Below are 115,343 nucleotides of genomic sequence, written 5' to 3'. Positions count from 1 at the left end.
GACCGTCGATGTGACCAACACGTGCTGCACCGATAGGACCGTTGAACGGGATACCAGAGATAGCAAGTGCTGCAGAAGTACCGATCATTGTTACCATGTCAGGCTGAACGTCTGGGTTTACAGACATTACTGTAGCGATAACTTGAACTTCGTTCTTGAATGCATCTGGGAAAAGAGGACGAATTGGACGGTCGATTAGACGAGCCGTTAGAGTTTCGCCTTCTGATGGACGACCTTCACGCTTGAAGAAGCCACCTGGGATTTTACCAGCAGCGTATGTACGCTCTTGGTAGTTAACCGTTAGAGGGAAAAAGTCTTGACCTTGTACCGCTTCTTTTTTACCAACAACAGATACGAATACTGAAGTATCGTCCATTGTTACCATAACTGCTGCAGTAGCTTGACGAGCAATAACGCCAGTTTCTAGAGTAACTGTGTGGTTACCGTACTGAAACGTTTTTACAACTGGTTTCTCAAACATTGTATTTCCTTTATCTAAAGATTGTTCTTTAGAGTCAGTAAGTTGAAACCCAAAAATCACCAATCGCGACTAGTCGAAGCAGACGGAATTGATTCGCTGTATCGAAAAAATACAGCATACATCCACTTTGAATAGTCGCGACCTATTGGCCGACATCTGTGACTGTAACTTCTGGGTCGTATAATACCTATACAGTTAGCTGTACAGGCGAGGCATAGTATAAACTATTTTTATATACAGGGATATTTTCGTACTGAAAAAGCTCCGTGAAATAGTTCAAACTCTGTCTTTCAGGTACAAAAAAAGGAGCAATAAATGCTCCTTTTTCTTCAAACAGTCTTTGCAGACATCGCTATTAGCGACGTAGGCCTAGGCGCTTGATTAGGTCTTGGTAACGAGAAAGGTCTTTACCTTTCAGGTAGTCAAGAAGCTTACGACGGCTAGAAACCATACGTAGAAGACCACGACGGCTGTGGTGATCGCCTTTGTGAGCTTTGAAGTGACCTTGTAGGTGGTTGATAGAAGCAGTAAGTAGTGCTACTTGTACTTCTGGTGAACCTGTGTCGCCTTCAGAGCGCGCGTATTCTGCAACGATTGCTGCTTTAGTTTCTGCATTCAGAGACATAATTCTCTCCTGATAAGAGTAGTTTAATATTTGTAGCAGCCAATCTCTGATTCAGCCGCTACGCGAGCCGAGGATTATAGGGAAGTTTGTCAGTTGGTGCAATAACAATCGATGGCCTTAGAAACGAAAAAAGCGAAGCGCTTAAATTAAGCGTTCGCTTTCTATTTTATTGATTCGCTTTTCAAAGCAAAACACCAATACCTAACTCGGTTGCAGCGTTATGCTTGTGGCTCTTCATCTCTGAAAACAACCAAACGTTTTGGTGCAACTCGACCATCGTCAGCTATCTGAGCAACACCAACAAACAGCTTATCTTCACCGCTTGTCATGCGAACCGTACCTTCTGTTGGAGCACCAGCAACTTGAACAGGCATACCATGCTGAACTAGGTCAGTCAGCTCCGCATTCAAATTAACTTCTGGTAGGTCTTCGACGGCCGTGTCCATTGGCATTAGTAGCGGATCAAGCAGCTCTTTAGGTGCAATATCTTGCTCCTGTGCTTGCTCTAAGATCTCGTTGAGCTGCTCTAATGTTACCATGCGCTCGTAAGGGTATTTCGCAACACCAGTACGACGAAGCATAGTTACGTGAGCACCACAACCAAGCATTTCACCAAGGTCATCCGTGATCGTTCGGATGTAAGTGCCTTTCGAACAGTGTACTTCCATCTCAACTTCATCACCTTCAAAGCGAAGCAGATCAATCGAGTAAACAGTGATCTTACGTGATTCACGTGGCACTTCGATACCTGCACGAGCGTACTCGTACAGTGGCTTGCCTTGGTACTTCAATGCAGAGAACATTGACGGAACTTGGTCAGTTTCACCCTTGAAGCTTTCAATGCAACGCTCAAGTTGCTCTTGAGTTACATTCACTTCACGAGTTTCAACCACTTCGCCATCAGAGTCTGAAGTATTGGTACGCTCACCAAGCTTAGCAATCACAACGTAGCGCTTATCAGAATCTAGAAGAAACTGAGAGAACTTCGTTGCTTCGCCAAGACAGATTGGCAGCATGCCAGTCGCAAGAGGATCCAGTGCACCTGTGTGCCCCGCCTTCTCTGCAAAGTAAATACGCTTTACTTTTTGCAGTGCATCATTAGATGAAATGCCGGTTGGCTTATCTAACAGAATTACCCCGTTAATAGGGCGACCTTTACGACGGCGAGCCATTACTCTTCGCCCTTAGACTGAGTTTCGTCAGTGCGGCCTGCTGCTTCTTGCTTACGCTTGTCGTCATTCAGAACTTCACTTACTAGGTTAGACATACGCATGCCTTCTACTAGTGTGTTGTCGTAAGTAAAACGTACTTCAGGTGTTAGACGGTGACGAATACGCTTGCCTAGCGCCATACGGATTGGCACTTCGTGCTCTTTAAGAGCAGCAAGGCATGATTCAGGTGTTTGCTCACCAATACATAGGAAAGTAACGAAAACTTTTGCGTACGCAAGGTCACGAGACACTTCTACGTCTGAGATCGTTACCATACCGATACGTGAGTCACGAACTTCACGTTGTAGGATAAGAGCAAGCTCTTTTTGAAGCTGCTGAGACACACGTTGTGTGCGGCTAAATTCTTTTGACATTTTCTTTTCTCACTTAGAAAGATGGGGGGCTTGGTAATTACCAGCCCCCCATGGTGTATTCAACAACCGATTACTTCTTACCTTTACTAGTAATGTTAGTAACCTTAGTCAATATGTCGAGTCGTACAGACGATTAGTCTAGAGTACGTTTAACCTCAACGATTTCGAATACTTCGATCTGGTCACCAACGCGTACGTCGTTGTAGTTCTTAACGCCGATACCACACTCGTAACCATTCTTAACTTCTTGAACGTCGTCTTTGAAGCGACGAAGTGACTCTAGTTCACCTTCGTAGATAACAACGTTGTCGCGTAGTACGCGGATTGGGTTGTTACGCTTAATTACGCCTTCAGTAACCATAGAACCAGCGATCGCGCCAAGTTTAGGTGACTTAAATACGTCACGTACTTCAGCAAGACCAATGATCTCTTGTTTGAATTCAGGAGCAAGCATACCGCCCATTGCCTGTTTCACTTCGTCGATCAGTTGGTAAATGATTGAGTAGTAACGTAGATCTAGGTTTTCGTTCTGAACCGTGTTACGCGCAGTTGCGTCAGCACGAACGTTGAAACCAAGGATGATAGCGTTAGAAGCTGCTGCAAGTGTTGCATCAGTTTCAGTAATACCACCAACACCAGAACCTACGATGTTCACTTTAACTTCTTCAGTTGATAGTTTCAGTAGAGAGTCAGCGATTGCTTCTACAGAACCTTGAACGTCAGCTTTTAGTACTACGTTTAGTTCAGCAACTTCACCAGCAGCCATGTTAGAGAACATGTTCTCTAGTTTCGCTTTCTGTTGACGAGCTAGTTTAACTTCACGGAATTTACCTTGACGGTAGTTCGCAACTTCACGAGCTTTACGCTCATCACGTACTACTGTTGCTTCATCACCTGAAGCTGGTACACCAGAAAGACCTAGGATCTCTACTGGGATAGAAGGACCTGCTGTCGCTACTTCTTTACCGTTTTCATCGCGCATTGCACGAACACGGCCGTACTCTTGACCACAAAGAACGATGTCGCCTTTGTTTAGAGTACCAGACTGAACTAGGATTGTTGCAACTGGACCGCGGCCTTTATCAAGACGAGATTCAACAACAACACCAGATGCCATGCCTTCTTTAACTGCAGTCAGTTCAAGAACTTCAGACTGAAGAAGGATTGCTTCTAGAAGACCATCGATGTTTGTACCCTGTTTAGCAGAGATGTGAACGAACATGTTCTCACCGCCCCATTCCTCAGGGATTACGTCGTATTGAGCTAGCTCATTCTTAACGTTGTCTGGGTTTGCACCTTCTTTATCGATCTTGTTCACAGCAACAATCAGAGGAACGCCTGCCGCTTTCGCGTGCTGGATCGCTTCGATTGTTTGTGGCATTACGCCATCGTCTGCTGCAACAACTAGTACAACGATATCTGTCGCTTGAGCACCACGAGCACGCATTGCAGTAAACGCCGCGTGTCCAGGAGTATCAAGGAAAGTGATCATGCCGTTGTCAGTATCTACGTGGTAAGCACCGATGTGCTGCGTGATACCGCCAGCTTCGCCAGAAGCAACGTGTGCTTTACGAATGTAGTCAAGTGTCGATGTTTTACCATGGTCAACGTGACCCATGATAGTAACAACTGGAGCACGACCTTCAGCGATAGCATCGTTATCACGATCTGCTAGTACTGCTTCTTCAAGCTCGTTTTCTTTACGTAGGATTACCTTGTGACCCATTTCTTCAGCAACAAGTTGTGCAGTTTCTTGGTCGATCACTTGGTTGATAGTCGCCATAGCGCCCATCTTCATCATTACTTTGATAACTTCAGTTGCTTTAACTGACATTTTGCTAGCCAGTTCAGATACAACGATAGTTTCGCCGATAGCAACGTCAGATTTAGCAACAGTTGCTGACTTATCGAAGCCTTGCTGCATTGAAGTTGGTTTAGCAAGCTTACCTTTAGCACCACGACCACGTTGGTTACGACCACCACGGTTGTTGCCAGGTTGGTTAGCTGGAGCTGCTTTCTTTTTACGACGACGAGGCGCTTTTTCTTCTTTCTGGTCAGCTGCATCTTCAGCTTCACGAGCGTAAGTAGAAGTTGTCACGTGGTAGTCCGCAGACTTCTCTTGTTCTTTCTTCTTCTGCTCTTCTTCAGACCAGCGCGCTTCGTTCTCTTCAGCTAGCTTACGAGCTTCTTCAACTAGCTTCGCCGCTTCAGCTTCAGCTTTACGCTGTGCTTCTTGCTCTTGACGAGCTTTTAGTTCATCCGCTTCTTTTTTCGCTTGTGCGTTAGCGTCTGCATTTTTTGAATTCATGTCTTTTTTAGCCTTTTCAGCTTGGGCGCGTTGAGCTTTTTCTTCAGCTTCACGTTTTGCATCCGCTTCACGTTTTGCTTTCTCATCAGCTTCGCGCTGTGCTTTCTCTGCAGCTTCACGTTTCGCAAGCTCTTCAGCTTCTTTACGTGCTTTCTCTTCCGCTTCACGCTTCGCTGCTTCCTCAGCTTCACGTTTCGCTTCATCTTCAATAGCGCTGCGCTTCACGTAAGTACGCTTTTTACGTACCTCTACTTGAACATCCTTACTCTTACCGCCTCCAGCGGCAACACTTAGCGTGCTGCGGGTCTTGCGTTGAAGAGTTAAACGAGTCGGCTCTGCTTCACCAGAAGTATCGCCATGCTCCTTTTTAAGGTGCGTTAGCAATGTTTGCTTCTCTGAATCAGTTACTTGATCCGACCCTGATTTCTTCATGCCTGCATCAGCAAGTTGTTCAATTAAGCGGTCAACTGGCGTACCAATCTCTTCACTCAGTGCTTTAACTGTTAATTGTGTCATACCGCTTTCTCTCCTTGCTGAATTATTCTTCGTCGCCGAACCAACAGATGTTACGTGCAGCCATGATTAGCTCACCGGCACGTTCTGCAGTTAGGTCTTCAATGCCTTCTAGTTCATCAACGCCTTGGTCAGCTAGGTCTTCCAATGTTGCCACGCCTTTTGCTGCAAGTTTGTAAGCCATTTCACGCTCTAGGCCTTCAAGTGCTAGCAAGTCTTCAGCTGGTTCAACACCGTCAAACGTCTCTTCTTTCGCAAGTGCTAGAGTCGTTAGTGCATCTTTTGCACGGTTACGTAGTTCTTCTACGATGCCTTCGTCTAGGCCATCAACTTCAAGAAGTTCGTTTACTGGTACGTAAGCAACTTCTTCTAGTGTAGAGAAACCTTCTTCAACAAGTAGCTGAGCGAAGTCTTCTTCGATGTCTAGGTGCTTCATGAAGTTTTCAATTGAAGCAACTGCTTCTTCTTGATGTTTCTTCTGAAGGTCTTCAACCGTCATTACGTTCAGTTCCCAACCAGTTAGTTGAGATGCTAGACGTACGTTTTGACCGCTACGGCCGATAGCTTGTGCTAGGTTGTCCGCTTCAACAGCAATGTCCATTGAGTGTGCATCTTCATCAACGATGATAGAAGCAACGTCAGCTGGAGCCATTGCGTTGATTACGAACTGAGCTGGGTTATCATCCCAAAGAACGATATCGATGCGCTCACCACCAAGTTCGCCAGAAACCGCTTGTACACGTGCACCACGCATACCAACACACGCACCCACAGGGTCAATACGCTTGTCGTTTGTTTTAACAGCGATTTTAGCACGAGAACCTGCGTCACGTGCAGCACCTTTAAGTTCGATTAGCTCTTCACCAATCTCAGGTACTTCAACACGGAATAGCTCAGCTAGCATTTCTGGCTTAGAGCGAGTAATGAATAGCTGGAAGCCACGAGCTTCAGGTTTAACTGCGTATAGAAGACCACGTACACGGTCGCCTGGACGGAAGTTTTCACGAGGAAGTTGGTCATCACGTAGGATTACCGCTTCAGCGTTGTTACCTAGGTCTAGGATGATAGTGTCACGGTTAACTTTCTTAACAACACCTGTTACTAGCTCACCTTCGTTGTCGATGAACTGCTCAACGATTTGAGCACGCTCAGCTTCACGTACTTTTTGTACGATAACTTGCTTCGCAGTTTGAGTCGTAATACGGTCAAACGTTACTGACTCGATGTCATCTTCAATGAAACCGCCAAGTTCGATCTCAGGATCGTCAATCTTAGCCGCTTCAAGAGAAATCTCTTTTGTTGGGTTTTCAACAACTTCAACAGCTTCCCAGCGACGGAAAGTTTCGAAATCACCTGTTTTACGGTCGATTTCAACACGAACTTCAATTTCTAGTTCGCTCTTCTTTTTTGTTGCCGTTGCAAGCGCGATTTCAAGCGCTTCAAAAATACGCTCACGAGGAACTGCTTTCTCATTAGAAACAGCTTCTACTACCGCCAAAATTTCTTTGTTCATTAATCTAGCCTCTTAAGCTCTTCTCTCTAGGAGAACTAAAATTTAGGGATCAGGTTCGCTTTCGCAATATTGCTCAGGACGAATTCTTCTTCTTGTCCTTCAACTAATACTTTTACTGTCTCGCCTTCAATAGATTGGATATCACCTTTCCATTTACGACGGTTGCCGACAGCCATTTTCAAAACGATGCTTACCTCGTGACCAATAAATTGTTGGTAATGCTCTGCTTTGAACAGTGGTCTCTCTAAACCTGGTGAAGACACTTCAAGGTTATAAGCCACTGAAATTGGATCTTCAACATCCATTACGGCACTTACTTGGTGACTAACTTCAGCGCAGTCGTCTACATTGATGCCGTTTGGAGAATCGATGTAAATACGTAGCGTTGAGTGCTCACCAGCACGAATAAATTCTAATCCAACTAACTCATAACCTGATGCTGCTACTGGAGCGTCAAGCATTTCAGTAAGTTGTCTTTCTAAACCAGTCATTTAACCACTCCAGAAACAAAAAAAGGGCTCAAAGCCCAATTTAAATTCCAAGCAAACATTATCTAAACGCATTTACAAATGCTTAGATAACAAAAAACCCCGTATAAGCCGGGGTTTTTGTTGCTGGACCCTTATATGCTAAGTGCCATCACATTCGATATCACACTTAACTCACAGTGAGGTTCACACTGTGCAAACTTGCTACCAATCAAGACTAAATATAGCACTTAAAATTGGTTGCGGGAGCCGGATTTGAACCGACGACCTTCGGGTTATGAGCCCGACGAGCTACCAAGCTGCTCCATCCCGCGTCCGACTTGCGAGCATTATACGCCCAACAAGATGTTTTACAAGTTTGTAAACATGGTGCCGAGAGAGGGACTCGAACCCTCACACCCTAAGGCACTAGCACCTCATGCTAGCGTGTCTACCAATTTCACCATCTCGGCATCAAATCTTTACAGATTATTGTGGAATCTCGTCGCCTTGCGCCGGAACTTCACTCACTGCATCTTCAGCTTGCTGGATAACCTGACCTTGAGTCGGGTCCATCCACTGTGACTCAGTTTTATGTGTAGACATATTACCAAGTACTAAGCTAAGGACAAAAAATGTAGTTGCAAAAATTGCAGTCATTCGGGTTAGGAAATTTCCTGAGCCACTAGCACCAAACACAGTGTTTGAAGCGCCAGCACCGAAAGAGGCTCCCATATCTGCGCCTTTACCTTGTTGAATCAACACTAGGCCAATTACACCAAGCGCTGCCAACAGGTAAATCACAAGTAGAACTGTAAACATTTTTCCACCTATGTTCCTAATTGTTGAGCCAGCGCCGTTCAAAAAAGTTATTTTTAAGAACAAGGCTAGCGACCTCCTAACTGAAGGCCGAGCAATACTAGCGAATGCGGCGATGGCTGACAAGGAGAATTTGCTAAAAAATAAGCCTTTACCAAGTGAACGGTTAAAAAAAGGCCAAAAGCGACACAAAACTCATTTATGCCCCTTTTGAACACTCTATAATTCAACCGTTTTTGCGTACAGGCACTCTTGATGGTGCCTGCTGAGTAAAGCTCTAAATTAACAGTTTGCTTTTACTGCATCTGCAATCTTAAGTGCTGAAGCTTGAACTAAATCAGCATCTTCACCTTCAACCATTACGCGCAATAGTGGCTCTGTACCAGACTTACGTAATAATACACGGCCCTTCTCGCCAAGCTCAGCTTCTACTTCTACAACAGCTGCTTTTACCGCCTCAGCTTCCAGTGGGTTTGAATCACCGCTGAAACGAACGTTTTCTAAGACTTGCGGGTATAGCGTCATGCCCTGAGACAGCTCATTCAATGTCATTTCACTGCCAACCACTGAAGCAAGAACTTGCAGTGCTGCAACGATAGCATCACCAGTAGTCACTTTATCTAGCAGGATAACGTGACCTGAGTTTTCAGCACCGATCTTCCAGCCTTTTGCTAGCAGTTGTTCCATTACGTAACGGTCACCAACTGCAGCGCGCACGAATGGAATACCTAGCTGCTTAAGGCCGTTTTCCATACCTAGGTTGGTCATCAGCGTACCAACAACACCACCTTTAAGCTCACCACGACGCAATGCATCGCGAGCAATAATGTAAGCAATTTGGTCACCATCAACCTTGTTACCTAACTCATCAACCATGATGATACGGTCACCGTCACCATCAAAGCCAAGGCCTAGTGCAGCTTTCTCTTCTAGCACTTTCGCCTGTAGAGCACGAACATCCGTCGCACCCACTTCGTGGTTAATGTTGGTACCGTTTGGTTCAACGCCAATAGCTACAACCTCAGCACCTAGCTCTTTGAATACCGCAGGAGCAATGTGGTAAGTCGCGCCATGAGCACAGTCGACAACAATCTTCATGCCAGCAAGTGTCATTTGATTCGGGAACGTGCTTTTACAGAATTCAATGTAACGACCTGCCGCATCGTTTAAACGAACTGCTTTACCAAGTTCAGAAGAGTCAACACACTCAATGTCTTTATCAAGTTCAGCTTCAATCGCCAGCTCGATATCATCTGGAAGTTTAGTACCTTCAGAAGAGAAGAATTTAATACCGTTATCGTAGTAAGGGTTGTGTGAAGCCGAGATTACGATGCCCGCTTCAGCACGGAATGTTTGTGTTAAGTAAGCAACAGCCGGAGTTGGCATAGGACCAGTAAATGTAGCTTGAAGACCAGCAGCAGCAAGGCCAGCTTCTAATGCAGACTCCAACATGTAACCAGAAATACGCGTATCTTTACCAATAATAACTTTCTTTGTACCTTGCTTTGCAAGTACACGACCAGCAGCCCAGCCAAGCTTCAGAACAAAATCAGGTGTGATCGGGTACTGGCCTACTTTGCCACGCACACCATCTGTGCCGAAATAACGTCTTTTATCAGACATAGTGATTTTCCTTAATTATATTTAGTGATTGTTATTCATCACTTCGATTATTTTCATCGCTTCCAATGTCTCCTCGACATCATGAACGCGAATAATTTGTGCGCCTTTCATTGCGGCAATGGTCGCGCAAGTGACGCTTGCGACCATGCAATCCGCAGGAACCTTATCTAGCAATTTAAAGATCATCGACTTTCTCGACATCCCCGCTAAAACAGGTAAGCCTAACGAATGAAACTTTTCAAGATGCGCTAATAGGTGGTAATTGTGTTCTATGGTTTTACCAAAACCGAAGCCAGGATCAAGAATCAACTGCTCTTTTGAAATGCCCACCGCCTCACAAGCTTCTACCCTTTCTTGCAAGAATGCTTCTACATCCTGAAGAACATCATCATAACTTGGGTTAGCTTGCATGGTTCTTGGCTGGCCTTTCATGTGCATCAGGCAAATAGGAACATTGGCATCAGCAGCGACTTGTAATGCTCCAGGCTCTTGCAAAGCGCGCACATCATTGATCAAATCAGCGCCCGCTTCAACAGCTTGGCGCATCACTTCCGCTTTACTGGTATCTATCGAGATCCACACATCAAACTTGGCACGAATGGCTTTAATAGCAGGGATGACACGCTCAAGCTCTTCTTCTAATGAAACATCAGGAGCGCCTGGTCGAGTTGACTCTCCACCAATATCGATAATGCTGACGCCCGCTTGAACCATTCGTTCAGCTTGCTGTAGGGCATTATCAAGCGAGTTAAATTTCCCACCATCAGAGAAAGAGTCAGGGGTGACATTGAGGATACCCATCACATGTGGGCGATCTAACACGAGAGTTTTATTATTTGCTTTTAATATCATGGAAGGCCGATCTTAAAGGGTAAAACACCATAGGCTATAAACAGAAAAACCCTGAGCGTGCTCAGGGTTTTAATTAACAGTTTAGCGATTAAGAATCTTTGTTTTGAGCATCATCTGATTCAGATTTTACTTCTTCAACTTTTGACTCTTCAGCTTTCGGTTCCGCTTTAGCTTCTTCTGCCTTAGCTTCAGGTTTTGCTTCTTCCTTTGCAGGCTCAGCTTTTACCTGATCACCCCAACCAGCTGGGTCACGAATCTCTTGCTTACGCTCCATTAGGTCATCAATCTGACCTGCATCGATCGTTTCGAACTTCATCAGAGCGTCTTTCATCGAATGCATGATATCCATGTTATCTTCAAGAATCTTCTTAGCTCTATCGTAGTTACGGTCGATAAGGATGCGAATCTCTTCATCGATAAGCTTAGTCGTGTCATCAGAAACGTGCTTAGCTTGACTCATGCCGCGACCTAGGAAAACTTCACCTTCTTCTTCTGCGTAAAGAAGAGGACCAAGTTTCTCAGAGAAGCCCCACTGCGTTACCATCTTACGAGCAATATCAGTTGCACGTTCGATATCGTTAGACGCACCAGTTGACACTTTGTCTTTACCGTAGATAAGTTCTTCAGCAAGACGACCACCGTACAAGCTAGAAATCATAGACTCTAGATGTTGGCGAGACATGCTCACACGATCTTGCTCTGGTAGGTACATCGTCACACCAAGCGCACGACCACGTGGAATGATTGACACTTTGTACACTGGATCATGCTCTGGTACTAGGCGACCAACAATCGCGTGACCGGCTTCGTGATAAGCTGTTGACTCTTTCACTTCTTCTGACATTACCATTGAACGGCGCTCTGCACCCATCATGATTTTGTCTTTAGCAAGTTCAAACTCAACCATAGAAACATTACGCTTGTTACCACGAGCAGCAAATAGCGCTGCTTCGTTCACAAGGTTCGCAAGGTCTGCACCTGAGAAGCCTGGTGTACCACGCGCAATAAGAGATGGTTCAACATCACCTGCTAGTGGAACCTTACGCATGTGTACTTTAAGGATCTGCTCACGGCCACGTACGTCTGGTAGACCAACCACCACCTGACGGTCAAAACGACCAGGACGAAGTAGTGCTGGGTCTAGTACGTCTGGACGGTTAGTCGCTGCGATAACGATAATACCTTCGTTACCTTCGAAACCATCCATCTCAACCAGCATTTGGTTCAGTGTTTGCTCACGCTCATCGTGACCACCACCAACACCAGCGCCACGTTGACGGCCTACTGCATCGATCTCATCGATAAAGATGATACAAGGCGCTGCTTTCTTCGCTTGTTCGAACATGTCACGCACACGAGATGCACCAACACCCACAAACATTTCAACGAAGTCAGAACCTGAAATAGTAAAGAATGGTACTTTCGCTTCACCAGCAATCGCTTTTGCAAGCAATGTCTTACCAGTACCAGGAGGACCAACCAACAGGATACCTGTAGGGATCTTACCACCCAGCTTTTGGAAACGACTTGGGTCGCGAAGGTAATCAACCAATTCTTTAACGTCTTCTTTTGCTTCGTCACAACCAGCGACATCTGCAAACAACGTTTTGATCTGTTCTTCGCTCATCATACGAGCTTTGCTCTTACCGAAAGACATCGCGCCTTTACCGCCGCCACCGCCTTGCATTTGACGCATGAAGAAAATCCATACACCAATCAGTAAGATCATCGGGAACCATGAGATGAAGATAGTGCCAAGTAGGCTCTGCTCTTCAGGTGGTGTGCCCTGAACTTTTACGTTTTGATTAATTAAGTCATCAAGTAGCTTTTGATCATAAACAGGCATGTAAGTTACATACTTAGCACCACCGCCACGACGTGTGAAAGTGATTTCGCTGTTATTGAACTGTGCGTCTTGAATCTGGCCTTGGCCAACTTCCTGTACAAACGTGGTGTAATCTACTGCTCTGCCGTTACTCTCCCCAGGGCCAAAGCTCTGGAATACCGACATCAACACTACTGCGATAACAAGCCACAGAATTAAATTTTTTGCCATGTCACTCAAGGTGTCAGCCTCTCGATAACTAATTGTAATTAAAGGTAGGGTACTACAGTTTGTAACCTGTAGCCATATTGTTAACTCTCACTCTTGGAAGAGAATCGTTAACCTTTGTAACCAGTGGCTACGATAAACACTTCACGAGAACGAGCTCGAGAAGAGTCGGGTTTTCTGACTTTCACCGTTTTAAACATCTCACGGACGTCTTTAACGTATTGATCAAACCCTTCGCCTTGGAATACTTTTACAACAAAACTACCATCGGTAGCTAGAACTTGTCGACACATATCCAAAGCTAATTCAACTAAATACATAGCTCTAGGCTGATCTACAGAGTTGTTGCCCGCTATATTAGGTGCCATATCTGACATCACGACATCAACCATGTTTGGTTGTATACGTTCCAATAAGGCTTCAAGAACAGCGTCTTCGCGAAAATCGCCTTGTAAGAAGCTAACGCCAGCAATCGGATCCATTGGTAGCAAGTCACACGCAATGATTTGTCCGTTGTCTCCAACAATCTTAGCAGCATATTGAGACCAACCACCAGGCGCTGCACCTAAATCCACAACGGTCATCCCTGGAGACAGCAATTTATCTTTCGTTTGAATCTCTTCCATTTTGAAATAAGCACGTGAGCGATAGCCTTTCTTTCTTGCTTCGTTTGCGTACTTGTCGTCGAAGTGTTCCTTCAACCAACGGCCTGAACTGGCCGAGTGTTTCTGTTTGCTCATTGGATACCTAAAGTGGAGGAAAGTACTAATTGCCGAATAAATTATAGTCTTCAGCATTAGATGGCGTTAAAATAGGTTTTTTCAACCCTAATAGTAAAGAAAATTGGCCGCGTAATGAACCTAAGTACCAAACAAAAGCAGCATCTAAAGGGCCTAGCTCACAGTTTAAAACCTGTAGTGCTAATGGGCGCAAATGGACTTACTGAAGCTGTTCTAGCGGAAATCGAATTAGCTCTAGACCACCACGAACTGATCAAAATTAAAGTTGCATCAGAAGACCGTGAAACTAAGCAGCTAATTATCGATGCAATTGTACGTGAAACTAAAGCTGAGAAAGTACAGACTATCGGTAAAGTTCTAGTACTATTCCGTCAATCAGAAGCACGTAAAATCGAGATTCCACGTAAGTAAGTTAGCTATATAATAAGCTAACTTCACAAAGGGATAGCCAGTGCGCTTATCTTTTAGTGTAGCGTGAGAAACGAAAAAGGTCGCATTTAGCGACCTTTTTACTTATCAGAAACAAAGAAAATTCAATTAGATATATTCTACTTTGTCAATTTCGTAATCTTTATCACCGCCAGGAGTCGAAATCATCACTTCGTCGCCTTCCATCTTACCGATAAGACCACGAGCAATTGGTGATTTCACTGAGATACGGCCAGTTTTGATATCGGCTTCGTCTTCAGAAACGATTTGGTAACGGTACTCTTCGTCTGTATCAACATCAATCAGAGTGACTGTTGTACCAAAGATAATCTTACCCGTATTTTCCATCTGAGTTACATCGATGATCTGAGCCATTGAAAGTTTGTATTCAATGTCGCGGATTTGAGCTTCACAGATACCCTGCTCTTCACGAGCTGCATGGTATTCAGCGTTCTCTTTTAAATCACCTAGTTCACGTGCTTCACCAATAGCTGCTGAGATAACAGGGCGTAGCTTAAGTAGGCGATCTAATTCGTCACGTAGCTGCTGAGCGCCACGTACTGTCATTGGAACCTTTTCCATTTTTTACCTCTATGCCAAAGCTTTCTTTGGCCAACATAAATACACCCAACGTATTTTATTGGGTAGTAGAAACAAAACGATTTGGCTTAGTGTAAACAAACTTTATGGCTAAATCATCTTTATTCCACTTTGCGTTTTAAAAGCTGTATCTAGGTCTAAATTACTGACATCACAAAAATGAATAATAACCTCCCCATCAATAAGCTGAAAAATAAATACCTAAAAAAACAAAAAACAAACAAAATAAACGCAGATCACACTTTTGTAAAAATCACTATAAAACAAAAACTTAAACAACAACAAATATAATAAAACAGTGTTCATTTTTTAGTTTTATATCATTTTACTAACTGACAATGGAACTTTAGAGGTAAAAAGTAACCCATGGATTGCACTGGCATTTTTCAGACTTCTGTTCTAATCATGGTTATGAAGCCTGATTAATACGGGCAATACACAAAAGGGTTCAAATCCTTAATAAAAACTTCTATGGACAGTAATTAGGAAATAATAACATGAACAAGACTATGATCGCGCTTGCTGTGTCTGCTGCAGCTCTTGCTACTAACGCAGTAGCAGCGGATGGTAAACAAGCTGGTGGTATCGACGGCACTTCTGTATACAGCTCAAACGGCACTTCTCTAGAGATCGGTGGTCGTGCTGAAGCTCGTCTATCTCTAAAAGACGGCAAAGCTGAAGACAAAACACGTGTACGTCTTAACTTCCTAGGTAAAGTTGAAATCCAAGACGGCCTATACGGTGTTGGTTTCTACGAAGGCGAATTCACAACAGCTGAAAACGGCGGCTCTACTGATAACAACGACGGTGACATTACTAACCGTTACACTTACGCTGGTATCGGCGGTAACTTCGGTGAAGTTACTTACGGTAAAAACGACGGTGCACTAGGTGTTATCACAGACTTTACCGATATCATGTCTTACCACGGTAACTCTGCGGCAATGAAAATTGCTGTAGCAGACCGTTCAGACAACATGGTTTCATACAAAGGTCAATTCCAAGACCTTGGCGTTAAAGCAAGCTACCGTTTTGCTGACCGTTCAGAGAACGCTTCTGGTGAGTTCGTAGACAACAACGCTGACGGCTACTCTCTATCTGGTATCTACGCAATCGGCGATTCTGGCTTTAAGCTAGGTGCTGGTTACGCTGATCAAGACGAGCAAAACGAGTACATGCTAGCGGCATCTTTCCGTACTGACGCTCTATACTTTGCTGGTACATTCACAGACGGTGAGCTAGCGAAGAAGAACGGTGATTACACTGGTTACGAATTCGCGACAGCATACACGCTAGAAAAAACAGCATTCACACTAACGTACAACAACGCAGAAACTGACGGTGAAACTTCAGCTGACAACGTTGCAATCGATGCTACTTACTACTTCAAGCCTAACTTCCGTACGTACATCTCGTACAACTTCAACCTAATCTCTGAAGGTGACAAGCTAGGTTCTGTTGGTCTTGTTAACGGCCCTGCATCTAAAGCAGACGCTGAAGACGAGCTAGCTCTAGGTCTACGTTACGACTTCTAATTCTAATTACTAATGATTCATTAGTTAATTGAGAATCAAAACGCCCGCTCTCTAGCGGGCGTTTTTTATATCTGTATACTGAAAACATCAGCCATCCAAGACAATCTTCTATGCGCCTTCTATCCACACTACTGCTATGTAGTTTTTCCATTAGCGCTTTATCTGTTAACGCTTTCGCATACGCCCCTCTTGATACACTGCCCGATGGTAGTAGTACGAGTTTGATCCTCCAATCGTTAAGCGATGATTCGAGCGAGCTTAATTCCAATAGCGATGACTTTTATCCTCCTGCTAGTACGTTAAAACTGGTGACGGCTTTAGCAGCTAAATTAGAGCTAGGAGACAATTTTCATTACACCACCAGTATTGTTCGTTCTGGCAATGATTCGATCATTTCATTTAGCGGCGACCCAACCTTGCAACGTGAACAGCTAAAAAGCCTGCTAGCTCAGTACGCTAAGTCTCAATCTAGAACCATTAAAGGCAATTTATACCTAGATAACACCGCTTATACCGGCTATCAACGAGCGGTTGGTTGGCCTTGGGACATTCTAGGCGTTTGTTACAGCGCGCCCTCTAGTGCGATGACCTTAGACAGCAACTGTGCCCAAGCCTCTATTTATACAAAGGATAACGGCAGCACTCGCGTCTATATCCCAGCCCATTATCCAATAGACGTGACAACCAATGCTGCCACTGTCACGCGCTCTGGACAAAAAGCTACCCAGTGCGACTTAGAGCTCATCACCACGCCAGATAACTCGTACACGCTCTCTGGTTGCTTAGTGGAACGTAAAAAGCCGTTACCACTAAAGTTCGCCATTCAAAATCCTGAGCTTTACACCTCTCAAGTGGTGAACTCACTACTTAAAGAGCTGAAAATACAAGTAAAGGGTGATGTAATCATTGGAGCCAAAGAAGGCACCAACAAAACAACATTAGTGGCTAGCCATCACTCAGCGAAACTTCCAAAGCTGCTCGATACCATGCTAAAAAAATCAGACAACCTGATCGCAGACAATCTCACCAAAACCTTGGGAGCAAGATTTTATGTGCAGCCGGGCAGTTTCAATAACGGTACTGAAGCAATAAAACAGATACTACTGACTAAAGCGAATATCGACCTAAGCAAAGCGCAGCTCGTTGATGGTTCTGGTTTATCGAGAAACAACCGAATGAGATCGCAGACCATGGCTAAAGTGCTTCGTTATATCTGGGAAAACGACTCACAGCTCAACCTAATCGAAGCCATGCCGACATCGGGTATCAATGGGACGCTTAAGTACCGACAAAGCATGAGGAAGACACCGATTCAAGGCAACATCATCGCTAAGAGTGGTTCTTTGTACGGAACGTATAATATGGCTGGATACGGTTTAGATGAGTCAGGGAAGCCAAGCTCTCTGTTTGTACAGTTTGTTCGTGATTACTTCCCTGAAGAACAAGACCCAGACAAACCAGTGGAAGCACCGATTACGCAGTTTGAACGTGATTTTTATAAAGATGTGGTTGAATACAGTCAAACACAGAACCAGCCCAAATAACGAGCAGTTTGTTATAAGCGGTTTATAACACAATAAAAAATGGCGCTGAAGATCTTAAATCTTCAGCGCCATTTTTCTTTTCGAAGTGCTGTTATATAAGCGCTAGGCAATGCCTAAAAACGCATTTACGACAGTGAAATAGATCCACATCCCTGAGATGTCGACTATAGACGCTAATACTGGGCTCACCAACACCGCAGGATCCAACTTGAACAAACGAGCAACGATAGGCAACCCACCACCGAGAACCGTTGATATTGTCACCTGAATAAACAGAGCAACGGCGATAGCAAAGGCAATCATATTGATGTCATAACCACCGGTGGATTGGTTTTCGCTGAACAGCAAGATACGTCCAATCATTACCGCGGCAATCGCCAGCGCTAAACAAATAGCCACTCTAAACTCTTTCCATAGAACATTGGCCCACTGGCGTTTCTTCAACTCACCAGTGGCTAAGGCTCTAATTACCAGAGTGGCGGCTTGGGTTCCCGTGTTACCTCCCGCCGCGGCAATGACTGGCATATAAATAGCCAGAAGCACCAATTGGCTTAGAATGTCTTCGTACTGAGCGATAATAAGACCAGAAACGATACCTAGAAGCGCCAGCGAAATAATCCAACCAATACGCTGTCTAACATGGCTTAATACACCAGTAGAAAGGTAACCCTGTTGAGGTTCAACCTCTGAATAGATTAGCCCTAGTTGGTGAGCTAGATGTCGCGAACGCTTTTCAAAGCCTTGCTCCTCTAGCTCACTAAGTAGAGCTTGAATCGTACTTAGAGAGCATTGCCCTAATACAAGTACTGCATCTTCAAGCGGCATACAGTTCAAAAGCCTGACCTGCTGTTCACGCCCATATTGCTGAAATGCATTTGATACAGCTTGGATGTCTTGCTCTGAGTACAGAGCTTCAATAGATAAAAAAGTGTTGTTCATTACCGTCATGGCGAATCTCCCGATTGGCAAAGGTAACGACCATCAAAACAAGTAGCCTACAGTGAGTGCTTCACAAACATAAAGCGGTGTACACCAAGAGCGTATAACTCGATACATAAAGCATATAACTGAGCGCACCAAGAGCTTAAATCACTGATGTGTCTACTTGTTAGAATCTAGAGTGTGGAAAAGAATGAGGGGAAAACAAAGATACCCTACCTGAACGGCAGGACAATAGATCAATACCGAGACAGGTTATTCTTCTCCATTCAAACTAGGAGGATGGTCGGTATTGTTCATAAAAATCTCCAAAATTACTGTCAGCTCGACAGCGCGCATAGTGTAGCAATCCAGTAAAAATTTCTTCGTCAACTTTGTGTCAATAAAAAAGGCACCCGTAGATGCCTTTTATTCAATCATTGATGTGCGTTATTACTTGATAGTAATACGAGCAAACTTACGCTTACCTACTTGGTAAACTGCAGTACCCGCTTCAGGTACCAGTTTGTTGTCTTCAACTTTCTCGCCTTCGATCTTAGCAGCACCCTGCTTGATCATACGCATCGCATCAGAAGTCGAGTTTACTAGACCCGCTTCTTTTAGAACGTTAGCGATTGGCAGACCCGCTTCGAATTCGAACTCAGGCATATCATCTGGCACTTGGTTTTTAGCAAAGCGGTTAACGAATTCTTGCTCTGCTGCATCAGCATCTGCTTCACTGTGGAAACGAGCAATGATCTCTTTAGCCAGAAGTACTTTAACGTCACGTGGGTTATTACCCGCTTCAACGCCAGCTTTCAGCTCTGCCACTTCTTCAAGCGGGCGGAAAGACAGTAGCTCGTAGTAGCTCCACATTAGGTCATCAGAGATAGACATGATCTTACCAAACATCTCGCTTGGTGCTTCGCTAATACCGATGTAGTTGTGTGCTGACTTAGACATCTTCTTAACGCCGTCTAGACCAACAAGCAGTGGCATCATCAGTACCGCTTGTGGTTTTTGACCTGCCGCTTTTTGCAGTTCACGCCCCATTAGCAGGTTGAACTTCTGGTCAGTACCGCCAAGCTCAACGTCGCTCTCTAGTGCAACTGAATCGTGACCTTGTAGAAGTGGGTACATGAACTCGTGGATAGCGATCGGTTGACCACCAGCGTAACGCTTTTTGAAGTCATCACGCTCAAGCATACGAGCAACAGTTTGGTTAGAAGCAAGACGAATCATGCCTTCTGCGCCAAGGTCAGATAGCCACTCAGAGTTGAAGCGAATTTGTGTTTTCGCAGGATCTAGAATTTTGAATACTTGCTCTTTGTAAGTTTCAGCATTCTTCAATACGTCTTCACGGCTTAGTGGTGGACGCGTTGAGTTTTTACCTGATGGGTCACCAACCATTGCAGTGAAATCACCAATCAGGAATGTCACTTCATGACCAAGCTCTTGGAAAGCACGAAGCTTGTTAAAGATAACCGTATGGCCTAGGTGGATATCTGGAGCCGTTGGATCGGCACCCAGTTTAATGCGTAAAGGACGACCTTCTTTTAATTTAGCAATCAGCTCGTCTTCTGGAATTAGTTCTTCTACGCCACGTTTGATCTCGGCTAGTGCAGCTTCAATACTCGCCATTCTTGTTCACTCCCACAGATTTGGCAAAAATATAATAGTTAGACATCTTACTTGAATAGCGATGTATTTTGAAACCAGTTACACTATTCCGTCGCCGATTTTCATAATATTTACAGAACGAACCGGAACATGTTGTCTATTTTTGCACGCCTTCCTATATTGCACCGGGCTTTTATCGCATTTTTTAGTGCCATAATTTTCATAGCGATTTTCTTACTTCCCGACGTCAACAGCTTACGCGACGATACGGGCGCACTTGTCGTAGGAAAACACTACCCTTTGAGCATCGATGCTTCCGCGCTCGTAAGCTCGAATGACGCACCACCAACAGCTGTCCTTAGCTGGGAAAAATACACAGTTCGCTCTGGCGAAAGCACTTCTGTTTTATTTGAACGTATTGGTCTCTCATACCGCTTGTTACTCAACCTTCTCAATACCAATAAAGACATCAAAAAGCAGCTCTCGAATCTAAGACCTGGTGATGTGCTGCAATTCGGCTTCGATGAAAACAACGACCTTATTCAGCTCAAACGACAACTAAGCGCGTTTGAAAGCTTCAAAATCACCAAATCCGGCGATTCATTCACTTCAAGTTTTGATAAAAAAGAAGTCGCTTATCAATACAACTATGCCGAAGCCAATATCACCTCTAACTTCTGGAATGCTGGTGTCAGCGCAGGCTTAACCGCTAACCAAATCATGGAGCTTGCGGGTATCTTTGGTTGGGATATCGACTTTGCATTGGATATTCGTAAGAACGACAGCTTTAAAATCTTATACCAAGAGAAAGTGGTTGAAGGTGAAGTGATTGGCCGTGGCAAGATCATGGCAGCCATTTTTACCAACCAAGGCGATTCATTTACTGCGGTATTAGACGATAAAAGCGGTAACTACTACGACGAAAACGGCCGAGCGATGAAGAAAGCCTTCCTGCGCTCTCCTATCGATTTTCGTCGTGTCACCTCGAACTTCAACCCACGCCGAAAACACCCAGTAACAGGTAAGGTTCGTGCTCACCGAGGCACCGACTATGCAGCACCTGTTGGTACACCTATCTGGGCAGCAGGTGATGGTATCGTGCAGAAATCTGGCTACAACCAGTTCAACGGTAACTATGTGTTCATCCGACACAGCAATACTTACATCACTAAGTACTTGCACATGAAGAAGCGAATGGTGAAAACAGGGCAACGAGTCAAGCAAGGTCAAACGATTGGTACTCTGGGCGGTACAGGTCGTGTAACTGGCCCACACTTGCACTACGAGTTCTTAGTTAATGGCGTTCACAAGAATGCGCGTACTGTGAAGTTACCTCAATCTAAATCCTTAACAGGTAAGGCAAAAGCAACCTTTATTGCAAACTCAGAGATTCGATTGAAAAACCTTGAGCGATACGGCCAGTTACTAGCGACGAACTAGAAAGTTCAAGACCTGTAGCTTGTAGCTTGTAGCTTCAGAGCAAAATAGAAAAACGAAAAGAGCGCCCATCAGGCGCTCTTTTTTATGCTCTTCAAACTACGATTGCTACTGTTTTTCGGATTTGTTGTTTCGCCCTAGCATCAACAAACAAGGAGTCAGCACCAAGGTCAGCACCGTGGCGAACGCCAAACCACCGGCTATCGCGGTCGCAAGCTGTGACCACCACTGCGTACTCGGCGCGCCGAATTCTATCTTTTGATTAATCAGATCGATGTTCATCTCTAACACCATCGGCATTAAACCTAAAATAGTCGTAACCGTCGTCAGCATCACAGGTCTTAAACGCTGAACACCCGTTCTTAAAATCGCATCTCGCTTATCTAAGCCTCTTTTGATTAACTGGTTATAAGTATCAATCAACACAATATTGTTGTTCACCACTATGCCGGCGAGCGCAATCACTCCAATGCCCGACATCACGATGCCAAACGGGCGCTGGAAGATAAGCAAACCTACAAATACACCAACGGTAGAGAACAACACGGCACTTAGAATCAGGAACGCTTGATAGAAGCTATTAAACTGAGTAATCAGAATCAAAGCCATCACCGCTAGTGCCACTAAGAATGCAGTTTGCAAAAAGGCTGACGAGTTCTCTTGCTCTTCATTTTGACCGCGAATACGAAAGTCTACGCTATCTGGAAGCCCTAGTTCACTTAACGCCTGCTCGATCTTTGGTAGCTCGAGAGCAAGGTTATACCCTTCTTCCATATCTGCCATGATGTTGACGACTCGCTTGCCATCAAGACGTTTGATGGTGTCTTGCTTGTGGTCTGGAATGATCTGAGCAAAATTAGTTATTGGAACCAAACCAGCTGGCGTTTTGACTCTTAGCTGGTCGAAGCGTCCAATATCACGCTTATCATTGGGGTAGCGAACTAAGATATCGACCTCTTCCGATGAATCATCAGGAAGATAATCACCAATCTTTAATCCATTAGTGACGAATTGAACGGTATTCCCCACCAAGGTAGCATCAGCGGCAAAACGCGCGGCATCGTCACGGCGAATATCCACTTTCCAATCGATACCATCTTTACTTGCTGTATCGCTGATATTGGTCAGTGTTCGATTACCATCCGCCCAGCTTCTTACGATTTTTGCTGCCTGATTAAGCTGCTCTGGTGTTTTAGCTGAGAGCTCGATCACCAAGTCATTTTCAACCGGAGGCCCTGCGTCTGGGAACTTATATTCGATCTCAACGCCAGCATATTGGTCGGTTTGTTGCTTTAACTCTTCAATGATCGCTTTCACGCTACGGCGATATTGCCAGTCAACCGGCGTAATCGAGATCAAGCCAATCTGGTCGTCACCACCGGTACGCGTATAAACGCTATCGAACTCTTCATGATTCAGCATCACTTGCTCAAGATCACGCATGATGTCATCTTTTTCTTGAATAGAGAGATCGCCATGCGAGCGCACTTTAACGTTAAAGAATGGCGGATCGACCTCTGGGAAAAACTCGGCACCTAAGCCAGCTTTGGAGTAAGTAAATCCGACTGCAACCGCAAGCAATATCGCGCTAAAGAGAATTTTAAACGGATGCTTAATCGCTAAAGAAAGTGTGTGGTAATACGCCTTAGTTAAGCCTGTCGCTTGAGAAAAGTCGCCGTTATGCAAGGCGACCATTCGAGCTTGATTCTTAGGCGAAACGTACTGAGGTTTACCAATTAAGCCACCTAAAACGGGCACAAATAACAGCGCCATAATCAATGAAGCCGTTAAAGTCGCGATCAGAGTTAGCGGTAAGAACTTCATGAATTCGCCCGTCACGTCAGGCCAGAACAACAGCGGAGCAAACGCCGCTAAAGTCGTTGCAGTAGAGGCGGTAATCGGCCATGCCATCCGTTTGGCTGCATCTCGGTAGGCATCTTTACGCCCTTCTCCCTCTTGCATCCGTCTATCTGCGAATTCAGTCACCACAATCGCACCGTCCACCAACATTCCAACTGCCATAATCAGCGAAAACAGCACTACGATGTTAACGGTCAAACCGAATACCGAGAGGACGAGTAACCCTGTTAGGAATGAGCCGGGAATAGAAATACCCACTAGCAAAGCCGTACGCACACCAAGAATAGCGATGATAACGATCACCACCAGAATAATGGCGGATAAGATATTGTTTTGCAGATCATTGAGCATGATCTTCACATCTTTAGATTCATCCTTGGTGTACTTGACCAGCAAGTTATTTGGCCATTCAGCTTGCTGCTGAGCGCTAGCCATTACCGCTTTCACCAGCTCAACCGTTTCAATGATGTTCTCACCAGCACGCTTCTTGATATCCAAGACCACGGCAGACTTACCATCTAAGCGAGCAAAGCTCTCTGGGTCTCGAAACGCCCGGCGTACTGTCGCCACATCACCAAAAGTAACGACCTGTTTACCATCCACTTTGATCGGTAACTCAAGCACATCTCTTAAAGAGTTAAACACCGAAGGCACTTTGACTGAGAAACGGCCATAACCCGTATCGACAAAACCGGCGGCAACCACTCGATTATTCAATGCAATCAAATTGTAGATATCCGCTTGGTCTAGGCTGTAACTTTCCATAAGCAGAGGATCTACGATGATTTCAACGATGTCTTCTCTATCACCTGCAATATCGACCTCTAGTATTTGGCGATAGCTCTCTAATTTATCTCCTAGCTCTCGGGCAATTTGTACAATGGTGCGTTCAGGAACGGTGCCGAATAACACGACAGATAGCACTGGGTCCTCAGAAGCGAGGGTTACTTCATTAACGGTCGGCTCGTCACTGTCTTCTGGAAGTTTTGGTTTGGCAAGATCAACGGCGTCACGTACATCTGCCATCGCTTTGGTAAGATCAACCCCAACATTAAATTCCAACACCACAGAAGCATGCCCTTCTGCGGCGGTTGAATTCATCTCTTTTACGCCTTCGATGGATCTAAGTTCTTGCTCGATAGGTCGTACCAACAATCGCTCAGCATCGGTTGGTGAGATCCCTTGGTGCCCAACTGAAACGTAGATAATCGGAATGGTGATATCTGGGCTCGATTCTTTAGGGATCGTGATATAGGTAATAACACCTGCGACCAAGATGAGTGCCAACAGAGACAGCATGGTGCGAGCACGAGACAAGGCTGCATCAATAATTGAATACATCGATTACCTCCTACTCAGCCACTGAACTTGAGAGATCAGCACCTTGCTCAACTGCAATCACCGAATCACCATCACGTACAAAGCCTTGTCCGACGGTAATAATGTCAACCTGTTGCCCTAGCCCAGTGAGCCAAACGCCATCTTGCTCTGCCTTAACGAGCTGTATACCGACAAATTTCACGCTTGGTGTATCACCGACTGACACCAATGTTTTAACCCCGAGATTTCCGGCTTCATCCAATGCCAGCATCGCTGGTGTCACCTTAATAGCATCTCGTGTTTCTAGATTGAGCTTCACTTCAGCGCTCACACCTGCGGGCAGTAGGCCTTTAGAGTTATCGATTTCAATTTCGATTGGGAAAGTATTGGTAGAAGCTGAAGAGATTCGAGACACATAACGTAAGCGCCCTTCCACTTCATCTCTGCCAAGTAGACGAACTAATGCGTCTTGATTAACTAACAGATGCTGAATATGACGCTCACTGACGTCCGCTTCAATCACCAGAGGGTCGAGGTCAATCACACTAGCAACGGGGTCGCCAACTCCAACGAAATCACCGAGCTCGACCATTAAATCTTGAACCACACCCGAGAAAGGCGAAGTAATCACAGTATTCTTTAAAGCCAACTCCGCATTGCGCATCATAGCTTTCGCTTCTGTTAACGAAGCCTCTGCAGTGGTGTAAGCAATTTCCCCTTGCAGCCCTCTTTTCTTAAGTGACTGCGCCGCTTTAAATTCTTTCTGCTTTAGGCGATACAGAGCCGATGCCCGCTCTAACTGTATTTCCAAGTCGCCTTGATCAATCTGAGCAATGGCTTGCCCCACTTTAACGCTATCACCCTTGGCAACGTTCAGTCTGACGACCTTTCCTGCAACTTCTGCGCCTAGGCGTGCGTGTCGATCTGGTGCTGTTCGACCGTATAAATCAATGGTTCTAAATGTGGGTAATGACGTAAATGTTTGGTAAGAAACCTTGGCTAATGGAATCTCTGTCGCTTTTCGCTCAGGCGACTCTTCGGCTTGTCCCACACCTAAACCCAGCCAGATAGAAAGCAGTATGACCAAAGTCAGAGAGACCAACCACGGCTGCCTAAGTTTCTGAAAAAGTGGCGAATTAGAAAATAGAGTGGGCATAGCAAATCCTTTTCTGGCGCATTAGGCGCGTAAATTAGCTCAATCGCGTCGTGTGCAACTTCCTGATGCACATGAGTAACCTTAACAGACCGAGGACAAATGAAGTTGGACACTATCGACAGTTTGAAAAATATGCCGTGTACTAAAGGGAAGTAAAAATGAAAGGGTAAAAAAACAAAAACGCCGAACATTAGTCCGGCGTTTACGATGCTTCGAATATGGCTTTCAATTAAGCGACGTTAATCTCGGCCTATACGCTGAATGATGCACCACAACCACATGTAGTTGTTGCATTTGGGTTGTTCACAAAGAAACGTGCGCCTTCTAGGCCTTCTGTGTAATCAACCACACCACCCATTAGGTATTGTAGGCTCATTGGATCGACAACCAGTGTTACACCACTGTTTACAATAGTAGTGTCGCCATCATTTACTTTTTCATCGAATGTGAAGCCGTATTGGAAACCACTACAACCACCACCTGTAATGTATACACGCAGTTTTAGCTCTGGGTTTTCTTCTTCAGCAATCAGCGTTTGTACGCGGGTAGCTGCTGCATCAGAAAAAGACAATGGGATATTTGCTTCGCTCACGACAACCTCTCTTACCTGTGTCAAAAACAACATGATACAAATCTAATTCGAGACCATAGTTGTTGAGTATTTTCTTATATTCTGCTGATTATCCAATACCTGACTGAAACGTTCAAGTATTCACCACCTGATCGCCGTTTTTCCTGCTAAAAACTCATCAAATAAAAACAAAATGAATGTGCAACCACACAAAATAATCAGATTCGGGCGATTATATCAGCTAAACCATTCCTAGTTGGATTATGGATAGGTACAATGCCTGCCAATTGGTCCGACAGTCAAAAGAGGATATATCAATGACCAAATCAGCAGAGCTGTACGAAAAAGCACAGCAAACTATTCCTGGTGGCGTAAACTCTCCAGTTCGTGCATTCAATGGCGTAGGTGGTTCTCCAATCTTCGTTGAACGCGCTGATGGCCCACTTATTTTTGATGCTGATGGTAAAGCATATATCGACTACGTTGGCTCTTGGGGTCCAATGATCCTTGGTCACAACCACGCTGTTATCCGTGATGCAGTAATTGAAGCGGCTCAACGTGGTCTTAGCTTCGGTGCTCCAACTGAAACTGAAATCAAAATGGCTGAGCTTGTGTCTGAAATGGTTCCTTCAATGGAACAACTACGTATGGTTAGCTCAGGTACTGAAGCAACGATGAGTGCAATTCGCCTTGCTCGTGGCTTTACTGGTCGTGACAAAATTCTTAAGTTTGAAGGCTGTTACCATGGCCACGCAGACAGCCTACTTGTAAAAGCAGGTTCTGGCGCTCTGACTCTTGGTCAGCCAAGCTCTCCAGGCGTACCTGCAGACTTCGCTAAACACACACTAACGGCAACATTCAACAACCTAGACTCTGTACGTGAGCTGTTTGAAGCAAACAAAGGTGAGATCGCTTGTATCATCGTTGAGCCTGTAGCGGGTAACATGAACTGTATTCCGCCAGTAGAAGGCTTCCACGAAGGTCTACGTGAGATCTGTGACCAAGAAGGTGCGCTACTGATCTTTGATGAAGTGATGACAGGTTTCCGTGTTGCTGAAGGCTGTGCGCAGGCTTACTACAACATCAAGCCAGACCTAACGTGTCTTGGTAAAGTGATCGGTGGCGGTATGCCAGTGGGTGCTTTTGGTGGTCGTAAAGACGTGATGCAATACATCGCACCAACGGGCCCAGTTTACCAAGCGGGTACTCTTTCAGGTAACCCAGTAGCAATGGCTGCGGGCTATGCATGTCTGAACCTTCTGCGTGAAGAAGGCAACGAGAAGCGTCTAGCATCAAAAACTAAGCAGCTAGCGAATGGCTTCAAGCAACTTGCTGACAAGCACGGTATTCCAATGCTAGTTCACCAAGTTGGTGGCATGTTTGGTTTCTTCTTCACTGAGCAAGAAGCGGTAACGTGCTACGAAGATGTAACTAAGTGTGATGTAGAACGCTTCAAGCGCTTCTTCCACCTAATGCTAGATCACGGTGTATACCTTGCACCTTCAGCATTCGAAGCAAGCTTTACTTCTCTTGCTCACGGTTCAAAAGAGATTGAAGCGACACTAGAAGCTGCTGACCGTTCTCTTGCTATTATTGCTGCAGAAAGCAAATAATCAAAAGCGCTAATACGTCGCTAACTGATTGAATTTAGGGCTGCATTAACGCAGCCCTTTTTAATAGAGAGCACTAAGCTTCTGAGGGGAAATCCCCCTTTCTTATCCGTCACCTATGCCGGCAAAGCGCTTAACGTTCCCAGAACAAGAAAACCAACAGCATCAGCGTACCAAGGAACATTCTGAACCAAGGGATCTCTTTTTTCGTTTGCTGCTCTTCATCTTGGCATTTCTTATCTTTATTACAGCATCCCATTATCAAAACTCCTCATTGCTAACTCTCTGTTTTGCAGCCATTATAAACTCAGAACGCAAATATAGAGACCATTACCGTGTCAGAAAAAATTAAAATCAATTCCAGTCACTGGGTAATCATCATTGCGCTGCTCGCCGCGGCTTATGCTTGTTACCTACTTATAGAACCTTACGTTAATTCAATCGTGATGGCCTTCATCATTTCACTGTTAATGTTTCCGATCCATGAGTGGCTTGAAAAGAAGATCCCAAATAAAGCAAACCTCGTCTCATTGCTATCTTGTGTGATCTTAACCTTTATTATTGTTATCCCTTTACTGGCAGTATTTGCAGCGATTGTGCAGCAAGGCTCTCTATTTTCTCAGAACACCTATCAATGGGTCACCCATGGCGGGATTCAAACCCTATTTGAGCACCCTATCGTAGTTAAAGCGCTATCTTTCATTAATAACTACCTGCCTTTCGATAACATTGAACCGAAGGCTATCGCACAGAAAGTTGGCGAGTTCGCGACGAGCTTTGGCTCTAAGCTTGTCGGCATCAGTGCAAAGATCCTTGGTGATGCGACCAACTTCTTGATGGATTTCTTCTTGATGCTGTTCGTTCTGTTCTTCCTACTTAGAGACCATGACAAAATCATCAGTGTGGTTCGCCACATTCTTCCTCTGTCTCGCAGCCAAGAAGACAAGCTTCTCGCTGAGATTGAGCAAGTATCAAAATCAGCAGTGATGGGATCATTCCTAACTGCAATCGCACAAGGTATAGCTGGTGGTTTCGGTATGTGGGTTGCAGGCTTCCCAGGACTGTTCTGGGGCACCATGATGGGCTTTGCCTCTTTCATCCCGGTGGTCGGTACTGCGCTAATCTGGATCCCAGCGGCGGCTTACTTGTTCTTAACCGGTGACACGACTTGGGCTATCTTCCTAACGGTTTACTGCGTGGCAATTGTTGGTTCGATAGATAACCTACTACGACCGCTGTTAATGCAAGGCAGTGCGGGTATGAACACCCTGATGATTTTCTTCTCGCTACTGGGTGGTATCCAACTATTCGGACTGATTGGTCTTATCTACGGCCCGCTGATTTTTGCGATTACCATTGTTCTATTTAACATCTACGATGAAGAGTTTAAGGACTTTTTAAATCAGCAAGACAAGAGTTAAACCGCTCTTCAATCACTTACTTGCCGAACGAGTATTAAACACTTCAAGCTTTGGGCGGATTATGCGAAAATCCGCCCTCATTTTTTGCTAACAATTCAATAGAGTGTCCTATGTCAGCTTATATTGCCCCAAGCCAGATTGCTGAGCGCCAACTTGCCTACTTTGAAGGCAAACATGTTTTAGTTGCCGGTGAGGCTGAAGACTTATTCCCTGTTGAGTTAGCAAAACACTGTGAGTCTGTTTCTGTATTTACTTCAAACTACAGCTACTACCGTCAGCTTGAAGGCTACAGCACTATTCAACGTTTTTACGGTGCTGAGTTTACCGAAGAGACCAAAGCTGACTTAGTGATGTTGTACTGGCCAAAAGCAAAAGCTGAAGCTGAGTTTTTGCTGGCGATGCTGTTTGCCAAACTAGGCAAAGATACTGAGATTGTTGTGGTTGGCGAGAACCGCTCTGGCGTAAAAAGCATTGAGAAAATGTTTGCCGCTTACGGTAAGGTCGCAAAATACGATTCAGCGCGTCGTTGCTCTTTCTACTGGGGTCAATGCTTTGAACAGCCAGCCGCATTTAACCTGCAAGACTGGTTTAAAACCTACACGGTGAACATTGGTGAGCAGTCTCTTACAGTTAAAAGCCTACCAGGTGTCTTTAGCCATGGTGAATTCGATGTCGGTAGCCAACTTCTGCTCGATACTTTGCCAACCTTGAAGGGGAAAGTGCTGGACTTCGGTTGCGGTGCCGGTGTACTCGGTGCAGTGATGGCCTCTCGCAACCCTGGTATTGAACTTGAGATGTGTGACATCAGTGCATTTGCAGTGGCGTCTAGCCAAGCAACTCTGGAAGCAAACGGCTTAACGGGCAAAGTTTTCGCTTCTGACGTCTACTCTGATACAGCGCAAGGCTATCAATTCATTATCAGCAACCCACCATTCCACTCAGGCTTGGATACGAGCTACAGTGCAACAGAAACCCTTCTGGCACAGGCTCCACAGTATTTAAACCGTTCTGGTGAGCTGATCATTGTTGCCAACAGCTTTTTAAAATACATCCCGATTATTGAGCAAGCATTTGGAAAATGCGCGACTCTAAATAAGACCACTAAATTCGCGATCTACCACGCAAACAAGTAGCCTCTCTAGCACAGCGCAGGGTCATTATCTGCGCTGTCTGTTCATATTTTTATCAAAAGTCTATAAAAGTGAGCTTTTGCACACGATTTAAATACCACTTACTTGTCAAAGTAAAAAAACTCGTTAATTTCGTTAAATTGGAAATCATTTAATTCTATTCTCTGTACTTGTTTTCGCCCCTTTAGCAGTACATCAAAGGAAAGTAGTACCCAATTTATGTTTAGATTTTATCGTAAGCAGAAGTTTAAGCGCCTTCAAAACACCCTAATGCTGGCATTTCTTGTCCTTAGTATTACTCCAGTGACACTTATCGCGATATTTTTCCTCCAATCGCACAGTCAGGATCTTCAGGAACAAAGCACTTCGCACCTTGTTTCTGTTCGTGATACTAAGCAACAACAGATTGTCGACTACCTACAGGCTCAAGAATCCCAGGTGATGGGCTTTGTTCGCTCAGAACTCGCCAATGCCAGTGGTGGACGCTTCTATGGCTTGATCAATGCATTCCAGCGTTTGGGGTTGGACATTGACGAAGCTCGCAGCAATGCTCAGCAACGTTATATCCAAGGTTCTGGTGATCAGATCAAAACATCTATTCTTCCAGAATCGAGCAGCTATATTGGTAGTGAGCGTTATCGCTTACTGCATAAGCGCTACCATAACGCGTATCTAGAGCTGCTTAAACGCTCTGATTTTGACGACATTTTATTGGTTGATATCAACGGTAACGTGGCTTACTCCGTCTTTAAGAATGACGATTACGGCACTAACTTGCTAACCGGTAAATACAAGGACTCAAACCTAGGTATTACCTTCAAGCGACTAGCCAAAGACGTCACTGACCGACGTAAATCCAACGAAGATTACACGCCAGTTATTGTCTCTGACTTTAAGGATGAGAACGGTAAACAGACGGCATGGTTAGGTGCACCTATCGTGCAGCAAGGCTATTTACACAGTTACGCGATGTTTAGACTGCCAATCAACGGCATCACAAAGCTGATTGCCGACCTAAACAAGAGCTCTAACATTCAGACTTTGCTCGTTGGTAGTGACCACTTACCTCGTAGCCTTGCTCACTCGCAAGAATCTATCAACCTAAGCCTAGATGTGGTGGACAAAGCACTGGCAGGCGAAACCGCTGTTGGCACATTCGATAACACCCAGAATCAAGCCATCATTGCTGCTTATACACCTATTGAACTCAAGTATGCCACTTGGGCTTTGATCGTTGAGCTTCCAGAAAAAGAAGCCTTCGCACGCATTCATCAGCTTGAAAAGATCTTCGTTATCGTGATGCTCACGGCCATCATCCTTGTGGTGGTTGCATCGCACTATTTATCAAACTTCATCACCTCACCGCTGCTTAAACTGACATGGGCAGCTGAAAAAGTCTCCGCTGGCGATCTTGATGAAACCATGATCAATACCGAGCGCAAAGACGAAATTGGTCGCTTGGCTGTCAGCTTTGAGCGAATGCAGCGCTCGATTCGTGACAAGATGCAGCTGATCAAGAGTCAAAATGATGAACTTGAGGACAACCTTAAGACCATCCAGAAACAAAATGATGAGTTACAGCTAGCCAACAAACTCAAAGATGAATTCTTAGCAACCACCTCACACGAGTTGAGAACACCTCTGCACGGCATGGTTGGTATTGCTGAAGCATTGATATCAGGTGCGAATGGCCCTATTCCGGCTAACCAGAAATATCAGCTGGATATCATCATCAACAGTGGTCAGCGACTAGCAACCTTGGTTGATGACCTGCTTGATTATCACAAGATGCGTTACGGCAGTTTGGACATTAAGAAATCTGCCGTTGATCTTTCTGCTGCCACCAGCTTGGTACTTGAGCTATCTCACCATCTGCTGGGCAATAAACCGATCCGTATTATTAACCAAGTGCCGAGTGATTTGGGGCTAGTATCGTCTGATCCTCAGCGCCTTGAGCAGGTAATGTATAACTTGGTCGGCAACGCCATCAAATACACATCAGAAGGTAAAATCGTTATATCTGCGAGTGTCATCGACGACAACATTCGTGTGCAAGTGGTCGATACAGGTCAAGGCATACCAGCAGAGTACCTTGAACATATCTTCGAACCTCTGATTCAAGCAGGCCAAGACGCCAGTAACTATCGCCAAGGTGCTGGCCTTGGTTTATCGATCAGTCGCCAGTTAATTGAATTAATGGGTGGTTCACTGTACGTAAGTAGCCAGCCAATGCTCGGCACTACGTTCAGCTTCACTCTGCCTTTAGCGACAGAAGAGGAACTTAAAAACTACAACGAATCAGGTAGCTACTCGCACTTCAAAGCGCCTGATTTAATTGATAACACGCAGCAGGAAAACAGCGTCATCAATGAGAACCCTGATGGGCCACTGCTGGTTATCGCGGATGATGAACCCGTTAACCTGCGTGTCTTAGACAGTTTCTTGAAACTAGAAGGTTATCGAGTACGTACAGCCTGCGATGGCCCTGAAACCATCGAGTTGATTGAAAAAGAGAAGCCAGAACTGCTGCTGCTCGACATCATGATGCCGGGCATGAGCGGCTATCAAGTGTGTGAAACACTGCGTAAGCAATATGACCATGCGCAATTACCGATCATAATGCTGACTGCCCTCAACCAAGCAGAAGACCGTGTACGCGGTTTCGAAGCTGGCGCCAATGACTATTTGTCTAAGCCGTTTAACAAACAAGAACTAGCCGCTCGAATCACAGCGCATCTATCAGCAAGTAAAGCTGAGCAGAGGCGCCTTGAGAACAACCAACTACAACTCGAACTCAAGCACAGAGCGATGGTTGAAGCTAACTTGCTAGAAACTCAAGGACGCTTACTCGAGCAGCTCGAATCAGCGCCAGAGGCCATCATCTGCATTCGTGATGACCAACGTATTCGTTTTGCCAACGAAGCCGCTGCCAAGCTATTTAGACGTGGCCAAGAGCAACTCAAGCGCTCAATGGCCGACGAAATCATCGCGCCTAAATACCTTAAGGTGGAACAAGCACACTACTGTGGCGATATCGACATCTACATAGATGACACTCGTCAGCGCATACCGAGTGACATCCTCAAGTTACCTGAAGGCTCTGGACTCGACACCATGTACATCTTCAATGTTGGCGGTGGTGTTAACTCAAACCGTATCAATAACCTGGAGACGGCTGTTGAAGCGCTTTCTAGCTACGCCTTTGAAGGTGATAAGGACAAACTGCAACAATTGAAAGAACTTGGTGGTGAGTTTACTCGTCTTGCTGATAAAGCCACTGGGGAAGGTAAAAACAAACAAGAGTTAATGCGTGAAGTCTTAGTCGATGCGATGACTAACGCCATCCTTTACTGGGAGTCGGTTACCGGAGAAACCAAGTTTGCGTTCGCAGAGAAGAGTGGCTTATGGCGCGTTTATCTCGACAGAAGCACGCTACAAACGCGAACGTTAGACAAATATCTACGTGTAGAAACGCTGCCTAAAACACCTCGCTGGCGAACAGTTCTAAGCTCTATCGAGTTCATTCTCGAACACTGTAAAGAACAGACACCAGAGAGAACGCACATAGAGATGCTCAGAGACAAACTACAGAAATTACTGACCAGTTAATCTTGAACTAACATCACTCTATTAGCCCACCTTGCGTGGGCTTTTTTGTACATACAAGAGTCGTAAAAAGCATAATTAGAGCCATTCACACCCACTTCTTTTACAGCTTTAAACAAGAGAAACATCACGCTATTTCGACGTTATCAGTATCGGCATCAGCTACCAATTTTCGCTCTATTCTCCACCGATTCTAACCGTAGCCTGACTATTTGTTGCAGTTTGAGAAGCGAGTCACAACAGAACGGCAGATTTAATTTTCTCGGAAAATTTAACGTGAAATTAGTAAGTGACCAAGATCTACAATTAGATTAAATTAGAAACAACCACCATCTTTTAAAAGACCCGATGTAAGTGAACACTTACATTCAATATTCAACACTCAACTAGTTGCGAGTCACATCACCCTAACAATTACGAACAAAAAACCACCAAAGCGCCCTGTTTTGACGTTAATGACGTGAGGTTATCTGTTTTTAACGTTTTTGACGGGAAACGAGTTTGATTAATTCATCGATAAGGTGTTTTCTTACTCCTGCCAAAGGCCTACAGGCCACTCTTACCACTTCTCAGAAACAGCGATGAATCTGGAGCAACGAAGAAGAGGTAGGCCTTTAACCAGAGTGTGTATCTACTAACCAATTAGCGATAGATAACATTCAATCCATTAGTGAAATGAAAGCAAATAGTAAGGAACAGCTATGCTTGCCAATATAAAAAAAACAGCACTAGCAACAGCAATTATTGCAACTGCTACGACAGGTTTTGCATCAGTAGCAACAGCTGCAGAACGCAGCGAACTGACTATTCACCCGAAAGAGTACACAACATTCGTACGTAACTTTAACCCGTACCTTGGTGCTACTAACCTTCATACTACAACTGACTTCCTATACGAGCCGCTAGTAGTATTTAACGAAATGCACGGTAACACTCCTGTGTTCCGTCTAGCTGAAAACTTCAAAATGTCAGATGATCTGATGAGCGTTGTTTTCGACATTCGTAAGGGTGTTAAATGGTCTGATGGAGAAACTTTCTCTGCTGATGACGTTGTTTTTTCTTTCAACCTTGTAAAAGAGAAGCCAGAGCTTGACCAATCTGGTATCAACTCTTGGGTAACTTCTGTAGAAAAACTAAACGACAACCAAGTTAAGTTCAACCTAACAGAAGCAAACTCAAACGTACCTTACGAGATTGCTAAAGTACCTGTAGTACCTAAGCACATCTGGAAAGACGTTAAAGATCCATCAACGTTTACCAATGAAAACCCGGTAGGTTCTGGTCCATTTACAGAAATCGATACGTTTACAGCGCAACTATACATCCAGTGTGCAAACCCGAACTACTGGGATGCAGACAACCTAGATGTTGACTGTCTACGTGTTCCACAAATTGCTAACAACGACCAATTCCTAGGTAAAGTTGTAAACAGTGAAATGGACTGGACGTCTTCTTTCGTCCCAGATATCGACCGTACGTACGCGGCAGCTAGCCCTAAACACCACTACTGGTACCCGCCAGCAGGTACACAAGCATTCGTTGTTAACTTCAAGCACCCAGATGCTGCGAAGCATGAAGCATTAAGCAACGTTGAATTCCGTCGTGCCTTCTCTATGGCTCTTGACCGTCAAACTATCATCGACATCGCATTCTACGGTGGCGGTACAGTGAACGACTTCGCATCTGGCCTTGGCTACGCATTCGAAGCTTGGTCTGATGAAAAGACTCACAACAAGTACAAAGGCTTTAACACTTACAACGCTGAAGGCGCGAAGAAGCTTCTTGCTGACGCTGGCTTCAAAGATGTAAACAACGATGGTTTTGTTGATACTCCATCTGGTAAGTCTTTCGAACTAATGATCCAATCGCCAAACGGCTGGACTGACTTCAACAACACAGTTCAACTAGCGGTAGAACAGCTAAACGAAGTTGGCATCAAAGCGAAAGCTCGTACGCCAGACTTCTCTGTATACAACCAAGCAATGCTTGAAGGTACATACGACGTAGCATACACAAACTACTTCCACGGTGCGGATCCATACACGTACTGGAACAGTGCTTACAACTCATCACTACAATCTGGTGACGGTATGCCTCGTTTCGCTATGCACTTCTACAAAAACGAGAAACTAGATGGTCTTCTAAACAGCTTCTACAAAACAGCTGACAAGAACGAACAGCTAGACATTGCACACGGTATCCAGCAAATCATCGCTGCAGACCAAGTGACAATCCCTGTGATGTCTGGTGCTTACATGTACCAATACAACACAACTCGCTTCACTGGCTGGTGGAACGAAGAAAATCCAAAAGGCCGTCCAAACATTTGGGCTGGTATTCCAGAGCGTCTACTTCATGTACTGGACCTAAAACCAGTTAAATAAGTAATCGTTCAATCCTTGCGGCGTAATCTCTTACGCCGCTTATAAAAATCCCCACACTCTCAATTGAAAGTATGGCGCTCGTCGTCAGGGGATTTTTCGTTCCAAATTTCGCTAGGAGCGACCTGAATCCAGAAACAGGGAAACAATCTGGGTGAGTAAGGTGTGAGTTATGGGTTATTTTTTAAGACGTTTGTCATTTTATTTTGTCGCGCTATTAGTTGCAGCGACGTTAAACTTTATTATTCCAAGAGCAATGCCTGGTGACCCAGTTACCATGATGTTTGCGAACGCTTCTGTACAAGTTACTCCAGAACGTATTGCGGCAATGAAAGAGCTATTAGGTTTCGTTGATGGCGGCTTACTAGTTCAATACGCAGCGTACATGAAGAACATTCTTAGCTGGGAACTTGGTACATCAATTCAATTCTACCCTCTTTCTGTAAACTCATTGTTGGGTGGAGCATTCGGCTGGTCGCTGTTCTTAGCAGGTACCGCTGTAATTCTTTCTTTCTCTATCGGTTCAATCCTAGGTATTTTCGCGGCGTGGAAACGTGGCAGCAAATACGATGCCTTTGTAACGCCAGGAATGCTGATTCTACAAGCCGTTCCTCAAGTCGTTATCGCGATGATTGCACTATTTACCTTTGCAATCGGCTTGAAGTGGTTCCCAACGGGTTACGCTTACACCGCTGGTACTGTGCCTGATTGGACAAGCTGGGCATTCATCAAAGATGTTGCTTACCACGCTTTCTTACCACTGTTCTGTGCTTCAGTTGTTCAAATTGGTGGCTTCCTAGTCAACATGCGTAACAACATGATCAACCTACTTGCTGAAGACTACATCACTATGGCGAAAGGCAAAGGCCTGAGCGAAAACCGAGTGGTATTCAACTACGCAGCACGTAACGCAATGCTACCAAGTGTGACCGCACTTTCTATGTCGCTAGGTATGGCAATCGGTGGTCAGCTAATTATCGAAATCATCTTCAACTACCCAGGTCTTGGCAGCGTACTTTTCAACGCAATTAACGCTCGTGACTACCAAGTACTGCAAGGTCAGCTACTTATCATGACGCTATTCATGCTGTTCTTTAACTTGGTTGCAGACATGCTTTACGTAGTTCTTGACCCTCGTCTTCGTAAGGGTGGTAAATAATCATGAAAGACTTTCTAAAACTCATTTGGCGTAACCCGATGGCCCTAACAGGCGTCATCATCCTAAGCATCTTTGTTCTTGGCGCTCTTGCAGCTCCACTGATCACCAAACATGCACCAGACAAGCGTACAGGTAACCCACACGAGTACCCTGGCTTTGTTGTTAAGTCTGCACAAACTAGCCCTAACGGCTGGGTAGCACAAAACCTTGCAGACGACCGTCGCACACTGATTATGTCTAAAAAGGCTGACCACGTATTAGGTACGACTCGTATGGGCCGTGATGTTTGGTCACAAGTGGTATACGGCGCACGCGTATCACTCGCTGTAGGCTTCGGTGCTGGTCTAACAGTATGTTTACTAGCAACCGTTATCGGTGTTTCGGCAGGTTACTTCGGTGGTCGTGTCGATGACGTACTAACCGCTGCAATGAACATCATGCTGGTTATCCCTCAATACCCATTACTGTTCGTAGTAGCAGCTTTCATCGGTGAGGCAGGGCCACTCACAATAACCTTGGTTATCGGCTTTATGTCCTGGGCTTGGGGCGCCCGTGTTGTTCGTTCTCAAACTCTTGCACTGCGTGAAAAAGAGTTTGTTAAAGCAGCAGAAGTACTTGGTGAGTCTCCAATTCGCATCATCTTCGTTGAGATTCTGCCAAACCTTATCTCTATCGTAGGTGCAAGCTTCATCGGCTCAGTAATGTACGCAATCATGATGGAAGCAACCATCTCGTTCCTAGGTCTTGGTGACCCGAACACAATCAGCTGGGGCATCATGCTTTACAACGTTCAAACCTCTTCATCAATGCTGATTGGCGCTTGGTGGGAACTGTTGGCTCCTTGTATCGCACTGACAATGCTAGTAACAGGCCTTGCTCTGCTTAACTTCGCTGTCGATGAGATTGCTAACCCGCAACTACGTTCTCACAAAGGTATGAAGCGTTGGAAGAAGCTTGCAGCTCAAGACAAACAAGAACGCGAACCAGAACTACCACCACAAAATGCACTTTGGAGCGGAGATAAATAATCATGTCTGAACCACTAATTTCTATCCGCAACTTATGCGTGGATTACATCACAGAGTCAGGCGATGTGCGTGCGTGTAACAACGTTAGCTTCGATATCGCGCCAGGTGAAGTATTTGGTCTAGCCGGTGAATCTGGTTGTGGTAAATCAACCGTTGCTTTCTCGCTAATGCGTCTTCATAAGCCGCCAGCTTACATCAGTGGTGGTGAGGTTATCTTCAATGGTGAAAACATCCTTGAATACAGTGATGACCGTATGCAAGCGTTCCGTTGGAGTGAGATGTCGATGGTATTCCAGAGTGCGATGAACGCACTCAACCCAGTATTACCAATGGAAGAGCAGTTCTGTGACGTAATCATGCGTCACACTAACATGACTCGCGAGCAAGCTAAAAAACGCGCAGAAGGCCTACTGGAAATCGTAGATATCCACCCTAGCCGTTTGAGTGACTACCCTCACCAATTCTCTGGTGGTATGCGTCAACGCCTGGTTATTGCTATTGCGTTAGCACTGAATCCAAAACTGATCATCATGGATGAGCCAACAACAGCACTTGATGTGGTTGTACAACGCGAAATCCTACAAAAGATCTATGCACTAAAAGAAGAGTTTGGTTTCTCGATTCTGTTCATCACCCATGACTTGTCGTTGATGGTCGAGTTCTCTGACCGCATCGGCATCATGTACTCAGGTGAACTTATCGAAGTCGCTAACTCACAAGATATTCTAGAAAACCCTTACCACCCTTACACCAAAGGGCTGGGTAGTTCTTTCCCTCCATTAACAGGGCCAAAGACAAAACTAACCGGCATTCCAGGCAACCCTCTGAACTTATTAGAGATTCCTGAAGGGTGTCGCTTCCAAGCTCGTTGTGACCGTGTACATGAAACCTGTACTAAGGTGCCAACCAAGCTGCGCTCAATCGAGCCGGGACACTTGTCGAACTGCCACCTGTACGGTGACCCAATAGTACAAAGGAAGCTATAGCTTGCACGCTGACTCAGCGTGAATAACGAATAAGGCGGCTCCGTCCGCCAAAAAGCAAGCAAAGCGAATAAGGATTCTGGAGACAATTATGAGCAAAGATTTCGGTCAATTATTGGTAGAAGGTAAGAACGTCGTAAAAGACTTCCCAATAAGCAGTACCACAATTCAAACCCCAATGATGCGTGCGATTAACGACGTGTCATTCAAGATGTACAAAAGCCGCGGTCTAGCAGTCGTTGGTGAGTCTGGTTCAGGCAAATCAACCACAGCAAAAATGATCGCAAAAATGTACGCACCTTCGGGCGGCACCATTGAGTACAAAGGCCGTGATATTCAAGATATCTCAAGCCGTAAAGATCTGATGCAGTACCGTGAAGGTGTGCAAATGGTATGGCAAGACCCGTTTGGTTCTCTAAACCCAACACATAACATCTTCCACCATATCGCTCGACCACTGTTGATCCACAAGAAGGTGACTCCAGGCAACAAGAGAGAGCTAGAAGAGCGTGTATACGATCTTTTAGAACAAGTTGGCCTAATCCCACCAAAAGAGACAGCGAAAAAATATCCACACCAACTGTCTGGTGGCCAACGTCAGCGTGTCAACCTTGCACGTAACATCGCGGTAGGTGCAGAAGTCGTTCTTGCCGATGAGCCAACATCAATGCTCGACGTTTCGATTCGTGCCGGCGTTCTGAACTTGATGGAAGAGATGAAGTTTGAGAAGCAAATGTCTCTGCTTTACATCACCCACGATATCGCAACCGCGCGTTACATCGCTGAAGACCTATCAGTAATGTACGTGGGTCACATGGTTGAATGGGGCGATACCGATGACGTTATCGCTAACCCTCAACACCCTTACACCCAACTATTGGTTTCAGCGGTTCCAGATCCAAAGAAATCAATCCATGACCAATTGGCCGGCAACAAAGGTGAAATCCCGCTTTGGACGCCAGCATCTGTCGGCTGTCCATTCGCTGGCCGTTGTACTCATGCAATGGACAAGTGTAAAGAGCAACTTCCGGGCGTGACTCAATTAGCAGAGAACCACTTCGTTCGCTGTTACCTACACGAAAGCTAAACATTAAGACTGAGTTAGGGTCTGCGGGCCCTAACTACTTATATCCAAAACAATTCAGGTACCTAGCCACAAGAAACTAGGACCTTTGGAGAATATTGATGCTGTTATTGACCAACCATATTGGCTACGAATCTTCGGCTCCTAAGCAAGCTATTCTACAGACAAAAAAAGCGCGTTTATCAAGCTCCACTGTATTGCTCGTGTGTGCCGACAACCATATTACCGTGGGTAACTTCGACGTTGTAAAACAGGGTCGCGTAGCAAACTGGCATCAAGGGCAATTCTTCACGATCGACTTCAGCTCATTCACAGAGAGCGGCCGTTACTACCTGCGCTTTGACAACCTTCGTTCAGAAGTGTTTGAGATTGGTAATAACCTGCTAATGAACCACACATTTTCTGATGTGCTTCACTACTTTAAGTCTCAACGTTGTGGCGGCATTTTTGATAAAAAAGATCGTCAAGCCCAAATTCTTGGCACCGACCGATACGTTGATGTGCATGGTGGTTGGTACGACGCATCAGGCGATGTAAGTAAATACTTTAGTCACTTGTCTTATGGCAATTACCTAAACCCACAACAGATTCCAATGGTAGTTTGGAACATGCTTAAAAGCGTGCGCTTAACCAGCAACAACCCAGACTTCCCTAAATTCTCTATGACACGACTAACGGAAGAAGCGCTATTCGGTGCTGATTTCTTAGTACGTATGCAAGACGCGGCCGGCTACTTCTACATGACTGTATTCGACAAGTGGAGCAAAGATATCAACCAACGCGACATCTGCGCGTACTCCACTCAAGAAGGCCATAAATCAACAGACTTGCAAGCCGGCTACCGACAAGGAGCTGGTGTGGCTATCGCAGCACTTGCCGCAGCGTCTGAACTAGACATATCGGGTAGCTACTCGAGCCAAACCTATCTTGATACCGCGACCAAAGGTTACTGGCACCTAAAAGAATACAACTTACAGTACCTAAACGATGGTGAAGAGAACATCATCGATGAGTATTGCGCCCTACTCGCGGCCAATGAGCTTTACCGAGTAACACAAGACGAACAATACCTTTCAGAAGCCAGAACTTGGGCTACTAGATTGAGCGTCCGTCAGCAATCTGATGATTCATTTGAACACTTCTGGTCCGCTAATGCTGATGGCTCTCGCCCATACTTCCACGCCGCGGAAGCTGGGTTACCAGTGATAGCCCTGTGCGAATACATCAATAATGAAACTAACGCAGAGCTGAAAGAACAAGCTCGCACCGTTGTTGAACAAGCATGTCAGTTCGAAATCAACATCACCGACAAAGTCACCAACCCATTTGGCTACCCAAGACAGTACGTTAAGAATGTTGATGGTGAGAAGCGCGATGCATTCTTCGTCGCTCAGAAGAACGAAACCGGCTACTGGTGGCAAGGCGAAAACGCTCGCCTTGGTTCAATCGCAACCATGGCTTACCTCGTTCAACCACATATTAAAGATCGCGACTTGCAGGAACGCTTGATCCAGCTTTCACAGAACAGCCTCGACTGGATCTTAGGCCTCAACCCTTACCACATGTGCATGCTTGATGGTCACGGTCATAACAACCCTGACTACTTACCTCAGCTTGGTTTTTTCAATGCCAAAGGCGGTATCTGTAACGGCATTACCGCTGGCTTTGAAGATGATCAAGACATTGCGTTCAATCCACCAGCACAAAAAGATGACATGCTTCAAAACTGGCGCTGGGGCGAACAATGGATCCCTCACGGTGCATGGTTCCTATTGGCAACCGCTGCGCAATTCAATTACCTAGCACAACGTAAGGAGCAATAATCATGACGCTTTATTACGTAGGTATTGATGGTGGCGGCACCTCTTGTCGTGCTCGTATTCGCGATGACCAAGGCACACTCATTGGTGAAGCGAAAAGCGGCAGCGCTAACATCCTTTTGGGTGTTGATGTGGCGATGAGCTCAATTGTTGATGCTATTACTCAAGCGGCGCAGCAAGGGCAACTCGATTCAAGTCATTTTTCAAATATGCATGTCGGCCTGGCGCTGGCTGGTGCTGAGCAAAAGTCAGCATGGTTCGACTTCATGGCACAACCGCACCCTTTCGCCAGCATGACTTTAAACACAGACGCTTACGGCGCTTGCATTGGTGCTCACAATGGCCAAAACGGTGCCATCATGATAGGTGGAACAGGCTCATGCGGCATCTACCTACAAGATGGTGAGCAACATGTCGTTGGTGGTCGTGAGTTTCCAATTTCCGACCAAGGTGGTGGCGCGGTGATGGGTCTTCGTTTGATTCAACAAGTCCTGCTTGCAGAAGATGGCATTCGCAACAAGACACCACTGACTCAACACGTAATGAACCACTTTGGCAATGATGTTGATGCCATCGTCGAATGGTCAAAAGGCGCTATTCCTAAAGACTACGGTCAATTCTCACCAGTGATTTTTCAATTGGCTAACGAAGGCGATAAGCTCGCTATCGAGATGCTCAAGCAAACCGCCGCTGATATCGAAATGTTTGTACTAGCATTGCATCGCAAAGGTGCAGACAAGGTGTGCCTAATGGGAAGTATCGCAGAGCGCATTCTCAACTGGCTATCACCACCAGTACAACAATGGATCGTTGAACCTCAATTTGACGCTATCGAAGGCGCATTGATGTTTGCCGGAAAACCACAACACAACTTGTATCAACAGGCTTAGCAGGGAAGTTATATGAATTATCGCATCGACTTAGCTGTTCTTTCTGAACAAAAAAATAACTGCCGATTTGGCCTTACGGTACATAACTTAAGTGATCTTGACGTTACAGATTGGTCACTCCACTTTGCGTTTGACCGATTCATCCTTCCAGAGAGTCTGTCGCAAGGCGAATTAACTCAGGTAGGAAGCTTTTGTTCTTACCAGCCAAGTGCCACCGTGTTAAAAGCGAACAACCATTACTACCTAGAATTCAGTATTCAAAGCGCCCCATTCCGTTTCTATTCTGATGGTCTCAACGACGCCTTTATCCAAACGCATAACCACGGCAAAACCTCGGTACTGCCAGTAGCAATATCACCAATCGTGCTGGCTTCACCGTATCGTGAGCGCAGCCAAATCCCAGAAGTAGATGCGGCAGCGGTAGCACTGATCCCCCAACCCAATCAATTCGAGCTGAAACAAGGCAGCTTCGCACTGAACAAAGCGTGCAAAGTTGAAGTTCAGTCTCACCTGGCCGAGAAAGCCAGTGCTTGGCTACAACAAGAATTACTGACTACGTTTGAGCTAGCGGTTTCAACAGAACTATCAGCAGAAGCTAGTGGAGATATTCTATTTCGCAGTAACCCGACTTTAGATGAAGCCGAGTACAAGCTAAAGATCACAGCAGAGCAAGTGGTCGTAGAGTCCGGCAGTCAATCTGGCTTCACGCATGCCGTCGCCAGCTTAATCCAATTGGTTCAACAACAAGATGCTGAACACTTCTCTGTGCCATGCTGCAAAATCGCCGATCAACCTCGTTTCAAATACCGCGGCATGATGTTGGATTGCGCACGTCACTTCCACTCTGTGGAGCAAGTGAAGCGTTTAATCAACCAACTCGCACACTACAAATTCAACGTTTTTCATTGGCACCTAACCGATGATGAAGGTTGGAGAATTGAGATTAAGCGACTACCTCAGCTAACAGAAATTGGGGCTTGGCGTGGTCCTGATCATGCATTAGAACCGCAATATACCCACATTGCAGAGAATTATGGTGGCTTCTACACACAACAACAGATTCGCGAAGTTATTGAATTCGCAGAGCAGCGCAGCATCACGGTGATCCCTGAGATCGATATCCCGGGACACTGCCGCGCCGCGATCAAATCACTGCCTGACATGTTGGTAGAGCAAGCGGACACCACTCAATACAAGAGCATTCAGCACTACAACGACAATGTACTAAACCCAGGTTTATCGGGTACTTATCAGTTCTTAGATATCGTTATTGAAGAAGTAGCAGAACTCTTCCCGAGTGAATTAATTCACATGGGCGCAGACGAAGTGCCACCTGGAGTGTGGACGAACAGCCCTGCTGCTCAAGCACTGATGAAAGAACATCAATACCAAGACAGCAAAGATCTACAAGGCCACCTGTTCCGCTATGCCGAGAACAAACTTAAGCAGCTAGGCAAGCGCATGGTGGGCTGGGAAGAAGCACAGCACGGCGACAAAGTGAGTAAAGAGACCATCATCTACTCTTGGCTCAGCGAAGAAGCCGCCGTGAACTGTGCTCGCCAAGGCTTTGATGTGGTTCTGCAACCCGCACAATTTACTTATCTCGACATGACCCAAGATTATGCCCCGGAAGAGCCGGGCGTAGATTGGGCTGCCGTTATTCCATTAGAACAAGCTTATACCTACGAAGCGCTTGCTGAGATATCCGACACCGACCCAATTCGTAAGCGGATCCGCGGAATTCAGTGTGCTCTATGGTGTGAGATCGTCACCAACCAAAAGCGCATGGATTACATGGTATTCCCAAGAATTAGCGCTTTAGCTGAAGGATGTTGGACACATAAAAACAACCGAAACTGGCTAGATTATCTATCTCGCCTGAAGGGGCACTTGCCGCTACTCGACAGACTCAATGTTGATTACCGCAACCCTTGGAAAGCTGAAGAAAACAAACCACAGCACACTCCCACCGAGTGATTGCTGACTCAAATTAAGGTGCTCAGTCCAATAAAACTCAGCATCACTATTTAAAAATTAGCTGCATAGATGCAGTTTGTTAAAAAGGAAATGACAATGAAATACGGCTATTTCGATAACGACAATCGCGAATACGTCATCACTCGCCCTGATGTACCTGCACCTTGGACTAACTACCTAGGTACTGAAAAGTTTTGTACTGTAATTTCGCACAATGCGGGCGGTTACTCGTTCTACAATTCTCCGGAATACAACCGTGTTACTAAGTTCCGTCCGAACGGCACCTTTGACCGTCCAGGACACTATGTTTACCTGCGTGATGATGAGACGGGTGACTACTGGTCTATCTCTTGGCAGCCAGTGGCAAAGAGCCTAGATGAAGCAAACTACGAAGTTCGTCATGGCCTTTCGTACTCAAAATTCAAATGTGAATACAGCGGCATTACCGCAACCAAAACGCTATTCGTTCCTAAGGGCGAAGATGCAGAAGTTTGGGACGTTGTACTAAAGAACAACACGGATAAGCCACGTACTATCAGCACATTCTCATTTGTAGAGTTCTCGTTCAGTCATATTCAATCAGACAACCAAAACCACCAGATGTCTCTGTACTCTGCGGGCACGTCTTACCAAGAAGGTGTGTTGGAATACGATCTGTACTACAACACTAACGACTTTGAAGGCTTCTACTACCTAGCATCCACATTCTCACCAGATAGCTACGACGGCCAACGTGACAACTTCCTTGGCATGTACCGCGATGAAGCTAACCCAATTGCAGTTGAAAATGGTAAATGTTCAAACAGCGCTCAAACCTGTTACAACCACTGTGGTTCTCTGCATAAGCAATTCACCATTCAACCGGGTGAAGAAGTTCGTTTTGCTTACGTACTAGGTATCGGCAAAGGCAACGGTGAACGCCTACGTGAGAAATACCAAGACACTGCAAACGTAGATGCTGCGTTCCAAGGCATCAAAGATCACTGGGACGAGCGTTGTAACAAGTTCCAAGTTAAGTCTCCAAACGAAGGCTTAGACACCATGATCAACACCTGGACACTATACCAAGCAGAAACTTGTGTGGTTTGGTCGCGCTTTGCATCATTCATTGAAGTGGGCGGCCGTACTGGTCTTGGCTACCGTGATACCGCGCAGGACGCTATTTCAGTACCTCACGCTAACCCAGCAATGACTCGTAAACGTATCGTTGACCTACTACGCGGCCAAGTTAAAGCGGGCTACGGTCTACACCTATTCGATCCAGACTGGTTCGATCCAGAGAAAGCGGATGTTAAGCCTTCGAAGTCACCAACAGTAGTACCGACTCCATCAGATGACGACAAGATCCACGGCATCGAAGATACATGTTCTGATGATCACCTATGGATCGTTCCGACCATCATCAAATACGTGATGGAAACCGGTGAACATGACTTCTTTGACGAGGTAATTCCTTACGCAGACGGCGGTGAAGCGACAGTCTACGAACACATGAAAGCAGCACTGAACTTCTCTGCTGAGTACGTTGGTCAAACAGGTATCTGTAAAGGGCTACGTGCTGACTGGAATGACTGTTTGAACCTAGGTGGCGGTGAATCTTCAATGGTTTCATTCCTACACTTCTGGGCTCTGCAAGAATTCTTAGACCTTGCCAAGTTCCGTAATAACGATGCTGACGTTGCGAAATACACAGAAATGGCAGCGAACGTACGTGAAGCGTGTGAAACACACCTTTGGGATGACGAAGGCGGTTGGTACATTCGTGGTCTAACCAAAAATGGCGACAAGATCGGTACTGCTCAACAAGCAGAAGGTCGTGTACACCTTGAGTCAAACACACTAGCCGTTCTGTCTGGTGCAGTTTCTCAAGAGCGTGGTGAGAAAGCGATGAATGCAGTCGATGAGAACCTATTCTCTGAATACGGCCTGCACCTAAACTCTCCATCATTCGCGACACCAAACGATGACATCGGCTTCGTCACTCGCGTTTACCAAGGCGTAAAAGAGAATGGCGCAATCTTCTCTCACCCGAACCCATGGGCTTGGGTAGCAGAAGCGAAACTTGGTCGTGGTGACCGTGCAATGAAATTCTACGATGCACTTAACCCATACAACCAAAACGACATGATTGAAACACGTTACGCAGAACCATACTCGTACGTGCAGTTCATCATGGGTAAAGACCACCAAGACCACGGCCGTGCAAATCACCCATGGTTAACCGGTACCTCTGGTTGGGCTTACTTTGCGGTAACCAACTTCATTCTTGGCGTTCGTACTGGCTTTGAAGGCTTAACCGTAGATCCTTGTATCCCAACAGATTGGCCAGAGTTTGAAGTGACTCGTCAATGGCGCGGTGCGACATACAACATCACGGTACAGAACCCGAATGCAGTAAGCAAAGGGGTTGCCTCTATCACTATCAACGGTGAGTCAGTAGAAGGTGCAATCCCAGTTCAAGCAGAAGGCAGCGTGAACGATGTTGTCGTTGTTCTAGGCTAGTCACGCTACTTAACCAACCACTCTTGCCTCAAGCCTATTGGGTTTGAGGCAAAGAGACTAAAAGGATTTTCTAATGATTAAATTTGGTACAGGTGGCTGGCGCGCTTTCATTGGTGAAGAGTTCACCAGAGAGAACGTTCGCCTTGTGGCACAAGCACTGGCAAACATCATCAACAATGAAGATGCAGCTAAAAACGGATTTGTGATCGGTTATGACCGTCGCTTCCTTTCCGATAAAGCTGCATGTTGGTTTGCTGAAGTATTAGCCGCTAACAACATCAAAGTCAGCTTCATCGATAAGTTTGTTCCAACCCCTATCGTAATGTTCCAAGCAAAAGAGATGGGCTGCACCTACTCGGCATGTATTACCGCTTCTCATAACCCAGCGGATTACAACGGTATCAAGGTATTTATTGAAGGTGGTCGTGATGCTGATGAGATCATCACAGAGAAGATCGAACAGCAAATCGCAACTCTAACCAACGAAGACGTTATCCGTGTCGACTTCGAACAAGCGTTGAACGACAAAGAGATCGAAATCATCAACCCAATGAACGACTTTGTTGATTCGATCATTAACTTCATCGATATCGAGTCAATCAAGAAAGCAAACCTGCGCGTACTAATTGACCCTATGTTTGGTGTAGCGAAGAACGCTCTGCAAACAGTTCTTATCAATGGTCGTTGTGATGTCGACGTGATCAACGATGGTAAAAACCCCGATTTTGGTGGATTGATGCCATCACCAAGCGCAGCTACGCTCTATCGCTTGAAGCACTTGGTTGCCGCTGAAGGCTATGACATCGGTATTGGTACCGATGGCGATGCCGACCGCTTAGGTATTATCGATGAGAAAGGTAGCTTCATTCACCCTAACGAAGTGCTACTACTGCTTTACTACTACTTATTGGAATACAAGGGCTGGAAAGGATCGGTAGTTCGTAATATCGCAACCACTCATCTACTCGATAAAGTGGCGGCCGATCATGGCGAAAAGAGCTTTGAGGTTCCAGTAGGCTTTAAGCATATCAGCTCGCAAATGGAAGCCGACGACTCTCTGATTGGTGGTGAAAGTTCCGGTGGTTTAACCATTCGCGGCCACATCAAAGGTAAAGATGGTGTGTTCGCATCTAGCCTACTGGTTGAGATGATCAGTGTAACGGGTAAGAAATTGTCTGAATTGCTTGATGAGATCTACTCGAAGTATGGCTATGCCTACACCGCCGAAGGCGATTGCAAGTTCAAACCTTCAGAAAAAGAAGCGCTCTACACCAAGATCTACGTAGAGAAACAACTGCCTGAGTTTGAGTATGAGATTGAAAAAGTCAGCTATGAAGATGGTGCCAAGGTGTACTTTAAGAATGGCGGCTGGGTTATTGCTCGTTTCTCAGGAACAGAGCCTTTACTGCGAATCTTCGCTGAAATGGAAGATAAAGAGACTGCAGAACGTGTTCTTCAAAAAGTGAAAGACTTCCTCTCTCTATAGGCTTATAGAGTGCAGCAGTTTTGTATGGGACTTAACAAACCACTGCCTTGTTAAAGCCTATAGGTGAAGAACTCTTGCCCAGTACTTTGGTGAAAGTACTGGGCTTTTTTATGCCTGAGTTTCAGCTCTGCAACTAAGCCAAATTAAAATGCCAACACCCCTTTGGTGTCTACCTTCACGGTTACAGGCATGCCAACCTCTAGCGCTTCCGACGAAGTCGCCAGTAGCTTTTGACCATTGGCTTCAATCACATAACGACAATGGTCGCCCATGAATTGCTGCTCCAATACCGACAAGTTACTGTCAGTATCGTGACTCGCGACAATGTGTTGAGGTCGTAGTAACAGTGCACACTCAGAGCCAACATCAATTTCCGTTTGCGCTTTTGCTTCCACCAAGCCCAAGCTGGTTTCGAATTCATTATCTGAAATACGCTGAGCATTTAAGTAGCTGCCACCACCTAAGAAATCCGCCACAAACTTGCTTGATGGGTGGAAGTACAACTCAGATGCTGAACCATATTGTTCAATCACACCATGGTTCATTACGGCCATTTTATCCGCAAAGGCAAACGCCTCTTCACGACTGTGAGTAACAAAAATAGCGGTTACGCCCTGCTTCTTAAATATCTTGCGGATCTGAGAAATCAATTCGTGACGAACTTGGGTATCGATGTTCGAGAACGGTTCATCAAGTAACAGTAGATCAGGCTTGTAAGCCAAAGAGCGAGCAATAGCGACACGTTGCTGCTGTCCACCAGACAACTGATGAGGATAACGCTCACCATATTGATCAAGGTGAACCAACTCTAGCATCTCCTTCACTTTTGCTTTCTTGTCTTGCTCAGACATATCACGAAGGCCAAATGCTACGTTCTGATTGACGGTCAGATGCGGAAACAGCGCATAGTCTTGGAAGATCATGCCGATGTTACGTTGCTCTGGTGGTAACCAGTTCTTACCGTCATCAATAGTCTGACAGTTCAGATTCATTACCCCATGACTCAACGGAAGTAATCCAGCAATCGCTTTTAGTAAGGTTGTTTTACCACAGCCACTAGCGCCAAGCAGACATACGATCTCGCCATGCTCAACTTCAAGAGAAAGCGACTCGAGCACCGTTTGAGACTCATACTTACAAGTCAGATCTTTAATAGATAATGCACAGCTCATTAGTTTTTTTGCTCCAAAGAACGGTTGACGATGATCAATGGGATTAGACCCACAAGTACAAGTAACACAGCAGGCATCGCAGCCAGCTCTAGATGCTCGTCTGAGGCATAGTTGTAAACATAGGTTGCTAGGGTTTCAAAGTTAAACGGACGCAACAGCAGCGCAGCATTCAACTCTTTCATCGATTCGATAAACACCAATAGTCCAGCAATCAAAGCGCCACGCTTGATCAGAGGTAAGTGCACTCGGCGTAACATCTGGTTGGTGTTACAACCCATAGTCTTTGAAGCCATATCCAAAGACGGTGACACTTTGCTTAGGCTACTTTCCACACTGCCGATAGCAACTGCAGAAAAACGCACAACCATCGCGAAAATAAGCGCAAACATAGAACCAGAGAAGATCAATCCAGGGCGTCCCCACTCCATCATTTTCGCGATGTCGTTGACTAGGTGATCCATAAACAACACTGGCACCATCACACCAATCGCCAATACCGTTCCCGGCACCGCATAGCCCATAGAGGATAAGCGCATAAAGGCGAGGTTGTGTTTCGCAGGATTAACACGTTGGTTAAAGTTAACGATAAGTGCAATCGCCACGCCGATTAAGGCGGCAAGTATCGACACATTCAAACTGTTGAGTGCGTACTCTCGGAATTCAGCAGTCCAGCTTTGTGCAAAATACTTATAGGCGTAAATCAGTAACTGCCCCAGAGGGAATATGAATGCTGCACAGACTAGCCCCCAACACCAAAACAGCGCTAGCCACTTTTTCCAGCCTTCTAAGTTGTAGCGGAAATCTTCTCGGCTACTGAACTGGTTTTGAAACAGTTTTTGCTTACGACGACTGTAACGTTCCGAACTTAAAAGTAGTATCACGATAATCAGCATAATAGCTGAGATCTTAGCAGCAGCAGTCAAGCTAGAGTACCCAAGCCAAGTGTCATATACCGCAGTGGTTAGTGTGTTAACCGCAAAGTAGCTCACCGTACCAAAGTCACCAATGGTTTCCATAGCAACGAGCGATAAGCCAACCGCCATCGAAGGGCGGACTAAAGGCAAAGAGATACGTCTGAAGCTCTCCCATGGAGAACATTTCAGGAGTCGCGCGGATTGCAATAGAGAAACGTTCTGCTCCATGAACGCAGCACGACAAAGCAGGTAAACGTAAGGGTACAGCACTAAAGAGAGGACGATGATAGCGCCAGTTAAGGTTCTAATATCCGGGAACCAATATTCTCCTGGTCCCCAACCCGTTAGGTCACGAAGCAAAATTTGTACTGGGCCAGCGAAATCGAACCAATCAGTGAAAATGTATCCAACGATATAACCCGGCATAGCCAGTGGCAGAACCAAAGCCCACTGCAACACCTTCTCACCAGGGATACGACACATCGCCATAATCCAAGCAGAAGGGATACCAAATAGCAGCGATAAGAACATAGTTCCTATCACTAAAACGACAGTGTTATATGCGTAAGTCGGCATCACCGTGGACATCAAATGAGAGAAAAGCTCATCTGTCTCACCCACAGCGGTGGTGAATATCGCTAAGATCGGAAAAACCAGTAGTGCAGCAATCACCCCACTACTGGTGTTCCATAAATAATTCTTTTCTTTCATCGCCTAATTACAACGAGGCTTAATGAAACACAAATGCAGTTGCAAATACATCTCATGCCCTTTTAGTGGTGGGGGTTATTTATACCCATATACTGTAATGACTTCAAGGAGCTGAGCTAATAACTCTCTAGTTCCATCAAGAGCTTTGTTTCAAAAAGTGACTTAACTAAAAACAAAACAACCTCAAGCACCAAAAACGGCAACTTGAGGTTGTTAAATCTAATATTGGCCGAAGCCTATATTAATAATTACAGGTCGAATTTAACTTCGTCTAGAAGCTTGATTGCAGCTTCGTGGTGATCTGCGATTTCGTCTAGAGAAATTGTATCTGCTTTGAATTCACCCCAAGAAGCAACTAGCTCAGAAGGTTTAACGTCAGCTTTAACTGGGTATTCGTAGTTTACTTCTGCGTACATGCCTTGTGCTGTGTTACCAGATAGGAATTCCATTAGCTTAACTGCGTTCTCTTTGTTTGGAGAGTACTTAGCCATTGCCATACCAGAGATGTTTACGTGAGTACCAGTCGTCTCTTGGTTAGGGAAGTTGATGTAAACAGCGTCAGCCCAAGCTTTTTGCTCTTTATCGTTAACCATCTTACCTAGGTAGTAGCTGTTACCAAGAGAAACGTCACATAGACCTTCTTTGATAGCTTTAACTTGTGCACGGTCGTTACCTTGAGGCTTACGAGCTAGGTTTGCTTTAACGCCTTCTAGCCACTCTTTAGTTTCTGCTTCACCTTTATGAGCAATCATAGAAGATACTAGAGAAACGTTGTATGGGTGCTTACCGCTACGAGTACAGATTTTGCCTTTGAATTCAGGCTTAGCTAGGTCTGCGTATGTGAAGTCTTCACCTAGACGGCCAACACGGTCACGTGAAGAGTAAACGCTACGAGTACGAGTTGTTAGAGCAAACCACTCGTTGTCTGTATCTTGGTATTGAGCAGGGATGTTCTTTTCTAGAACGTCGCTGTTTACCGCTTGAACTAAACCTTTTTCAGTTAGCTCAGATAGACGGCTGATATCAACAGTTAATACCACGTCTGCAGGGCTGTATTCGCCCTCTTGAGCTAGCTTCTCTGCTAAACCTTTCTTAGCAAACTTAACATTCACCTCGATACCTGTCTCTTTAGTGAACTCATCGAACATTGGCTCAACAAGGAAAGGTTGACGGTAAGAGTATACGTTTACTTCTTCTGCAGCCATTGCTGCTGGTGCGATAGTGCTGCACGCAATAGCTGAAAGAGTTAGCAGTTTTTTCATGATTCAATCCTTTTTTGCATAGAAATGATAATATTTATCAGTTGCATTATTATATGTATCATTAGATTAAACACAACGTTAAACATCAAAAAAACCTGCTCATCTGAGCAGGTTTCAAGTAGGTTAAATGTAAATGTTTGTAAATTATTTTACCGACACAAATTCTGGATAAGCACCTACACCACAGTCATGCATGTCCATACCTTCTAGCTCTTCGTCTTCACTTACACGAATACCGATTGTCGCTTTAAGTACAGCCCATACCGCTAGACTCGCACCAAATACCCAAGCAAAGATTACTGCTGCACCGAATAGCTGCGCGCCAAATGTTGCATCTGTATTGCTTAGTGGCACAGCCATTAGACCGAAGAAACCACATACACCGTGAACTGAGATAGCACCTACTGGGTCATCAATCTTAGCTTTGTCTAGAGCAATGATACTGAACACCACTAGTGCACCAGATACTGAACCAATTGCCACTGCAAACAGAGGTGATGGTGATAGAGGGTCAGCCGTGATTGCTACTAGGCCAGCCAACGCACCGTTAAGGATCATAGTTAGGTCCGCTTTACCCCAAGTTGTCTTACATACTAGTAGTGCTGCGATTGCACCCGCTGCTGCTGCTGCGTTGGTGTTAAGGAAGATTTGACCCACTGCTGTTGCGTTCTCGAAATCTGAAACCATCAGTTGAGAGCCACCGTTGAAACCGAACCAACCAAACCAAAGGATGAATGTACCTAGTGTAGCAAGTGGCATGTTTGAACCAGGAATTGGGTAGATTTCACCGTTTTTACCGTATTTACCTTTACGAGCACCAAGTAGTAGAACACCTGCTAACGCTGCTGCTGCACCCGCCATGTGTACGATACCTGAGCCTGCGAAATCACTGAAGCCTGCTTCTGATAGGAAACCACCGCCCCAAGTCCAGTAACCTTCCATTGGGTAAATAAATGCTGTTAGTACTACAGAGAAGATTAGGAATGACCAAAGCTTCATACGCTCAGCTACCGCACCAGATACCACAGACATTGCGGTTGCAACGAATACTACCTGGAAGAAGAAGTCTGATTCTAAAGAGTGGTCTGCGCCTTCACCTTGAGTACCAATCAAAGTACCAAATGATGGTAACCAACCGCCTTCGCCGTTATCGACATACATAATGTTGTAACCAACGACTAAGAACGCAGTACATGCAATCGCGTACAAGCAGATGTTCTTAGTTAAAATCTCTGTGGTGTTCTTTGAACGAACTAAGCCAGCTTCTAACATTGCGAAGCCTGCTGCCATCCACATTACCAACGCACCTGAAATGAGGAAGAAAAAAGTGTCTAGTGCGTAACGTAGTTCCGTTACTGTTGTTGTAAGTTCCATATTAAAGTCTCCAGTCCTTGTAATTCTTTAAAGTGCTTCTGCATCCATTTCACCAGTACGGATTCGCACGGCTTGGCTTAGGTCATACACAAAAATCTTACCGTCACCGATTTTGCCTGTGTGTGCCGCTTGGCTGATCGCTTCAACAACTCGGTCAACGTTTTCAGCTTGAGTCGCAATCTCTAGCTTCACCTTTGGCAGGAAGTCGACTTGGTATTCTGCACCACGGTATAATTCAGTGTGTCCTTTCTGACGACCAAAGCCCTTCACTTCAGAGACCGTCATACCTTCAATACCCACATCAGACAGCGCTTCACGTACGTCATCTAATTTGAATGGCTTAACAATGGCATTTATTAGTTTCATATTCGTTCCTTAAATTCTTCACTAATTCCGTTAATTCTCTTATTACAATCCAAGTAGTGTGCCAAAAAGTTAACTTATTGATTTTTAATAAGATGAAGATGATAAGGTACTCATAACAAAAAAGGTCGCACCAATTTGGTGCGACCTTTTCACTATCTTAATGCGTGACTCTATTATTGCTCCAGTTTTGGGCAACTGAGTTCTAAGCTCTTTTATAACAACGGTTAGTAACCTAGAAACTCAATCCAACGCTCGATTAGCAGCTCGAAGTCGTCAATTCCACAACTTGCCTGGCTCTCACAGTTGTAGAAGTCGAACTCGCTGCCCTCTTCCATCTCTTGATCATGACCCAATACGTTTTCTTGAATCGTTACTTCATCTTCATTGATCGCTAGGCTGATCTCTTTACCAAGTAACGTCACTTCATTGCTCAGATCCTGTCGTGATTGCTCAATAAGCGCCATCACATGATCCAGTTTCTGCTTATCTTTACCGATCTCTTCTTGTAACCAGCGGCCAACGATCTCGTGCCCCATGCTGCATTTCACGTAGTACTCACCCATTAGAGTGTTTCTTGTAAATTCGAATTCCATAGTGGCTCCACGCAGTAACTGCAGACAGGGTTAAAAATGAGGCGAGAGTATATAGCGAAGTGATCAATAGATCGAGTCACTCATAGCCCAGTATTCGGACATAAAAAAACGCCTACCGAAGTAGACGCTCTATCATTTGGGTTCCTCTAAATAGTTGGAGTGGCAGCTAGGCGACAAGTACGTTCATCCCTATGAGCATAGAAGCTCTATGCGATTAGGGCGGCCGGCGATCCGGTGAACGTACGCAGTCAACAACGCTGACGCTACAAATATGACGAGGAACTAGGCTGGTTCTTGGAAAATAACCGTATCGGCTTTTTCCGTGTACTGACCCATTTTGTGGAAGTTCAGGTAACGGTATGTATCGGCCGCCGTTGCGTTAATCTTATCTGCGTACTCTAGGTACTCTTCCTTCGTTGGGATGCGACCCAAGATTGCACCAACAGCAGAAAGCTCAGCAGACGCTAGATAAACGTTAGCACCTGTACCCAAACGGTTCGGGAAGTTACGAGTAGACGTAGACATTACTGTCGACTTGTCTGCAACACGCGCTTGGTTACCCATACATAGTGAACAACCCGGAGTTTCGATACGAACCCCTGCACGACCGAAGATGCCGTAGTAGCCTTCTTCTGTTAGCTGGTCTTTATCCATCTTAGTTGGCGGAGCCACCCATAGACGAGTGCTTAGCGAGCCGTTGAACTCTTCAAGCATCTTACCTGCAGCACGGAAGTGACCGATGTTGGTCATACAAGAACCGATGAACACTTCTTGGATCTCTGTACCTTGAACGTCAGAAAGAAGACGAGCATCATCTGGGTCGTTTGGTGCACATAGGATTGGCTGATCGATGTCAGCAAGGTCGATTTCGATAACGTGAGCGTATTCCGCGTCTGAATCAGCAGACAGCAACTCAGGGTTCGCTAGCCACTCTTCCATAGCTGTAATACGACGCTCGATAGTACGAACATCACCGTAGCCTTCAGCGATCATCCACTTAAGCATAACGATGTTTGAGTTCAGGTACTCTTCGATAGACTCTTGAGATAGCTTAACAGTACAACCTGCCGCTGAACGCTCAGCAGACGCATCAGAAAGCTCGAATGCTTGCTCAACAGATAGGTGTTCAACACCTTCGATTTCTAGTACGCGACCAGAGAATTCGTTGATCTTACCTGCTTTCTCTACTGTTAGCAGGCCTTGCTTGATGCCGTATAGAGGGATCGCATGTACTAGGTCACGTAGCGTGATACCTGGCTGCATTTCACCTTTAAAACGAACCAAGATAGATTCAGGCATATCAAGAGGCATAACACCAGTTGCTGCCGCGAATGCTACCAGACCAGAACCCGCAGGGAATGAGATACCTAGAGGGAAACGAGTATGCGAGTCACCACCTGTACCTACAGTATCAGGTAGAAGCATACGGTTTAGCCATGAGTGGATAACACCATCACCAGGGCGCAGTGAAACACCAGCACGGTTCATGATGAAATCAGGTAGCGTGTGGTGCGTGTTAACGTCAACTGGTTTCGGGTATGCCGATGTGTGACAGAAAGACTGCATCACTAGGTCAGCAGAGAAGCCAAGACACGCAAGGTCTTTAAGCTCATCACGCGTCATAGGGCCAGTAGTATCTTGAGAACCTACTGTCGTCATCTTAGGCTCACAGTATTGACCCGCGCGAACGCCTTCAACACCACATGCTTTACCAACCATCTTCTGAGCTAGTGTGTAGCCTTTATCAGAGGCAGATGGGTCAACAGGCTTAGCGAATAGGTCTGTTTCTTCTAGACCAAGAGAAGCACGAGCACGACCTGTTAGGCCACGACCGATGATAAGTGGAATACGACCACCAGCACGAACTTCATCAAGCAGTACTTTGCTTAGCTCAAAGCTAGAGATCTCTTCACCGTTTTTACGTACAACGCCTTCGTATGGGAAGATGTCAATAACATCGCCCATGTTCATGTTTTGTACGTCTAGTTCGATAGGTAGTGCGCCTGAGTCTTCCATTGTGTTGTAGAAGATTGGAGCAATTTTACCACCTAGACAAACACCGCCAGTACGCTTGTTTGGTACGTAAGGGATATCTTCACCCATGAACCAAAGTACTGAGTTCGTTGCAGACTTACGAGAAGAACCGGTACCAACAACATCACCTACGTAAGCAAGCTGAATGCCGTCTTTTTGAAGTTCTTCGATTTGAGCGATAGGCCCAACCGTACCTGGTTGATCTGGGTTGATGCCATCACGTTCCATCTTCAGCATCGCTTTTGCGTGTACAGGGATATCTGGACGTGACCATGCATCAGGTGCTGGAGATAGGTCATCGGTATTCGTTTCACCAGTGACTTTGAATACTTTTACTGTGATTTTTTCAGCGACTTTGTCTTTCGCGGTGAACCATTCAGCATCAGCCCAAGATTGAAGGACTTGTTGCGCTGATTCGTTACCAGCTTTTGCTTTCTCTTCTACATCGTAGAACGCATCAAACATCAGTAGAGTATGAGATAGTGCTTTCACAGCGATTGGAGCAAGCTCAGCATCATCAAGTAGAGATACTAGAGATTCGATGTTGTAACCACCTTGCATAGTACCAAGCAATTCTGCAGCTTTTGCTTTGCTTACTAGTGGAGATGCTACTTCACCTTTAGTGATAGCCGTAAGGAAGCCCGCTTTTACATAGGCAGCTTCATCTACGCCTGGTGGAATGCGGTTTTCTAGTAGGTCAAGAATAAACTCTTCTTCACCTTGAGGTGGGTTCTTCAGAAGTTCAACTAGGCCAGCTACCTGCTCAGCATCTAGTGGTTTTGGAACAACTCCTTCGGCAGCACGTTCTTCGACGTGTTTACGGTAGGCTTCAAGCACGACTTTTTTCCTCTCATTGCGGTTCACTTCTCACCTTCATAATTGTTAGTAAAATAAAGAAGTGAACATCCTTGGAAACTTGGCTCTCCATTGCCATTTTTGTCATTCAATTTGTATTGATGAGCGGCGTCATAGAGGCCAAACTGTGGGCGGTAGAATAGCAAATTTAACGTTAAATTAAAATCTTATCATTTTGACCAACATAGCAAGTTAAGACGAAAGTCCCACTATTTTTGCCTATTTACGCACTAAAATGACGACTCTACGCATGATTATTTGTAAGACGTACCAACAATCAAGTAAACCGAATCGAAGTTATCTTCCGTACGTCCATAAGCCAAGATGATTGGCCCAATTGGGGAATCGACACCCGCGAAAACCGAACCTGCGGTATACATTGGTGCTTCATTAAGCTTCAAATCATTGTTCGACCAAACGCCACCATGTTCGATAGATGCGCCTATATAGAACGGCGACTCAAAGAGACCGAAGTCATTCTCAAACCACTTATAGCGATAGATCAGACTAGTGTACGCTAAGTTCTGACCGATCAAGCTGTTTCTCGGGATACCAGACAGGTTCAAGAAGCCGCCGAGCTCTTTCGGATCGATAGGAAAAACTGAGTTCTTGCTCTCTACAATGCCGTAATCGACTTTTCCGACTAAAGTATGCTTTTCATAGCTTTTTGCAGCCATTAGATTGGCTGAAAACTCATAGACGGTATCACTTCCTGAGGCTAACTCATCATCTCCAATCGAGCTGTTATTCTCAAAGTCATCATGAGAGACAAGGTACTCTAAATCAACGAAGTAACCCTCGGTTGGCAAACTGAAGTTGTCTAAGGTATCCAGTCGATAACTGATGAAACCGCCAACGCGATTGTAACTACCACCACCCAGTGAAGGTAACGAAGCTACTTCTACATCACCATCGGTATAGCGAACACCAAACTTAAGTTCTTGCCATAAAGTAGGTTGATAACCTAACGCCACTTCACCTATGTATTCGCTGTATGACATCGGAACATAATCTTGAGTTACGTCTAACGTAGGCTCCTCAATCTCATCAATCCCGGCTGGTAGATTTCGATTCTCTTTGCTGTAAACAATCGAAGCAGAGGTAAATAATTTCTGACTTGAGAAGAACGGAGAGTAAAGTTCCGCTTCAATTCGTTTATCCGTACCCATTTCAATATTGGTTCTCAACTCAGCACCATGCGAGTTGATGTCGGTGAAGTTCGCTGAAACACCGAGCGAATATTGACTCTCGGTAGAGAAATCGTCTTCAAGGAAGAATCGAAAGTTGAGGTAATTAGGCCCCCAAGACTTTTCATCCACATTCACTGTAAGTTGATCTTCACCGTCAACGTTTTCGAATTCATATGTAACCAACTCAAAGCGATCCAATGCATAAAGGTCTTGGACTTTCGCTTCAATTTCACTGGTTTTGAGAACCTTGCCTGAATTAAGATTTAAGCGATTTTCAAGCAGCTTATCTGAGTAGTGGGTGTTGTTGTTGATCACCACCTTATCAACCACGGTTTTATCACCGTGTTTCAGCTGTCTGCGCGCCTTTTGTTTGTCTTCGATATAGTGCTGGTAATCAGCATTCGAGAGTGACAACTTAGAAAGTTCAGCAGAGTGCTGCTTAGCAGACTCGTAACCGGCTTCGTAAGCTGATGGCATTTTATCGAATTCAGTGGTTTCCATTTCTCCAACATCAGGTTGGAGGAATACATCATTGTCTGTAAGTGTTTCAGCTTGTTCCTGAGTACTACGCTGAACAAGATAATTGGAGAGCTGGTCGGCTGCAGCTAAAAAGGTCGTAAAATCCTCTTTGCCTTTGTAGTTGGTACTGATATCAACCGCAATGATGATATCTGCGCCCATCGTTCTTGCGACATCAACAGGCATATTGTTGGTTACGCCACCGTCAACTAGCATTCGCCCATCAACTTCATAAGGCGGAAGAGCACCAGGTACCGACATACTTGCCATCATTGCATCGACAAGGTGGCCATGGTCAATCACGACTTCTTCAAGTTCAATAATGTCGGTTGCGACTGAGCGATAAGGGATAGCAAGATGATCGAAAGAGTCGAGTGGTGACAAGTTGCCTGTGGTTTCACGCAGAATACGCAGCATATTCTGACCTTGTACCACGCCTTTTCTGGCTTTGATTTCTCCCCAACCTAAACCAAGATCGGTATTCAGTTGGTAGCGGTCTTCATACTCTTTATCTCGTACACGACGATCGCTACGGTTTACACGATCACGGTAACCGCGATTCCAATCCACCGTATAGATAAAGCTTTCAATCTCGTCTGCGCTCATCCCTGTCGCATAAAGACCACCAACGTATGAACCCATACTGGTACCGGTAATGTAATCAACCGGGATTTGCATCTCTTCGAGCGCTTTAAGTACGCCAATATGAGCGGCACCTTTTGCGCCGCCACCTGCGAGTACAAGAGCGACAGTTGGCCTCTTATGAGCTTGTTCTAGTTCCACATGCTCTGATGAATCAACCTGTGCCGCAGTCGCTGCGAACAGTTGAAAACTGATCACAGTACCGACCATACCTAAGCCGCTCACTAACCAACGAGAAATCATTATTCAAACTATCCTTGTCATTGTTTCTGTTATGACTTTACCATTGAAAAAGCTTCTTTAGCCACTGTTTTGGTTGACTTTCACAGCCCTTTTTAATGTTTCCATTTTCATCCCAAACCGGCAATTTAACTGTGCCATCACAGTCAAACTCCAACGCACCGTCAGAGGTGCGAGTGAAACTCGCAGTGGCGATTCCGGTTGGCCATGGCAATAGTAGCTGTTCAGGCGTTCTCTGCTTCAAGTAATCAGCGTAGACACGCAATGCACCACTAGAACCAGTAAGCTTAGTTGGTTTATTATCATCACGCCCAAGCCAGATGGTTGTTACTTCGCGCCCATCAACACCTACAAACCAACTGTCGCGGCTGTCATTACTGGTACCTGTTTTACCGGCTAGTCCAGCCCATGCAAACTGGTTCTGAAGGAATCGACCTGTACCTTCAGATACACCGCGTTTCATTGCGTAAGTGGTTAACCAAGCAGCTTGCTGATCAACGCGCTGCGATACGCGAGGGATAGATTGGTATAAAACCTCACCGTCACTATCAACCACAGAACGAAGCGCAGACAAAGGTGCAATACGACCTGAGTTGGTGATGGTCTGGAACATCTGAGACACTTGGAACGGTGTTAGAGAGAACGCCCCCAAAAACATCGATGGCACTGGGCGAATCTCATTTTTATCGACACCCAATTTACCTATAGTATCGGAAACCTTATCAATCCCTAACTGCATCCCTAGACGTACCGTTGGTACGTTATAGGACTTAGACAATGCCACGTATAAAGGCACTTCGCCGCGGAACTTACGGTCGAAGTTTCTCGGACTCCATACACTGCCCTTACTGCCTTTCAAGCTAAGTGGCGTATCCATCAAGGTCGTTGCCAATGTGTACTTTTCAGGCTGCTCAAGTGCGGTTAAATAAACCGCCGGTTTCACCAAAGAACCGATAGGGCGACTTGCATTCAATGCACGGTTAAAGCCGTCGTAACCAGTACGCTTACCACCAACCATTGCTCGGATTTCACCGGTGTTTCGATCTACCGCGATCGCTGCAGCCTCTAATTTGTCACCAGCCGTTTTCGATAATTCAGGTACCTTGCGAGCAATCGACTTCTCAAGCTTGTCTTGGGAAACCGGGTCCAAAGAAGTGAAAACGCGTATCCCTTTCTTCGCTTGGAACCTATCACCAACGTACTTTTTCAGTTCGATGTTGACCTGTTGGAAATACGCAGGCTGACGGCTGGCAATGCGCGGATTGTCTTGAATGTCCAAATCACGGCTTGCTGCTTCTTCATATTGTCTTGGGGTCAAAATATCTTGTTGCATCAACAAGCGCAGAACCAGATCGCGTCGAGTTTTAGCGCGCTCTGGGTAGCGAACTGGGTTGTAATACGATGGCCCTTTCACCATACCCACCAGCAAGGCTAACTGGTCAATACGCAATTCTTGAATCGGTTGGCCGAAATACAAACGCGAAGCCAAACCAAAACCGTGAATCGCTTCACCGCCATTTTGGCCAAGGTAAACCTCGTTTAGATAAGCTTCTAGAATGCGGTCTTTGCTGTAACGATGATCCAAGATAAGCGCGATATAGGCCTCACGAATCTTACGCCAAAGCGTACGTTCACTAGATAAGAACAGGTTTTTCGCGAGCTGCTGTGTCAGTGTACTACCACCTTGTACAGTACGCCCGGCCTTGACGTTCACCACCATTGCACGAGCAATCGCCAAAAGTGAAACCCCATCGTGCTGGTAGAAGTTTCTATCTTCCGTTGCGAGCAAGGCATCGACCATCACTTCAGGGAATTGGTTACGTTTGAGGAATAGACGTTGCTCATCATTGCTTTTCTCAAGCATACCCAACATCTTAGGTTCAACACGCAAATACCCCATGTCGCCTTTCTTCTCTAGCGACTGAATACGAGTTAACTCGTTACCATTGAAGTGCAGCATCACGTGACGATCGGCTTCCGGCCCATCGACAAACTCGAACGGACGGCGAATCACCTCAATTTTAGTTGATGAAGAGGAGTACTCACCAGGATGACGAGGAGAGCTCACCTTACGGTAATTCAGCACATCCAGTTCATTCTTCACCTGAACAAGGCTAACCTGAGTACCAGGAGATAAATCCAACACACGCGCATAAACGACCGTTGGTAAATCAAATAACTGGCCCTCAAAGCGCTGCTTCACTACAGAGTCTAGGTAGATACCGACAAACAACAGTAAGGCAGCCAGTGCTAAGCCAGCCTTCCACGCGATGCCCCATAGGATCTTTAACCAACCTCTGTTGCCCGTCTTTTTCGCTTTCGACTTGCCTTTCTTAGCGGCCGCTCTTGGCTTTCTTGGTTTCGCTTTGGTCGCTGGTGACTTCTTTGCTGGCGCTTTTTTAGGTGGTGCCTTTTTTGGCGTTAACATTTTGGTCATCATCGGTTCAACTGTCGTTTGGTTTTAGTGGTTGCAACATGGTTAGCAGGGTCATCGGGCCAAGGATGTTTTGGGTAACGGCCTTTCATCTCTTTTTGCACTTCTTTGTACGCGCCAGCCCAAAAGCCAGCTAAATCCTGAGTAATTTGTAATGGACGCTGTGCAGGAGAAAGTAATTCAAGCACAACCTTTTTACGCCCTTGGGCTATCAATGGTGAGTCTTGCTCACCAAAGACCTCTTGCATTCGAACCGAGATCACGGGTTCAGATTGATACTGGTATCGGATCGCCTTTTTACTGCCCGTAGGCATCACGTAATGGGTTGGCAGCCACTGGTCAATCTCTTGATTTAGAGGCCAACCGAGATACGCCGACAGTGCCTGCTCAATCGAAACGTTCGCCAGCCCTTTCGCAGATTTAACGCCATTCAAATACGGCAACAACCAAGCATCAAGATGTTCAACTAGGCTCGCGTCGTCCATTTCTGGCCAATCATGCTCCGGCATCCAAAGTTGAGCGCAGCGCACGCGTTCAACAAGTTGCTTCGCCGATAGCGTCCAATGTAAACGGTCCAGTCCACATCGAGCGATGTAATTCGACAGCGCTTGACTAATCTGACTTGCATCAGGCTCAGGTAAAGCCTTGGTACTGATAACCAGTTTACCCAAAGTAACTCTTTGCTCTGCGACTAAGCGGCCTCGTTTTTCGTCCCAGTCAGCATAATCTGAACTAACAAAAAGCTTAGGGAATGCTTCTTCTAACTGTGCAATATCAACGGGCGTCGCTAAGAAAATCTGACTAGCACGCCCAGTGCTACGCATCAAATCAATCACCACGATATACACATTGTTCGCCAACGGATCATCATCGCGCACCTCTGCACCATGGCCGTTAGCTAGCAGAAAAGCATTGCTGTTGGCACTTCTCGCTTGAGCTATTCGATCTGGGAATGCAAAACAAAGCACCAATGGTAGCAATGATTCGTCAAGTTGTGACAAATCTAAGTGATGATTCAGTTTGCTAGCGAGATTTTTCGCTCGCTGAGTCACAACGCTATTTTTCGAGTGCTTTCTTTGTTTTAGCCTATGGAGTGAATGCTGAATATCCGTGACATTGCGCTCTGGTTCTTCCAATAAAGCGGCAGCAACAATAGCAACATTCAACAAGGCCTGACTGCCCTGCTGCGCTTTAATCAGCATGCTTGCAATTCGCGGCTCAAGACCTAATCGCTGAGCTTGCTTACCTAGCGGAGTAAATTGACCATGAGTGTCTAATAAATCAAGGTTTTGCAGCAATTGCTTAGCTTGCTCAATAGAGGCTCGTGGTGGAACATCGAGCCATTGCAGTTCATCCGCATTTGCCGCGCCCCATTGGGTCAACTCTGCCACCAGCGAGGAGAGGTCTGAATGGAGAATTTCAGGTTCAGGTACAGCAGGTTGCTGCATTAACTGCGTTTCGCTGTACAAACGAACACACAGCCCTTCCTCCATTCGTCCAGCACGACCCGCACGCTGCTCAGCGGAAGACTGTGAGATCTTGACTTGCTCAAGCTTAGTGATACCGGTTTTCAAATCAAACTTAGCGACTCTTTCAAGCCCTGAATCGACAACTAGTCGAATGCCTTCGATAGTCAAAGAAGTTTCCGCGATATTGGTGGCCAATACCACTTTGCGGCGTCCTTTCTCCGATGGTGCAATCGCTTTCTGTTGCTGAGAAAAGTTAAGCTGCCCGTATAAAGGGCACACATCGATATCAGTCGCTAAGTTCTCTAGTTGAGTTTCCACCTGCTTTATTGCAGATACTCCAGGTAGGAACGCCAATAGTGAGCCCGACTCCTTCTCCATCAGAGAACGAATCACGTTAGCCATTTTAGGCGCCAAGTAATCATTAGTACCCAAAGGCTGGTAACGGAATTCAACCGGAAAGGTGCGACCTTGCGACTCAACATACTTAGCCTCTGGCAGCAAGGATTGCAGAGCTTGCTGATCTAAGGTGGCCGACATCACTATCACTTTCAGATCATCACGTAGCGCTTCTTGGATCTCCAAGCTAAACGCCAATGCCGTATCCGCATGAATACTGCGCTCATGGAATTCATCGAAGATCACCATATCGACCCCGGTCAGTTCTGGGTCGGTTTGGATCATTCTGGTCATGATCCCTTCGGTAACGATCTCTAAGCGAGTTGCACTGCTGGTTTTAGATTCACCACGAACTCTAAAACCAATGCTCTCCCCGACCTTTTCACCTAACTGGCTAGCTAAATATGTCGCGATGTTTCTTGCCGCCAATCGCCTAGGTTCAAGCATGATGATTTTGCCTTGAACGGCATTGGTCTTAACCAGCTGTAAAGGGAAGAACGTTGACTTACCCGCACCGGGAGCCGCTTTAAGAATAAGTTGAGTATGTGTTTCTACGCCAGCGAGCAGATCTGGCATCACAGCTTCTATGGGCAGTTGTGGCAATGGGAGAACCTTGTGGTGTAATGTTGGCAACATTGTACATAAAAACCTACCCGTCTAAATAAGTAATATGCAGTTCAATCCGCCATTAGAGTCAGCGACTCTTATCAAACGCTACAAACGTTTCCTCACTGATATAAAACTTCCCGACGGCAGCGAGCGTACTATTCACTGTGCCAATACTGGAGCGATGACAGGATGCGCGACTCCGGGTAACACGGTGTGGTATTCAACCTCCGATAATGCAAAAAGAAAGTACCCAAACAGCTGGGAGATCTCAGAAACGGACAAAGGTCACCGGATTTGTGTAAATACTGCGCGAGCAAACCAGCTAGCAGTGGAAGCAATTGAAAATAGGACTATAGTTGAACTCTTAGGTTATAACGCGTTACGAACCGAAGTGAAGTATGGTAGCGAGAATAGTCGAATTGACATTCTGCTTGAAGATAACGAAAAACCGCCTTGCTATATCGAAGTAAAAAGCGTCACCTTACTCGATGAACAAGAGACCTCAACTGAAGGGCAAGGTTTTTTCCCTGATGCGGTGACAACCAGAGGCCAAAAACATCTGCGTGAACTCACAGAAATGGTCGAATCTGGAAATAGAGCCGTACTTTTATTCACTGTTTTACATTCAGGTATTGAAAAAGTGTCTGCGGCACACCATATAGACGCCAAATATTCGTTATTACTAAAACAAGCACAAGACGCTGGAGTTGAAGTGCTTTGCTACAAAGCAGAGCTCAGCAGTACTCAAATACAACTAAAACAATCTGTTGAATTTATCAATAACTGAACAAAGATGTTGAACAAATCACATTGATTGCAAGTTTGAATAAGAGTATTTGCCACCATTCGTTCTTTCTGCTATAGATACCCGCCTTAAAATTAGCTGCTTTGCAGTTGACTAGGTGTAAATAGGAGATGCTGTATGCCAGAATCTAAGAAAAAAGCGCTAGGCATCCTAGCCATCGCAGGTGTTGAACCGTACCAAGAAAAGCCAGGTGAAGAATACATGTCACCTGAGCAAACGGAACATTTTACAAAAATTTTAGCAGCTTGGCGCAACCAGCTCAGGGAAGAAGTTGATCGTACTGTGCACCACATGCAGGACGAAGCAGCGAATTTCCCAGACCCAGTTGACCGTGCTTCTCAAGAAGAAGAATTCAGCCTAGAGCTACGTAACCGTGACCGTGAGCGTCGTCTAATCAAGAAAATTGAGAAGACACTAGACAAGATCGAAGAAGATGATTTCGGCTTCTGTGATTCTTGCGGTATCGAGATTGGCATTCGTCGCCTTGAAGCTCGTCCAACTGCTGACCTTTGTATTGACTGTAAAACACTTGCAGAGATCAAAGAGAAACAAATGCAAGGTTAATACTTGCGGATGTAAAGAAAGGGAGCTTTGGCTCCCTTTTTTGTTTGCTGACTAAGCGAGATACCTTAGATAGTAATAAGCAGTGTTAAAACGAGAGCTAAGCAGCAACAGAACTCACTGCATGCAACAAACACATTAAACGTCTTAAGAATCGGCTACTGCGGTACCCTCTGGATTAGGTTGTTCACATATGAATTATATCGGGCGCTTTGCACCATCACCGTCAGGTCCTCTTCATTTTGGCTCACTGGTTGCCGCTCTTGGCAGCTACTTCCAAGCAAAGTCTCATCAGGGACAATGGTTAGTCCGCATGGAAGACCTGGATCCGCCAAGAGAGATGGCTGGCGCTGCAGATCTGATTCTTAAGACGCTTGAGGCTTACCACCTATTTTGGGATGGCAAAGTCGTTTATCAGAGCCAACGTCACGACCTGTACCAAGCGCAAATTGATCAATGGGTGGCTGACAACCAGGCCTACTACTGCCAATGCACGCGCAAACAGATAAAAGCCTTGGGTGGCTTCTATAATGGCCATTGTCGACAGGCTGGATTAATTGATACGGGCGAGCAAGCCGTGCGTTTATGTATGGATTTCCCAATCGAGTCATTCGACGATGTTCGCCACGGCACCATTCAAATCCCTAAAGCATTGGCTGAAGAGGATTTCATCATCAAACGCCGCGATGGCTTGTTTGCTTATAACTTAGCGGTTGTCCTTGATGATATCGAGCAAGGCGTAACTGAAGTGGTGAGAGGAGCTGATCTCATCGAACCTACGGGCCGCCAAATCAGTCTTTATAAGACACTGAAACAAAACACAGTGAGCTATTTGCACTTGCCGTTAGCGACCGACGCATCTGGCAATAAACTATCAAAGCAGAACCACGCTACCGCTATTGATCTCGATAACCCTAAACCAACACTGCTCAATGCCATGAAGTTTTTGGGTTTTGAGGTTCCTAAGGCCGTTTGTGAAGCGTCAATCGATGAGATTTTGACATGGGGCTGCCAGCAATGGAACGTTGATCAATTACCTGATAGTTTACAAAAACAACACTGCAATTAGCTCAAAACTAACGGCAAATAGTACAAACGACACACAAAAATGCCATAACCAACCACTGTGGTTAAGCAGACGATGTTCTCAAATGGCTCGCGCTAAGCTATTATTAGCCGCAATTAAACTCTGCACTACCACTTTGGACTAAGAGAAAAACAAAGTTGGCGATACCTACTTTGTTCTAAACTAATGAATACAAACGACAATACCCCAAGCGAACAACGCGGATTCCACGAACTAGCACTGAATATTTATACTCGCCAAGAGCACAATATTTCACGTAAGCAGATCAGCGATAACGCACTAAAAGTACTATATCGCCTGAATGGTGCGGGTTTTGACGCATTTTTAGTCGGTGGTGGTGTCCGTGATATCTTACTTGGCTCTCAACCAAAAGATTTCGATATTGCGACCAACGCTACGCCAGAGCAGATCAAGAACCTTTTCAGAAACTGCCGCTTAATCGGCCGTCGTTTCCGCTTGGCACACATCATGTTTGGTCGTGACATCATTGAGGTGGCAACTTTCCGAGGTCACCATCAAGAGTCATCTAAAAACGTATCTGCACAATCGAAAGAAGGCATGCTATTACGCGACAACGTGTACGGCAGTGTTGATGAAGATGCCGAGCGTCGCGATTTCACGATCAATGCGATGTACTACAACATTGCAGACTACAGCATCCACGATTACGCAAGTGGTGTAGAAGATTTAGAAGACAAGCTAATCCGTCTAATTGGCGATCCAGAAACACGCTACCGTGAAGACCCTGTACGCATGCTGCGTGCAATGCGTTTCTCGGCGAAGCTGGATTTCGATATAGAAGAAGACACCGCCGACCCAATTGAAGGCCTGGCGCACCTTCTAAAAGACATTCCAGCAGCACGTCTTTACGAAGAATCTCTAAAACTACTTCAATCAGGCTATGGTCTAGAAACCTACCACCTGATGCGTGAATATAACCTATTCCAGCAGATGTTCCCTGCGGTAGCAGAATACTTCACTGAAGATTACGACTCACCGACTGAGCAAATGCTTGATTTGGTGCTCGACTCTACCGACCTTCGTATCGAAGATGGTAAACGAGTAAACCCTGCATTCATGTTCGCCGCGATTCTTTGGTATCCAATGAACAAGCTGGCAGACAAGCTTGTTGCCGAGCAAGGTATGGCGCACTACGACGCGATCATGGAAGCGAGTAACATCATTCTTGACCAGCAAGTAAAATCTATTGCTATCCCTCGTCGCCACACAGCAACCATTCGCGAAGTTTGGCAACTGCAACTGCGACTACCTCGCCGCAACGGTAAACGTGCCGTTCGCCTAATGGAGCTCAACAAGTTCCGTGCTGGCTACGATTTCTTAGAGATGCGTGGCGAGATTGAAGGTGGCGAGACAAAAGAATTAGCGAAATGGTGGGAGCGTTACCAGACAGCTGGTCGCAATATGCGTCAAGCAATGGCTAACGATGTAGCAGCGCCATCAAAGTCAGGTCATCGTCGCCGTAAGACTTACCGAAACAAAAAGAGTAAGCAAGCCGAATGATAACTGCTTATATTGCGGTCGGCAGCAACCTTGCCGACCCAGTTAGCCAAGCAAATTTGGCTATCGAAACGCTAAAAAGCCTACCGCGATCAACGTTTATTGCGACCTCTCAGCTATATAGTAGCACTCCAATGGGGCCGCAAAATCAACCGGACTACATCAATGCGGTAGTCGCTATCAAAACCGAATTAACGCCTATTGAACTGCTTGATTGCACTCAAAAAATCGAGTTAGAGCAAGGGCGTGTCCGTAAAGACGAACGTTGGGGACCAAGAACCTTGGATCTCGACATCGTGTTGTACGGCAATGAGGTGATCGATTCAGAGCGCTTAACCGTTCCTCATTACGGAATGAAAGAACGAGAGTTTGTACTCTACCCGCTTGCTGAAATCGCACCAAGTTTACAACTCCCTGATGGGACTGAGCTGACAGAACTACTGAAAACTGTAGATAAAAACGGGCTCAATGTTTGGCAGCAATAGCCAAGCGCATTAAGGAAAACCAATGAAAAAAGTAACCATTAACGACCTGATCAAGTGTAAACGTGAAGGCCGTAAATTCGCGACGTCAACAGCTTACGATGCGAGCTTTGCTCAGCTATTCGAAAGCCAAGAGATGCCTGTTCTGCTTGTCGGTGATTCACTAGGTATGGTTCTACAAGGCCATAACGACACATTGCCAGTAAGCGTTGAAGACATTGCTTACCACACTCGCTCTGTGCGTGCTGGTAGCCCTAACTGTCTTCTTATGGCTGATATGCCTTTCATGAGCTACGCGACTCCAGAGCAAGCTTGTGAGAGCGCAGCTACCTTGATGCGTGCTGGCGCGAACATGGTAAAAATCGAAGGCGGAAGCTGGTTGGTTGATACTGTGAAGATGCTAACAGAACGCGCAGTACCAGTATGTGCACACTTAGGCTTAACGCCACAATCTGTGAACATCTTTGGTGGTTACAAGATTCAAGGCCGCGATGACGACCAAGCTGATAAAATGGTTGCTGACGCACTAGCGCTACAAAACGCAGGTGCTCAAATCGTTCTACTTGAATGTGTACCAGCTTCATTGGCAAAACGAATTACAGAAGCTTGTCACGTGCCAGTTATTGGTATTGGTGCAGGTAATGTTACCGACGGTCAGATCCTGGTTATGCATGACATGTTCGGTATTTCTGCGAACTACATGCCGAAGTTCTCTAAGAACTTCCTAGCAGAAACAGGTGACATGCGCAAAGCAGTAGCTCTATACAAAGAAGAAGTAGAGAGCGCACGCTTCCCTGATGATGCTCATACAATCGCTTAGGAGTAAGTATGCAAACTTTTGCTGAAATAGCGGCTCTTCGTGAGCAGATTAAACAGTTTAAGCGTGATGGACGTACGGTTGCTTTTGTACCGACTATGGGAAACCTGCATGAAGGCCACCTTACTCTGGTAAAGAAGGCTCGTGAACTAGCAGACATCGTCGTGGTAAGCATCTTTGTTAACCCGATGCAGTTTGATCGTGCTGATGACCTGAACAACTACCCTCGCACATTAGAGGCTGATTTAAGCAAACTAACTGGCGAAGGCGTTGAACTGGTATTTACCCCAACGCCTGAAGTGATGTACCCAGATGGTCTAGACAAACAGACGTTTGTTGAAGTACCAGGGTTATCTCACATGTTGGAAGGTGCGTCTCGTCCGGGTCACTTCCGTGGCGTTGCGACGATTGTCACTAAGCTGTTTAACATCGTTCAGCCAGATTTTGCATGCTTCGGCGAGAAAGACTTCCAGCAACTTGCTGTAATTCGCCAAATGACAACTGACTTAGCGTTAGACATTGAAATTGTAGGCGTTGCGACGGTTCGTGAAATGGACGGTTTAGCGATGAGCTCTCGCAATAGCAATCTCACTATTGATGAGCGCCAACGTGCACCTGTTCTAGCACGCACTATGCGTTGGATCAGCAGTGCGATTCGCGGTGGACGTGATGACTACGCATCTGTGATTGAAGATGCGACAGACCAGCTTCGTGCAGCAGACCTACAGCCAGATGAAATCTTCATCTGTGATGCTAAGACTCTGCAAGCCATCACTTCAGAATCCACTCAAGCTGTGATTCTTATGTCGGCTTTCTTAGGTAAGACGCGTCTTATCGACAACCAAGTTCTCGACTTGGTAACGGAAACCAAAGAAGAAGTGAAAGAAGAAACCGCTGAGTAATTGCGTTCTTCTCTAGACACAAAGCAAAAGCGCAAATGAAAGAAACCAAAAAGGTCGATGTAATATCGACCTTTTTCTTTGCCTGCGATTCAGTAGGTGTTGGAGTTAACTGCGTAAGCCAATACCCTTAGTCACTAGGTAATGTGCAATGCCATACAGCACAACGATAAACACGCCTAGAACACCAAACGACGTCACAATACCCACGTCAGACACACCCAAGAAGCCATATCTAAACGCATTCACCATGTAGACAATCGGGTTCAACTTCGACACACCTTGCCAAAACTCAGGCAACAGGCTAATCGAGTAGAACACACCACCAAGATAAGTAAGCGGCGTCAGAATGAAGGTGGGGATAATTGAGATATCATCAAAAGTGCGTGCAAATACCGCGTTGATAAGGCCACCTAACGCAAATACCACTGACGTTAAGAAAACGGTCGCAATGATCACGCCCCAGTGATCAACTTGAAGATCAACGAAGAACAGAGAAACAAAGGTCACGATAGTACCGACCAATAGGCCGCGCACCACACCACCCATCACGAAACCAGCAATAATCACATAGTTCGGTACAGGCGCAACCAACAGTTCTTCAATGTTCTTTTGGAATTTGGCACTAAAAAATGATGAAGCCACATTCGAGTACGAGTTAGTGATTACCGACATCATGATCAGACCCGGCACTATGTATTCCATGTAGCTAAAGCCGTTCATTTCACCGATTCGTGCACCAATCAGGTTACCGAAGATGATGAAGTAGAGCGTCATAGTAATCGCAGGTGGAACCAGCGTTTGCACCCAAATACGAGTAAAACGGTTGATCTCTTTGGTCAGTAAGCTGCGAAAAGCAGTCCAATATAGGCTGTACATATTATTTACTCCCCTCACGCACGATGCTTACAAACAGTTCTTCTAGACGGTTGGCTTTGTTACGCATCGAGAGGACTTTCACATTCTGCTCACTCAACTGAGCAAAGATGGTGTTCAAACCTAGGTTCTTATCAATTTCGATCTCTAAAGAGCCATTCACTAAGACTTGGTTATTTACGCCTTCTAACTTAGGCTGTACAGCTCCCTCCTCAAGATCAAGGATAAAGGTTTCCGCACTTAGCTTACCTAGTAACGCCTTCATGGTGGTATTCTCAATCAACTCACCACGATTAATTATGCCGATGTTGCGACACAACATTTCCGCTTCTTCTAAGTAGTGCGTGGTCAAGATAATGGTAATGCCCTGCTTCTCATTGATCTCTTTGAGGAACTCCCACATCGAACGGCGCAATTCAATATCAACACCTGCCGTAGGTTCATCAAGGATAAGCAGCTGTGGCTCATGCATCAACGCACGCGCGATCATCAAGCGGCGTTTCATACCACCAGACAAGTTACGCGCACGTTCGCCGCGTTTTTCCCACAAATCGAGTTGAGATAGGTATTTTTTCGCTCGTTCTTTTGCCAGTGCTTTAGGTACACCGTAGTAACCCGCTTGCTGCAAAACGATCTGCTCAACCGTTTCAAATGGGTTGAAGTTAAACTCTTGAGGAACTAAGCCTAAGTTCTGCTTTGCTAGCTCAAGATCGGTATCAATGTCGTAGCCAAATACCTTAACCTTGCCAGAGGTTTTGTTTACTAATGAAGAGATAACACCAATGGTGGTGGACTTGCCCGCACCATTTGGACCAAGTAGCGCGTAAAAGTCACCTTTTGCTACCTGTAAACTGATGCCTTTAAGTGCCTCAAAGCCACCAGCATAAGTTTTTCTTAATTGCTCGATTTCTAATGCATACATAGAGATGATTGCCATTTGCTATAAATAGTGTGGTTAGCCGGACAGGATGAAGAGAACGAAACCTGAAATGAACCAGTTGAACTAGCTCAAGATAATGTACGCGGCCATTTTACACACAAGTTTATCGTTGAATGACGATGAATACAAATATCGATTAGCGGTTTCGTTATAAAACTTAAAAGAGCTAAGGCTGCATAAAGCTCTATTTCGTGTATCACAAATAAAAAAATACCGCTAAGACATTCACTTAGCGGTACTTCCCATTATTTTCAGTTCATAACCAACATTGATTACTATTGTTCAATCACAGTAAGTTAATAAGAGTATTAAACCGATTCAAATTGGTGCTCGTCTCTCTCAACGTAGCTAGTTGCAGCTGTCAGAGCTTCATAACGGAAACGATATGTGTTCGATTCCGGTACTAAATCAATTACGTGGAACTTCTCCAGCTGTTGACGCGTATTCTCGTTAGGACACAGCAAGTACACCTCACACTGTGCGTCTAGCGCATCTTTGATCGCATTCTCTAGCGCAAGACCAACCGTAACATCAATCATAGGTACATCGGTTAAGTCTAAAATCATCGCTTCGTAATCAGAAATACTCGAGTGCTGACGTGAAATTGCCTTTGAGACACTGAAGATCATCGGCCCTGATAGATAGAAGAACAACACTTTGCCATTAGCATTATCAAGCAGTTGGCGTTCACTATCAGTCAATGGAATATCGTCTTCATCGTCCCCATCACTAATGGCTTTAACTTGTCTTGCTTGCTCGCGACTTAGCCTTTCAATGATCAGAATATTCGAGATAAATACACCGAGTCCAACCGCGATGATCAGGTCAACGAATACGGTCAATAGCATTACACCGTACATCACGCCCATACCAGCATAACTGACCTTGTGTGCACGCTGAATGAAACTCCAATCAAGAATGTTGAAGCCGACGTACATCGCAATACCAGCCAGCACAGCCATAGGAATAGGCTCGGTTAATCCACCTGCAACCAATACTACAAGCGCTAATACTAGAGCTCGAATCACACCGGAAAGCGGAGAGCGCGCGCCTACCTGAATATTGGTCACGGTACCCATGGTCGCCCCTGCACCTGGCAACGCACCAAACAAGCCCGAAAGCATATTTGCAATACCTTGACCACGCAGCTCTTTATCAGAGTCATGCTCTTTACGAGTCAATGAGTCCCCAATAACAGCGGTCAAAAGCGTATCAATACAACCTAATGTACCAAGTACCAAGGCATCGATAACCATAGTCGTGAATTGTTCAGCGCTGATAGTAGGGACAACAAGAGAAGGTAGACCTGCTGGGATTTCACCAATACGGCGAATAGAATCGGTATCGAAGAAGATAACGGACAACAGAGTGACGGCCACTAACGCGACCAATTGCGCCGGTACATATTTACGATACTTAGCCGGGAAGCCAAACAGAATACCGAGTGTCAGTGCACCTAGAAATAGCTCACTCACTTTTAAGTTTGCTAGCGTATCAGGCAAAGCAGAGAGCGTGCCCATTACACCACCGGATGGAGCTGCATGTCCTAACAATGGAGACAGCTGCAAGATGATCAAAATAACGCCAATACCCGACATAAACCCGGAGATCACGCTATATGGCATCAAAGTAACGTATTTTCCTAGCTTTAACGTGCCAAGTAATATCTGAAATGCACCAGCCATCATCACGACAGTAAAGGTCATGGCCATGCCCGTTTCAGGATATTTAGCCACCATACTCGTCATTACGGCAGTCATGATCACCGTCATCGGGCCGGTAGGTTCAGAAATCAAACTGCTCGAACCACCAAACAATGCTGCAAATAGGCCAACCATAATGGCGCCCCACAAACCAGCTTCAGCACCCGCGCCAGAAGCAACACCAAATGCCAACGCTAAAGGTAGCGAGATGATGGCTGTAGTCACACCACCAAACATATCCCCTTTTAGATTGATATCCGTAAAACGACTTCCAAACAAAACACACCTTCCTGATGATGAAATGACAAACCTTATCACTTTAACAAATGTATCAAGTGTTCAGAAAGTGTTAATTCAATCACATTATTCATGTCTTATAACCGGATCATTGATAGTGAGCTAAGTTTATGATTTTCCGTACTAGAACACGTCAGATGAGTACATTTTGACGCAGTTTTTACGAGATTGAATTTGTAACATTGTGTATAGTGAAGCATCTTAATTGAGGGATGTAAGAAGCAAGATGCCAGAAATAAAACAGCTTTTTGAGAACAATTCCAAATGGTCTGAAGAAATTCGCTCTGAAAGACCTGAGTATTTTACAACGCTTGAAGAGGGTCAAAGCCCAGGTTTTCTATGGATAGGCTGTTCAGATAGCCGAGTTCCAGCCGAGCGCCTAACTGGCTTATATTCTGGAGAACTGTTTGTTCACCGAAACGTGGCCAACCAAGTGGTTCATACCGACCTAAACTGCCTATCTGTCGTTCAGTACGCAGTGGATGTACTTAAAGTGAAACACATTATTGTTTGTGGTCACTACGGTTGTGGCGGTGTTAATGCGGCAATTGATAACCCGAAACTAGGCCTTATCAACAACTGGCTACTTCACATTCGTGATAACTACCTAAAATACCGCAAAGAAATCGAAGCACTTCCACGCGAGCAGTGGGGTGATAAGCTTTGTGAGATTAACGTCGCAGAGCAAGTTTACAACCTAGGTAACTCAACCATTATGCAAAGCGCATGGGAACGCGGCCAAGAGGTTGAGATCCACGGTGTGGTTTACGGCATTGGCGATGGCAAGTTACAAGACCTTGGCGTACGTTGCTCAAGTATCGACACATTAGAGAGTAGCCACATTGAGGCATTAAATAAAATCTTAACGACGCCTCTTCTTAGTCAACAAGGCTAATTACCTCTATCAAATACAAAAAGCCCGCATCAAGCGGGCTTTTTAATGTCTTGTGTCGGCAAGTATAGTGATTACTCTTGCGGTACCACTTTACCAATGTATGGCAGGTGACGGTATTTTTGAGCGTAGTCGATACCAACACCAACAACGAACTCGTCTGGGATTTCGAAACCAATCCACTTAGTATCAACTTCAACTTCACGACGTGAAGGCTTGTCTAGTAGTGTACAGATCTCGATAGATTTAGGGCCACGTAGGCTCAAAATCTCTTTTACCTTAGTCAGTGTGTTACCAGTATCGATGATGTCTTCTACAAGCAGAACGTCTTTACCTTGGATATCGTCATCCAGGTCTTTCAAGATACGAACATCACGCGAGCTTTCCATGCTGTTGCCGTAGCTAGACGCGGTCATGAAATCTACTTGGTGAGTTAAATCGATAGCACGAGCAAGATCCGCCATAAAGACAAACGATCCACGTAATAAGCCAACCAAAACTAGATCTTCACTGCCTTTGTAGTGTTCCGTGATCTGTTTGCCTAGTTCGTTCACTCGATCCTGAACTTCCTGCTCAGAGATCATGACTTCAACTGTATGCTTCATACTGCTCTCATTTTGTTTGGTGATTGCGACAAGTGTAGACAGTTTTGCCATTAGCGCCGCTCAATTTTGTGCGTAAGTCTAGCACTGCTCAAATACCCACACCACCTTATGGTTCGAATTTACTGTCATATTATCAACGAAATGTGCACTTGTGCCTTGTCTGATAGTCGCCTTCTTTCACATCAATGTGGATCACGCTTTATGGATCAAGTTTGATGTAACTGTCTATTAAATAAGCTCAAAGGATTGACCATTGGCATATGCACCATTACACTCATCTTGGCTTAAATAATAATAAAATCATTAATATAAAAAAATCGTTGGCAAGGAAAATAAAATGGACTCAATATCTAAGAGACCTAGAACTAGGCTTTCACCTTTAAAAAGAAAACTTCAGCTGATGGAAATCGCGCTTGAAGTATTCTCTCGTCGCGGCATTGGCCGTGGTGGTCACGCTGACATTGCGGATATCGCTCAGGTATCTGTAGCAACTGTATTTAACTACTTCCCTACTCGTGAAGATCTGGTTGATGAAGTGCTAAATCATGTTGTCCGTCAATTCTCGAACTTCCTTTCAGACAATATCGATCTAGATATTCACGCAAAACAAAACCTACATAATATTGCGACTGAAATGGTGACACTAGTCGCTCAAGACAGCCACTGGTTGAACGTATGGTTCGAATGGAGCGCATCGACGCGCGATGAAGTATGGCCACTGTTCGTAACAACAAACCGCACTAACCAAATGTTGGTACAAAACATGTTTAGTAAAGCGATTGAGCGCGGCGAAGTTTGTGACGATCACGATCCTAAACATCTTGCGAATCTATTCCACGGCATCTGCTACTCGCTATTCATCCAAGCGAAACGTGTCGATACCAATGAAGAACTGTCTAAACTTACTGACAGCTACTTAAACATGTTGTGTATCTATAAGTAGATTCGAGATTCGAGATTCGAGATTCGAGATTCGAGATTCGAGATTCGAGATTCGAGATTCGAGTGAAACTATTGAAAGGGTTGGCGTTTGCGTCAATCCTTTTTTGTTACGAGCAGATAGCTATTGGTTGAAAGAGATTCCCTACTCCCTCCTTCGTCAGTCTAGGGAATGACGAATATAAAGAACCTCTGCACTTCACCGTCGAAGAAACAAATCACCTATTCAAGCCAGAGATTACCTCTTCTCTCCCTCATCAGTTTGGGGAATGGCGGGAATACTGAACTTAAGCTCTCTCACACTCAAGAATCACCAAAACACAAACTTCGACATCTCACTCCGTCATTCTCAAGAGCGAGGGACGAGCGAGTTGGGGATCTCTTGCAGAAAAATAACTCACTTATAATGACGCATAAAAAAACCGCTGACGAATCAGCGGCTTTTAAAAACATTAGCGAGTGGCTAAAGGAGAATTACTTCTTCTTTTTCACTGCTTTTTTGTTTGGAAGGTCAGTGATTGAACCTTCGAATACTTCCGCAGCTAGACCAACAGACTCGTGTAGAGTTGGGTGAGCGTGGATAGTAAGTGCGATATCTTCTGCGTCACAACCCATTTCGATTGCTAGGCCGATTTCACCAAGAAGTTCACCACCGTTAGTACCAACAACAGCACCACCGATTACGCGATGAGTCTCTTTATCGAAGATCATCTTAGTCATACCGTCTGCACAGTCAGAAGCGATTGCACGACCAGAAGCAGCCCAAGGGAAAGTAGCAACTTCGTAGTTGATGCCTTCAGCTTTCGCTTCTTTCTCAGTCTTACCTACCCAAGCAACTTCTGGCTCAGTGTACGCAATTGATGGGATTACTTTAGGGTCGAAGTAGTGCTTCTTACCAGAGATAACTTCAGCAGCTACGTGACCTTCATGCACACCTTTGTGAGCAAGCATTGGTTGACCAACAACGTCACCGATCGCGTGGATGTGAGGAACGTTTGTACGCATTTGCTTATCAACGTTGATGAAACCACGCTCGTCAACTTCGATACCTGCTTTTTCAGCGTCGATAAGTGCACCGTTTGGAACACGACCGATAGCAACAAGAACTGCATCGTAACGCTCAGCTTCAGCTGGTGCTTTCTTGCCTTCCATTGAAACGTAGATACCGTCTTCTTTCGCTTCAACTGCAGTAACTTTAGTTTCAAGCATTAGCTTGAACTTGTTCTTGATACGCTTAGTGAAAACTTTAACGATGTCTTTGTCCGCAGCAGGGATAACTTGGTCAAACATCTCAACTACGTCTACTTTAGAACCTAGAGAGTGGTAAACCGTACCCATTTCAAGACCGATGATACCACCGCCCATGATAAGTAGTTTTTCAGGAACTTCTTTCAGCTCAAGTGCATCCGTAGAATCCCAAATACGTGGGTCTTCATGTGGGATGAATGGCAGTTTAATTGGGCGAGAGCCTGCAGCGATGATTGCGTTGTCGAAGTTAACTGTTGTTGCTTCGCCTTCGCCTTCAACTAGGATGCTGTTAGGACCAGTGAACTTACCGAAACCGTTAACAACCGTTACGTTACGCATCTTAGCCATACCGCCAAGACCGCCTGTTAGTTGGTCTACGACTTTTTCTTTCCAGATGCGGATCTTGCTGATGTCCGTTTGTGGCTCGCCGAATACAACGCCGTGCTCTGCCATCGCTTTCGCTTCTTCAATTACTTTAGAAACGTGAAGAAGTGCTTTCGATGGAATACAACCAACGTTTAGACATACACCACCAAGAGTGCTGTAACGTTCAACTAGTACTGTTTCTAGACCTAAATCCGCACAACGGAATGCAGCTGAGTAACCAGCAGGACCTGAACCAAGTACAACAACTTGGGCTTTAATTTCTTTGCTCATTGTGACCTCTTGTAGTCATTATCCCTAACAGGCTGAGTAGATGTTCTTAAATTATTGGGCTTTCAAACAGCCAACATTTTACAGAGATGTTAACAGTGTGAAAGTAGCTTTAAGTTAGCCTGTGAGCTAGACAACACTTCCCTTTCGCTTTATGAGAAAAGCGGGAACTGTTCTCTAAAAAATACTTTGTATAAAGAATTAAGGTGACCCGAAAGCCACCTTAATATTTACTTTCTCAATTACAGTACTAGACGACGAATGTCAGATAGTGCGCTGTTTAGGAAAGTAATGAAGCGTGCACCTTCAGCACCATCGATCACACGGTGGTCGTATGATAGAGATAGTGGAAGTTGTAGGCGTGGTTCGAACTCTTTACCGTTCCACACTGGCTTCATTTCAGACTTAGATACACCTAGGATACCTACTTCTGGAGCGTTTACGATTGGCGTAAATGCAGTACCGCCGATACCACCAAGGCTAGAGATTGTGAAACAACCGCCTTGCATGTCAGCTGCAGTTAGCTTACCAGCACGTGCCTTCTTAGACACAACCATTAGCTCTTCAGATAGCTCGTAGATGCCTTTCTTGTTCACGTCTTTGAATACAGGAACAACTAGACCGTTTGGAGTATCTACTGCGATACCTACGTTTACGTACTTCTTAAGAATGATGCTTTCGCCATCTTCAGAAAGAGAAGAGTTAAACGCTGGGAACGCTTCTAGTGCTTTAGCAACAGCTTTCATGATGAACACAAGAGGAGTGATCTTCATGCCAGTGTCTTTCTTAGCTTCGATTGCGTTCTGCTCTTTACGGAATGCTTCTAGCTCAGTGATGTCTGCGTTATCCCACTGTGTAACGTGAGGGATCATTACCCAGTTACGGTGTAGGTTTGCACCAGAGATCTTCTTGATCTTAGAAAGCTTCTGAACTTCAGTTTCGCCGAACTTGCTGAAGTCAACTTTTGGCCATGGTAGTAGACCAAGAGCAGAGCCGTCACCGCCTTTGCCAGATGCTGCAGCACCAGACTCTAGACGCTTAAGTGCATCTTTAACGTAAGACTGAACGTCTTCTTTTAGTACACGGCTCTTACGACCAGTACCTTTAACTTTCGCTAGGTTTACACCGAACTCACGAGCTAGACGACGTACAACTGGAGACGCGTGTGCGTACTCACCGTTTTCTTGGAAGTCGTCTGTTGCTGCAGGAGCTGCTGCCGCTGGAGCTTTAGGTGCAGGTGCCGCCGCTGGAGCTGCTGCTTGTGCAGGTGCTGCAACAGGAGCAGGAGCTGCGCCTTCAACAACGAAAGTCATGATTAGAGAGCCAGTTGACACTTTGTCGCCAGCTGCAATCTTGATCTCTTTAACTGTACCAGCGAATGGTGCAGGAACTTCCATTGAAGCTTTATCGCCTTCAACAGTAATTAGAGATTGCTCTTCTTCTACTGTATCGCCAACCGCTACCATTACTTCAGTAACTTCTACTTCGTCACCGCCGATATCTGGAACGTTTACTTCTTTTTCAGCTGATGCTGCTGGAGCCGCTGCAACTGGTGCTGCCGCCGCTGGAGCAGGAGCTGCTGCAGGTGCTGAACCAGCAACTTCGAATACCATTACTAGAGAACCAGTAGAAACTGAGTCACCAGAAGCGATCTTGATTTCTTTAACGATACCAGCGAATGGGGCAGGAACTTCCATTGAAGCCTTGTCACCTTCAACAGTTAGAAGAGATTGCTCTTCTTCTACTGAATCACCGATAGCAACCATGATCTCAGTAACTTCTACTTCGTCGCCACCGATATCTGGAACGTGAACTTCTTTCAGTTCTACCGCTGCTGCCGCTGCAGGAGCTGCTACTGGAGCTGCCTCTGCTGCTGGAGCAGGTGCAGCTTCAGCTGCACCCTCGGCTTCGAAAATCATGATTAGAGAACCAGTAGAAACTGAATCGCCTTCAGCTACTTTGATTTCTTTAACGATACCTGCTTGAGACGCTGGAACTTCCATAGAAGCTTTGTCGCCTTCAACAGTGATCAGAGACTGTTCTTCTTCAACCTTGTCGCCAACGCTTACAAGAATCTCAGTAACTTCAACCTCATCCGCACCGATATCAGGTACATTAATTTCGATTGCCATTGCTTATTTACCTTCTAGTTAAGCGCTGTATTAAGCGTATTGTGGGTTTGTTTTTTCAGTGTCGATATCGAATTTAGCAATTGCTTCAACAACTACAGATTTCTCGATATCACCACGTTTAGCCAGTTCAGTTAGAGCTGCAACTACGATGTAGCCAGCGTTAACTTCGAAGTGACGACGTAGGTTTGCACGGCTGTCAGAGCGGCCGAAACCATCAGTACCAAGTACTTTGTAAGACTCGCTTGGCATGTAAGCACGTACTTGCTCAGCGTAGTTCTTCATGTAGTCAGTCACTGCGATTGCAGGTTCTTTACCAAGTACAGTTGTGATGTACGGTACTTTCTCTTCAGCTTCTGGGTGAAGCATGTTGTCACGCTCTACCGCTTGGCCGTCACGAGTTAGTTCGTTGAACGATGTTACAGAGAACACGTCAGATGCGATGCCGTACTCTTCGCTTAGAATTACTGCAGCTTTACGCGCTTCGTTCATGATAGTACCAGAGCTCATTAGTTGAACTTTGCCCTTAGCACCTTCGTGAGACTCAAGCTTGTAGATACCCTTACGGATGCCTTCTTCAGCGCCTTCTGGCATTGCTGGCATTGCGTAGTTCTCGTTCATTACTGTTAGGTAGTAGTAAACGTTCTCTTGCTCAGGACCGTACATGCGACGGATACCGTCTTGCATGATTACTGCTAGCTCGTAAGCGAATGTTGGGTCGTAAGAGATACAGTTCGGGATAGTGTTCGCTTGGATGTGCGAGTGACCATCTTCGTGCTGTAGACCTTCACCGTTCAGTGTTGTACGACCAGCTGTAGCACCTAGTAGGAAGCCACGAGCTTGTTGGTCACCTGCTAGCCATGCCATGTCGCCAATACGTTGGAAACCGAACATAGAGTAGTAGATGTAGAACGGGATCATTGGTAGGTCGTTCGTGCTGTATGAAGTTGCCGCTGCAACCCATGAAGCCATAGAACCTAGCTCATTGATACCTTCTTGAAGAACTTGGCCAGATGTAGCTTCTTTGTAGTAAGAAACGATGCCTTTATCTTCAGGTGTGTATTCTTGACCGTGTGGGTTGTAGATACCAACCTGACGGAATAGACCTTCCATACCGAATGTACGAGCTTCATCACAGATGATAGGAACGATGTTCTTACCGATGTTCTTGTCTTTCAGTAGGATGTTTAGCGTACGTACGTAAGCCATAGTCGTTGAAATTTCACGCTTCTGTGCACCTAGTAGAGGAGCAAACTCTTCTAGCTCTGGTACTTTGAATTCTTGAGTGAATTTTGGCAGACGTGCTGGCGTGTAACCTTGTAGGGCTTTACGACGAGCATGTAGGTATTCGTATTCAGCAGAACCTTCTTCCAGTTTCAAGTAAGGTAGCTCAGACACTTTCTCATCAGAAAGGATGTCTTGTAGGCCTAGACGGTCACGTAGGTATTGTACGTGAGTCATGTCCATCTTCTTAACACCGTGTGCGATGTTCTTACCTTCTGCAGCTTCACCCATGCCGTAACCTTTAACTGTCTTAGCTAGGATTACTGTTGGCTTGCCACCTGTCTCTTTTGCATTGTTGAATGCAGCGAACAGTTTAGAAGAATCGTGACCACCACGCTTCAGTTCGAAGATTTGGTCGTCAGTCATGTCTGCAACTAGTGCAGCTGTTTCTGGGTACTTACCAAAGAAGTGCTCACGTACGTATGCGCCATCTTTAGATTTGAATGTCTGGTAGTCACCATCGATAGTTTCGTTCATTAGTTGAAGAAGCTTACCAGTAGTGTCTTTAGCTAGTAGAGAATCCCAGTTGCTACCCCAGATAACTTTAACAACGTTCCAACCTGCACCTTTGAATAGGCCTTCAAGTTCTTGGATGATGCTACCGTTACCCATTACAGGGCCGTCTAGACGCTGTAGGTTACAGTTGATTAGGAAACATAGGTTGTCTAGCTTCTCACGCGCAGCGAAAGAGATAGCACCACGTGATTCTGGCTCATCCATCTCACCGTCGCCTAGGAAAGCGTATACACGTTGAGCAGAAGTATCTTTAAGACCACGGCCTTCTAGGTACTTAAGGAAACGAGCTTGGTAGATCGCAGAGATCGGACCTAGACCCATAGATACTGTAGGGAACTGCCAGAATTCAGGCATTAGTTTAGGGTGCGGGTAAGAAGGGATACCTTTACCATCAACTTCTTGACGGAAGTTATCTAGCTGCTCTTCAGTTAGACGACCTTCAACGAATGCACGAGAGTAGATACCAGGAGAGATGTGACCTTGGTAGTAAACTAGATCGCCACCGTCCGTCTCGTTTGGAGCACGGAAGAAGTGGTTGAAACAAACTTCGTAGAACGCTGCTGCTGACTGGTAAGAAGCCATGTGACCACCTAGGTCTAGGTCTTTCTTAGAAGCACGCAATACGATCATGATTGCGTTCCAGCGAATAATCGAACGAATACGACGCTCAAGAGTTACGTCACCAGGGTAAGCTGGCTCTTGCGCTGCTGGAATTGTGTTGATGTAGTTTGTGTTGATACCTGTAGCCATATCAACGCCATCTAAACGCGCTTTATCTAGAACTTGTTCTAGTAAAAACTGTGCACGTTCTACACCTTCTTCACGTACTACTGACTCAAGAGCTTCTAACCAATCTTGAGTTTCCAGAGCATCAACGTCATGCTTCATGTCAGACATGGCGATCTATCCTTTTTGTTAGTTGGATTCTACTAAACACGTAAAAAGCCGAAGTATTACGGCTATTTACCCTGTTGAATTCGACGTAGAGAACGTTCGCGGCGCGACTCTTCCTTCGTCAAATCCAGCAATGTTTCTTCGATGTAAGCTAAATGAGAGTGTGACATTTCACGCGCCTTCTCAGGCTGGCCAGAAACGATCGCATCTACGATATTAGCTCGATGTATACTCACTTTCTCCACAACGTCTTTACGACGATGCAACAGCTTTAAATTTTCCAAGACGTTTTGTTCGAGTAACGGAGCCAAGCTACGAACAATGTGCAATAACACCACATTGTGTGCTGCCTCTGTTAAAGCAATAAGGAAAGCCATCACCGCTGCAGATTCGGCTTCAATATCACCCTTATCTTGCGCGCCGTGAATTTTTTCTTGGCATGCTTGAATACGAGCAAAGTCTTCATCAGTGCCACGCAATGCCGCGAAGTAAGCCGAAATCCCTTCCATCGCATGACGCGATTCCAACAAGTCTAGTTGGGTTTCAGAATGGGATGACAACAAATTAAGCAAAGGATCTGAAAAGCTTTTCCAGATATTTTCGCTAACAAACGTACCTCCACCTTGACGGCGAGTAAGCAAGCGTTTTGCTTCTAAACGTTGTATCGCTTCTCGGATTGAAGGACGAGACACATCGAACTGTTTCGCCAGTTCGCGCTCAGGCGGCAGTTGCTGCCCTGGAGCCAGTGTTCCTTCCACAATCAACCTTTCTAACTCTTGTTCGATCACATCGGAGAGTTTTGGCTGACGAATCCTTTGATAAGCCATAGTTTGTTGTTCTTCTTTTTCTTCGCTGACAATTGGTAATACCAATTTTAAGTTGGGCAGAAATTAACATAATTAAAACGCCACTGTCCAGCGTAAAATTGACCTGCATCATAGAACGCAGTGTGAGTTAACCACGATTTAACAAATGAAATTTAAAACAGCAACCAAATTGGTCTTACCATTTACAGCGCTAATACTTTTGGGGAGTATTCGTGCTAGAAAGTTTCAGGATAAAAATGAATTGTTTCAGAAAGATTAGCCTAAGTCGGTCAAAAATCGAACCAAGCGCACATTTGGGAGGGAATTCTGTTCACAAGCTTTAATATCTAGGTGTTTGATAAGCTCGTCACACTCTCGAATTATTGACGCACACCCGCCAACCACTTTCTTTACATTGCAACAACAAAAATTCACAAGTGGTTATGCTAAGCGTTGATTAAGCAAGGCTCTGTAATTGGCAGAGCCATGAAGAACATCAGGAATTAGAAGCGTAATTTGCCTTTGAATTTTGTCCAATCAAAGACCAAACCCGGGTCTGTTTTGCGTAAAGGTGCTATGTATTGATGACCAGTGATACGTTCATTAGTGATCTGAGGAAAGCTTGATACCAGCGTTTCAGTTAGCTCAGTCAAGGCTTGATACTGCTGCTCTGTGTAGGCCACAAAGTCGCTGCCCTCTAATTCAATACCAATAGAGTAATCATTACACCTTTCACGGCCAGCAAAGCTCGATTGGCCTGCGTGCCAAGCCCTGTCAAGGAAAGAAACGAACTGCACCACTTCACCATCGCGGCGAATCAAGCAGTGAGCCGATACACCCATTTGATGAATCACTTTAAAAAACGGGTGTTCCGCTGGATCGAGATTACCCGTAAAGAACTGCTCGATATAAGGCCCACCAAATTGCCCCGGTGGCAGGCTAATATTGTGGACCACCAGCAGAGAGATATCATCGACACTCGGCCGAGCGTCAAAATACGGGGAAGGAACATGCCGAGCGTATTCGTACCATCCTTTAGAGCAGATCGTCATCTTGGTCTCGCTTTCTTTTTTGCTAGCACAGTAGATTGTGACCTTGCCCATGGAGCAGTCACGCTAGCCTCTTTAATTTGAAGTTAAGCAAGAGTATCATTCCATTCCCACTCCCTTTCAAGATTAGATTTGCGATGAAAAACACACATAACAGCCACCAACGCCTTGACTACTTAAAAGAGCAGCTGCCTCTCGAGATCACTCGTGCAGTCGCAGAAACAATCAAAGAAGATCTTGGCGGTACGTTAGATCCAGCAGCTGATATTACGGCAAGTCTAATCCCAGCTGACGCTATCAACAGCGCAACCATCATCACTCGTGAGCACGGCGTATTCTGTGGTAAAGCATGGGCTGATGAGGTGTTTAAACAGCTAGGCGGTGAAGTGACTATCGAGTGGAACGTAGAAGATGGCGATAAGGTTGAACCAAACCAAACGCTTTGTACCCTAACCGGTCCAGCGCGCGCACTATTAACTGGTGAGCGTAACGCAATGAACTTCATTCAAACGCTATCTGGCTGTGCGACAACAACCGCTATCTATGCTGACAAAATCAAACACACAGAGTGCCGTCTGCTAGATACGCGCAAAACCATCCCAGGCCTGCGTAGTGCACTAAAATACGCTGTGGCTTGTGGCGGCGGTTTCAACCACCGTATCGGTGTTTTCGATGCCTACCTAATCAAAGAAAACCACATCATCGCATGTGGTGGTATTGAAAAAGCTATCTCAACAGCAAAAGAGCTTAACCCAGGTAAGCCTGTTGAAGTGGAAACTGAGAGCCTAGAAGAGCTAGAGCAAGCTATCAACGCGGGCGCAGACATCATCATGCTAGACAACTTCACCACTGACATGATGCGTGAAGCAGTGAAGATCAACGCTGGCCGTGCTGCACTAGAAAACTCTGGTAACGTGACGTTAGACACCATCGCTGAGTTCGCTGAAACGGGTGTTGATTACATCTCAGTCGGCGCTTTAACCAAGCACTTAAAAGCAATGGACCTATCAATGAGATTCAAAGCGTAATTTACTGAATAGTAAATAGTTTCTATAAAGGCACTGTTGATAGCAGTGCCTTTTTTATTGCCTTAATTATCAGTATTTCAAACCGTTATTTAAGTTGATCGCATAAATTTGCGTGCTATATGCAACAGCTATTCAATAAATTCAAAACCACTCGCGACCATACCTGAACACCATTCCACTTCCCTATCTCGACTTCTATTCTCTCTACCATCTTGTGCTTGCACTGAAACAAACTAAACAATGGAATGAAAAGAATGAATAACAAGAACAAAAGAACGAACCAAAAAGGCTTTACGCTAATTGAATTGATGATTGTGGTGGCGGTAATCGGAGTTCTTTCCGCAATAGCTATGCCTCAATATCAAAAATATGTTGCGAAAAGCGAGGTTGCTTCAGTTTTAGCAACGCTTACTGGAGCGAAAACAAACATAGAAGCTTTTGCTGTTGAAAATGGAACATTTCCAGATGACTCTGAAACAGGTCAAACGCCAAGTGATTTAGGTGTGCCATCAATGCCTTTAGGTTCCGTTGGTTTTACCACTAGTGGTGCAACCGGAAGTATAGATTTTACCTTTGTAACCGTCGCCAGCGGAGCGAGCGCTCTTGTTGCAGGAAAAAACCTTACGCTCTCAAGAACTACAGATGGTTCATGGTCATGTAGCTCAACTGATATAACAGCAAATGATTCAATTCTTCCGAAAACCTGCACTCCGTCAGCTCCTTAAACTATATGCTCACCAACCTCCCTACAATTCTCCGTCAGGCTGATTTACTTAGCCTGACTCAAGAACAAGCAGTGGCGGAACATGTACAAGCTTCAGGTATTTCAACACCTGAAGCTTTGCTCGTCCTTGATCTCTTCACTGGTGACTCCCTAGCAAACAATATACAAGCCATCTTTGGCTTGCCGTTAGTTCAATTGAGCAACACAGATTATGAAGATTTGTGTGACCAATTAGGGCTTCGCGAGCTGATCACCAAATACCGTGCAATTCCGATTTCAGTCTCTAACTCGACGCTCACACTTGCTTCCGCCGACCCAACCGACTTACGAGCTGAAGATGATTTTCGTTTTGCTACCGGCCTGCAGATAGAACTGGCAGTCGCCAATTACTCAGAACTGGAAGGTGCGATACGCAAGCTATATGGACGCTCAATTTCAGGGCAAGACTCCAAACGCAAAGAGATCACCCAAGATGAACTGGCTAACTTGGTTGAAGTGTCTGACGACGAGCTCGCTTCGATTGAAGACCTCAGCCAAGACGACTCTCCGGTTAGCCGTTTTATCAACCAAATACTGGTCGATGCGGTACGTAAAGGCGCGTCCGATATCCATTTTGAACCTTACGAAGAGCACTACCGTGTTCGCCTGCGTTGTGACGGCATATTGGTTGAAATCCAGCAACCAGCTTCTCACTTGAGCCGACGTTTGTCTGCCCGTTTAAAAATTCTCGCCAAACTGGATATCGCCGAGCGTCGCTTACCTCAAGACGGACGAATAAAACTTCGCCTGAATGATGAGTTAGCGATAGACATGCGCGTCTCCACATTGCCAACCTTGTGGGGCGAGAAGATCGTACTGCGACTGCTTGATAGCAGCGCGGCTAATCTCGATATCGACAAGCTCGGGTACAGCGACGATCAAAAAGCCCTCTACCTGAATGCACTCAAACGCCCACAAGGAATGATCTTAATGACAGGCCCCACTGGCAGCGGAAAAACCGTCTCGCTTTATACCGGCCTTCGAGTATTGAACACTACAGAACGTAATATCTCCACCGCAGAAGATCCGGTAGAGATTAATCTGTGTGGTATCAACCAAGTGCAAGTAATGCCAAAGATTGGGTTTGGATTCGCTGAAGCCCTGCGCTCGTTTTTACGACAAGATCCGGATGTGGTGATGGTCGGTGAGATTCGAGATTTAGAAACTGCAGAGATCGCCATCAAAGCATCGCAAACCGGTCACTTGGTGCTTTCGACTCTTCATACCAACTCTGCCGCAGAAACGGTGACCCGACTCGCTCATATGGGGATTGAGCCCTTTAATCTAGCCTCATCATTGAGCTTAATCATTGCCCAACGACTGGCAAGACGCTTGTGCAATCAGTGCAAAACCGTTGACGACTCTCCAGACATCTTTCTGCGCCACTCAATCCCCAACAGCAAAATCATTTACAAGGCCAACCCACAAGGGTGTAACGAGTGCAATCAAGGTTATTCAGGACGTGTCGGTATTTATGAGGTGATGCCATTCACCGACAAACTCAAAAATAGCCTTATCAGCAAACCGAATGCACTGGAGATAGAAGACCTCGCTCGCCGAGAAGGAATGCGCACACTGCAAGAATCAGGATTAGGCAAGCTACTCGAAGGCACCACCAGCTATCAAGAACTACAACGAGTTCTGTACCTATAGTCCATTGGAGCTTCAATGATCAATAAACCTAAGCAATCACAATTAAAAAGCTACCACTGGAAAGGCATCAATAGCTCTGGCAAAAAAGTGTCAGGGCAGACCTTAGCGCTTACTGAATTAGAGGTGCGTGAAAAGCTCAAAGATCAGCATATCCAGATCAAGAAAATCAAAAAGAAAAGTATTTCGGCACTAACGCGCTTAACCCATCGAGTTAAGTCTAAGGACATCACCGTGTTGACCCGCCAGCTTGCGACCATGCTAGGAACCGGAGTCCCAATTGTGCAGGCCATTAAATTGGTCTCAGATAACCATCGCAAAGCTGAAATGAAATCTATCCTGTCACACATCTGTAAAGGTGTCGAAGCTGGTACACCTATCTCCAAAGCGATGCGAACCGCGAGTCGTCACTTTGATGACCTCTATACCGATTTAGTTGCAACGGGTGAACTCTCGGGTAACCTCGCACAAGTATTTGAACGCCTAGCGACATATCGAGAGAAGAGTGAACAGCTCAAATCTAAGGTCATTAAAGCGCTCATCTATCCTGCAATGGTGATCACTGTCGCACTGACAGTCTCTTATTTAATGCTGACCATGGTGATTCCTGAGTTTGAGTCGATGTTTTCGGGCTTTGGTGCCGACCTCCCTTGGTTTACTCAGCAAGTACTTGAGCTTTCTCATTGGATGCAGGCATACAGCTTTTACACGTTTGTAGGTGCTGGGTTGGCCGCCTTAGTAATCTATCAACTCTGTCAGCGCTCCTACTCGATTCGATTATCTACCAGCCGCTTAGGGTTAAGGTTTCCAATTCTAGGCGGTGTCATGGCCAAAGCCTCCATTGCCAAGTTCAGCCGAACACTATCAACCAGTTTCGGTTCTGGTATCCCCATTCTCATGAGCCTAAAAACCACGGCCAAAACCGCAGGCAACCTGCACTACGAATCGGCAATTATTGAAGTACATCGTGAAACCGCTGCGGGCATCCCTATGTATATTGCTATGCGCAATACCAATGCGTTCCCTGAGATGATGTTGCAGATGGTGATGATTGGCGAAGAGTCAGGAAACCTTGATGAAATGCTCAACAAAGTCGCCTCGATTTATGAGTTTGAAGTAGACAATACCGTCGACAATTTGGGCAAAATATTAGAGCCGCTGATCATTGTATTTTTAGGATCCGTCGTGGGTGGTCTTGTGGTTGCGATGTACTTACCGATCTTTAATCTTATGAGTGTGTTAGGATAGCCAAAAGCAACTAAACACCCATGAGTAGAAACCTCTACTCACCTTGATTAAGTGGTAAAGGACACTATGGAAGTATTTCACTACTATCCTTGGCTATTCCCCGTATTAGCATTCATTTTTAGTCTTCTGATTGGCAGCTTCCTTAACGTCGTCATACATCGTTTACCAATTATGATGGAACGTGAGTGGCAACAAGAGTGCTCGGAGTATTTCTCCCAATATAAAATTCCCGCGCCAGAAGGAAAATTCAACCTCAGTGTTCCTCGCTCAACCTGCCCTAAGTGCGACACTCAATTAAGAATCATCGACAATATCCCTGTGTTAAGCTGGTTATTCTTGAAGGGCAAGTGTCACAGTTGTGCTACCCCTATCAGCATTCGCTACCCTTTGGTTGAACTGCTGACTGCAATACTTTGCACAGTTGTCGCGAGTCACTTTGGTTTCAGCTTTTACGCTATTGCACTGATATTTTTTACCTTTGCATTGATTACCGCGACTTTCATCGACCTCGACACCATGCTATTGCCTGATCAAATTACCTTACCGTTAGTTTGGTCTGGTATCGCTTTAGCCCTATTTAGTATTAGCCCAGTATCGCTTCAAGACTCTGTAGTCGGCGCCATGGCTGGCTACCTCGCATTATGGTCAGTGTACTGGCTTTTTAAACTGCTGACAGGCAAAGAAGGCATGGGTTACGGTGACTTCAAGTTACTGGCCGCACTTGGTGCATGGCTTGGTTGGCAGCACCTACCAATGATCATCCTATTGTCTTCACTCGTTGGACTGGTGTTTGGGTTGATTCAGCTACGCTTGAAACAGCAAGGCATCGATAAAGCCTTTCCATTCGGCCCTTACCTTGCAATTGCCGGCTGGGTGAGTTTGATGTGGGGTAACGACATCATGGGTTGGTATTTCACTTCAGTACTAGGAATGTAACCATGGCAATCATTATCGGATTAAGTGGCGGTATCGCCAGTGGTAAAACAACTGTCGCTAACCTATTCAACGAACACTTTGGCATTGATATTGTCGACGCCGATATCGTAGCACGTGAAGTGGTCGCTCTGGGTAGTGAAGGGCTAAAGCAGATTACCAAACACTTTGGCGAGGCTATCTTGCTTGAAGATGGCACGCTCAATCGAGCTAAGCTACGCGAGCTGATCTTCTCAAACCCAGCTCAAAAGCAATGGCTCAATGATCTTCTTCATCCCATGATCCGAGACAAAATTGACAGTGACCTGTCTAAAGTCACCTCTCCCTATGGTTTATTAGTCGCACCTCTATTGGTTGAAAACCAGATGCAAGGCATGACGGATCGCGTATTAATTGTTGATGTGCCTACAGAAGTGCAGATTGAACGAACGATGAACCGAGACAATGTTTCTAGGGAACAAGTTGCATCAATTTTGAAATCACAAGCTTCAAGAGAACAACGTTTGGCAGTTGCAGATGACGTGATTAAAAACCATACTAAAAACCAAGAACTTTTGCCGCAAATCACAGATTTACATAAAAAGTATCTGGCAATCAGTACAGTAGATGGGTCAGAATAGAACTATGTTGAATGAAGGCTTGCTCGATGATCACCCACAAATTTGAACATCCTCTAAATGAGAAAACACGCATCTACCTAAGAGTGGAATCGCTCTTGAGGCAGCTACACCTGTCTTCTACATTTTCCGATGCTCAACAGTATCAACTCTTTTTCCGCTCTATCTTCGATCTGATTGAAATCTTCGAGCAGATCCAACTCAAGAGCGAACTTGCAAAAGATCTTGAGAAGCAACGTGTCACCTACAAAAGCTGGTTAGACGTTGAAGGTGTCGATCAAGAGATGCTTACGTCATTGCTCAATGACATTGGCAACATCTATCGTGACTTAATGCACGCAGAGCGTTTTGGCCAATCACTTAAGGAAGACCGCTTCCTTAGTGCAATTCGCCAACGCTTTAATCTGCCAGGCGGCTCGTGCTGCTTTGACTTACCAGCACTGCATTATTGGTTACACCTCCCTCTTGATAAGAGAATGAGAGATGCCAAAGCGTGGATGGATAGCCTACAGCCTCTGTATGAAGCGTTAACGCTATGGTTAAAGCTAACTCGAGAAACAGGCCACTTCAAAGAACAAATCGCTCGTGCTGGCTTCTTCCAGAGCGATGCTGAAGAAGCGAATATCCTTCGCCTATCCATTCCAATGCAATACGGTGCCTACCCGATGATCTCAGGACACAAAAACCGCTTTGCTGTTAAGTTCATGAGTTTTGAAACAGGCCAAGCCTGTACTCAAGATATCGAATTTGAGCTGGCTATCTGCACCTAATTAATTCCCTTTAGCGTTTGGCTTGAGTGATCACTTGAGCCTAAACTCAGTTTTATTACCCCTCTAATTAAGAATCACTATGTCGAACAAAATCACCATCGTTAAATGCCCACAATGTCAGACTGATGTTGAGTGGGGTGAACAGAGCCCACACCGTCCGTTTTGCAGCAAGCAATGTCAGATGATTGATTTCGGTGAATGGGCAGACGAAGAGAACAGCATCGCTGGCGCACCGGATATGTCTGATAGCGATGGTTGGTCAGAAGACCAGTACTAAGATTCGAGATTCGAGATTCGAGATTCGAGATTCGAGATTCGAGATTCGGAAAAATGATTGAAGGGTTGGCGTTTGCGTCAATCCTTTTTTATGTCCGCTAGTTTGGTGTTTACCAAAAGAGATTCCCTACTCCTTCCTTCGTCAGTCTAGGGAATGACGGCCAAAGTAGTCCTAGTATCAGTTCATCTAGTTTCATTCACTAAATCAGTAACTCAAACCTCCCCATCCCCCTCAAGAGTGAGGGACGAACGAGTTGGGGATCTCTTACTTTCAAAGCTCTAAATAGCAGGCACAAAAAAGCGGAGCCAAATGGCTCCGCTTTTATCGATAGAATGCAAAAAGAATTACTTCTTAGCAAGCTTCTCTTTAATACGAGCAGACTTACCAGAACGCTCACGTAGGTAGTACAACTTGGCACGACGTACTGCACCACGGCGTTTAACTTCGATGCTATCAACCATTGGAGAGTGAGTTTGGAACGCACGCTCTACACCTTCACCGTTCGAGATCTTACGAACTGTGAATGCAGAGTGAAGACCACGGTTACGAATAGCGATTACTACGCCTTCGAAAGCCTGTAGACGCTCACGGTCACCTTCTTTTACCTTAACCTGAACTACAACAGTGTCACCTGGTGCGAATTTAGGAAGGTCTGATTTTAGTTGCTCTTCTTCAAGAGCCTTAATGATGTTGCTCATTTGTATAAATTCCTAGAATAAACTGATACTAAATTTAATAGGTTACTGCTTGCTTTTCGTTAAGAGCGTTGCTCTTTAATGAATTCAGCCAGTAATTGTTCCTGTTCGTCAGTCAGAGCTAGGTTTTCCAGGAGTTCTGGTCTTCTTAGCCAAGTTCGGCCCAACGATTGTTTTAATCGCCAGCGACGAATGTCCTTATGGTTTCCAGACTTGAGTACCGAAGGTACCTCTTTGTCGTCTAGCACCTCAGGGCGCGTATAGTGAGGGCAATCTAGCAAACCATTTGCAAAAGAATCTTCTTCTGCTGATGCGAAATCTCCAAGTACACCCGGTACAAACCGAGAGACTGAATCAATCAGCGTCATGGCTGGCAGTTCACCACCCGTCATCACGAAATCTCCAATCGACCATTCTTCGTCGACTTCAGATTGAATGATGCGCTCATCTACCCCTTCGTAGCGACCACAAATAAGAAGTAAATTCTCGTTTGTTGCCAGCTCTTCAACACCTTTCTGGTCGAGTTTACGACCTTGAGGTGAAAGGTAGATAACTTTCGTCTTTCCCGGTGATGCTTGTTTGGCAGTTTGGATAGCGTCGCGCAAAGGCTGAACCATCATTAACATGCCAGGACCACCACCGTAAGGTCTGTCATCAACAGTGCGATGTTTATCATGAGTGAAATCGCGAGGATTCCATGTCTCAATAGATAAAAGACCTTTCTTTACCGCTTGACCCGTTACTCCAAAATCAGTAACTGAACGGAACATTTCAGGAAATAGGCTAATTACGCCAACCCACATGTGTTCTCTCGCTCTATGATTTTAAAGTTAGAATCCAGGATCCCAGTCAACTTCGATCCGTTGAGCTTCGCGATCAACTTTCTTGATCACTTGCTCTTCAAGGTACGGTACTAACCGTTCCTTTTGTCCGAAAGCATCCTTAAGATTTGCTTTGATTACTAGAACATCGTTTGAGCCAGTCTCTAGCATGTCGGTAACGACACCTAGATCGTAACCTTTAGTGGTTACAACTTGCATACCAAACAATTCACGCCAGTAGAATTCCTCTTCTGACAATTCAGGTAATGAAGCAGGGTCTATTGCGATTTCAAAGTTAGTCAGTAGATGAGCGTCCTCGCGAACCTCAAAACCTTCCAGCTTACACACCATACCTTTGTTATGGCGCTTCCAGCTTTCTACTTTGAATTCAACCCACTTCCCCTTTTGGTTAACGTACCAAGGAGAGTAATCAAATATGCTTTCAGCGTTGTCTGTGTAGGAAAAAACTTTAAGCCAGCCACGAATGCCATAGGTAGCACCAAACTTGCCCATAACAATTTTTTCGTCTTGCTTGCTCATCGTTTCTTTACCCTTCATCGACATAAGCTATTTCTCTTAAAAAAAGAATTAAGCCGCTTTTTGAGCGTCTTTAACTAGCTTAGCTACACGATCAGATAGAGATGCGCCTTGACCAACCCAGTGGTTAACGCGATCTAGGTCTAGACGTAGACCTTCTTCTTGACCTTGAGCAGTAGGGTTAAAGAAACCTACTTTCTCGATGAAACGGCCAGTTGCAGCGTTACGGCTATCCGCAACTACGATTTGATAGAATGGACGCTTCTTAGCGCCGTGACGTGCCAAACGAATGGTTACCATGTCGTCCTCTTTGCTTTCTTAATAAAATAATTAACCCCAATAACCATTTATCACTAAACAGCTTGGGGTCTCGTGCCAAATTAAAGCCCCGGAATTTTACTCTTATTCCGGGGCAATGCAAGGGGTTTAGCTATTTTTTCACCAACATAGTGCCTGTATTCTTTCTGTGACACAGATAACACTATGAAAAGTAAAGGTGCTGCAGGTTACATTAGGCGATTATCGGCCGAACGGGTTGAAGCCGCCGCCCATACCACCCATGCCGCCCATCATACCTTGCATGTTACGCATCATGCCTTTCATGCCACCTTTCTGCATTTTCTTCATCATCTTCTGCATTTGGGTGAACTGCTTAAGCATGCGGTTTACATCTTGTACTTGCGTACCTGAACCAGCGGCAATACGTTTTTTACGTGAGCCTTTAATTAGCTCAGGACGTTGACGCTCTTTCATGGTCATAGAGTTGATGATCGCTTCCATCTGCTTGAACATCTTGTCATCAACTTTATCTTTCACGTTGTCTGGTAGCTGAGACATGCCTGGAAGCTTATCCATCATGCCCATCATGCCGCCCATGTTTTGCATTTGACCTAGCTGTTCACGGAAGTCTTCAAGGTCAAAACCTTTCTTCTCTTTGAACTTCTTAGCCAGTTTCTCAGCTTTCTCGGTATCAACGTTTTTCTGTAGGTCTTCAATAAGCGACAGAACGTCACCCATACCTAAGATACGAGAAGCAACACGATCAGGGTGGAATGGTTCTAGTGCGTCAGTTTTCTCACCAACACCTAAGAATTTGATTGGCTTACCTGTGATATGACGAACAGACAGCGCTGCACCACCACGCGCATCACCATCAACTTTTGTTAAGATAACACCGGTTAGTGGAAGAGCATCACCAAAGGCTTTTGCCGTATTCGCCGCATCTTGACCTGTCATAGCATCAACAACGAATAGAGTTTCAACTGGGTTGATTGCAGTATGAAGCTCTTGGATCTCGCCCATCATCTCTTCATCAATCGCCAAACGACCTGCGGTATCGACAAGCAACACGTCGTAGAATTTCTTCTTCGCGTGGTCGATTGCAGCGTTAGCAATATCAATCGGCTTCTGATCAGCCGAAGATGGGAAGAAGTCAACGCCAACATCGCTAGCTAACGTTTCAAGTTGTTTGATCGCCGCAGGACGGTAAACGTCGGCAGACACAACCAATACTTTCTTCTTGTCACGCTCTGTCAGCAACTTAGATAGCTTACCTACCGATGTGGTTTTACCCGCACCTTGTAGACCAGCCATTAAGATAACCGCTGGCGGCTGCGCAGCTAGGTTAAGTGCTTCATTAGACTCACCCATTACCGCTTCAAGTTCAGCTTGAACGATCTTAATGAATTCTTGGCCAGGTGTTAGAGATTTAGAAACCTCAACACCCACAGCGCCTTCTTTTACGCGCTTAACAAAATCGCGGACAACTGGCAGTGCCACGTCAGCTTCAAGAAGCGCCATACGCACTTCACGTAGCGTATCTTTAATATTGTCTTCGGTCAGACGACCTTTACCGCTGATATTCTTCAGCGTTTTGGATAGACGATCCGTTAAATTATCAAACATAGTTTTCTCTTCGCTCAATCCTGCGATTATTAAGTTGAGTATACATTAGCGTGGATTAGAGTCATACCCGTTGTAGAGCGTTAATGATCCACGCTTGTGACGTGAGACGGTGTTCACTTGGAATTGAGTGAGGTTCACCATAGCCCCAAAGAGCGATGCAAGGTATAATTCGCCAATTAGTAATCATTTTAATGGATACCATGGACAGTCTTATTGCGATCGCAGCAGCCTTTCTTTATACAATGGCGATTTCCACGATCATTCCAGGTCTCGTGCACCAAACAGGAATCCGTGTAAAAACGGTGTTTATCAGCGCATTACTTGCTCTAGCTTTCCATGCTTGGTTGCTTGGCGATTTAATCTTTAATGCCAGTGGTCAAAACCTCAGTATCTTAAACGTTGCTTCACTGATCAGTTTAATCATTTCTCTAGTGATGAGCGGTGCTATGCTCAAAACCCGACTGTGGTTCATTCTTCCTGTCGTTTATAGCTTTGCAGCACTTAACTTGATGGCGGCAACGTTTCTTCCAAGCACCTTCATCAAACATTTAGAGAATGATCCAAAACTGCTGATGCACATCTCTTTGGCGCTGTTCTCTTACGCGACGCTCACTATTGGTGCTCTATACGCACTACAACTTGCGTGGCTAGATCACAAACTTAAAAAGAAGAAAGCACTGGTTATCAACCCTAACCTACCTCCATTAATGATGGTCGAAAGACAACTTTTCAAGATAATCCTAATCGGTAATGGCTTATTAACGGGTACCTTGTTGACTGGCTTCATCTTCGTACAAGACATGTTTGCTCAAGGTAAAGCACACAAAGCCGTGTTGTCTTTTATTGCTTGGATTATCTACTCCATTCTTCTGTGGGGTCATTACCAAAAAGGTTGGCGTGGTCAGAAGGTGACTTGGTTCGCCCTTGCAGGTGCCAGCATGCTCACATTAGCCTACTTCGGTAGTCGCTTCGTTCAGGAAATCATCCTGAGATAACACCCAAATTAAAGGCAAGGTCAGGCATACCTTGCCTTTAAAATATTGAGTCAGATAGATTCAATTGACATCTCGACCATGTTCGGTCATAAATTAATCAAGATACACAAATAGGAAAAGAATAGTTTTGGACGACATATCAACGGGTATCTTATTTGCGCTACTCGCGTGTCTCATTGTAATTTCTGGTTATTTCTCTGGTTCCGAAACGGGCATGATGTCCTTGAACCGCTACCGTTTAAAGCACTTGGCCAACACGGGTCATAAAGGTGCAAAACGCGTAGAAAAACTTCTGAACCGCCCCGACAGGTTGATAGGCCTCATTCTCATCGGTAACAACCTTGTCAACATTCTCGCTTCTGCGATCGCAACCATTCTTGGTATGCGTATCTACGGGGACATCGGTGTGGCTGTCGCAACCGGTACCCTGACACTCGTGATCCTCGTATTCGCCGAGGTAACCCCAAAAACTATCGCCTCTCTGTTTCCTGAACGTGTGTCTTACGCCAGCAGCATCTTACTAATGATTCTGATGAAGATACTGTCACCACTGGTGATCTTAGTGAACTTCATTACCAATGGCTTTATTCGTATTCTGGGTGTCAAAGCCAGCCACGACGCAACCGATCATTTAAGTTCTGAAGAGCTAAGAACTGTAGTTAATGAAGCGGGTAACCTAATACCTCAACGTCACCAAGATATGTTGGTGTCTATTCTAGATTTAGAGCATGTTACGGTGAACGACATCATGGTGCCTCGTAACGAGATTACCGGTATCGACATTAATGATGATTGGAAATCTATCGTCCGCCAACTGACCCACTCCCCTCATGGCAGAGTTGTTCTTTATCGTGACCAAATTGATGAAGTGGTTGGTATGCTGAGACTGCGCGAAGCGTATCGCTTGATGCTTGAAAAGAACGAATTCAACAAAGAGACTCTGCTGCGTGCCGCGGACGAAATCTACTTCATTCCTGAAGCAACACCACTCAACATTCAACTACTAAAATTCCAACGCAACAAACAGCGTATCGGTCTAATCGTTGATGAATACGGTGATATCAATGGTTTGGTTACATTAGAAGATATTCTAGAAGAGATTGTCGGTGAGTTTACCACTTCAATTGCGCCAAGTTTGTCTGATGAAATCACACCGCAGAGCGATGGCAGCTTCCTGATTGAAGGCAGTGCAAACATTCGTGATATCAATAAAGGGTTGCAGTGGGCACTACCAACCGATGGCCCAAGAACGTTGAATGGTTTGATACTAGAACATCTTGAAGACATTCCAGAGAGTCACCTAAGCGTTCAAGTGGCTAGCCATCCAATGGAGATTGTGGAACTAGAAGAGAACCGCATCAAACTAGTACGTGTGTTTCCACAAATCGTAAATGGATAACAGGTTCAGATAGTACTCGCTATTGACCTGCTAAGTAAGATATCAAAAGGCCCGGTTCAATGAACCGGGCCTTTTGATATCTTACTCATCGAGAATCAACTCAAATGATTAATCGACTTTAAGCTCTTTAAGCATCGACTCTGGCAGCGCTAGCTCGTCGTTCTTGTTTACTGAGATACCAGCAGTGATGATGGCATTCGCGATCTCTTTCGCTTCATCTAAAGAGTGCATTGCCGCAGTACCACATTGGTATTCGTTCAACTCAGGGATCTTGTTCTGGCTCTCAACTTTTAGCACGTCTTGCATTGCCGCTAACCAAGCATCAGCAACTTGCAGCTCTGAAGGTGTACCGATCAGGCTCATGTAGAAACCAGTACGACAGCCCATAGGAGAAATATCGATGATCTCTACGTCTGAACCGTTCAGTTGAGCACGCATGAAACCAGCGTATAGGTGCTCTAGAGTGTGGATACCTTTCTCAGATAGGATATCTTTGTTTGGTGCCGTAAAACGCAGGTCAAATACCGTGATGGTATCTCCTTTTGGAGTTTGCATTGTTTTCGCAACACGAACTGCCGGTGCGTTCATACGAGTGTGATCTACAGTAAAACTATCTAATAAAGGCATTGCTATTCTCCGTGACGGTTGGCTTTAGAAAAACCAACTTCGATTGTCTTCTAGTTCTTTGCGGCACTGTTTCAGTTGCCAGCCATAATCTTTTGCTTGCTGTTCGACTTTACGAGCCACCTTAATTAAAGATGGTTTGCTGTTATACGATTTACGCTTATAACCACCGCGGCCTTCATGGTAAGCCAAGTACTGGTTATATGGGTCCCACAGCGAGATACCGAGTTGACGACGCGTTTCGCTGGTGTACCAGCCTATAAACATCAGCGCATCATCAAAGTTGGTTCTTGAACCGCCATTATTGGTCGCTTTTTGGAAGTCTTCCCAAGCTGGGTCCTGAGCTTGAGCATAACCATAAGCGCTGCTTACGCGGCCCCAAGGAATAAACCCAAGGATGTAATCTTTTGGTGGGCGCGCATCATGACGAAAGCTACTCTCTTGTTTTACAAAAGCCATCGCTACGTTGATGGGAGTACCCCACTCTTCTTGCATATCTAAGGCATCTTCGTACCATGATGGATGCTCTCTGAAGATGCTACATAGGTTATCTTGCTGTTTCGGCGGTGGTGTTGCACAACCAACCAAAAGGCTAGAGACAACACCGACAGTGACTACTGGTAACCATTTACTACTCGCACGAGTAGGCTTACCTAATAAGGCTTGCTTCCTTTCCACCAACGTCTCGCTATGCTTTTAAATACGAAAAATAATCCGCTAAGAAGCTGTCAAAATCTTGAGTGCTCGCTTCTTCACTTTGTTGCTGAGCAATCACAGAGCGTTGAACCTCTGCTTCCATCAGCTCAGCTGAATACACTTTGTATTGGTGTGCTTTGTGCTGTTGTGCGTACGTTTTACCTAGCGCACAGCCAACTTTACCTAAGCCACCTAGTTTTTTAGTCTCATCTAGCAATTGGCCAGAAATGGTTAGCTCTGGGTTATCAATCCAAGCTTCAAGCGTATCGCAGGTTTCTTGGTAAGCTTGACCGCCTTGTTCAGCATCCATCATCTCAGCAATTGAGCGTAGATCTTTGAACACGCGCTTCGCCCAATCTTGCAGAGATAAGCGCTCACCGTGACAACCAATTTGCAGCTCTAGACCGACTTGACGACCTTCTAGGATCACCTTGTTCCAGTTATCGCGCCAACATTCAAGCTCACAGTTATCCATCTCAGCAGAATCAGTTAGAACACTCCAAGTTAGGAATAGATCTAAGAAGCGAACTTGTTGCTCAGTGATACCGATTGAGCTGAATGGGTTTACGTCTAGAGAGCGAACCTCGATGTACTCAACACCGCCACGAGCCAGCGCTTCAGATGGTTTCTCACCACTCTTAGCCACACGCTTAGGACGGATAGGTGCGTAAAGCTCATTCTCAATTTGTAGTACGTTGCTATTAAGCTGACGATATTCGCCATCAACCTTAACGCCAATTTCAGCAAACTCTTCTGATGGAGTACGAATCGCTTGATTCAAGCCTTCAAGGTACTGCTCTAGGCTGTTAAAGCCAATCTTCAATACGCTTTGCGCACTGTTAGTGTAACCAAGATCACTCAGACGAAGCGCTGTTGCTTTTGGTAGATACAGTGTCTCGCCAACCTTTTCAAAAGGTAGGTTCGTTTCTCTTCCTTTGATGAAAGATGAACACAATGCTGGCGAAGCACCGAAGAAATATGGGATTAACCAACCAAAACGGTAGTAGTTACGGATCAAACCGAAGTAAGCATCTGATTTTGCGTCACTACGCTCTTGTTCTGTTTGTTCACCAAACAAGCTATCCCAGAAGCTTTCAGGGAAAGAAAAGTTAAAGTGAACACCAGAGATAATCTGCATCAAGCTACCGTAACGGCGTTTTAGGCCCTCACGATATAACGTTTTCATCTTACCGTTGTTAGATGTGCCGTATTGCGCAAGCTGAATGTAGTCTTCGCTACCAACATAACAAGGCATAGAGAGCGGCCACAGTTTTTCACCGTCTAACTTGGTTTGTGTGAAATGATGAATATCAGACAACTGATTCAAAAGAGTAGGAACGTCATTTGAAACAGGTGTGATAAATTCCAGTAGCGACTCAGAGAAATCAGTCGTTACCCACTCGTTCATCAACGCAGATCCTAAGGCCTTAGGGTGCGGCCCAGTAGCAAGGTGCCCATCTTCCGTGTAGCGTAATGTTTCCCTTTCAACGCCACGACCAAATTGAGAGAAGGTCTTAGGGTTGGTTGCAACTTGCTTTAGTCGCGCAGCAAAATCAGTCAAAATTCAGTTCACTTATCTTATATCGTTCTGATTAGAACTATCATAAATTAGGTTGGAGGAGAAAAGTAGAGTCTCTTCCCTCCCCCTTTAATGTGTACTCTAACGAATGATTTCAAGCTCTTCTATTGGAATATCTAACTTTTCTAATTGCGGGCGAAGCGAAGCCGCATCACCAACCACAATTATTTGATAATCATTCGGGTCGAACCATTTTTTCGATAGTTCATTCAATGTCTCTTTTGAGACCGTCTCAACTATCTGATTACGCTGTTGTAGGTAATCTTCATCAAGGCTCAATGCAACAATATTACTCAACAATCCAGCTTTCTGACTTGGTGTTTCGTATTTGAGTGCATCTTGTTGACCGACGGCAAGGCGCATAAATTTCACCTCTTCGTCAGTTAATCCACTTTGGCTAAACTCATTCAGTTCATTAATAAACTCTTGAATCGATGGCACTGTCGCGTTAGCTCTTACCTGTGCGCTAAATACTACCGCGCCCGTTTCACGAGTACTGGCAAAGTAACCGCTCGCACCATAAGTGTATGCTTTGTCTTCGCGTAGGTTCTGGTTGATACGGCTATTAAAGTTACCCGCTAGGTTAAAGTTAGCCAATTGGCTCTTGTACAACTCACCCGTAGCATCAAAAGGCAGACCTTTACGAACTAAACGAACGATACTTTGAGGCGCACCTGGCTTATCAACTAAATATAAACGCTGCTCAGTCAGGTCTTTGACGATCTGTGGGCGTGTCAACGGTGCCGCCTCGCCTTGCCACTTCTCAAAGAATTGTAGCTGCTTTCCAACCTCTTTCTTCGAGATGTCCCCTACAATAACAATATTAGCTCCCTCTGGAGTATAGTGTTGACTGTAAAACTGTTTTACATCGTCCAGAGTTAACGATTCTAGAGAGTCTTTAGTACCATCACTTGCACGAGCAAAAATACTGTCGCCAAACAGCACTTCACGGGTTGCTTGAGATGCCATCCAGCTTGGTTGTTGATGCTGGTATACCACCCCTTCTAGCATCTGTTTCTTAACGCGTTCGAAATCTTGCTCATCGAACTTAGGCTCAAGTAAAACTTCTTGCACGATCGCTAAGGTTTGAGGAAGGTTTTTCTCTAGCGTAGAAATTGAAATATCTGTGGTGTAGCTACCAGCACTGATGCTCACGCTGCTACCCAACTTATCTAGGGTCGCCTGTAGCTCTTCAACCGTTCGCTTAGTAGAGCCTTCTTCCATCAGAGCGGCAGTTAGGTTTGCTAAGCCCTCTTGTCCTTTACGCACATAACGCTCACCTGCAGGCAGTTGGATTTGCATTTGTACCGTTGGCGTTTCGCTGGTTTCAGTACCAATCAAATCAGTACCATTTGCAAAGTGCATGCGATACAGCTCTGGCATTGTCGCTTCGACACCAAAGGTCACCTCAGGCATCACACTGCGATCAAAGGTGTCCGTTGCTCTTCTGAAATTCAACTGGTCTTCCGTTACTTTACTGTAATCAGGCAAAGTACGTGGTGGCGTGGTAAATGTTGCTTCTCGAACGGCTAAATCAAGCTGTTTTTTCGGAACCACACTCAAAGTCACCTTATGCTTACCTTCGATGAAATCTTGGTAGGCCTTGCTCACGCTTTCAGGTGTGACGGCACGGATTTGATCCAGCTGAGACTCTATACGGTCAGGCTGACCATAGAAAGTTTGGTTAGATGCCAATTGCGACACTTTACCCTTAACACTTTGCAGTGCAAAAACCGCATCCGCTTCGGCCATTCCGGTAATCTGGTCTAGGCGCTCTTGTTGAACACCCTCTTTCGAGAACTTATCTAAGGTATCCATTAACTCTTTGTTGAGAGCCGTTAAGTCACCTTTTTTACCAGAGTTACCCATCGCATAAACATACATGGTACATGCCAACTCAGCACAATCATGGAATGAGCCTGCACTTACTGCTTTTTGTGTCTTCACTAAGTTTTGGTAAAGGTAACTGTTAGTACCGGAACCTAAAACGTTAGACAGTGCATTCAGTGACGCTTGGGTCTCTTCACCGCGATAAGTCGTCGGCCAACCAACCAGTACCATTGGCTGACGAATGTTATCTTCTAGGGTGATGTACTTATCTTCCGTCAGTACCGCAGGTTGTTTCTCAGCAGGCTCAACCTCTGGACCTTTCGGAATCGGACCAAAGTATTTATTAACCCACTCAAGCGTATCGTCGACATCGATATCACCACCGATTGTCAGTACCGCATTATTTGGGCCGTACCAACGCAGGAAGAATGCCTTGAGGTCATTCACATCGACGCGGTCGAGATCTTCGACATAGCCAATTGGTTGCCATGAATATGGGTGTCCTTCAGGGTAAAGCGCTTCACCCATTCGCTCCCACATCAGACCATAAGGACGGTTTTCATAGCTTTGAGCACGTTCGTTTTTAACCGTGCCTCTTTGTACTTCGAATTTCTTCTGAGAAACCGCATCTAATAAGAAGCCCATTCGATCTGATTCTAACCACAACATTTTCTCAAGCTGGTTTGAGGGAACCGTCTCAAAGTAGTTAGTACGATCGCGGTTAGTGGTACCGTTTAACGAACCACCCGCTTCTGTAATGATCTTGAAGTGCTGCTGATCGCCAACATTCTCAGAACCTTGGAACATCATATGCTCGAAGAAATGCGCAAAGCCTGACTTGCCTATCTCTTCACGTGCAGAACCGACATGGTAAGTCACATCCACATGCACCAATGGATCGGAATCATCAGGAGAAAGAATAACGGTTAAGCCATTATCCAATTGATATTTAGTGTAAGGGATCACCACTTTATCTTTAGAGGGCTTAACCTCTTCTAAAAGAGTGACACCTTCTGGTAATGAGGAAAAGAAGGATGTTGAGCTAGGTACATTGTAAGAACAGCCGGCAATGGCGACAAGAGAAAATGTACCAAGTAAAACCTTTTTCATAGGTTCTCCTTAGAAAAAACCGAAATAGATAGCAGCAAGTAAGCTATAGCGAACAGCTTTGCCAATCGCAATCAAGATAACGCTAGGGATGAATTTCATTCTCAGCCAACCAGCAGCTAGACACAAAGGATCACCGATAACGGGCAACCAACTGAATAGTAAAGTCCAGTAACCATAACGGCTTAGCCAAGTCATAGCCTTATGACCATGCTTTTCTGATTGAGTTCGATTAGGCAACCACAAACCAATCCAATAGTTGGTGAGGCCACCTAAGGTGTTACCGAGTGTCGCTATCAGAATGATCGACGATGTTGAGAATTGATCTAAGCTCAATGCTGCGACAAGGCTCGCTTCAGAGCCCCCGGGCAACAAGGTGGCACTCAAGAAGCCACTGATAAATAAGACCCATAGCGCTGAATCAGAGAACCACAGCGCTATATTTTCGAAAAGAGAATTAAAGAACTCTAGCACTGCATATTAACCTTCTTGCATCTTAAGCAGTACCTTGCCTCTGGTGTGTCCGGTTTCTACCTGCAGATGAGCCGACTGTGCCTCTTCCAGCGGGTAAATACCTTGAATTTCTGTTTTTAGCAATCCAACACTCACCATATAAAGCATGGTATCCATTTGCTCTGGGTTAGGTTCCACCAACATACCTGATGCTGTGAAACCTAAAAGTTTTGCCTTCTCGCAGATTAACTCTGCCGATAGGGTCGGAACGGTAACCACTCTTGCGCCATCCTTCAAGCACTTCAACGCATCAAGCGCCGTATCGCCACCTACCAAATCAATCAGCACGTCGACATCCGACACTCGTTCAGACGCTGGAGCAAATTTATAGTTAATAGCATGGGCACCTAGCGTTGCTAGGTAATCTAGGTTTGCTTCACTACAAGTGGTGTAAACCTCAGCTTTGGCTGCAACGGCAATTTGAACGGCAATGTGTCCAACGCCGCCCGCACCCGCTAAGATAAGTACGCGATCACCCTCTTTCACTTCCGCTTTATTGAGCGCTTGTGCCGCCGTTTGGCTAGCTAGAGGGAGAGCCGCTGCCGCTTCCAACGTTACAGAGTTAGGAATGATGCTCAGCGCAGTTTCAGGTACACACACATATTGACTGTAGCCCCCGCCTTGCAATGGGAAGCCGATAAAGCCCGCCACATTATCACCAACAGTAAAGCGCTCAGCCTGTTCGCCTAGCGTAACCACTTGCCCCGCAATATCGTAGCCTGGTACCCAAGGTAGGTTATCTTTGTTTTGTGCAGCCGCCCAACCGAGCCCTGCACGAGTTTTAACATCTATCGGATTGACGCCGGAAAAAGAGACCTTAACCACTACTTCGCCCGCTTTAGGCTCTGGTATTGCACTGGTTTGAAGTACAAGGTTTTCCACCCCACCAAACTCGGTAATCGCTATCTGTCTATTTTCCATTTAAACACGTCCCTAATTAGTTAAAACCTAACGAATAAAAGAAAGGGATGCACAAGCATCCCTTCGACTATAAACCATTTAATAAGGCTAAGTTAACCGCTCATTCGTAAATTGACGACCAATTAACGTAACGATACATGACCTAGCTATCCATTAGCCGACGAGCGCTAATAGAATACCAGCCGCAACCGCACTACCTAGTACACCTGCTACGTTCGGCCCCATTGCGTGCATCAACAAGAAGTTCTGAGGGTTCGCCTCAAGACCAACCTTGTTCACAACACGAGCCGCCATTGGAACCGCTGATACACCAGCAGCACCGATCAGTGGGTTGATGTCCTCTTTCGAGAAACGGTTTAATAGCTTCGCCATCAACACACCACCTGCTGTACCGATACTGAACGCCACCGCACCTAAACCAAGAATACCTAGCGTTTCTAAGTTCAAGAAGGTATCTGCTTGAAGCTTAGAACCTACGCCCAAGCCAAGGAAGATGGTCACAACGTTGATCAGTTCGTTTTGTGCAGTCTTAGATAGACGGTCAACTACGCCTGCTTCACGCATTAAGTTACCTAAACAGAACATACCAACCAGTGGAGTTGCTGAAGGTAGGAACAAAATCGTCATCAATAATACTGCAAGTGGGAAAAGGATCTTCTCACCTTTACTTACGTGACGAAGCTGAGCCATCTTAATTTTGCGCTCTTCTGGAGACGTTAACGCCTTCATGATTGGCGGCTGAATAATAGGCACTAAAGCCATGTAGCTGTATGCAGCTACGGCAATCGCACCTAACAGATCAGGAGAGAGCTTACTCGCTAAGAAGATAGCGGTTGGACCATCTGCACCACCAATGATTGCGATTGAAGAAGCATCTGCCATGGTAAATTCCATGCCTGGAATGTAGTTCAGCAAGATCGCACCAAATAGTGTTGCGAAAATACCAAACTGAGCAGCTGCACCTAACCACAAGGTTTTAGGGTTAGCGATCAACGCACCAAAATCCGTCATCGCGCCCACACCCATAAAGATCAGCAGTGGGAAAATGCCCGTTTCGATACCAATGTAGTAGACGTAATACAGCAAACCGCCCGGATCAGTAAATCCAGCATTTGGGATATTAGCCAATACAGCACCAAAACCAATAGGTAGCAGCAGTAAAGGTTCAAATCCTTTGCGGATTGCCAAAAACAACAGCAAGCAACCGACCAGCATCATACAGATCTGGCCGAACTCGAAGTTAGCAATCCCTGTTTCAGACCATAAGGTCATCAATCCTTCCATGGTACTCCCTTACGCTAGGCTTAGTAGTGGAGCGCCTACAGTAACTGCATCGCCTTCTTTAACATTCAGTTCTTGAACGATACCACCACGAGCAGCACGAACTTCCGTTTCCATCTTCATCGCTTCTAGAATAAGCAGAACGTCGCCTTCAGCCACTTCAGCGCCAGCCTGAACATTCACTTTAAAGATGTTACCCGCAAGAGGAGCAGGAACCGCTTCAGCGTCAGATGCCGCTACAGGCGCAGCTTGTGCCGCTTGAGCTGGTTTTGCTGATGGTGCTACTGATGTCAGTTCACCTTGTGGGCCAACTTCTACATCATAAACTTGACCATCCACCTTCACGCTGTAGCTCTCGATACCACCAGATACAGGAGCGGGTGCCGCCGCTGCCACAGGAGCCGCTGCTTCTGCTGTTGGCGCTGGTTCAAATGCTTCAGGATTACGACGGTTCTTAAGGAACTTAAGACCCACTTGTGGGAACAGTGCGTAAGTCAGTACATCATCTACCGTATCTTCCGCTAGAGAGATACCTTCTGCTTTTGCTTTTTCTAGCAAATCAGTCGTTAGCTCATCCATTTCAGACTTCAGCAGATCTGCAGGGCGACAAGTGATCGCTTCCGCACCATCCAATACTTTAGCTTGCAGTTCCGCATCCACTTCAGCTGGAGCTTGACCGTATTCGCCTTTCAATAGACCTGCTGTTTCTTTAGTGATGCTCTTGTAGCGCTCACCCGTTAGTACGTTAATAACCGCTTGAGTACCAACGATTTGAGAAGTTGGCGTTACCAAAGGAATGTAGCCAAGCTCTTTACGTACGCGTGGGATCTCTTCAAGCACCTCATCCATACGATCTGCAGCGCCTTGCTCTTTTAACTGGCCTTCCATGTTAGTCAACATGCCGCCAGGAACCTGAGCAATCAAGATACGAGAATCAACGCCTTTTAGTTGGCCTTCCCATTTCGCGTACTTTTTACGAACATCACGGAAGTAAGAAGCGATTGGCTCAATCTGATCCAGCTTAAGATTAGTATCACGCTCAGTACCTTCTAGCATCGCCACAACCGTTTCTGTTGGTGTGTGACCGTAAGTACAGCTCATTGAAGAGATAGCGGTATCTAGAATATCGATACCCGCTTCAACTGCTTTAACGGCTGTTGCTGTAGAAAGACCCGTTGTCGCGTGGCTATGCAGTGCTAGAGGAACGTCACACGACGCTTTGATGCGTGTAATTAACTCTTCAGCTTCGTAAGGCTTTAATAAACCTGACATATCTTTGATACATAATGAATGACAACCTAGGTCTTCTAGACGCTTAGCCAGATCAACCCAAGTATCTGAGTTGTGGACAGGGCTGGTTGTGTAAGACAAAGTACCTTGAGCGTGACCGCCAACATCAATCGTTGCTTTCACCGCTTTCTCAAAGTTACGTACATCATTCATCGCATCAAAAATACGGAATACGTCCATGCCGTTCTTATGGGCACGTTCAACAAATTTTTCAACTACGTCATCCGCGTAGTGGCGGTAACCCAACAGGTTTTGACCACGCAGTAGCATCTGCATTGGTGTGTTTGGCATCGCTTTCTTTAGTTCACGTAGACGCTCCCATGGATCCTCTCCAAGAAAACGAATACACGAATCAAACGTCGCACCGCCCCAAGTCTCAAGTGACCAGTAACCGACTTTATCCAGTTCTGCCGCTATTGGCAGCATATCTTCGATACGCATACGAGTAGCAAATAGTGACTGATGGGCGTCACGAAGTACCACGTCTGTGATAGCTAGTGGTTTAGACATGCTCATAAACTCCTTTTTAATCCTTTAAATGCTACTTAGCAGTCGACGCACGGTATTGATGAACCGCGGCCGAAATTGCTGCCACTACCTGTGGACTAACAGCTGAAGGGTTTGATTGTGATTTTTGAATTTTTTTAGGTGCTGCGATCGGCTCTGGTACTTCTTCTGGTACCAGTTTTGACATCAACCGAACGAGGTAAACTAGAATAGTTAGGAAAATAAAGACAACGGACATCCCCGTTATCATCAGAGTCGCCGCATCTCCTAGCAGGCTTCCAATATTAGTCATGTTGCTTCCTTTCTTCGTCATCCTGACATATGTACAGGATTTCAGCGAATAGTGATCCCGACCCTTGGATTATCTCGATTGGTAAAATTTTGTCAATTTTGTTTAAGGTTCTGTTACGGATAACGCACACATTAGGTTAATTATTCGCCTGTCAGATCACATAAATCTGTCAAATATGTAATTTTCAGAGAATTAAACTGTGACTTAAATGGAGCTTTTTTAAGAAATGATATGAGAAAGGTAGAATAACAAGGAAGTATTCGATAACCACTTAAAATACAACAAGTTAAATGTTAAGTAATTTTAACATTTGATCAACATTTATATATCAGACATAAAAAAAGCCTCGTGAAAACGAGGCTTTTTTTATAATGTGGCGCGCTCTGGAGGATTCGAACCTCCGACCGCCTGGTTCGTAGCCAGGTACTCTATCCAGCTGAGCTAAGAGCGCACGGTTTTCGATATCAGTGTTCCCAATATCAGGAGTTCACAAGGAAACCCTAAAGAGTGGCGCGTCCTGGAGGATTCGAACCTCCGACCGCCTGGTTCGTAGCCAGGTACTCTATCCAGCTGAGCTAAGGACGCACGGTTTTCGATATCAGCATTCCCAATATCAGGAGTTCACAAGGAAACCCTAAAGAGTGGCGCGTCCTGGAGGATTCGAACCTCCGACCGCCTGGTTCGTAGCCAGGTACTCTATCCAGCTGAGCTAAGGACGCGCAGTTTTCGATATTGGTATTCGCAACATCAGGAGTTCACAATGGAAACCCTAAAGAGTGGCGCGCTCTGGAGGATTCGAACCTCCGACCGCCTGGTTCGTAGCCAGGTACTCTATCCAGCTGAGCTAAGAGCGCACGGGTTTTAGTATCAACTTAGTCAATACAAGGATCAACAGACCCTTGAATAGTGGCGCGTCCTGGAGGATTCGAACCTCCGACCGCCTGGTTCGTAGCCAGGTACTCTATCCAGCTGAGCTAAGGACGCACGGTTTTGATATTAATTCTCGACGAACGATTTATCAATATCGGGATTCACATTCTTATTAGAAGCAAACCCTAAATAGTGGCGCGCTCTGGAGGATTCGAACCTCCGACCGCCTGGTTCGTAGCCAGGTACTCTATCCAGCTGAGCTAAGAGCGCACAGGTTTTAGTATCAACTTAGTCAATACGAGGATCAACAGACCCTTAAATAGTGGCGCGTCCTGGAGGATTCGAACCTCCGACCGCCTGGTTCGTAGCCAGGTACTCTATCCAGCTGAGCTAAGGACGCACGGTGTTCATTCATTCAGAATGAAGTTGTGAAATATATCACATTCTTCTTGCTACGAAGAAAAAAAAAGGCCATCGGCCTGTAATGAATGGCGGTGAGGGAGGGATTCGAACCCTCGATGCAGCTACAAACCACATACTCCCTTAGCAGGGGAGCGCCTTCGGCCACTCGGCCACCTCACCTAATTCATTATTCTCACATCACTTACAAGTAAGAGAAGAGAGAATGGCGCGTCCTGGAGGATTCGAACCTCCGACCGCCTGGTTCGTAGCCAGGTACTCTATCCAGCTGAGCTAAGGACGCACATTTACATTGTCTAAGTTGCTAACTTTAGACTCGCAAGAAATGGCGGTGAGGGAGGGATTCGAACCCTCGATGCAGCTACAAACCACATACTCCCTTAGCAGGGGAGCGCCTTCGGCCTCTCGGCCACCTCACCGTCTTGCGGAGGCACATATTACGTTTTACCGAAAATATGTCAAACACTTTATTGAAAAAAATTGGACAAAAACACTCAACCGTTTGCTATTTAATCAAAGCGCTTGCAATTTGAACTTATAACATCAAAAGCGCGCTTTTTCCCTTAAAAATTAAGGCGAAAGATTAGCAATAATAAACCGCTAAAAACAATTATCTAATTTCTCCAGCAGCAAGTGCTACCGCTGGATGAACAATACTACGGGATGCGTATTTGCGCTATAGGGGAAGCCAATAAATCTTGAAGTGTGGCAGATAAATATCGCTGCGAGCTTCATCATGCAAGAACTCAGATGACACTCCGCTTACTGGAGTATTCACACAATGGAATCAAAACAAACGCACCATCCGGCTAATCAATACCCTGACATCGATTTCTCATACTCCAAGATCAAAAAAGGCTAGCAGTAATGCTAGCCTCTTCTCTACGCAAAGTATTAGTAGTTGCCAGATGCAACGTTACCATTACCTTTTTCAGCTTGAATGCGCATGTAGATCTCTTCACGGTGAACAGATACTTCTTTAGGTGCGTTAACACCAATACGTACTTGGTTACCTTTAACGCCTAGTACAGTAACTGTTACTTCATCACCAATCATCAGTGTTTCGCCAACGCGGCGAGTCAAAATTAGCATTCTTTGCTCCTTGAGTAATCTCTAAATTTATCTAGCTACGAGAGCATTATCCAACAAAAGTTATATTTTCGTAAACTATCGATTGAGTTTATTTAACCAAAATGCACTTCTTTTTTAGGATAACCCTGTGCTTCACGCGCTACGATGTATGCATTGTGTAATATGTTAGCAGCCATATCGACTTGCGTTGGTGATACCACCAAGGTTAAAGACTGCTGCTGCAATAAGTGATGCTGTACATCAATTTCGCCTTCAGACAACAATCCATGTGAACTGACCACAATTTCTTGTGTTCGGCTTCCTACCACAGTTAACAAACTAACCTGTTCACTATTACGGATTTTCTCATCAAAAACTAGTTTTAATTTGGCACTTATGTCTTGTTTGATAATGAGTGCTGCCCGATCTGTTTCCTCGATCACACTACAGACTTCAATTCCTAACAGTTGGCAATGCGATAAGAAAGAATCTAGGTCCTCATTCAAACACTCAATACGCACCATATCTCTTTGTATAGCGAGGCCTGAAATATCATTCAAACACTGGTCGCCCGCAATCAATGTGCCCTCGCCTTGTTCAAAGCTTGAAAGCACGCGCAATGGCACATTGTGTTGCCAAGCATACTGAACACACGGAAGGTGCAGCACCTTAGCACCACGTCGGGCCATCTCTTCCATCGATGGAAAATCTAAGGTATCGAGTTTCTTTGAGTGTTTAACAACTCGAGGGTCACACGAGTAAACGCCATCAACATCAGTATAGATCTGGCACTCTTTGGCTTGCAGGGCTCCTGCTAACGCAACCGCTGTAGTATCAGAGCCACCACGACCTAATGTCGTGATATCACCTTTAGCATTGATGCCTTGAAAGCCTGCCACAATCACTATTTGGCCGTCCTCCAAAAGAGCTTGAATAGGAGCAGTATCAATACGCTCAATCGTCGCATTGTTATGATTCGAATCGGTGTGAATTCTCGCTTGGTAGCCTGTCATCGATGTCGCTTCATAACCTAACTTGTGCAGCGTCATCGCCAACAGTGCCATGGAAACTTGCTCTCCAGCCGTTAACAACACATCCAATTCTCTAGCATTTGGTACGCTATCGATTTGAGTGGCTAAGTTAACCAACCGATTTGTTTCACCTGACATAGCAGAAACCACAACCACGATTTGATTGCCTTCATTTTTCGCTTCAATGATTTTCTCTGCTACATGTTGGATTCGTTCTATTGAACCCACTGACGTTCCGCCAAACTT

The 115,343-nt window shown here is 45.4% G+C and carries 90 protein-coding genes and 12 tRNA genes (2 of these 102 cut by a window edge); 37 read left to right on the top strand and 65 right to left on the bottom strand.

Going from position 1 to position 115,343, the window contains the following annotated elements; genetic code table 11:
- The 14 genes from pnp to rlmE all read right to left on the bottom strand — a co-directional run.
- A protein-coding gene (pnp, locus tag L0991_00790; protein ID XGB62620.1) for a polyribonucleotide nucleotidyltransferase crosses the window boundary here: on the bottom strand, nucleotides 1-481 show its 5' portion. Its footprint begins 1,640 nt before the window's first position; the window shows 481 of its 2,121 coding nt (coding positions 1-481); the start codon lies at nucleotides 479-481; the stop codon falls past the left edge of the window.
- 355 nt (nucleotides 482-836) lie between these two features.
- A complete protein-coding gene (gene rpsO, locus L0991_00785; protein ID XGB62619.1) occupies nucleotides 837-1,106 on the bottom strand; it encodes a 30S ribosomal protein S15 in 270 nt (89 codons plus the stop codon).
- A gap of 218 nt (nucleotides 1,107-1,324) precedes the next feature.
- The gene (truB, locus tag L0991_00780) at nucleotides 1,325-2,278 is read right to left on the bottom strand and encodes a tRNA pseudouridine(55) synthase TruB (protein ID XGB62618.1); all 954 of its coding nucleotides are present in this window, start codon (nucleotides 2,276-2,278) and stop codon (nucleotides 1,325-1,327) included.
- Nucleotides 2,278-2,691 (bottom strand): 30S ribosome-binding factor RbfA, encoded by a 414-nt coding sequence (gene rbfA / locus L0991_00775; GenBank protein ID XGB62617.1) that lies wholly within the window; start codon nucleotides 2,689-2,691, stop codon nucleotides 2,278-2,280. The genes truB and rbfA overlap by 1 nt, the downstream gene beginning before the upstream one ends.
- A gap of 133 nt (nucleotides 2,692-2,824) precedes the next feature.
- Entirely contained in the window at nucleotides 2,825-5,515 is a 2,691-nt protein-coding gene (infB, locus tag L0991_00770) for a translation initiation factor IF-2 (GenBank protein XGB62616.1), read from the bottom strand.
- A 22-nt stretch (nucleotides 5,516-5,537) separates the two neighbouring features.
- Nucleotides 5,538-7,025 (bottom strand): transcription termination factor NusA, encoded by a 1,488-nt coding sequence (gene nusA / locus L0991_00765; protein XGB62615.1) that lies wholly within the window; start codon nucleotides 7,023-7,025, stop codon nucleotides 5,538-5,540.
- A 35-nt stretch (nucleotides 7,026-7,060) separates the two neighbouring features.
- Nucleotides 7,061-7,516 (bottom strand): ribosome maturation factor RimP, encoded by a 456-nt coding sequence (gene rimP, locus L0991_00760; protein XGB62614.1) that lies wholly within the window; start codon nucleotides 7,514-7,516, stop codon nucleotides 7,061-7,063.
- Between the two features lie 234 nt (nucleotides 7,517-7,750).
- A tRNA-Met gene (locus tag L0991_00755) sits at nucleotides 7,751-7,827 on the bottom strand.
- A gap of 53 nt (nucleotides 7,828-7,880) precedes the next feature.
- Nucleotides 7,881-7,965 (bottom strand) — tRNA-Leu (locus tag L0991_00750).
- A 16-nt stretch (nucleotides 7,966-7,981) separates the two neighbouring features.
- The gene (gene secG, locus L0991_00745; GenBank protein XGB62613.1) at nucleotides 7,982-8,314 is read right to left on the bottom strand and encodes a preprotein translocase subunit SecG; all 333 of its coding nucleotides are present in this window, start codon (nucleotides 8,312-8,314) and stop codon (nucleotides 7,982-7,984) included.
- 279 nt (nucleotides 8,315-8,593) lie between these two features.
- Nucleotides 8,594-9,934 (bottom strand): phosphoglucosamine mutase, encoded by a 1,341-nt coding sequence (gene glmM, locus L0991_00740; protein ID XGB62612.1) that lies wholly within the window; start codon nucleotides 9,932-9,934, stop codon nucleotides 8,594-8,596.
- 21 nt (nucleotides 9,935-9,955) lie between these two features.
- A complete protein-coding gene (gene folP, locus L0991_00735; GenBank protein XGB62611.1) occupies nucleotides 9,956-10,786 on the bottom strand; it encodes a dihydropteroate synthase in 831 nt (276 codons plus the stop codon).
- Nucleotides 10,787-10,874: 88 nt separating this feature from the next.
- Nucleotides 10,875-12,842, bottom strand: a complete 1,968-nt coding sequence (gene ftsH / locus L0991_00730; protein XGB62610.1) for an ATP-dependent zinc metalloprotease FtsH — start codon at nucleotides 12,840-12,842, stop codon at nucleotides 10,875-10,877.
- Between the two features lie 107 nt (nucleotides 12,843-12,949).
- The gene (gene rlmE, locus L0991_00725; GenBank protein ID XGB62609.1) at nucleotides 12,950-13,579 is read right to left on the bottom strand and encodes a 23S rRNA (uridine(2552)-2'-O)-methyltransferase RlmE; all 630 of its coding nucleotides are present in this window, start codon (nucleotides 13,577-13,579) and stop codon (nucleotides 12,950-12,952) included.
- A 114-nt stretch (nucleotides 13,580-13,693) separates the two neighbouring features.
- Between rlmE and yhbY the strand changes: the two genes are divergently transcribed.
- On the top strand, nucleotides 13,694-13,990 hold the full coding sequence (gene yhbY / locus L0991_00720) for a ribosome assembly RNA-binding protein YhbY (GenBank protein XGB62608.1): 297 nt from the start codon (nucleotides 13,694-13,696) through the stop codon (nucleotides 13,988-13,990).
- A gap of 126 nt (nucleotides 13,991-14,116) precedes the next feature.
- On the opposite strand, the gene greA is transcribed toward yhbY, so the two are convergent.
- A complete protein-coding gene (gene greA / locus L0991_00715; protein XGB62607.1) occupies nucleotides 14,117-14,590 on the bottom strand; it encodes a transcription elongation factor GreA in 474 nt (157 codons plus the stop codon).
- A gap of 515 nt (nucleotides 14,591-15,105) precedes the next feature.
- Between greA and L0991_00710 the strand changes: the two genes are divergently transcribed.
- Both L0991_00710 and dacB read left to right on the top strand, forming a co-directional pair.
- Entirely contained in the window at nucleotides 15,106-16,143 is a 1,038-nt protein-coding gene (locus L0991_00710; GenBank protein XGB62606.1) for a porin, read from the top strand.
- 110 nt (nucleotides 16,144-16,253) lie between these two features.
- Nucleotides 16,254-17,687 (top strand): serine-type D-Ala-D-Ala carboxypeptidase, encoded by a 1,434-nt coding sequence (dacB, locus tag L0991_00705; protein XGB62605.1) that lies wholly within the window; start codon nucleotides 16,254-16,256, stop codon nucleotides 17,685-17,687.
- A gap of 102 nt (nucleotides 17,688-17,789) precedes the next feature.
- On the opposite strand, the gene L0991_00700 is transcribed toward dacB, so the two are convergent.
- Together L0991_00700 and tyrS are read right to left on the bottom strand one after the other, a co-directional pair.
- On the bottom strand, nucleotides 17,790-18,635 hold the full coding sequence (locus tag L0991_00700) for a magnesium transporter (GenBank protein ID XGB62604.1): 846 nt from the start codon (nucleotides 18,633-18,635) through the stop codon (nucleotides 17,790-17,792).
- Between the two features lie 423 nt (nucleotides 18,636-19,058).
- Nucleotides 19,059-20,246, bottom strand: coding sequence for a tyrosine--tRNA ligase (gene tyrS / locus L0991_00695; protein XGB62603.1), 1,188 nt, complete (start codon nucleotides 20,244-20,246; stop codon nucleotides 19,059-19,061).
- A gap of 129 nt (nucleotides 20,247-20,375) precedes the next feature.
- Between tyrS and L0991_00690 the strand changes: the two genes are divergently transcribed.
- On the top strand, nucleotides 20,376-21,665 hold the full coding sequence (locus L0991_00690; GenBank protein XGB62602.1) for a peptidoglycan DD-metalloendopeptidase family protein: 1,290 nt from the start codon (nucleotides 20,376-20,378) through the stop codon (nucleotides 21,663-21,665).
- Between the two features lie 105 nt (nucleotides 21,666-21,770).
- Here L0991_00690 and L0991_00685 read toward each other — a convergent pair whose 3' ends face one another.
- From L0991_00685 to erpA, 3 genes are all read right to left on the bottom strand, one after another.
- Nucleotides 21,771-24,863 (bottom strand): efflux RND transporter permease subunit, encoded by a 3,093-nt coding sequence (locus L0991_00685; GenBank protein XGB62601.1) that lies wholly within the window; start codon nucleotides 24,861-24,863, stop codon nucleotides 21,771-21,773.
- A 10-nt stretch (nucleotides 24,864-24,873) separates the two neighbouring features.
- Nucleotides 24,874-25,998, bottom strand: a complete 1,125-nt coding sequence (locus L0991_00680) for an efflux RND transporter periplasmic adaptor subunit (protein XGB62600.1) — start codon at nucleotides 25,996-25,998, stop codon at nucleotides 24,874-24,876.
- Nucleotides 25,999-26,248: 250 nt separating this feature from the next.
- A complete protein-coding gene (erpA, locus tag L0991_00675; protein ID XGB62599.1) occupies nucleotides 26,249-26,590 on the bottom strand; it encodes an iron-sulfur cluster insertion protein ErpA in 342 nt (113 codons plus the stop codon).
- A 296-nt stretch (nucleotides 26,591-26,886) separates the two neighbouring features.
- On the opposite strand from erpA, the gene hemL reads away from it, so the two are divergent.
- From hemL to L0991_00605, 14 genes are all read left to right on the top strand, one after another.
- Complete coding sequence (gene hemL, locus L0991_00670) at nucleotides 26,887-28,182, top strand: glutamate-1-semialdehyde 2,1-aminomutase (protein XGB62598.1); 1,296 nt, start codon at nucleotides 26,887-26,889, stop codon at nucleotides 28,180-28,182.
- 332 nt (nucleotides 28,183-28,514) lie between these two features.
- Nucleotides 28,515-29,600, top strand: coding sequence for an AI-2E family transporter (locus tag L0991_00665; GenBank protein XGB62597.1), 1,086 nt, complete (start codon nucleotides 28,515-28,517; stop codon nucleotides 29,598-29,600).
- Between the two features lie 110 nt (nucleotides 29,601-29,710).
- Nucleotides 29,711-30,733: a 16S rRNA (guanine(1207)-N(2))-methyltransferase RsmC gene (rsmC, locus tag L0991_00660; GenBank protein XGB62596.1), complete on the top strand. Its 1,023-nt coding sequence runs from the start codon at nucleotides 29,711-29,713 to the stop codon at nucleotides 30,731-30,733.
- Nucleotides 30,734-30,949: 216 nt separating this feature from the next.
- Complete coding sequence (locus tag L0991_00655) at nucleotides 30,950-34,339, top strand: response regulator (protein ID XGB62595.1); 3,390 nt, start codon at nucleotides 30,950-30,952, stop codon at nucleotides 34,337-34,339.
- Between the two features lie 698 nt (nucleotides 34,340-35,037).
- Nucleotides 35,038-36,720 (top strand): ABC transporter substrate-binding protein, encoded by a 1,683-nt coding sequence (locus tag L0991_00650; GenBank protein ID XGB62594.1) that lies wholly within the window; start codon nucleotides 35,038-35,040, stop codon nucleotides 36,718-36,720.
- Nucleotides 36,721-36,889: 169 nt separating this feature from the next.
- On the top strand, nucleotides 36,890-37,876 hold the full coding sequence (locus L0991_00645) for an ABC transporter permease (GenBank protein ID XGB62593.1): 987 nt from the start codon (nucleotides 36,890-36,892) through the stop codon (nucleotides 37,874-37,876).
- Between the two features lie 2 nt (nucleotides 37,877-37,878).
- A complete protein-coding gene (locus L0991_00640; protein ID XGB62592.1) occupies nucleotides 37,879-38,904 on the top strand; it encodes an ABC transporter permease in 1,026 nt (341 codons plus the stop codon).
- 2 nt (nucleotides 38,905-38,906) lie between these two features.
- Entirely contained in the window at nucleotides 38,907-39,890 is a 984-nt protein-coding gene (locus L0991_00635; protein ID XGB62591.1) for an ABC transporter ATP-binding protein, read from the top strand.
- Between the two features lie 88 nt (nucleotides 39,891-39,978).
- Nucleotides 39,979-40,974 (top strand): ABC transporter ATP-binding protein, encoded by a 996-nt coding sequence (locus L0991_00630; GenBank protein XGB62590.1) that lies wholly within the window; start codon nucleotides 39,979-39,981, stop codon nucleotides 40,972-40,974.
- Between the two features lie 98 nt (nucleotides 40,975-41,072).
- Nucleotides 41,073-42,794: a glycoside hydrolase family 9 protein gene (locus L0991_00625; protein ID XGB62589.1), complete on the top strand. Its 1,722-nt coding sequence runs from the start codon at nucleotides 41,073-41,075 to the stop codon at nucleotides 42,792-42,794.
- 2 nt (nucleotides 42,795-42,796) lie between these two features.
- Nucleotides 42,797-43,681, top strand: coding sequence for an N-acetylglucosamine kinase (locus L0991_00620; GenBank protein ID XGB62588.1), 885 nt, complete (start codon nucleotides 42,797-42,799; stop codon nucleotides 43,679-43,681).
- Nucleotides 43,682-43,693: 12 nt separating this feature from the next.
- Nucleotides 43,694-45,658, top strand: a complete 1,965-nt coding sequence (locus tag L0991_00615; GenBank protein ID XGB62587.1) for a family 20 glycosylhydrolase — start codon at nucleotides 43,694-43,696, stop codon at nucleotides 45,656-45,658.
- A gap of 96 nt (nucleotides 45,659-45,754) precedes the next feature.
- Nucleotides 45,755-48,160, top strand: a complete 2,406-nt coding sequence (locus L0991_00610) for a N,N'-diacetylchitobiose phosphorylase (GenBank protein XGB62586.1) — start codon at nucleotides 45,755-45,757, stop codon at nucleotides 48,158-48,160.
- A gap of 73 nt (nucleotides 48,161-48,233) precedes the next feature.
- Nucleotides 48,234-49,646 (top strand): phosphoglucomutase/phosphomannomutase family protein, encoded by a 1,413-nt coding sequence (locus tag L0991_00605; protein XGB62585.1) that lies wholly within the window; start codon nucleotides 48,234-48,236, stop codon nucleotides 49,644-49,646.
- A 143-nt stretch (nucleotides 49,647-49,789) separates the two neighbouring features.
- Here the strand turns inward: L0991_00605 and L0991_00600 are convergent, their stop codons facing one another.
- From L0991_00600 to hrpB, 10 genes are all read right to left on the bottom strand, one after another.
- The gene (locus tag L0991_00600) at nucleotides 49,790-50,818 is read right to left on the bottom strand and encodes an ABC transporter ATP-binding protein (protein ID XGB62584.1); all 1,029 of its coding nucleotides are present in this window, start codon (nucleotides 50,816-50,818) and stop codon (nucleotides 49,790-49,792) included.
- Nucleotides 50,818-52,443 (bottom strand): iron ABC transporter permease, encoded by a 1,626-nt coding sequence (locus tag L0991_00595; protein ID XGB62583.1) that lies wholly within the window; start codon nucleotides 52,441-52,443, stop codon nucleotides 50,818-50,820. Before L0991_00595 ends, L0991_00600 begins: the two co-directional genes overlap by 1 nt.
- A 248-nt stretch (nucleotides 52,444-52,691) precedes the next feature.
- A complete protein-coding gene (locus L0991_00590) occupies nucleotides 52,692-53,705 on the bottom strand; it encodes a Fe(3+) ABC transporter substrate-binding protein (GenBank protein ID XGB62582.1) in 1,014 nt (337 codons plus the stop codon).
- A 144-nt stretch (nucleotides 53,706-53,849) separates the two neighbouring features.
- Nucleotides 53,850-55,079 carry an ammonium transporter gene (locus tag L0991_00585; GenBank protein ID XGB62581.1) on the bottom strand — a complete coding sequence of 410 codons (1,230 nt, stop codon included), beginning with the start codon at nucleotides 55,077-55,079 and terminating at the stop codon, nucleotides 53,850-53,852.
- A 27-nt stretch (nucleotides 55,080-55,106) separates the two neighbouring features.
- Entirely contained in the window at nucleotides 55,107-55,445 is a 339-nt protein-coding gene (gene glnK, locus L0991_00580; protein XGB62580.1) for a P-II family nitrogen regulator, read from the bottom strand.
- 224 nt (nucleotides 55,446-55,669) lie between these two features.
- On the bottom strand, nucleotides 55,670-56,038 hold the full coding sequence (locus L0991_00575; GenBank protein XGB62579.1) for a YacL family protein: 369 nt from the start codon (nucleotides 56,036-56,038) through the stop codon (nucleotides 55,670-55,672).
- A gap of 282 nt (nucleotides 56,039-56,320) precedes the next feature.
- Complete coding sequence (gene acnB, locus L0991_00570; GenBank protein ID XGB62578.1) at nucleotides 56,321-58,909, bottom strand: bifunctional aconitate hydratase 2/2-methylisocitrate dehydratase; 2,589 nt, start codon at nucleotides 58,907-58,909, stop codon at nucleotides 56,321-56,323.
- 272 nt (nucleotides 58,910-59,181) lie between these two features.
- On the bottom strand, nucleotides 59,182-61,521 hold the full coding sequence (locus tag L0991_00565; GenBank protein XGB62577.1) for a patatin-like phospholipase family protein: 2,340 nt from the start codon (nucleotides 61,519-61,521) through the stop codon (nucleotides 59,182-59,184).
- Nucleotides 61,522-61,558: 37 nt separating this feature from the next.
- Nucleotides 61,559-63,958 (bottom strand): penicillin-binding protein 1B, encoded by a 2,400-nt coding sequence (gene mrcB, locus L0991_00560; GenBank protein ID XGB62576.1) that lies wholly within the window; start codon nucleotides 63,956-63,958, stop codon nucleotides 61,559-61,561.
- The gene (gene hrpB, locus L0991_00555; GenBank protein XGB63828.1) at nucleotides 63,955-66,393 is read right to left on the bottom strand and encodes an ATP-dependent helicase HrpB; all 2,439 of its coding nucleotides are present in this window, start codon (nucleotides 66,391-66,393) and stop codon (nucleotides 63,955-63,957) included. The genes mrcB and hrpB overlap by 4 nt, the downstream gene beginning before the upstream one ends.
- 94 nt (nucleotides 66,394-66,487) lie before the next feature.
- Between hrpB and sfsA the strand changes: the two genes are divergently transcribed.
- From sfsA to panC, 7 genes are all read left to right on the top strand, one after another.
- Entirely contained in the window at nucleotides 66,488-67,213 is a 726-nt protein-coding gene (gene sfsA / locus L0991_00550; GenBank protein ID XGB62575.1) for a DNA/RNA nuclease SfsA, read from the top strand.
- Between the two features lie 135 nt (nucleotides 67,214-67,348).
- Complete coding sequence (dksA, locus tag L0991_00545; GenBank protein ID XGB62574.1) at nucleotides 67,349-67,795, top strand: RNA polymerase-binding protein DksA; 447 nt, start codon at nucleotides 67,349-67,351, stop codon at nucleotides 67,793-67,795.
- Nucleotides 67,796-67,985: 190 nt separating this feature from the next.
- Entirely contained in the window at nucleotides 67,986-68,861 is an 876-nt protein-coding gene (gene gluQRS, locus L0991_00540; GenBank protein ID XGB62573.1) for a tRNA glutamyl-Q(34) synthetase GluQRS, read from the top strand.
- Between the two features lie 183 nt (nucleotides 68,862-69,044).
- On the top strand, nucleotides 69,045-70,400 hold the full coding sequence (gene pcnB / locus L0991_00535; GenBank protein ID XGB62572.1) for a polynucleotide adenylyltransferase PcnB: 1,356 nt from the start codon (nucleotides 69,045-69,047) through the stop codon (nucleotides 70,398-70,400).
- Complete coding sequence (folK, locus tag L0991_00530) at nucleotides 70,397-70,882, top strand: 2-amino-4-hydroxy-6-hydroxymethyldihydropteridine diphosphokinase (protein XGB62571.1); 486 nt, start codon at nucleotides 70,397-70,399, stop codon at nucleotides 70,880-70,882. The genes pcnB and folK overlap by 4 nt, the downstream gene beginning before the upstream one ends.
- Before the next feature lie 22 nt (nucleotides 70,883-70,904).
- The gene (gene panB / locus L0991_00525; GenBank protein ID XGB62570.1) at nucleotides 70,905-71,699 is read left to right on the top strand and encodes a 3-methyl-2-oxobutanoate hydroxymethyltransferase; all 795 of its coding nucleotides are present in this window, start codon (nucleotides 70,905-70,907) and stop codon (nucleotides 71,697-71,699) included.
- Between the two features lie 8 nt (nucleotides 71,700-71,707).
- Entirely contained in the window at nucleotides 71,708-72,598 is an 891-nt protein-coding gene (panC, locus tag L0991_00520; GenBank protein XGB62569.1) for a pantoate--beta-alanine ligase, read from the top strand.
- 105 nt (nucleotides 72,599-72,703) lie between these two features.
- On the opposite strand, the gene L0991_00515 is transcribed toward panC, so the two are convergent.
- From L0991_00515 to L0991_00505, 3 genes are all read right to left on the bottom strand, one after another.
- Nucleotides 72,704-73,474, bottom strand: coding sequence for an ABC transporter permease (locus L0991_00515; protein XGB62568.1), 771 nt, complete (start codon nucleotides 73,472-73,474; stop codon nucleotides 72,704-72,706).
- Nucleotide 73,475: 1 nt separating this feature from the next.
- Nucleotides 73,476-74,393 carry an ABC transporter ATP-binding protein gene (locus L0991_00510; GenBank protein XGB62567.1) on the bottom strand — a complete coding sequence of 306 codons (918 nt, stop codon included), beginning with the start codon at nucleotides 74,391-74,393 and terminating at the stop codon, nucleotides 73,476-73,478.
- Between the two features lie 326 nt (nucleotides 74,394-74,719).
- Complete coding sequence (locus L0991_00505; protein XGB63827.1) at nucleotides 74,720-76,351, bottom strand: SulP family inorganic anion transporter; 1,632 nt, start codon at nucleotides 76,349-76,351, stop codon at nucleotides 74,720-74,722.
- 286 nt (nucleotides 76,352-76,637) lie between these two features.
- Between L0991_00505 and can the strand changes: the two genes are divergently transcribed.
- Nucleotides 76,638-77,306 carry a carbonate dehydratase gene (gene can, locus L0991_00500; GenBank protein ID XGB62566.1) on the top strand — a complete coding sequence of 223 codons (669 nt, stop codon included), beginning with the start codon at nucleotides 76,638-76,640 and terminating at the stop codon, nucleotides 77,304-77,306.
- 71 nt (nucleotides 77,307-77,377) lie between these two features.
- On the opposite strand, the gene hpt is transcribed toward can, so the two are convergent.
- On the bottom strand, nucleotides 77,378-77,908 hold the full coding sequence (hpt, locus tag L0991_00495; protein ID XGB62565.1) for a hypoxanthine phosphoribosyltransferase: 531 nt from the start codon (nucleotides 77,906-77,908) through the stop codon (nucleotides 77,378-77,380).
- A gap of 337 nt (nucleotides 77,909-78,245) precedes the next feature.
- On the opposite strand from hpt, the gene L0991_00490 reads away from it, so the two are divergent.
- A complete protein-coding gene (locus tag L0991_00490) occupies nucleotides 78,246-78,851 on the top strand; it encodes a TetR/AcrR family transcriptional regulator (GenBank protein XGB62564.1) in 606 nt (201 codons plus the stop codon).
- Nucleotides 78,852-79,321: 470 nt separating this feature from the next.
- Here the strand turns inward: L0991_00490 and lpdA are convergent, their stop codons facing one another.
- The 5 genes from lpdA to ampD all read right to left on the bottom strand — a co-directional run bounded on the left by lpdA (nucleotide 79,322) and on the right by ampD (nucleotide 87,481).
- The gene (gene lpdA, locus L0991_00485; protein XGB62563.1) at nucleotides 79,322-80,752 is read right to left on the bottom strand and encodes a dihydrolipoyl dehydrogenase; all 1,431 of its coding nucleotides are present in this window, start codon (nucleotides 80,750-80,752) and stop codon (nucleotides 79,322-79,324) included.
- Between the two features lie 239 nt (nucleotides 80,753-80,991).
- Nucleotides 80,992-82,881 (bottom strand): pyruvate dehydrogenase complex dihydrolipoyllysine-residue acetyltransferase, encoded by a 1,890-nt coding sequence (gene aceF / locus L0991_00480; GenBank protein XGB62562.1) that lies wholly within the window; start codon nucleotides 82,879-82,881, stop codon nucleotides 80,992-80,994.
- 30 nt (nucleotides 82,882-82,911) lie between these two features.
- Nucleotides 82,912-85,575, bottom strand: a complete 2,664-nt coding sequence (aceE, locus tag L0991_00475) for a pyruvate dehydrogenase (acetyl-transferring), homodimeric type (protein ID XGB62561.1) — start codon at nucleotides 85,573-85,575, stop codon at nucleotides 82,912-82,914.
- Nucleotides 85,576-85,637: 62 nt separating this feature from the next.
- On the bottom strand, nucleotides 85,638-86,399 hold the full coding sequence (gene pdhR / locus L0991_00470; GenBank protein XGB62560.1) for a pyruvate dehydrogenase complex transcriptional repressor PdhR: 762 nt from the start codon (nucleotides 86,397-86,399) through the stop codon (nucleotides 85,638-85,640).
- A gap of 482 nt (nucleotides 86,400-86,881) precedes the next feature.
- Nucleotides 86,882-87,481 carry a 1,6-anhydro-N-acetylmuramyl-L-alanine amidase AmpD gene (gene ampD / locus L0991_00465; GenBank protein XGB62559.1) on the bottom strand — a complete coding sequence of 200 codons (600 nt, stop codon included), beginning with the start codon at nucleotides 87,479-87,481 and terminating at the stop codon, nucleotides 86,882-86,884.
- A gap of 83 nt (nucleotides 87,482-87,564) precedes the next feature.
- Between ampD and nadC the strand changes: the two genes are divergently transcribed.
- The 8 genes from nadC (at nucleotide 87,565) to yacG (ending at nucleotide 94,713) form a co-directional block, all read left to right on the top strand.
- A complete protein-coding gene (nadC, locus tag L0991_00460; protein XGB62558.1) occupies nucleotides 87,565-88,455 on the top strand; it encodes a carboxylating nicotinate-nucleotide diphosphorylase in 891 nt (296 codons plus the stop codon).
- A 254-nt stretch (nucleotides 88,456-88,709) separates the two neighbouring features.
- Nucleotides 88,710-89,180, top strand: a complete 471-nt coding sequence (locus tag L0991_00455) for a pilin (protein ID XGB62557.1) — start codon at nucleotides 88,710-88,712, stop codon at nucleotides 89,178-89,180.
- 5 nt (nucleotides 89,181-89,185) lie between these two features.
- Complete coding sequence (gene pilB / locus L0991_00450) at nucleotides 89,186-90,871, top strand: type IV-A pilus assembly ATPase PilB (GenBank protein XGB62556.1); 1,686 nt, start codon at nucleotides 89,186-89,188, stop codon at nucleotides 90,869-90,871.
- A 15-nt stretch (nucleotides 90,872-90,886) separates the two neighbouring features.
- The gene (locus tag L0991_00445; protein ID XGB62555.1) at nucleotides 90,887-92,116 is read left to right on the top strand and encodes a type II secretion system F family protein; all 1,230 of its coding nucleotides are present in this window, start codon (nucleotides 90,887-90,889) and stop codon (nucleotides 92,114-92,116) included.
- Nucleotides 92,117-92,182: 66 nt separating this feature from the next.
- Nucleotides 92,183-93,052, top strand: a complete 870-nt coding sequence (locus tag L0991_00440; GenBank protein XGB62554.1) for an A24 family peptidase — start codon at nucleotides 92,183-92,185, stop codon at nucleotides 93,050-93,052.
- Between the two features lie 2 nt (nucleotides 93,053-93,054).
- Nucleotides 93,055-93,669: a dephospho-CoA kinase gene (coaE, locus tag L0991_00435; protein XGB62553.1), complete on the top strand. Its 615-nt coding sequence runs from the start codon at nucleotides 93,055-93,057 to the stop codon at nucleotides 93,667-93,669.
- 26 nt (nucleotides 93,670-93,695) lie between these two features.
- Nucleotides 93,696-94,436, top strand: a complete 741-nt coding sequence (gene zapD / locus L0991_00430; GenBank protein ID XGB62552.1) for a cell division protein ZapD — start codon at nucleotides 93,696-93,698, stop codon at nucleotides 94,434-94,436.
- A 79-nt stretch (nucleotides 94,437-94,515) separates the two neighbouring features.
- Entirely contained in the window at nucleotides 94,516-94,713 is a 198-nt protein-coding gene (gene yacG / locus L0991_00425) for a DNA gyrase inhibitor YacG (GenBank protein XGB62551.1), read from the top strand.
- Nucleotides 94,714-95,057: 344 nt separating this feature from the next.
- Here the strand turns inward: yacG and rplS are convergent, their stop codons facing one another.
- The 5 genes from rplS to ffh all read right to left on the bottom strand — a co-directional run bounded on the left by rplS (nucleotide 95,058) and on the right by ffh (nucleotide 98,671).
- Nucleotides 95,058-95,411 carry a 50S ribosomal protein L19 gene (gene rplS, locus L0991_00420; GenBank protein XGB62550.1) on the bottom strand — a complete coding sequence of 118 codons (354 nt, stop codon included), beginning with the start codon at nucleotides 95,409-95,411 and terminating at the stop codon, nucleotides 95,058-95,060.
- 59 nt (nucleotides 95,412-95,470) lie between these two features.
- A complete protein-coding gene (gene trmD, locus L0991_00415; protein XGB62549.1) occupies nucleotides 95,471-96,211 on the bottom strand; it encodes a tRNA (guanosine(37)-N1)-methyltransferase TrmD in 741 nt (246 codons plus the stop codon).
- A gap of 27 nt (nucleotides 96,212-96,238) precedes the next feature.
- Nucleotides 96,239-96,793 (bottom strand): ribosome maturation factor RimM, encoded by a 555-nt coding sequence (gene rimM / locus L0991_00410; protein XGB62548.1) that lies wholly within the window; start codon nucleotides 96,791-96,793, stop codon nucleotides 96,239-96,241.
- Nucleotides 96,794-96,817: 24 nt separating this feature from the next.
- Complete coding sequence (gene rpsP / locus L0991_00405) at nucleotides 96,818-97,066, bottom strand: 30S ribosomal protein S16 (GenBank protein ID XGB62547.1); 249 nt, start codon at nucleotides 97,064-97,066, stop codon at nucleotides 96,818-96,820.
- Nucleotides 97,067-97,285: 219 nt separating this feature from the next.
- A complete protein-coding gene (gene ffh, locus L0991_00400; GenBank protein XGB62546.1) occupies nucleotides 97,286-98,671 on the bottom strand; it encodes a signal recognition particle protein in 1,386 nt (461 codons plus the stop codon).
- Nucleotides 98,672-98,871: 200 nt separating this feature from the next.
- On the opposite strand from ffh, the gene L0991_00395 reads away from it, so the two are divergent.
- Together L0991_00395 and L0991_00390 are read left to right on the top strand one after the other, a co-directional pair.
- Complete coding sequence (locus L0991_00395; protein XGB63826.1) at nucleotides 98,872-99,666, top strand: inner membrane protein YpjD; 795 nt, start codon at nucleotides 98,872-98,874, stop codon at nucleotides 99,664-99,666.
- 127 nt (nucleotides 99,667-99,793) lie between these two features.
- A complete protein-coding gene (locus L0991_00390) occupies nucleotides 99,794-101,065 on the top strand; it encodes a CNNM domain-containing protein (GenBank protein ID XGB62545.1) in 1,272 nt (423 codons plus the stop codon).
- 108 nt (nucleotides 101,066-101,173) lie between these two features.
- Here L0991_00390 and luxS read toward each other — a convergent pair whose 3' ends face one another.
- From luxS to L0991_00285, 21 genes are all read right to left on the bottom strand, one after another.
- Nucleotides 101,174-101,692, bottom strand: a complete 519-nt coding sequence (gene luxS / locus L0991_00385) for an S-ribosylhomocysteine lyase (protein ID XGB62544.1) — start codon at nucleotides 101,690-101,692, stop codon at nucleotides 101,174-101,176.
- A gap of 24 nt (nucleotides 101,693-101,716) precedes the next feature.
- Nucleotides 101,717-102,367 (bottom strand): hypothetical protein, encoded by a 651-nt coding sequence (locus L0991_00380; GenBank protein ID XGB62543.1) that lies wholly within the window; start codon nucleotides 102,365-102,367, stop codon nucleotides 101,717-101,719.
- Between the two features lie 10 nt (nucleotides 102,368-102,377).
- A complete protein-coding gene (gene gshA / locus L0991_00375; GenBank protein ID XGB62542.1) occupies nucleotides 102,378-103,946 on the bottom strand; it encodes a glutamate--cysteine ligase in 1,569 nt (522 codons plus the stop codon).
- A 99-nt stretch (nucleotides 103,947-104,045) separates the two neighbouring features.
- Complete coding sequence (locus L0991_00370) at nucleotides 104,046-106,904, bottom strand: insulinase family protein (protein ID XGB62541.1); 2,859 nt, start codon at nucleotides 106,902-106,904, stop codon at nucleotides 104,046-104,048.
- A gap of 9 nt (nucleotides 106,905-106,913) precedes the next feature.
- On the bottom strand, nucleotides 106,914-107,375 hold the full coding sequence (locus tag L0991_00365) for a DedA family protein (GenBank protein XGB62540.1): 462 nt from the start codon (nucleotides 107,373-107,375) through the stop codon (nucleotides 106,914-106,916).
- Between the two features lie 6 nt (nucleotides 107,376-107,381).
- Nucleotides 107,382-108,335: an NADP-dependent oxidoreductase gene (locus tag L0991_00360; protein ID XGB62539.1), complete on the bottom strand. Its 954-nt coding sequence runs from the start codon at nucleotides 108,333-108,335 to the stop codon at nucleotides 107,382-107,384.
- A 153-nt stretch (nucleotides 108,336-108,488) separates the two neighbouring features.
- Complete coding sequence (locus L0991_00355; protein XGB62538.1) at nucleotides 108,489-109,619, bottom strand: sodium ion-translocating decarboxylase subunit beta; 1,131 nt, start codon at nucleotides 109,617-109,619, stop codon at nucleotides 108,489-108,491.
- Nucleotides 109,620-109,628: 9 nt separating this feature from the next.
- On the bottom strand, nucleotides 109,629-111,416 hold the full coding sequence (oadA, locus tag L0991_00350) for a sodium-extruding oxaloacetate decarboxylase subunit alpha (protein XGB62537.1): 1,788 nt from the start codon (nucleotides 111,414-111,416) through the stop codon (nucleotides 109,629-109,631).
- A 31-nt stretch (nucleotides 111,417-111,447) separates the two neighbouring features.
- Complete coding sequence (locus L0991_00345) at nucleotides 111,448-111,705, bottom strand: oxaloacetate decarboxylase subunit gamma (protein XGB62536.1); 258 nt, start codon at nucleotides 111,703-111,705, stop codon at nucleotides 111,448-111,450.
- 374 nt (nucleotides 111,706-112,079) lie between these two features.
- Nucleotides 112,080-112,156 (bottom strand) — tRNA-Arg (locus L0991_00340).
- A gap of 57 nt (nucleotides 112,157-112,213) precedes the next feature.
- Nucleotides 112,214-112,290: transfer RNA gene (locus L0991_00335), tRNA-Arg, on the bottom strand.
- Between the two features lie 57 nt (nucleotides 112,291-112,347).
- Nucleotides 112,348-112,424: transfer RNA gene (locus tag L0991_00330), tRNA-Arg, on the bottom strand.
- A 58-nt stretch (nucleotides 112,425-112,482) separates the two neighbouring features.
- Nucleotides 112,483-112,559: transfer RNA gene (locus tag L0991_00325), tRNA-Arg, on the bottom strand.
- A 53-nt stretch (nucleotides 112,560-112,612) separates the two neighbouring features.
- Nucleotides 112,613-112,689, bottom strand: a tRNA-Arg gene (locus tag L0991_00320).
- Between the two features lie 79 nt (nucleotides 112,690-112,768).
- Nucleotides 112,769-112,845 (bottom strand) — tRNA-Arg (locus tag L0991_00315).
- Nucleotides 112,846-112,898: 53 nt separating this feature from the next.
- A tRNA-Arg gene (locus L0991_00310) sits at nucleotides 112,899-112,975 on the bottom strand.
- 89 nt (nucleotides 112,976-113,064) lie between these two features.
- A tRNA-Ser gene (locus L0991_00305) sits at nucleotides 113,065-113,157 on the bottom strand.
- Between the two features lie 44 nt (nucleotides 113,158-113,201).
- Nucleotides 113,202-113,278: transfer RNA gene (locus L0991_00300), tRNA-Arg, on the bottom strand.
- A gap of 43 nt (nucleotides 113,279-113,321) precedes the next feature.
- A tRNA-Ser gene (locus L0991_00295) sits at nucleotides 113,322-113,414 on the bottom strand.
- Nucleotides 113,415-113,889: 475 nt separating this feature from the next.
- Nucleotides 113,890-114,087: a carbon storage regulator CsrA gene (gene csrA / locus L0991_00290; protein ID XGB62535.1), complete on the bottom strand. Its 198-nt coding sequence runs from the start codon at nucleotides 114,085-114,087 to the stop codon at nucleotides 113,890-113,892.
- Between the two features lie 92 nt (nucleotides 114,088-114,179).
- On the bottom strand, nucleotides 114,180-115,343 hold the 3' portion of the coding sequence (locus L0991_00285; protein ID XGB63825.1) for an aspartate kinase. It continues 18 nt past the right edge of the window; the window shows 1,164 of its 1,182 coding nt (coding positions 19-1,182); its start codon lies off the right edge, out of view — the gene reads right to left on this strand; it ends in the stop codon at nucleotides 114,180-114,182.

The organism is Vibrio chagasii (assembly GCA_041879415.1).
GTDB lineage: Bacteria > Pseudomonadota > Gammaproteobacteria > Enterobacterales > Vibrionaceae > Vibrio.
The sequence above is the reverse complement of the archived record's forward strand: the minus strand, read 5'-3'. Positions and strand labels throughout refer to the sequence as shown.

Excerpts from the sequence above, each read along its gene's own strand:
- rpsO (XGB62619.1), bottom strand. The coding sequence starts at position 1,106 with ATGTCTCTGAATGCAGAAACTAAAGCAGCAATCGTTGCAGAATACGCG.
- truB (XGB62618.1), bottom strand. The coding sequence starts at position 2,278 with ATGGCTCGCCGTCGTAAAGGTCGCCCTATTAACGGGGTAATTCTGTTA.
- rbfA (XGB62617.1), bottom strand. The coding sequence starts at position 2,691 with ATGTCAAAAGAATTTAGCCGCACACAACGTGTGTCTCAGCAGCTTCAA.
- infB (XGB62616.1), bottom strand. The coding sequence starts at position 5,515 with ATGACACAATTAACAGTTAAAGCACTGAGTGAAGAGATTGGTACGCCA.
- nusA (XGB62615.1), bottom strand. The coding sequence starts at position 7,025 with ATGAACAAAGAAATTTTGGCGGTAGTAGAAGCTGTTTCTAATGAGAAA.
- rimP (XGB62614.1), bottom strand. The coding sequence starts at position 7,516 with ATGACTGGTTTAGAAAGACAACTTACTGAAATGCTTGACGCTCCAGTA.
- secG (XGB62613.1), bottom strand. The coding sequence starts at position 8,314 with ATGTTTACAGTTCTACTTGTGATTTACCTGTTGGCAGCGCTTGGTGTA.
- glmM (XGB62612.1), bottom strand. The coding sequence starts at position 9,934 with ATGTCTGATAAAAGACGTTATTTCGGCACAGATGGTGTGCGTGGCAAA.
- folP (XGB62611.1), bottom strand. The coding sequence starts at position 10,786 with ATGATATTAAAAGCAAATAATAAAACTCTCGTGTTAGATCGCCCACAT.
- ftsH (XGB62610.1), bottom strand. The coding sequence starts at position 12,842 with ATGGCAAAAAATTTAATTCTGTGGCTTGTTATCGCAGTAGTGTTGATG.
- rlmE (XGB62609.1), bottom strand. The coding sequence starts at position 13,579 with ATGAGCAAACAGAAACACTCGGCCAGTTCAGGCCGTTGGTTGAAGGAA.
- yhbY (XGB62608.1), top strand. The coding sequence starts at position 13,694 with ATGAACCTAAGTACCAAACAAAAGCAGCATCTAAAGGGCCTAGCTCAC.
- greA (XGB62607.1), bottom strand. The coding sequence starts at position 14,590 with ATGGAAAAGGTTCCAATGACAGTACGTGGCGCTCAGCAGCTACGTGAC.
- L0991_00710 (XGB62606.1), top strand. The coding sequence starts at position 15,106 with ATGAACAAGACTATGATCGCGCTTGCTGTGTCTGCTGCAGCTCTTGCT.
- dacB (XGB62605.1), top strand. The coding sequence starts at position 16,254 with ATGCGCCTTCTATCCACACTACTGCTATGTAGTTTTTCCATTAGCGCT.
- L0991_00700 (XGB62604.1), bottom strand. The coding sequence starts at position 18,635 with ATGACGGTAATGAACAACACTTTTTTATCTATTGAAGCTCTGTACTCA.
- tyrS (XGB62603.1), bottom strand. The coding sequence starts at position 20,246 with ATGGCGAGTATTGAAGCTGCACTAGCCGAGATCAAACGTGGCGTAGAA.
- L0991_00690 (XGB62602.1), top strand. The coding sequence starts at position 20,376 with ATGTTGTCTATTTTTGCACGCCTTCCTATATTGCACCGGGCTTTTATC.
- L0991_00685 (XGB62601.1), bottom strand. The coding sequence starts at position 24,863 with ATGTATTCAATTATTGATGCAGCCTTGTCTCGTGCTCGCACCATGCTG.
- L0991_00680 (XGB62600.1), bottom strand. The coding sequence starts at position 25,998 with ATGCCCACTCTATTTTCTAATTCGCCACTTTTTCAGAAACTTAGGCAG.
- hemL (XGB62598.1), top strand. The coding sequence starts at position 26,887 with ATGACCAAATCAGCAGAGCTGTACGAAAAAGCACAGCAAACTATTCCT.
- rsmC (XGB62596.1), top strand. The coding sequence starts at position 29,711 with ATGTCAGCTTATATTGCCCCAAGCCAGATTGCTGAGCGCCAACTTGCC.
- L0991_00655 (XGB62595.1), top strand. The coding sequence starts at position 30,950 with ATGTTTAGATTTTATCGTAAGCAGAAGTTTAAGCGCCTTCAAAACACC.
- L0991_00650 (XGB62594.1), top strand. The coding sequence starts at position 35,038 with ATGCTTGCCAATATAAAAAAAACAGCACTAGCAACAGCAATTATTGCA.
- L0991_00645 (XGB62593.1), top strand. The coding sequence starts at position 36,890 with ATGGGTTATTTTTTAAGACGTTTGTCATTTTATTTTGTCGCGCTATTA.
- L0991_00640 (XGB62592.1), top strand. The coding sequence starts at position 37,879 with ATGAAAGACTTTCTAAAACTCATTTGGCGTAACCCGATGGCCCTAACA.
- L0991_00635 (XGB62591.1), top strand. The coding sequence starts at position 38,907 with ATGTCTGAACCACTAATTTCTATCCGCAACTTATGCGTGGATTACATC.
- L0991_00630 (XGB62590.1), top strand. The coding sequence starts at position 39,979 with ATGAGCAAAGATTTCGGTCAATTATTGGTAGAAGGTAAGAACGTCGTA.
- L0991_00625 (XGB62589.1), top strand. The coding sequence starts at position 41,073 with ATGCTGTTATTGACCAACCATATTGGCTACGAATCTTCGGCTCCTAAG.
- L0991_00620 (XGB62588.1), top strand. The coding sequence starts at position 42,797 with ATGACGCTTTATTACGTAGGTATTGATGGTGGCGGCACCTCTTGTCGT.
- L0991_00615 (XGB62587.1), top strand. The coding sequence starts at position 43,694 with ATGAATTATCGCATCGACTTAGCTGTTCTTTCTGAACAAAAAAATAAC.
- L0991_00610 (XGB62586.1), top strand. The coding sequence starts at position 45,755 with ATGAAATACGGCTATTTCGATAACGACAATCGCGAATACGTCATCACT.
- L0991_00605 (XGB62585.1), top strand. The coding sequence starts at position 48,234 with ATGATTAAATTTGGTACAGGTGGCTGGCGCGCTTTCATTGGTGAAGAG.
- L0991_00600 (XGB62584.1), bottom strand. The coding sequence starts at position 50,818 with ATGAGCTGTGCATTATCTATTAAAGATCTGACTTGTAAGTATGAGTCT.
- L0991_00595 (XGB62583.1), bottom strand. The coding sequence starts at position 52,443 with ATGAAAGAAAAGAATTATTTATGGAACACCAGTAGTGGGGTGATTGCT.
- L0991_00590 (XGB62582.1), bottom strand. The coding sequence starts at position 53,705 with ATGAAAAAACTGCTAACTCTTTCAGCTATTGCGTGCAGCACTATCGCA.
- L0991_00585 (XGB62581.1), bottom strand. The coding sequence starts at position 55,079 with ATGGAACTTACAACAACAGTAACGGAACTACGTTACGCACTAGACACT.
- glnK (XGB62580.1), bottom strand. The coding sequence starts at position 55,445 with ATGAAACTAATAAATGCCATTGTTAAGCCATTCAAATTAGATGACGTA.
- L0991_00575 (XGB62579.1), bottom strand. The coding sequence starts at position 56,038 with ATGGAATTCGAATTTACAAGAAACACTCTAATGGGTGAGTACTACGTG.
- L0991_00565 (XGB62577.1), bottom strand. The coding sequence starts at position 61,521 with ATGATTTCTCGTTGGTTAGTGAGCGGCTTAGGTATGGTCGGTACTGTG.
- mrcB (XGB62576.1), bottom strand. The coding sequence starts at position 63,958 with ATGATGACCAAAATGTTAACGCCAAAAAAGGCACCACCTAAAAAAGCG.
- hrpB (XGB63828.1), bottom strand. The coding sequence starts at position 66,393 with ATGCCAGATCTGCTCGCTGGCGTAGAAACACATACTCAACTTATTCTT.
- sfsA (XGB62575.1), top strand. The coding sequence starts at position 66,488 with ATGCAGTTCAATCCGCCATTAGAGTCAGCGACTCTTATCAAACGCTAC.
- dksA (XGB62574.1), top strand. The coding sequence starts at position 67,349 with ATGCCAGAATCTAAGAAAAAAGCGCTAGGCATCCTAGCCATCGCAGGT.
- gluQRS (XGB62573.1), top strand. The coding sequence starts at position 67,986 with ATGAATTATATCGGGCGCTTTGCACCATCACCGTCAGGTCCTCTTCAT.
- pcnB (XGB62572.1), top strand. The coding sequence starts at position 69,045 with ATGAATACAAACGACAATACCCCAAGCGAACAACGCGGATTCCACGAA.
- folK (XGB62571.1), top strand. The coding sequence starts at position 70,397 with ATGATAACTGCTTATATTGCGGTCGGCAGCAACCTTGCCGACCCAGTT.
- panB (XGB62570.1), top strand. The coding sequence starts at position 70,905 with ATGAAAAAAGTAACCATTAACGACCTGATCAAGTGTAAACGTGAAGGC.
- panC (XGB62569.1), top strand. The coding sequence starts at position 71,708 with ATGCAAACTTTTGCTGAAATAGCGGCTCTTCGTGAGCAGATTAAACAG.
- L0991_00515 (XGB62568.1), bottom strand. The coding sequence starts at position 73,474 with ATGTACAGCCTATATTGGACTGCTTTTCGCAGCTTACTGACCAAAGAG.
- L0991_00510 (XGB62567.1), bottom strand. The coding sequence starts at position 74,393 with ATGTATGCATTAGAAATCGAGCAATTAAGAAAAACTTATGCTGGTGGC.
- L0991_00505 (XGB63827.1), bottom strand. The coding sequence starts at position 76,351 with ATGTTTGGTGGTGTGACTACAGCCATCATCTCGCTACCTTTAGCGTTG.
- can (XGB62566.1), top strand. The coding sequence starts at position 76,638 with ATGCCAGAAATAAAACAGCTTTTTGAGAACAATTCCAAATGGTCTGAA.
- hpt (XGB62565.1), bottom strand. The coding sequence starts at position 77,908 with ATGAAGCATACAGTTGAAGTCATGATCTCTGAGCAGGAAGTTCAGGAT.
- L0991_00490 (XGB62564.1), top strand. The coding sequence starts at position 78,246 with ATGGACTCAATATCTAAGAGACCTAGAACTAGGCTTTCACCTTTAAAA.
- lpdA (XGB62563.1), bottom strand. The coding sequence starts at position 80,752 with ATGAGCAAAGAAATTAAAGCCCAAGTTGTTGTACTTGGTTCAGGTCCT.
- aceF (XGB62562.1), bottom strand. The coding sequence starts at position 82,881 with ATGGCAATCGAAATTAATGTACCTGATATCGGTGCGGATGAGGTTGAA.
- aceE (XGB62561.1), bottom strand. The coding sequence starts at position 85,575 with ATGTCTGACATGAAGCATGACGTTGATGCTCTGGAAACTCAAGATTGG.
- pdhR (XGB62560.1), bottom strand. The coding sequence starts at position 86,399 with ATGGCTTATCAAAGGATTCGTCAGCCAAAACTCTCCGATGTGATCGAA.
- ampD (XGB62559.1), bottom strand. The coding sequence starts at position 87,481 with ATGGGCAAGGTCACAATCTACTGTGCTAGCAAAAAAGAAAGCGAGACC.
- nadC (XGB62558.1), top strand. The coding sequence starts at position 87,565 with ATGAAAAACACACATAACAGCCACCAACGCCTTGACTACTTAAAAGAG.
- L0991_00455 (XGB62557.1), top strand. The coding sequence starts at position 88,710 with ATGAATAACAAGAACAAAAGAACGAACCAAAAAGGCTTTACGCTAATT.
- pilB (XGB62556.1), top strand. The coding sequence starts at position 89,186 with ATGCTCACCAACCTCCCTACAATTCTCCGTCAGGCTGATTTACTTAGC.
- L0991_00445 (XGB62555.1), top strand. The coding sequence starts at position 90,887 with ATGATCAATAAACCTAAGCAATCACAATTAAAAAGCTACCACTGGAAA.
- L0991_00440 (XGB62554.1), top strand. The coding sequence starts at position 92,183 with ATGGAAGTATTTCACTACTATCCTTGGCTATTCCCCGTATTAGCATTC.
- coaE (XGB62553.1), top strand. The coding sequence starts at position 93,055 with ATGGCAATCATTATCGGATTAAGTGGCGGTATCGCCAGTGGTAAAACA.
- zapD (XGB62552.1), top strand. The coding sequence starts at position 93,696 with ATGATCACCCACAAATTTGAACATCCTCTAAATGAGAAAACACGCATC.
- yacG (XGB62551.1), top strand. The coding sequence starts at position 94,516 with ATGTCGAACAAAATCACCATCGTTAAATGCCCACAATGTCAGACTGAT.
- rplS (XGB62550.1), bottom strand. The coding sequence starts at position 95,411 with ATGAGCAACATCATTAAGGCTCTTGAAGAAGAGCAACTAAAATCAGAC.
- trmD (XGB62549.1), bottom strand. The coding sequence starts at position 96,211 with ATGTGGGTTGGCGTAATTAGCCTATTTCCTGAAATGTTCCGTTCAGTT.
- rimM (XGB62548.1), bottom strand. The coding sequence starts at position 96,793 with ATGTCGATGAAGGGTAAAGAAACGATGAGCAAGCAAGACGAAAAAATT.
- rpsP (XGB62547.1), bottom strand. The coding sequence starts at position 97,066 with ATGGTAACCATTCGTTTGGCACGTCACGGCGCTAAGAAGCGTCCATTC.
- ffh (XGB62546.1), bottom strand. The coding sequence starts at position 98,671 with ATGTTTGATAATTTAACGGATCGTCTATCCAAAACGCTGAAGAATATC.
- L0991_00395 (XGB63826.1), top strand. The coding sequence starts at position 98,872 with ATGGACAGTCTTATTGCGATCGCAGCAGCCTTTCTTTATACAATGGCG.
- luxS (XGB62544.1), bottom strand. The coding sequence starts at position 101,692 with ATGCCTTTATTAGATAGTTTTACTGTAGATCACACTCGTATGAACGCA.
- L0991_00370 (XGB62541.1), bottom strand. The coding sequence starts at position 106,904 with ATGAAAAAGGTTTTACTTGGTACATTTTCTCTTGTCGCCATTGCCGGC.
- L0991_00360 (XGB62539.1), bottom strand. The coding sequence starts at position 108,335 with ATGGAAAATAGACAGATAGCGATTACCGAGTTTGGTGGGGTGGAAAAC.
- L0991_00355 (XGB62538.1), bottom strand. The coding sequence starts at position 109,619 with ATGGAAGGATTGATGACCTTATGGTCTGAAACAGGGATTGCTAACTTC.
- oadA (XGB62537.1), bottom strand. The coding sequence starts at position 111,416 with ATGTCTAAACCACTAGCTATCACAGACGTGGTACTTCGTGACGCCCAT.
- L0991_00345 (XGB62536.1), bottom strand. The coding sequence starts at position 111,705 with ATGACTAATATTGGAAGCCTGCTAGGAGATGCGGCGACTCTGATGATA.
- csrA (XGB62535.1), bottom strand. The coding sequence starts at position 114,087 with ATGCTAATTTTGACTCGCCGCGTTGGCGAAACACTGATGATTGGTGAT.